Source organism: Streptomyces luteosporeus (assembly GCF_039532865.1).
GTDB classification, from domain to species: Bacteria; Actinomycetota; Actinomycetes; order Streptomycetales; family Streptomycetaceae; genus Streptomyces; species Streptomyces luteosporeus.
Genome location: NZ_BAAASL010000018.1, coordinates 1 through 115343 on the forward strand (window position 1 = coordinate 1; position 115343 = coordinate 115343).

A 115343-nucleotide genomic window follows, 5' to 3' on the forward strand; every position below is an offset into this window, starting at 1 on the left:
GGGCCCGGGCGCAGCACGGCACTCCGTCTGCGGGCGCGTCGTGGCTTGTCGCGCCCGCGCGGCGGAGCCGCAGATTGACGCTGCCCCGCGCCCCTTCGGGGCGCTGCACGATCCACCGGACACGCCCTAGGAGACCGACATGACCACCGACATGACCGCACCCGCCCCCGCCGGCACGCTCACCCGCGACGCCCTCACCGTCCTGCAGCCCGGCTTCACCGGCACCAGCGCCCCCGACTGGCTGCTGCGCCGGCTCGGCGAAGGACTGTGCTCCGTCGGCCTCTTCGGCCGCAACATCGCCTCGGCCGGGCAGCTGGCCGCGCTCACCGCCCGGCTGCGGGCCGAGTGCCCGGGCGTGCTCGTCGCCATCGACGAGGAGGGCGGCGACGTCACCCGTCTGGAGGTGCGCACCGGCTCCTCCTTCCCCGGCAACCTCGCCCTCGGCGCCGTCGACGACACCGAGCTGACCCGCTCCGTCGCCCGCGAGCTCGGCCGCCGGCTCGCCGAGTGCGGCGTCAACCTCAACTGGGCGCCCTCCGGCGACGTCAACTCCGACCCCGACAACCCCGTCATCGGCGTACGCTCCTTCGGCGCCGACCCGCACCTCGTCGCCCGGCACACCGCCGCCTACGTCGAAGGGCTGCAGTCCGCCGGGGTCGCGGCCTGCACCAAGCACTTCCCCGGCCACGGCGACACCGCCGTCGACTCCCACCACGACCTGCCCCGGGTCGAGGCCGGCCTGGAGACCCTGCGCACCCGGGAGCTGGTGCCCTTCCGCGCGGCCGTCGCCGCCGGCACCAGGGCGGTGATGAGCGCGCACATCCTGCTGCCCGCCCTCGACCCCGCCCTGCCGGCCACCCTCAGCCCGGCCGCCCTGCACGGCCTGCTGCGCGCACCCGTCGCCGACGGCGGGCTCGGCTTCGACGGGCTGATCGTCACCGACGGCATGGAGATGGCCGCCGTCTCCGCCACGTACGGGATCGAACGCGGCAGCGTCATGGCCCTTGCGGCCGGCGCGGACGCGATCTGCGTCGGCGGCGGGCTGGCCGACGAGGCCACCGTGCTGCGGCTGCGCGACGCGCTCGTCGCGGCGGTGCGCGCCGGCGAGCTGGCCGAGGAGCGCCTCGCCGACGCGGCCGCGCGGGTCCGGGCGCTGGGCCGCTGGACCACCGGAACGGGTGCGGGCGCGGGGGAGGGGACCGCGCCCGCACCCGGCATCGGGCTCGACGCGGCGCGGCGGGCCCTGCGGGTCACCCGGTCGGCGGGGTTCGCGCCGCTGACGCGGCCCGCGCACGTGGCGGCCTTCACCCCGGTGGCCAACATCGCCGTGGGCGACGAGACGCCGTGGGGCGTCGGCGCGGAGCTGGCGCGGCTGCTGCCGGGGACGACCACGCTGACGTACGGGCCCGGGGACGACGGCGCCGAGCAGGTGCTGGCGGACGCGGGGGAGCGGCGGATCGTGGCCGTGGTGCGCGACGAGCACCGCCACGGCTGGATGGGCCGGGCGCTGGACGCGCTGCTGGCGGCCCGGCCGGAGACGGTGGTCGTGGAGATGGGCGTGCCGCGGGCCGCGCCGCGCGGTGCGGTGCACGTGGCGACGCACGGCGCGGCGCGCGTGTGCGGCCTGGCCGCCGCGGAGGTCCTGGCGGGGGTGCGATAGCCCCACCCATCACACCCGTGCTCCGACTAGACTTTTGTCAAGCACCCGGACGAGGGAACCTGCAGCTCGGCATGGTCCGTCTTCCCGGACGGAACATCCGTTACTGCCCTCGGGCAGCAGCCCTCTCGGGCCGGCAGCTGGAGCACGTGTGAACACACCCCCGACCATGCATCCGCCGTCCACCGCGCCCTACGAGTCCCGGGGCCGGCGCCGTGCCACCCGCGCACGGCGCTGGATCGTCGTGATCGCGTCGGTGGTCGCACTCGGCCTGGTCGCCTGGCCGGTGATGAGCTACTTCGAGATACCCCCCTTCACCGACAAGGGAGCCCCGGTCAGCTACGACCCGGGCGGCGACGCGAACGACGGCAAGGGCGGAAAGCCGGTCGACTCGAAGACCCTGCTGCCCACGGGCCCGAAGGCCGATTTCCGCAACGCGAAGACGATGAGCGACGGCACGCAGGTCAGCGTCGTGTCGATCACCGGCGCGAAGTCGGGGTTCAAGGGCAAGGTGTGGGTCTGGGCGCCCAAGGAATACATGGACCCGAAGTTCGCCAAGAGCGGCTTCCCCGTGCTGATAGCCCTGCCCGGCGGTCCGGGCAACGACGGCAATTACTGGGCGTTCGGAGAATTCGGCAGCGACAAGCTCTCCCTGGAGGGCAGCATCACCAAGTGGTACCAGGAGGGGAAGAGCAAGCCCTTCCTGCTGGCGATGCCGATCCTCAATCCGGGCCCGGACGACGGCGGCATCTACTGGGACGGCAGCGACATCCCCGGCCAGCCCAAGATGGGCACCTGGCTGACGGAGGACGTCCCCGACCTCATGAAGGCGAATTTCCGCACGCTGAAGTCGCGTGACGGCTGGGCCTTCATGGGCTCCTCCACCGGTGGGTTCGTCGGCCTCAAGTCCGTGCTGCAGAAGCCGGACAAGTTCAAGGCCGTCATCGCCTCCGGCCCCGACATCGTGCCCGACTCCCCGCTGTGGAAGGGCCACGAGACCGAGCGGCAGCAGAACAACCCCGAGGTCCTGGCCAAGCAGCTGATCGCCCGCAAGGGCCCCGACGTCTACCTGGCGTTCCAGTACGGGACCAAGGAGAACAAGAAGATGATCAGCGACGTCACGAAGTTCATCGCGACGTACGGTGACAAGGGCCCGGTCCACACCAAGCTGAACGTCATCGAGGGCGGCACCCACAACGGCGCCACCTACCTGCGGGGCATGGACGCCGGGCCGATCGCGTGGATCAGCGAGCACATGGAAGGCCCGACACCCGCCTCCTGACGGGCGCCGGGCCACCGGTCCGCCGCTGCTCCTGCGGCCCTACCGGCCCTACCAGCCTTACAGCCCCTGCCAGGCCGGCTTGGCCGCGTACGTGGCGCGGAAGTAGTCGGCGAGCTTCAGCTCGGACGCCGCGGCCTCGTCGACGACCACCGTCGCGTGGGGGTGCAGCTGCAGGGCGGAGGCCGGGACGAAGGCGGAGACCGGGCCCTCCACGGAGCGGGCCACCGCCTCCGCCTTGCCCTCGCCCGTCGCCAGCAGCACCAGGTGGCGGGCCTCCAGGATCGTGCCGATGCCCTGGGTTATCACGTGGTGCGGCACCTGCTCGATGTCGCCGTCGAAGAAGCGGGCGTTGTCGACGCGGGTCTGGTGCGTGAGCGTCTTGAGCCGGGTGCGGGAGGCGAGCGAGGAGCACGGCTCGTTGAAGCCGATGTGCCCGTCGGTGCCGATGCCCAGCAGCTGCAGGTCGACCCCGCCGGCCTCGGCCAGGGCGCGGTCGTACGCCTCGCAGGCGGCCTGGACGTCCGCGGTGTTGCCGTCGGGGCCCATGAAGGACTCCGCGGTCAGCCCGAGCGGCTCGACGACCTGGCGCAGGACGACCGAGCGGTAGGACTCGGGGTGGTCGGCCGGCAGGCCCACGTACTCGTCGAGCTGGCAGACGCGGGCGCGGGAGACGTCGACCGCGCCGCCGCGGACCTTGGCGGCGAGCGCCTCGTAGACGGGCAGCGGGGTGGAGCCGGTGGCAACCCCGAGCAGGGCGTCGGGCTTGCGGCGCAGCAGAGCGGCCATGGCCTCGGCGATGAGCTCGCCGCCTGCCTTGGCGTCCGGGACGATGACAACTTCCACGCTGGGCCTGCCGATCTCAAGAGGGGTGTGGTATAGACCAATTTAGCAGGCGACGAACCAGGTGCTACCGGCCCCCGGTACGACTACGGGCCGCGGCGCCTGCCGGGACCCTCGACCCAGCGGGCACCGCAGCCCGGAGCGACACCGGCCGGCGGGTGGCGCGGGGTGTGCGGGCCCCGCGGCCCGGCGGGCCGGCCGGAGGCCGGGGTGCCGCGCGCGGCGCGGGCCGGCCTCGTTCCGCCTCCCTTGTGCGGAGGGGGCGGAAGACTTTGCCGTTTCATTGTGGACTAGACCATTCGCCACTGTCTACGGGAGTTCCCCCATCGGGTGGTCCGGACGGGAAATCCCGCCGCCCGCCGCCCCGGGTAGGCTCGCTGGCGTGCCCTCCATGAACGATCTCGTACGCCAGCACACCGACCTCGACGACTCCGACCTGGAGTGGCTGCACCTGCTGGTCTCGGAGTGGCAGCTGCTCTCCGACCTCTCCTTCGCCGACCTCGTGCTGTGGGTGCCGACGCTGGACGGGACGCGGTACGTCTCCATCGCCCAGATGCGCCCCAACACCGGCCCGACCTCGTACCAGAACGACATGGTCGGCCACATGGTGCCGCGCGGCCGCCGCCCCATGCTGGACGCCGCCCTCGACGAGGGCCGGATCGTGCGCGAGGGCGACCCCGAATGGCGCGAGGAGGTCCCCGTGCGGGTGGAGTCCATCCCGGTGCGCCGGGAGGGCCGGGTGCTGGGCGTCATCGCCCGCAACACCAACCTGCTGACCGTCCGCACCCCCAGCCGGCTGGAGCTCACCTACCTGCAGAGCGCCTCGGACCTCGCGCAGATGATCGCGGCCGGCACCTTCCCGTTCCCCGGTCAACAAGTCGACATGGATGCCTCGCCCCGGGCCGGCGACGGGCTGATCCGGCTGGACGCCGACGGCATCGTCCAGTACGCCAGCCCCAACGCGCTGTCCGCCTACCACCGGCTCGGGCTGGCCGCCGACCTCGTCGGCCACCATCTGGGCGAGACCACCGCCCGGTTGGCGCCCTCCCGGGCCCCGGTCGACGAGGGCCTGGCCAAGCTGGCCAGCGGCTGGGCCCCGCGGGAGTTCGAGGTCGAGGCGAACGACGGGGTCATCCATCTGCGCGCCATCCCGCTCAAACCCAAGGGCAGCCACATCGGTTCGCTCGTGCTGCTGCGCGACGTGACCGAACTGCGACGCCGCGAGCGCGAGTTGATCACCAAGGACGCCACCATCCGGGAGATCCACCACCGGGTGAAGAACAACCTGCAGACCGTGGCCGCCCTGCTGCGCCTGCAGGCCCGCCGCATCGGCTCCGCCGAGGGCAGGGAGGCGCTGGAGGAGGCGGTCCGCCGGGTCGGCTCGATCGCGATCGTCCACGAGACCCTCTCGCAGAACCTCGACGAGCGGGTGGAGTTCGACGAGATCGCCGACCGGGTGCTCGCCATGGTCGCGGAGATCTCCCCGGGCCGGGTCACCGCCCGGCGCACCGGCCGCTTCGGGATACTCGAGGCCGAGGTCGCAACCCCCCTGTCGATGGTGCTGACCGAGCTGCTGCAGAACGCCCTGGAACACGGCTTCGGCCCGGGCGAGCAGGGCACGGTCGAGGTCACCGCGGTGCGCGGCGGCACCCGCCGGGACGCCCGGCTGCTGATCTCCGTGCAGGACGACGGCCGCGGCCTGCCCGAGGGCTTCGACCCGCAGAGCGCGGGCAACCTCGGCCTGCAGATCGTGCGCACCCTCGTCGAGGGGGAGCTGGGCGGGACGTTCGACATGGTGCCCGCCGCCGGCCGGGGCACCAAGGTCGTCCTCGACCTCCCCGTCCGGGCCGAGAAGCACTGACCGCACAGCACTGAGCCCGGTACAAGCTGAGCCCGGTACAGCACTGAGCCCGGTCGCTCTCGAACGAGAGCGACCGGGCTCAAAGCGTTGTATGCACTATGTGCTTAGCGCACCGTGGGGGGTACTGCGCGCTGCGGCTCGGGGGCCGAAAGGGGTCCTCGTCAGGCGGTCGCGTTGCGCGCCCGGTTGCGGGCGGCACGGCGCTTCATGGCGCGGCGCTCGTCCTCGCTGAGACCACCCCAGACGCCGGAGTCCTGGCCGGACTCGAGCGCCCACTGCAGGCACTGCTCCATCACGGGGCAGCGACGGCAGACGGCCTTGGCTTCCTCGATCTGCAGCAGCGCAGGACCGGTGTTGCCGATGGGGAAGAACAGCTCGGGGTCTTCCTCGCGGCAAACGGCGTTGTGACGCCAGTCCATGGCTGCTCCATCTCCTCGTGTTACGGCTACGTGGCTTGTGAATGTGAACGCTTTCACGAATCCCCTCGCAAGGGAAGGGCCGACGCCCAGCTGCACGCTGGTGTGGTCCAGGGAGGAAAAGGAGGGGGTTCGGGCTCTCCGGGGAAGCCTTGATGGCGGGCTGTCCCGATCGCCAGGAAGAGACTCGCAAACCTCGGCGACGGATACAACCCCTTCCGGAAAGTTTTTTTTGATTCCTCGGTGTCGGCTAGGTCACAGCCGTCATTCCAGGGGGTGGAACCCAGTCTAAACGTTCGACTGTAAGGACTTTGGTCCCTAGCACTCACACAATCACACGCAGTGCACGGCGAACGCCTGTGAACGTCACGCTCGACCGCAGCCCGAGGTGGTCGCCGTCCATCTGGAACGGCAGGGGGGCCTGCGAATGCAAGGTGAAGGAGGTCTGGTCATGCAGTGACACAGCGTGTTTGCCCTCCGGACCGCGCTCCGGCGTCGAGGCCAGCAGCTGCAGGGCGTGCCGGGTGGCGGTCACCGTGGACAGCTTGGTGAATCCGAGCACGTCAAGGGCGGTGTCGAAGGACGCCTGCGGCGCCGCGTAGACCGGGCGGTTGCCCAGGTAGGTCCACGGCGCGGTGTTGCAGATTATCGACATGACGAGATTCTCGAGTGGCTCCTCGCCCGGCCGTTCGAGAGTGATCGTGCCGTGCCGGCGGTTCGGCTCCCCGAGGAACTGGCGCATCATCTGTCGCACGTACAGGGCGTGGGTCGAACGCTTGCCGCGCTCGCGCTGCTGCTCCACCCGGCCCACGACCCCGGCGTCGAAGCCGAAGCCGGCGCAGAAGGTGAACCAGCGGGAGGGCACCCCCTCGTCCTCGGTGCCGGGCGTGCCGGCCGCGAGCCCCAGGCCGACCGTGCGCTCCGAGCCCTCGCGCAGCGCGTCCAGCAGGGCGCCGGTGGCCTCCACGACGTCGTTGGGCAGGCCCAGGGCCCGGGCGAAGACGTTGGTGGAGCCGCCCGGCACGACGGCCAGGCGCGGCAGGCCCTGCGGGTCGGGGCCGGCGTGCAGCAGGCCGTTGACGACCTCGTTGACCGTGCCGTCGCCGCCGAGCGCGACCACCAGCTCGATGGTCCCGCTCTCGGCCGCTCTGCGGGCCAGGTCGCGCGCGTGCCCCCGGTACTCGGTCGTCGCGACGTCCAGCTTGAGGTCGCTGGCCAGCGCGTGCGCCAGGACGTCACGCGTACGGGCACTGGTGGTGGTGGCCGAAGGATTGACCACAAGAAGCGCACGCATGCGCTTCAGCCTACCTACCTGTCGGTACACCACCCATCCCAGGCCGGGCTTTCCGGACGCCGGTACGGCTACCCTGCATCGAGTGAGCAGCAAGCAGTCCGCGTCGAAAAACCCCCGGAAGGGCGCCGCCCCCACGGCCCCCGCCACCCGTGCGGCCTCCCCGGGCCCCCGGCCCGCCCGGCTGACCGCCGCGGCGGCACTGGTCGGCCTGGAGGGTCTGGCCCTGTTCGCCGCGGGCGCCGCCATGCTCGTCATGGGCCTGCTGGGCCGCCCCGACAGCCCCCGGCAGGCGGAGACAGGCGGCCTGACCGTCCTGGCCCTGGCCGTGCTGCCGCTGCTGGCGGCGCGCGGTCTGTGGCTGCTGCGCCGCTGGAGCCGCGGCCCGGCCGTGATCACGCAGATCATGGCGCTGCCGGTGGCCTGGACGCTCTTCAACGGCGGCGGGGCGCTGATCGCCGGGGCGGTGGCGCTGGCGGCCGCGGCCATGGCCGTGCTCGCGCTGCTGGTCAGCCCCGCGGCGGCCGAGGCGCTCGGCGCGGGTCCGCTCGGCCGCTAGGGCATGCGACCCCGCAGCGCCCCGTCAGGGGCGCGGGGAACCGTGCGGCACGGCACAGTGCACCCGGGCCCGGGGTGGTGTGTCGACTGCGGGCCGTCTGTGGTCGATCGCGCAGTTCCCCGCGCCCCTGACGGGGCGCTGCGGGATCCGCGGGACAGGCCCCCGGGGGCGCGGGTCACTCCTCGATCAGGAGGCGGTCCCGCAGCTGGGCGAGGGTGCGGGCCAGCAGGCGGGAGACGTGCATCTGCGAGATGCCGACCTCCTGGGCGATCTGCGACTGGGTCATGTTGCCGAAGAAGCGCAGCAGCAGGATCTTCTTCTCGCGCGGCGGCAGGTCCTCCAGCAGCGGCTTGAGGGACTCGCGGTACTCCACGCCCTCCAGCGCCTCGTCCTCCGCGCCGAGGGTGTCGGCGACCGCCGGGGACTCGTCGTCGGTGTCCGGCACGTCCAGGGAGAGCGTGCTGTAGGCATTGGCCGACTCCAGGCCCTCCAGCACCTCCTCCTCGGAGATCGACAGGTGCTCGGCCAGCTCGTGGACGGTCGGGGCCCGGCCGTGCCGCTGGGAGAGCTCGGCGGTGGCCGTGGTCAGCGACAGCCGCAGCTCCTGCAGCCGGCGCGGCACCCGCACCGCCCAGCCCTTGTCGCGGAAGTGCCGCTTGATCTCGCCGACGACGGTGGGCGTGGCATACGTGGAGAACTCCACCCCGCGGTCGGGGTCGAACCGGTCCACGGACTTGATCAGCCCGATCGTGGCGACCTGGGTGAGGTCGTCCAGCGGCTCGCCGCGGTTGCGGAAGCGCCGGGCCAGGTGCTCGACCAGGGGCAGGTGCATCCGCACCAGGTGGTTGCGCAGCTCGGCGCGCTCGGGCGAGCCGTCGGGAAGCGCGCGCAGCTCGACGAACAGGGCGCGGGCTCCGCTGCGGTCGTGCGGATCCGCGTGCGGGTTGCGCTGCCGGCGCTGCTGCTGATCCATGTGGTCCGCCCGCTCCGAAGGGTCGCTGGCCTGGTCCGGACCGGGGTCCGGGCCCTGCGGGCCGGGACGCTCCGGATCGAGGTCCTCCGGATGCGGCCGGGCAGGCTGCTGCGGGATGGCCGGGGTGCGCACTCCCCGCGGTGACGCAGTACTCACGGAGCCCCCTCTTCCGTCACGGCTGTCCGGGGCCGGCGCCGCGCTTCTTGTGCAGGCTGATGCTGACCGTGCGGTCCTCCGCGACGGTGGAGTCCACCTCTCCGGCCAGGGCGGAGAGCACCGTCCAGGCGAAGGTGTCGCGCTCGGGCGCACGCCCGTCGGTGGTGGGTGCCGAGACGGTCACCCGCAACGCGTCTCCCACGAGGCGGAAGACGCAGCTGAGGACGGAGCCCGGCACGGCCTGTTGCAACAGGATGGCGCAGGCCTCGTCCACGGCGATGCGCAAGTCCTCGATTTCGTCGAGGGTGAAGTCCAGTCGGGCCGCGAGGCCGGCCGTCGCCGTCCGCAGCACCGACAGGTAGGCACCTGCGGCGGGCAGCCGGACTTCCACGAAGTCCTGGGTCGTCCCAGGCTCGCCTGCGATGGGGGACACCCTCACCTCCAAGGTGGCACAAGCTCATTGAGCTGAGTTGAGCGCCGGTCCCGCGCGGTCCGGTGAAGGCCGGTGCGGGTCGGGGCGGCACATGGTCCGGCTGAGACGCTATCGCGATCTGCGGTTCCGCGCCGCAGGCCCACGACTGTCACTCATGGTAAACCCATGAGTACGGACAGTGGCTAGAGGTCTGCGGTCTCAATTCGAAAGCGAGGACGGCTCGTTGGGCCGCCTGCTCGGATTTTCGTCACTCTGCGCGAGCGCCGCAAGGGCTCGGAGCGGTTCACCGGTAAGTCGTTGCACGGTCCATCCGTCCATGGCCTGCGCCCCGATGGACTTGTAGAACGCGATCGACGGGGCGTTCCAGTCCAGCACTGACCACTCGAAACGGCGATAGCCGCGCTCCACGCAGATCCGGGCGAGCTCCGCGAGCAACGCCTTTCCGTACCCGCCGCCCCGTGCGTGCGGCCGTACGTAAAGGTCTTCGAGATAGATACCGTGCGTACCCGTCCACGTCGAGAAGTTCCGGAACCACAGCGCGAAACCGAGCGCCTCGCCCGGCTTTTCGTCACTCTCCGCCATCAGGGCGAACACGGCGGGTTCCGGTCCGAACAGCGCCTCGCGCAGCTGTTCCTCGGTGGCCTGTGCCTCGTCCAGCGCCCGTTCGTACTCCGCGAGTTCGCGGATCATCGCGTGGATCTCCGGCACGTCGGCCGGCGTGGCGGTACGGATCATGCCTGCATGCTAGCCCGGGCCCCGCGCAGCACCCCTTCGGACGATGTGCCCCTTCAGACGATGTGCTTGTCCACGTAGCACCAACGCCAGGTCTGCCCCGGCTCGAAGCTGCGCATCACCGCGTGCCCCGTCCGCTCGAAGTGCGCCGTCGCGTGCCGGTACGGCGAGGAGTCGCAGCAGGCCACGTTGCCGCACACCAAACACATGCGCAGCTGCACCGGATGACTGCCCGCCGCCTCGCAGTCCGGGCACGTGACGGCCAGCGGCTCCGGCTCGGGGCGCGGCAACCCCGGAACGTGCGCACACTCGATCATGATTGCCAGGGTAGATCGCACAGCCGGATCGTGTGCGCGCAGACAGGCGGGGAGCCCATGGACGTCATGCCGTTGCTGTTGCTGGTCGCCGCCAGCGCCGTCGTCGCCGGGGCCGCCCGCCGCACACCCGTACCCGCCCCTCTGCTGCTCGTCGCCGCCGGGCTCGCCGCCGCCTACGTCCCCGGCGTGCCCGACTACGCCCTCGACCCGCACGTCGTCCTGCCGCTGCTGCTGCCGCCCCTGCTGCACACCGCCGCCCTCGACAGCTCCTACCTCGACCTGCGCGCCAACCTGCGGCCCGTCGCGCTGCTGTCCTTCGGCTACGTGCTCTTCGCCACCGTCTTCGTCGGCTACGCGGCCTACCTCGTCGTGCCCGGCCTGCCGCTCGCCGCCGCCATGGTGCTCGGCGCCGTCGTCGCCCCGCCCGACGCCGTCGCCGCCACCGCCATCGCCCGCCGCCTCGGACTGCCCTCGCGGCTCACCACCATCCTGCAGGGCGAGTCCCTGGTGAACGACGCCACCGCCATCACCGCCTACCGGGTGGCGGTCGCCGGCGTCGTCGGCGGCAGCGTCAGCTGGTCGCACGGCATCCGCGAATTCGTCCTCGCCGCCCTCGGCGGCGTCGTCGTCGGCTTCGTCCTGATGGTGCCGATCCACTGGCTGCGCACCCACCTGCGCGAACCCCTCCTGCAGAACACCCTCTCCCTGCTCATCCCCTTCGTCGCCTACGGCACCGCCGAGCAACTGCACGCCTCCGGCGTGCTGGCCGTCGTGGTCGTCGCCCTCTACCTCGGCCACCGCTCCTGGCAGGTCGACTTCGCCACCCGGCTGCAGGAGGCCGCGGTGTGGAAGATGGTCGCCTTCCTCCTCGAATCCGCCGTCTTCATGCTCATCGGCCTCCAGCTGCCGGTGGTCCTGAGGGAACTGGGCACGTACGGGGTGGGGGAGGCCCTGATCTACGCGCTCGCCGTCTTCGCGGCCGTCGTCCTCGCCCGCTTCCTGTGGGTCTTCCCCGCCGCCTTCGTGCCCCGGGCCCTGTCCCGGCGCGTCCGCGAACGGGAGGACAACCCCACCTGGCAGGGCGTACTGATCATCGGCTGGGCGGGCATGCGCGGCGTCGTCTCCCTCGCCATCGCCTTCTCCGTACCCGTGGCCGCCACGCACGGGCCCTTCCCCGCCCGCAACCTCATCCTCTTCCTCACCTTCACCACCGTCATCGGCACGCTCGTGGTGCAGGGCCTCACCCTGCCCCCGCTGATCCGCCGGCTCCGGCTGCCGCAGCGCGACCCCGGCATGGACACGCTGGTCGAGGCCCAGGCCCAGAGCGAGGCCTCCGAAGCCGCGGAACGGCGCCTGGCCGAACTCCTCGCCGACGAGCACAACACCCTGCCCTCCCCCCTGGCCGACCGCCTGCGCGCCGTCCTCGAACGCCGCCGCAACGCCGTCTGGGAACGCCTCGGAGCGGTCGACGAACGCACGGGGGAGTCGGTCGACGACACCTACCGGCGCCTGTCGCGCGAGGTCATCGGGGCGGAGCGGGCCGTGTTCGTGGCCCTGCGGGACGCGCGGCGCATCGACGACGAGATGCTGCGCACGCTGCTGCGCCGCCTGGACCTGGAGGAGGCGGCGGCGTACCGGGAGGAGACGGCCTGAGCGCCCCGTCAGGGGCGCGGGGAACTGCGCGACAAGCCACGACGCGCCTGCACAACGGGGTCCGGGCGTTGGTGCGTCGGCTGCGGGCCGCCGGTGGCTGATCGCGCAGTTCCCCGCGCCCCTGCGGGGCGCCCCTCACGGGGCGCTGCCCGTCACCACGGCCGCCACCGTCGTACCCGGCGTGAACGCGCCCTCCTGCGCCAGCGTCGTCAGTCCGAGGAGCATCTTCGCCACGTACACCCGCTCCAGCGGAACACCGTGCCGGGCCTCGAAGTCCGCCGCGAACGCCTCCAGCTCCGGCGTCCGCCGCGCGTAGCCGCCCGCGTGGAAGCGCTCGTCCAGCACCCACTCACCGCGCCGCCCGCCGAACGCCTCCCGCTGCAGGCGCAGCACCTCCTCGCCCAGGAAGCCGCCCCTCAGCACCGGGAAGCCGATCGCCCGCTGCCCCGGCCCGAGGCCGGCCGCCAGGCCCGCCAGCGTGCCGCCCGTGCCGCAGGCGACGCCCACCACGTCCGCCACGCCGCGCAGCTCGCGGCCGAGCACCTCGCAGCCGTGGACGGCGGCGGCGTTGCTGCCGCCCTCCGGGACGACGTAGCAGCCCTCCGGCACGAGCGCGGCCAGCACCTCCGGCTCGGCCTTGCGGCGGTACGTGGCCCGGTCGACGAAGCGCAGCCGCATGCCGTCCGCGGCGCACTGTGCCAGGGACGGGTTCAGCGGGCGGTCCGCCAGCTCGTCACCGCGCACGATGCCGATCGTCGCGAACCCCAGCAGCCGGCCGGCGGCGGCCGTGGCCCGCAGGTGGTTGGAGTACGCCCCGCCGAACGTGAGCAGCGTGCGCCGGCCCGCGGCGGCCGCGGCGCGCAGATTCGGCTCCAGCTTGCGCCACTTGTTGCCGGGCAGGTCCGGATGTATGAGGTCGTCCCGCTTGAGCAGCAGTCGCAGGCCGCGCCGGGCGAACGCATCGTCGGCCAGCTCCTGCACCGGGGAGGGCAGCAGCGGGCGCAACGCGGCCGGATCGGGGGGATTGTCGCTGGTCACGCCCCCCATTTTGTACGCTGGCCCGGCCAGCGAGCAGAAGAGAAAGCACACCACCGTGGACTACCAGGCCGTACTCGAAGAGGTCGCCGCCTTCGCGAGGCCGCTGGTCGGCCGCGGACAGGTGGCCGACTACATCCCCGCCCTCGCGGAGGTCGACGTCGCCCAGTTCGGCATGGCCGTCGCCGACGTCGACGGCGGCGTGTACGGCGTGGGGGACTGGCAGCGGCCCTTCTCCGTGCAGTCGATCTCCAAGGCCTTCGCCCTCGCGCTCGTGCTCGCGCACGGCGGCGACCGCATCTGGGAACGGGTCGGCACCGAGCCGTCCGGCAACCCCTTCAACTCGCTGGTGCAGCTGGAGTACGAGCACGGCATTCCGCGCAACCCCTTCATCAACGCCGGCGCCCTGGTCGTCACCGACCGGCTCCAGACCCTGACGGGTGACGCCAGCACCACCATGCTGGAGTTCCTGCGCGCCGAGAGCGGCAACCCCGACGTCGCCTTCGATGCGGCCGTGGCCAAGTCCGAATCCGAGCACGGCGACCGCAACGCGGCCCTCGCCCACTTCATGGCCAGCTACGGCAACCTCGACAACCCCGTGCCGACCGTGCTGGAGCACTACTTCTGGCAGTGCTCCGTCGAAATGAGCTGCCGCGACCTCGCCCTCGCGAGCGGCTTCCTGGCCCGGCACGGCCTGCGCGCCGACGGCTCGCGGCTCCTGCCGCGGCGGGAGGCCAAGCAGATCAACGCGGTGATGCTCACCTGCGGGACGTACGACGCGGCGGGCGACTTCGCGTACCGGGTGGGGCTGCCGGGCAAGTCGGGCGTGGGCGGCGGCATCGTCGCCGTCATACCGGGACGCTGCACGCTGTGCGTCTGGAGCCCGGGGCTCGACCCGCGGGGCAACTCCGTCGCGGGCGTCGCGGCGCTGGACCACTTCACGTCGCTGACGGGCTGGTCGGTGTTCTGAGGGCGCAGCACGCCGCCTTCACCGGTGCCCCGTAAGGGGCGCGGGGAACTGCGCGACAAGCCACGACGTGCCCGCAGTCGAGGTGCCGTGCTTCGCCGGGGCCCCGGCATGGCGTGTCGACTGCGGGCCGTCGGTGGCTGATCGCGCAGTCCCCCGCGCCCCTACGGGGCGCACGCCCTACGGGCAGTGGATGACCTGGCCCGCGTACGAGAGGTTGCCGCCGAAGCCGAACAGCAGGATCGGGGCTCCCGGCTCGATGCGGCCGGAGGCCACGAGCTTCGACAGGGCCAGCGGAATGCTGGCCGCCGACGTGTTGCCGGACTCCGTCACGTCGCTCGCGACGATCGCGTTGACCGCCCCGAGCCGCCGGGCCACCGGCTCGATGATGCGCAGGTTCGCCTGGTGCAGCACCACCGCCGCCAGGTCCTCCGGCGCGAGCCCCGCCCGCTCGCACACCCGCCGGGCGATCGGCGGCAGCTGCGTCGTGGCCCAGCGGTAGACCGACTGGCCTTCCTGGGCGAAGCGCGAGGGCGTGCCCTCGATGCGTACGGCGTGGCCCATCTCGGGCACCGAGCCCCAGACGACGGGGCCGATGCCGGGCCGCTCGGCGGCGGTGACGACGGCGGCGCCGGCGCCGTCGCCGACCAGGACGCAGGTGGTGCGGTCGGTCCAGTCCGTGACGTCGGTGAACTTCTCCACCCCGACGACCAGGGCGTTGGTCGCGGCCCCGGCGCGGATGGCGTGGTCGGCGGAGGCGAGGGCGTGGGTGAAGCCGGCGCAGACGACGTTGACGTCCATGACCGCGGGCGAGGCGAGGCCGAGCTCGGCGGCCACGCGGGCGGCGGTGTTGGGGCTGCGGTCGACGGCGGTGCAGGTGGCGACGAGGACGAGGTCGATGTCGGCGGGGTCGAGGCCGCTGGCGGCCAGGGCCTTGGCCGCGGCCCGGGCGGCCATGCTGGCGACGGTCTCGTCGGGGGCGGCGACGCGACGGGTGCGGATGCCGACGCGGGTGCGGATCCACTCGTCGCTGGTGTCGACCATGGTGGCCAGCTCGTCGTTGGTGAGCACCCTGGCGGGCTGGTAGTGGCCGAGGGCCAGGACGCGAGACCCGGACATCGGGGTTCCTCCTGCGCGCGGTGGGGACGGATCTCTCAGTGTTGATGCTGAGGGGTCCTGCACCGGGTGCGTGATCCACCAATGTTCCGGCCGGATAACTGGCGCGACCGCACACGGGCCCGGCCGCCCCCACAGCGGCCGGGCCCGTGCGGGCGGGGTGGGTCAGCGCAGGGAGAGCGCGGTGCGGATGGTGGTGAACAGCTCGGTCTGGTCGGTCACGCCGAGGACGCGCTGGGAGCTCGGGCCCTGGGCGGCGATGCGGACCTCGGTGCCGGTGTGCTCCTGGGACTGGCCGGGGGTGTTGGTCGAGTAGTTGACCTTCAGCTGCTGTCCCTCGTTGGTGATCAGGGTGGAGGACAGGCCGGGCGGGTTGGCCTCCAGCGGCACGATCTGGCTGCTGTGGCCGTGGTCGGCGGTGGTGATGACCAGGGTGTCGGGGTGCTTGGCGGCGTAGTCGCGGGCGACCTTCACGGCGCGGTCGAAGGCGGCGGTCTCGCCGATCTGGCCGCAGGGGTCGGCGGCGTGGTCGCGCTTGTCGATGGAGGCGCCCTCGACCTGCAGGAAGAAACCGTTCTTCTTGGCCTTGGGGGTGGCGAGCAGCTCCAGCGCGCGGCGGGTCTGCTCCTCCAGGGCGGGGGTGCCGGCCTTGCGCTCGGGGTTGTTCGTCACGCAGCGCTGGGCGGCGGTGCCGCCGACGGCGGCGGCCTTGCCGGTCCACTCGACGGGCACGTTGCCGTCGGCGAACAGGCCGAGGACGGGCTTGCCGGAGCGGGCGCCGGCCAGGCCCTTGCTGTCGGTCACCACCTGGTAGCCGAGCCGGCGGGCCTGCTCGGTGACGGTCAGGCCCTTGTAGGGGCCCTCGGTGATCTTCTGGTCGAAGCGGGCCTTGCCGCCGCCGAGGAGCACGTCCACCTTGTGGTTCACGCTCTGCTCGGCGATGGAGCCGGGGCCGCCCTTGGCGATGGTGTCGTTCGGGCACGCCTTCATGTCGGCCGGGCCCTGGCAGCTGCGGTCGGTGGCGTGGGAGGCGAGGACGGCCGGGGTGGCGTCGGTCATCTCGGCGGTGGTGACGCTGCCGGTGGCCAGTCCGCCGCGCTGGGCGAGCTCCAGGATGGTGGTCATGGGCTTGTCGGTGCCGGGCGTCTTGGATATGCGGCCGTTGACCGTCTTGTGGCCGGTGGCCCAGCCGGTGCCGGACGCGGCGGAGTCGGTGACGTAGTCCGGCTTGCCGTTCTTGTCCACCGAGTACGTGGTGTACGCGCCGGTCATGGGGAACCGGTCCATGTTCAGCCGCCCGGCCGCGCCCACGGTGTAGTCGCGGGCGAGGGTGATCTCGGAGTCGCCCATGCCGTCACCGATGAGCAGGATGACGTTCTTGGCCTTCTTCGGGGCGTGGGCGAAGGCGTCCGACTGCCCGCCGTGGTCCGAGGCCGCCTGCGCGGCGGGCACGGCTACACCGGCGACGAGCAGCGCTGCGGCGCTCCAGGCGAGACGGCGTCGGTACGGACGAGAACCCATGGTTGCTTCCTCCTAGCTGGGCCGCGGCGGGGTGCCGGGCGGCCGCGAGGAAGCTCACCAGGGGCGGATGTACCGCAGGTGATCGCCGGATGACGTCCGGGTCACCGGGCGCTGTCTACAGGTGCGGCCTTCGTGTCGTCTTCGTTCTTCATCGCCTTGGCCTCGCTCTTGAGGATCCGCATCGACTTGCCGAGCGCCCGCGCGGTGTCGGGCAGTTTGCGCGATCCGAAGAGCAGGACCATGACGAGTACGACCACGAGGATGTGCCAGGGCTCCAGGGCGTTGCGCAGCACGGCGGCCCACCACCTCTCATCTGACTGGTTTGGATGCGTCCCGGCCGGACAGCCGAGCCCACAATACTTGCTAGATTGCGCAACTGGACAACCAAAGTCCGTGGCCGCCCGTCTCACCGTGCGGAAACGCACGGACACCGGGGGAGCGATGAGGGCACGGACATGAGCGGCAGGCGAGGCAGGGCCAGGAACGGGGGCGCGCGGCCGCGGCCCTTCACCGTGATCGTGGTGTCGTTCCTGGTGCTGGTGGCCGCCGCCGCCGGCTGGCTGTACCTCAGGCTCAACGGCAACATCAACACCTTCGACGCGGACGGGCTCTCCAAGGACCGGCCCGGCGCCGGCGTCGGCGGGCAGAACGTCCTGGTCATCGGCTCGGACTCGCGCGCCGGCGGCAACAGCGAGCTCGGTGGCGGCGAGGGCGACGTGGGCCGCTCGGACACGGCCTTCCTGCTGCACGTCCACGGCGACGGCAAGCACGCGGTCGCCGTCTCCATCCCGCGCGACACGCTGGTGGACATCCCCCCGTGCCGCAAACCCGACGGCACCTGGACCGCCGAGCAGTCGCGCGCGATGTTCAACTCCGCCTTCTCCGTGGGCGAATCGCCGCAGGGCAACCCCGCCTGTACGCAGAACACCGTCGAGCGCCTGACCGGACTGCGCGTCGACCACACCGTCGTCGTCGACTTCGCCGGGTTCTCCGCGATGACCTCGGCCGTGGGCGGCGTCGATGTCTGCGTCCCCAAGGACGTCTACCAGGGGGACCTCAACCCGAACCTGGGCTCGCGCGGCAAACTGCTCTTCCCCAAGGGCCCGCAGACCGTCTCCGGGCAGCGCGCCCTGGACTACGTCCGCGTACGGCACGGCATCGGCGACGGCTCCGACATCGGACGCATACAGCGCCAACAGGCCTTCATGTCCTCCCTCGTGAAGAAGGTGCGCGCACAGGGCTTCGACCCCACCACGCTCCTGCCGCTCGCCGACGCGGCCACCAAGTCCCTGACCGTCGACCCGGGCCTGGGCTCGGCGCAGAAGATGGTGTCGTTCGCGATGTCGCTGAAGGGCATAGACCTGCACGACATGAAGTTCGTGACCCTGCCCTGGCGGTACGAGGGCAACCGCGTCGCCGTCGTCCAACCCGACGCGGACGCCCTGTGGGCCGCCCTGCGCGCCGACCGCACCGTCGACGGCAAGAACGCGGGCCGCGGCGGCGGGCCGGCCCCGCAGGCCACGCCGACCTCCCCGGCGCCCGTCTCGGGCGGCGGCGCGAAGGTCGCCGTACGCAACGGCACCGAGGTCGACGGGCTCGCCGCCCGGGCCGCCACCGCCATCGGGCAGCGCGGCTTCGAGGTGACCGGCACCGCCACCGCGAGCTCCCAGGACCAGGCCACCACCGTCATCGAGTTCGGCTCCGGGCAGGCGGAACACGCCCGGGCCCTGGCCCGGCTCTTCCCCGGGGCCTACGTCCGCGGGGCGGACATCAGCGGCATCACCCTGACCCTGGGCCGCGACTACGCGACGGCCGCCACCGCCTCGCCGAGCACGCCGGCCGCGGAACCCCCGCCCGCCACGCTCTCCCCGGACGTCGCCCACGGCGCCCGGTCGGCGGACGACGATCCGTGTGCCAACCTCTCCTACGGATGATGCCCGGATGATGCCCGGATGACGTGCGGCGATATGCCTGATTGATCCGCACTTGTGGTAGGTGCAGAGTAGACCGTGACCCCTCCAAGGAGCTCCCCATGCCCGCCACCGCCGTCCCCCGCGCCGCCCCCCGCGCCGTCCACCGGCTCGTGACCCTCCTCGCGGTCCTCCTCCTCGCGGCCGGCACGGCACTGTGCGGCCCCGGCGCCCACGCCGCCGGCGGGCTCGACACCGTGGCCGGCGCCCTGCGCAAGAACCCCGTCTACGTCGACCCCCGCGCCGCCGGCCAACTGCCCGCTGCCGACGCCGACGCCCTCGCCCGGAAGATCAAGGACGCCGACAAGCCCGTCTTCGTCGCCGTCCTGCCCGACGCACCCGAGTACCCCCGGGCCACCGTCCTGCGCGACCTGCGCACCAAGGTCGGCCTCGCCGGCGTCTACGCCGTCCACCTCGGCGACGCCTTCAACGCCGCCGCCGACCGCAGCGTCATGTCCCGCAACGCCGTCACCAACCTCGTCGGCTCCGTCCGGCGCACCGGCGGCGACACCAACGCCCAGCTGAACGCCTTCGTCGACGAGGCCGACCGCACCGCCCGCGGCCACGCCCCCGGCTCCTGGGGCGGCACCGGCAAGGGCGTCGGCACCACCGGCCTGATCACCGGCGGCGCCCTCGTGGTGGCCGGCGGCGCCGGCGCCTACGCCCTCTACCGGCGCGCCAGGCGCAAGCGCGAGGAACGCGAGCGCGCCGAGCTCGACGCCCTGCGCGTCGTCGTCGACGAGGACATCACCGCCTTCGGCGAGGAACTCGACCGGCTCGACTTCTCCCCCACCGAGACCGGCGCCACCGACGAGATGCGCGCCGACTACAGCCGGGCGCTCGACGCCTACGACGAGGCCAAGTCGAAAATGGCGGCCGCGGGCAAACCGGACGACGTGCAGGGTGTGACGGCGACGCTGGAGGAGGGCCGGTTCGCGCTCGCCACGCTCGCCGCCCGGCGCACCGGGGCGCCCCTGCCGCAGCGGCGGCCCCCGTGCTTCTTCGACCCGCGGCACGGGCCGTCCGTACAGGACGTCCAGTGGGCGCCCCCCGGCGGCGCCCTGCGCACCGTGCCGGCCTGCGCGGCCGACGCGACCCGGCTGGCCAGCGGGCAGGAGCCGATGGCGCGCGAGGTGCAGACCGCGTACGGGCCGCGGCCCTACTGGGACGCGGGACCGGCGTACGCGCCCTGGGCCGGCGGATACTTCGGCGGCGGCCTGCTGCCGGGGCTGCTCGTCGGCACGATGCTGGGCGGCATGCTCGGCGGCCCCCCTGCGTATGCGGCGGGGCCGGAGGGACCGGACGGCGGCGACTACACGGGCTCGGACTTCAACCCCGACGACTTCGGAGGCGGCGGCGACTGGGGCGGTGGGGACGGAGGCGGCGGCGGCGACTTCGGCGGCGGCAACTGGTAGCGCCTGCGGCGGGCTGATCCCCAGCCCCGCCCTCTCCCCGTCTCCCGGGGGCTCCGCCCCCGGACCCCCGGTCCTCAAACGCCGGACGGGCTGGTGGGTGGCGCACCACCCCTAACGGCGCCGCGCCACCGCCAGCGCGCAGCCGTACACCACGAGCACCGCACCCAGCGCGCCGTAGTACGGCAATGGCAGGGGCGCCATGCCCAGTGCGGCACCCACAGGGGACGCCGGCAGCAGCAACCCCGCCACCGCCAAGCCCGCAACAGCGGCCCGCAGGGCGCCCGGGGCCGGCAGCCGGCCCGCGCGCAGCAGCATCATCACCATCGCCTGCGTCAGCAAGTTCTCCGTGAACCAGCCCGCATGGAACACCCCCTCGTCCCCCGCCGCCAGCACCGCGAACGTCGCCACGTCCGCCGCCGCGTTGAGCAGGCCGAAGCCCGTCACGAACCGCAGGAGTGCCCGGGGGCGCAGGACGGCGGGGGCGGCGGCTGCCGCCGGGCCGGGACGGTCGAAGGCCAGGGCGAGCTGGGCCGCGTCGAAGAAGAGGTTCTGGACGAGGACCTGCGCCGGCAGCATCGGCAGGAACGGCAGCATGAGCCCGGCCGCCAGCATGGCGATGACGTTGCCGACGTTGGAGGAGAGGGTGATCCGCAGGTAGGAGCCGATGTTGGCGGTGCTGCGCCGGCCGGTGACGATGGCCCGGTCCAGGGCGGTGAGGTCCTTGGCGGCGAGGACGACGTCGGCGGCCTCGCGGGCCACGTCGACCCCGTCGCGCGGGCAGACGCCCACGTCGGCGGCGTGCAGGGCGGCGAGGTCGTTGACGCCGTCGCCGAGGAATCCGGTGGTGTGCCCGGCGCCGCGCAGGGCGGTGACGACGCGGGCCTTGTGGGCGGGGGTGCAGCGGGCGAAGACGGTGGTGGTGGCGGCCAGCCGTACGAGGGCGGCGTCGTCGAGGGCGTCGATGCGGTCGCCGGTGACCGCGTCGCCGGGTGCGAGGCCGAGTTCGCGGCAGACGCGCACGGCCGTGCCGGGGTGGTCGCCGGTGAGCACCTTGACGGTGACGCCGTGCCGGGCGAGTCCGGCGAGGGCCTCGGCGGCGCCGGGGGCGGGCGCGTCGCGCAGGGCGAGGAAGCCGGTGAAGGTGAGGTCGTGCTCGTCGGCCTCGGTGTACGGCCGTTCGCGGGCGGGTCGTTCGGCGCGGGCGACGGCGAGGACGCGCAGTCCTTCGGCGGCCAGGCCGGCGGCGCGCTGCCGGTGCCGTTCGCGGTCGGCGGGATCGAGGGCGCACCGGTCGAGGACGTCCTCGGGGGCGCCCTTGACGACGAGGGTGTGGGTGCCGGCGAGGGCGAAGCGCGGGTCGCCGGGGCGGCGTACGACGGCGGTGGCCAGGCGCCGCCCGGGTCCGCAGGGCAGCGCGTCGACGCCTTCGTACGGCAGGTCGTCGAGGTCGCCGGGGCAGGCGTCGAGCACGGCGTCGTCGAGGGCGTCGGGGACGGGCAGTTCGGCGAGGTGCAGCGTCCACAGGGCGCCCAGGGCCGCCCAGCGCAGGACGTCGTCGTCGGGCCGGCCGGCGGCGTCCTCGGCGAGGGCGAGGACCGGCCGGTCCTCGGTGAGGGTGCCGGTCTTGTCGACGCACAGCACGTCGGCCGCGCCGAGGTCGTGCAGGGCGGGCAGCCGGCGGACGACGACCTCGCCGCCGCGGGCGAGCAGGGCGGCGCCGCGGGCGAGGGAGGCCGTCACGATCACGGGGAGCATTTCGGGCGTGAGCCCGACGGCGACGGCGACGGCGAAGGGGAGGGTCTCCAGGCCGCGGCCGCGCACGAGGGCGCCGGCGACCAGGGCCAGGGGTGCGACGAGCAGCATGAACCGGATGAGGGTCCAGGCGATGCCGTTGACCGAGCGGTCGAAGGGGCCGGGCGGGCGGCGGCGGGGGGCGCGGGCGAGGGCGCCGGAGAGCAGGGTGCGGCGGCCGGTGGCGACGACGACGCCGGTGCCGGTGCCGGAGACGACGCTGCTGCCCTGGAAGCACTGGTGGGGCAGGTCCAGGCCGGCCGCGGCGGGGTCCTGCGAGGCGGCCCGGGCGGTCTTGGCCACGGGGGCCGATTCGCCGGTGAGCGCGGCCTCGTGGACGGTCAGTCCGCGGGCGCGCAGCAGGTGCAGGTCCGCCGGGACGAGGTCACCGGGGGCGAGCAGCACGACGTCGCCGGGCACGAGCTGGTCGACGGGCAGTTCGCGCACGGCCGGCGGCGAGGTGTCGGTGGCGCGGCGGCGTACGGTCGCGGTGCTGGCGACCAGCTCGCGCAGGGCGGCCGCCGAGCGGTCGGCGCGGTGTTCGCCGGTGGCCCGCAGAACGCAGCTGACCGTGACCAGGACGCAGATGACGAGGGCCGTGCCCCAGGAGGCCAGCAGCGCCGAGACGACGCCGAGGCCGAGCAGGACGGCGGTGAAGGGGTCGCGCAGGCTGCGGGCGAAGCGGTGCGGCCAGGAGGCGGGCCGGCGGCCGGGCAGGGCGTTCTCGCCGTACCGGCCGATGCGCTCCTCGGCTTCCGCTTCCGTCAGGCCGCGGGGCCCGCTGGCCAGGGCGCGCAGCACCTGCAGGGTGGTGCCGGTGCCCGGGCCGGGCGCCGCGGAGGGCTCAGGCGCCCAGACCACGGAGGCGTCCGGCGGGGGCGCCGGCGTCCGCGCCGGCCCTGCGGTCGGCGAGCTGGCCGACCATGAGGCGGACGATGGTCACGACGTCGGGGTCGGCGACCAGGTAGACCACCCGCCGCCCCTCGCGCCGGGACCGCACGAGGCCCGCGAGCTTGAGCTTCGCCAGGTGCTGGCTGATGGCCGGCAGTGCGCCGCCGACCCGCTCGGCGAGGGCGCTGACGTCGCTCTCGCCCTGGGCCAGCGCCCACATCAGGTGCAGCCGGGCGGAGGAGGCGAGCAGCCCGAAGGCCGCGGCCGCCTCGGCCAGCAGTTCGGCCGACGGGTCGCAGAGGTCGTCGAGGGAACCTCCGGCGCCCTTGGCGTTGCCGAAGCTCCCGACGCCTGCCGTCACTGTCGCACTCCCCTCCCCGGGATTCCGCTCGCCCGGGCGCGCCCCAGTCTAGGCACCCGCCGGGGCGGGGCGGTCCGACATGCTCCGCCGACGGGAGGGGAAGGGTGTACCGACAGGAAACGGCCCCAAGGGGGAGGGCATGGAAATTGCGGGACTTGTCAGTGCGATCGTGATCGGTGCCTTCATCGGCGTCCTGGGCCGGCTGGTGGTGCCGGGGCGGCAGCAGGTCGGGCCGGCCGCCACGGTCCTCATCGGCATCGCGGCGGCCTTCCTCGGTGCCCTGCTCTGCCATCCGCTCGGCCTGTACGACACCAAGGGCATCACGTGGGCGGTGTGGCTGGTGCAGATCCTGCTGGCGGCGGTGGGCATCGCCTGGTACGACCGGCGCCGGGCGCGGCAGCGGTGGTGAGCGGGCCGGCGCGGGCCGGTCACCTGGTCAGGGGGGTCAGGAGAGCTTGCCGTCGTAGTCCGGCAGCTTGAAGGTGCGCTCGGCGTGGCCGCCGGAGAGGTCGGTGTCGTGGTTGCCGATGTTGGCGACGACCGTGTAGCCCTGCGCCTCGATCGCGGCCCGCTTGGCGGCCTTGTAGGTGCTCACGTCGTGGAAGAGGTCGGGGAGGTGCCGGACGTACAGGCCGTCGACGGGGTAGCCGACCGTGCGCAGGTTCCACTCGGTGTACGCGTCGAGGATGCCGGGGCGCGCCGTGACGAAGAAGACGGCGACGCCGCGCTCGTGGGCGTAGCGGGTGAGCTCCAGGACGGGGCGGATCGCCGGCGTGGGGACGGCCGCCCAGTGGAAGTCGGTCTCCAGCGAGCTGTTGTCGATGTCCAGGACGATGGCCGGCCGGGTCCCGTCGGGATGGGCGGTGCGCTCCGCTATGTACGGCTTCGCCCGGTCGACGACGGCCTGGACGTCCCGCTGCCAGACCGCGTAGTCGACGCCCCTGAGGCCGGCGGGGCCAAAGGTGCGGGCGGTGGCGGTCTGCGGCGCGGCGGCCTGGGCGGGGGCGGCCTGGGCGGGGGTGGCGGCGGCCCCGGCGAGGGCCAGCGCGACGGCGGCCACGGCGGCCGCGGCCGCACGGCGGGTCCTGATCGTTGCGGTCATGCGTGGCATGCTCACGATCAGGAATGGCGGCGTGGGAACGCCCGCCTGAACCGCAGATGTACGGTGCGGGGCACGGCAAGGGCCCGGCCGCCGTGCAGCGACCGGGCCCCTGGTACTACCGCGCTCAGGCCTTCTTGGTCTCCCAGAAGATCCTGTCGATCTCCGCGATGAGCTCCAGCGCCTTCTCGCCCGTCTTCGGGTCCGTCGAGGCCTTTGCCGCGCTCAGAGCCTTGAGCGTGTCATTGACCAGCTGGTGCAGCTGCGGGTACTTCTCGAAGTGCGGAGGCTTGAAGTAGTCGCTCCACAGCACCGAGACGTGGTGCTTGGCCAGCTCGGCGCGCTGCTCCTTGATGAGGATCGCGCGGGCGCGGAACGCCGCGTCCTCGTTGGCCTGGTACTTCTCTTGGACTGCCTTGACCGATTCGGCCTCGATCCGGGCCTGTGCCGGGTCGTAAACGCCGCAGGGCAGGTCACAGTGTGCACTGACCCGCACCTTGGGGGCGAAAAGGCGGGAGAGCATGAGCTGTCCTTCCTCGTGATCGTCTTCTCAGGTGCGAGATTACTCGGTGCGGGAAGGCTTTTCTCGGGTGCCCCGGGGGGCTTGGGACGAAAGTCCGGTGTCAGTCTGGGACCGGAGGCGGAACGGACGCGGAGGTGCCGTCGTGCAGGAGCAGCTGGACGAGCGCGGGCAGGAGCTGGAGCGCGAGCACCGGGGGCTGCTGCGCATCGGCCTGGCCGAGGTCTACAACCCGTCGATGGTGCCCACCCTCAACCCCGGCGACCAGCTGCTCGTGCAGTACGGCGGGGTGGTGCGTCCGGGTGACGTCGTGGTCCTGCGGCACCCCTTCCGGCAGGACCTGCTCATCGTCAAACGCGCGGTGGAGCGGCGCGAGGGCGGCTGGTGGGTGCTGGGGGACAACCCCCTCGTCGAGAACGACAGCCGGGAGTTCGGCGCCGTCCCGGACGAGTTCGTGGTCGCCCGCGCCCTGCTGCGGCTGCGCCGCCCGCCCGCGCGCGGTCAGCGCTCGGCGCCGGCCGTGCTCTCCTGGCTCGCCTCGGCCGTGCGGCCGCTGCGCTCCGCCGCCTCGCCCGCCGGGGCGCTCTCCAGGCGCTTGCGGGCCCGGTAGGCGGCGACGTTGGCCCGCGTGGCACACCGGTCGGAGCAGTAGCGGCGGGACCGGTTGGTCGAGGTGTCCAGATAGGCGTTGCGGCACGGCGGGGCCTGACAGATGCCCAGCCGCTCCACGCCGTGCTCCGTCAGGTGCACCGCCAGCCCCATGCAGGCGGTGGCCGTGTACGACGCGCCGGCGTTGGCGGCGTGGTCGGCGATGTGCAGGTGCCACTTGGGGCGCCCGTCCTCGTCCCGGTACTCGTGCCCCGAGATCTGGGGGCTGACAGGGAAGTCCATCAGCAGCGCGTTCAGCAGGTCCACCGCCCGTACCTCTTCGCCCCCGGCGGCCGCCTCGAAGACGGCGCGTAGCCGCCCGCGTACGGCACGCAGTCGCGTCAGGTCCCCGTCGGTCAGCCGCCGCGCGGTCTGCGAGCCCGTCCCGAACAGCGCCCGCACCGCGTCCAGCGAGGTCAGCGTGTCCACTCCGCGCGCGGGCTGCTCGGTATTGACCAGCCGCACGGCGTAGTCCGAGTACAAGGCCAGTTCCACGTTCACTTCCCCAGTCGCGCCGTAATAGCTGCCGCTATATCGAGGTTATTACACGTGGTTGGCAGCTTGCTGCAACGACCGTGGAGGGCCTTCCGGGAGCGCCCCCACCATGAACGCGTTTTCGCATCCGCTGACAAAGGAGAATGCGATGCGCCTCATGAAAACCGTCCGCCTCGGTGCGGTCGCCGTGGCCGCCGCCGCGGGCCTGGGGCTGGCCGTGGCCCCGGCCCACGCGTCGACCACCACGCTCCACAAGGTCGAGTGCAACCAGAGCGACAAGTCCCAGCTCCAGTTCTGGCAGATCGTCACGCCCTGGCCGCAGATCTGCTACGCGGGCCACGGCGACCTCAATGTCGACCTCTCCGAGTTCGCCCTGACCCCGGGCAACAACACCGGCTACCTCGTGTACCGGGACGGCACGAAGAAGACCTTCACCGCCGGTGAGGCGAAGTTCGGCCTCAAGGGCGAAGTCATCCACATCCACGTCAACTGAAACAGCCGACCGAACAGGAGAACGCGATGCGTTTCATGAAGACGGTCCGGCTCGGCGCCGTCGGCCTGGCCGCTGCCGCGGGCCTGGCCCTCGCCGCGGCCCCGGCCAATGCCGCGACCACGCTGCACAGTGCCTCCTGCAGCGCCCAGACCGACCCCAACCAGATCACCACCTGGGGCTTCTCGATCATCCCGCACTGCTTCGCCGGCCACGGCGACCTCGACACCAACGTGTACGTGACGGCCTTCGTCCCGGGCAACTACTCCGGTTATCTGGTCTACGAGGACGGTACGAAGCAGAACTTCAGCGCGGGCAACGCGCGTGTGGACGGCCAGTTCAAGAACGTCGTCCACATTCACACCAATTGAACAAAAGCGCGGGGGTGCGGGCCGCCCGGCCCGTACCCCCGCGCTCTTTTCCGTCAGCTGTGTTCCCGTCAGAGGACCTTCGACAGGAACGCCTTCGTGCGCTCGTGCTGCGGCTTGGTCAGCACGTCCCGCGGATTGCCGGACTCGACCACCACGCCCTGGTCCATGAAGACCACCGAGTCGCCGACCTCACGGGCGAAGCCCATCTCGTGCGTGACCACGATCATCGTCATGCCGTCCTCGGCGAGGTCGCGCATCACGTCCAGCACGTCGCCCACCAGCTCCGGGTCCAGCGCCGACGTCGGCTCGTCGAAGAGCATCAGCTTGGGCTCCATCGCCAGTGCCCTGGCGATCGCGACCCGCTGCTGCTGGCCGCCGGAGAGCTGGGAGGGGTAGTTCTCCGCCTTGTCGGCCAGGCCCACGCGGTCCAGCAGCTTCTTCGCCCGCTCCCGGGCCACCGCCTTGCTCTCGCCCTTGACCTGCACCGGCGCCTCCATGACGTTCGCGAGCGCCGTCATGTGCGGGAAGAGGTTGAAGCGCTGGAACACCATGCCGATGTCCCGGCGGTTGCGGGCCACCTCGCTGTCCTTGAGCTCGTAGAGCTTGTTGCCCTGCTCGCGGTAGCCGACCAGCTGACCGTCCACGTACAGCCGGCCCGCGTTGATCTGCTCCAGGTGGTTGATGCACCGCAGGAACGTGGACTTGCCCGAACCCGAGGGGCCGATGAGGCAGAACACCTCACGCGGGGCGACCTCCAGGTCGATGCCCTTGAGGACCTGCACGGCGCCGTAGGACTTGTGGACGCCCTCGGCCTTCACCATCGCGTTCATGCGCTGACACCTCCGGTGGTGCGGTTGCTGAAGGAGGCCAGGTTCTTCTTGACCTTCTGCCACGGGGTGAGCGGCAGAGTACGCAGCGAGCCCCGGGCGTAACGCCGCTCCAGGTAGAACTGGCCGACGCTGAACACGCTGGTGAGGATCAGGTACCAGGTGGCGGCGAGGAAGAGCATCTCCACCGTGGCGCCGGTGGTCTGACCGATGTCCGACGTGGAGCGCAGCAGCTCCAGATACTGGGCGGCACTCGCCGCCAGCGACGACGTCTTGAGCATGTTGATGAACTCGTTGCCCGTCGGCGGCACGATCACCCGCATCGCCTGCGGCAGCACGATGCGGCGCAGCGTCCTGCCCTGGCTCATGCCGAGCGCGTGCGCGGCCTCCGTCTGGCCCTCGTCCACCGACTGGATGCCGGCCCGCACGATCTCCGACATGTACGCGGCCTCGTTCAGACCCAGGCCGAGCAGCGCGGCCATGAACGGGGTCATGAAGTCGCTCATCTCGTCCCGGTAGATCGGACCGAGATTGATGTACGGGAAGATCAGCGCGAGGTTGAACCACAGGAGCAGCTGGACGTAGACCGGGGTGCCCCGGAAGAACCAGATGTAGAGCCAGGAGACGGACGACGTCACCGGGTTCTTCGACAGCCGCATCACCGCCAGCACGATGCCGAGCACGAGGCCCAGCAGCATGGCGAGCAGCGAGATCAGCACGGTCTTGCCGAGGCCGGACAGGACCGAGGAGTCGAACAGGTAGTCCGGGATCGCGCTGTAGTTGACGTTGGCCGTGGCGAAGGCGTTCACCAGCAGCCCGAGGAGACCGAGCACGACGACGGCCGAAACCCAGCGGCCGTAGTGCCGCACGGGAATCGCCTTGATCGCCTGCGGCTCGCCTCCGCCGCCGGAGGCGGCCGAGGGCGCCTTGGCGGCCCCGGGCCCGTCACCCTTGCCGCCACCGCCGCCACCGCCGCCTGCGGCGGCTTTGGCGGTGCCGGCCTTGGCCTTGGCGGCCTTGCCGGCGTCTGCGCTCTTGGCCTTGGTGTCGTCGGCGGAGTCCGCGGCCTTGTCGGCCGCCTTGCCGTCGGCGGCGGAAGCCGCCGCCTGCTCGTCCGCCGCATCGGCGGATTCCTTGGCGGCGCCGGACGCGTCCGCTTCCGCCGCCTCGGCGGCCTTGGCGGCCTCGGCCGAGCCGTCGGCCTTCGCGGCCTCGGCGCCTTCGGCTGCGGCAGTCGTGCCGGTCGAGTCGCCGGCGTCCGCCGCCTCGGCGGCGTCCTTGCCGGCTTCGCCGGCGTCGGCCGTGCCGGTGGCTTCGCCGGCCTCGCCAGTGGCGGCGTCCGCCGCCTCGGCGGCCTTGCCGGCCTCCGCTGCCTCGGCGCCTTCGGCTGCGGCAGCCGTGTCGGCCGAGTCGCCGGCGGGCTCGTCGGCCTTCGCCGTGTCGGCGGCCGAGCCGTCGGCGTCCTTGCCGGCTTCGCCGGCAGGCGCCTTGCCCGCCGGCTCCGCCGGCTTCGTGTCGGCGGCATCCGCCGCCTCGGCGGCGTCCTTGCCGGCTTCGCCGGCTGCGGCTTCGCCGGCCACGGCCTCGGCCGGCTGTGGCTCCTCGGGGGAGGGGGAAGAAGTCACGGGTGGTGCCTTTCAGCAGTTCCGTACGAGGGCGAGGGGGCGGGCTCAGGAACCGCCGTTGATCTTCACTTCCTTGATGGCGCCGGCGTCGACGCCCCAGGTCTTGACGACCTTCTCGTACGTACCGTTCTTGACGATCGCCTCCAGCGCCTCCTTGAGGGCGTCCCGGAGCTGTGCGTTGTCCTTCGCGACAGCGATCCCGTACGGGGCGGCCTCGACCTGGTCGCCGACGATCTCGAAGTCCTTGCCGCCGCCGGAGGTCTTGACCGCGTACGCGGCGACGGGGAAGTCGCTGGAGACGGCGTCGACGCCGCCCGCCTTCAGGCGGGTCTGTGCTTCGAGGTCGGTGTCGAAGGCCTCGATGCTGATGCTTCCCTTGTCGTCCTTCTCGCACTTGTCGGACTGGGCCTTGGCCAGGTCGTGGGAGACGGTGCCGCGCTGGACGGCGACCTTCTTGTCGCACAGGTCGGCCCAGCCGCCGATCCCCTTGGTGTCGCCCTTCTTGGTGTAGAGGGAGACGCCGGCGTTGAAGTAGTCGACGAAGTCGACGCCCTCGCCGACCTTCTTCTTGGTCTTGGAGTCGACGCCTTCCTGCCGGTCCTTGGTGTCGGTCATCGCGGACATCGCGATGTCGTAACGCTTGGATCGCAGTCCGGTCAGCAGGGCGTCGAAGGTGCCGTTGTTGAACTCGACCTTGACCCCGAGTTCCTTGCCGAGGGCGGCGGCGATGTCGGGGTCGATGCCGACGACCTTGCCGTCCTGCTTGAACTCCACGGGCGGGTAGGCGATGTCGGAGCCCACCTTGATGACCTTGGAGTCCTGGATCTTCTTGGGGAGCTTGGCGAAGAGCGGGGCCTGGGAGCCGGCGGCGGTCTGGCCGGCGCCGTTGCCGGTCGTGGTCTTGTCCCGCTGGTCGCCGCAGCCGGTCAGCAGCAGGGTGCCGGCGACCGCGATCGCGCCGACGGCGGCCAAACGACTCCTGGCGGCTGCCGGGCGGGGGGTGGTGCTTGCGGTCATTGCTCGTTCCTCCTGCGGTCGAGGGGGTATCCGACGGGTAACTCGGCAATCACGCGAAACACGGCTCGAGGGGGCGAGCACACTTCCTCGTGCGCCGCGACCTCGTGCGGTCTGCGCATCTTGCCATCCGGACTGCCCCATTCGGGGGGCCAGCCATGTCAAAATCGGATAACGGGTGATCGGCTTTCGTTACCAGCCGGTTCACACCCTTTATGGGGCTGTATCGCTTCTGTTCGGCTTCTGCCGGGGAGACCCACCTCACGCCCGTGCCGTCTCACTCCGTGGACGCCTGGCCGTTTCCCGTCACCAGTTCACACGTTTCCGGCCCGATCCGGTGCGGGAGCCGCGTCACACACAGCCGGAACTCACTCGTCGGCCGTAGCGCTCTTCCGGTAGAAAGACCAGTTACACCCCTCACCCGGGGCCCAGGGCGCGCGTGTGCGGCGCGCCCGGTGTCCGTACGCGCCCGGTCATTCGCTGGTCATCCGCCGGCCGGGGCCCGGACACGTGCCCGACCCGCTCCCTCATCCCCGGAGCGGTTACCCTCGACGGCAATCGACAAAGGGGTCAAGAACAGTGTCAGCGGAGATCGTGAATCCTCGCAGCGACAGCGGTCCGGACGAAGAGCGCCAGGAGCTCTTCGACCCGGCGTTCGCGCTGCACCGGGGCGGCAAGATGGCGGTCCAGGCGACCGTTCCCGTGCGTGACAGGGACGACCTGTCCCTCGCGTACACGCCGGGCGTCGCGAAGGTGTGCAGCGCGATCGCCGAGGAGCCGGAGCTCGTGCACGACTACACCTGGAAGTCCCAGGTCGTCGCGGTGGTCACGGACGGCAGTGCGGTCCTCGGGCTGGGGGACATCGGTCCGGAGGCGTCGCTGCCCGTGATGGAGGGCAAGGCCATCCTCTTCAAGCAGTTCGGCGGGGTGGACGCGGTCCCGATCGCCCTGGACTGCCGGGACGTGGACGACCTCGTCGACACCGTCGCCCGCCTCGCCCCCTCCTTCGGCGGCATCAACCTGGAGGACATCTCGGCGCCGCGCTGCTTCGAGGTCGAGCGCCGCCTGCAGGAGCGCGTCGACATTCCCGTCTTCCACGACGACCAGCACGGCACCGCCGTCGTCACGCTCGCCGCACTGCGCAACGCCGCGCGTCTGACGGGCCGCACGCTGGGCCAGCTGCGGGCGGTGATCTCGGGCGCCGGCGCGGCCGGCGTCGCCATCGCCCGGATCCTGGTGGAGGCGGGCATCGGCGACGTCGCCGTCTGCGACCGCAAGGGCATCGTCTCGGGGGACCGCGAGGACCTCACCGACGTCAAGCGCGAGCTCGCCGGCTTCACCAACAAGGCCGGTCTGTCGGGCCCGTTGGAGACGGCGCTGGACGGCGCGGACGTCTTCATCGGCGTCTCCGGCGGCACCATCGCGGAGGCTGCCGTCGCCAAGATGGCGAAGAACGCGCTGATCTTCGCGATGGCCAACCCCACGCCGGAGATCCACCCGGACGTCGCGCACAAGTACGCGGCCGTCGTCGCGACCGGCCGCAGCGACTACCCGAACCAGATCAACAACGTGCTCGCCTTCCCCGGCATCTTCGCCGGTGCCCTGCAGGTGCGGGCCTCCCGCATCACCGAGGGCATGAAGCTCGCGGCCGCCGAGGCGCTGGCCGCCGTGGTCGCCGACGAGCTCAGCGCGGACTGCGTGATCCCCTCGCCGTTCGACGAGCGGGTGGCCCCGGCCGTCACCGCCGCCGTGGCCGCCGCGGCCCGCGCCGACGGCGTCGCCCGGCGCTGACGTACTGATGTGCTGACGTGCTGACGTGGGGCCGGACCGCCGAGCGGTCCGGCCCCACGCCCGTTCACGGCGGATTCACCGCAGACGCCGTACGAACGCGTCGTACGCCTTGTTGGTGTCACCGGGCACCAGGTTGTCCGCGTCGCAGGTGAACAGCGCGACGCGGCCCGCCCGGTCGACGCCCTCGAGGAAGGCGCTCCCGTTCGGCGGGCCGCCGTCCCGCGTAACGCTGACGCGCTCGGTCTTCCCCCGGACCACGTCCCGCACGAAGACGTCCTGCGACGTGCCGCTGTCGCCCGGCACCAGGTTGGAGGCGATGGAGACGAAGAAGACCCGGTGGCTGTCGGCGCTGAGGGCCAGCCCCGGCACCGACATGCCGTTGGCCGGGCCCCCGTCGTGGGCCCGGCTGATCATCTGTACGTCGCCCGTCCGCAGGTCGCGCAGGAACGTGTCGGTCTTGCCGTTGGTGTCGCCGGGCACCACCGGCTCCGAGAGGGAGTTGAACAGCACGTGCCGGCCGTCCGGACCGAGGACGGGCGTGCCGTACACGCCCACCTGCATGCCCTTGTAGTCCTTGGACGCCACCTCGGTGCGCCGGGCGCGCAGGTCGCGTACGTAGAAGATGCGCGGCTGCGGCCTGCGCAGCTCCGCCGCGCCCGCCGGGGCGTCGCCGCCGGGCGCCAGGCCGGGGAAGCCGAGGAAGCCGACGCGGCTGCCGTCCGCGCTGATCGACGGCGCCATGCTGAAGGTGTCGGCCTGCCCGCCGCCACCGGCGACGCTGACCCGCTCGGTCGTGCGCCGCACCCGGTCCCGTACGAAGACGTCCTGGTGGCCGTTGGTGTCCCCGGGGACCAGGTCGCCGCGGGTGGAGGCGAACGCGACGAACCGCCCGTCGTGGCTGACCGCCGGGGACGTGGTGTTGGCCGCCGTGCCCGCCGGGTTCGCGACCAGGACCTCCGTGCGGCCCGTCACCAGGTCGTGCACGAAGACGTCCTCGCTGCGCTCACCGGTGTTGCGGCCCGGTGCCAGGTTGGTGGCCATCGACTCGAAGACCACGTACCGCCCGTTCCCGCTGATGACCGCCGACCACGAGGCGTCGTTGCCGGCCGAGCCGTCGGGAGCGGTGCTGATGCGCTTCAGCTTGCCGGTCGCCAGGTTCCGGACGTACACCTGCTGGAAGCCCCGGGGGTTGCCGGGCAGCAGGGTGCGCGCGAAGGAGGTGAAGACCACCAGCCGGCCGGACGCGTCCACGCTCTGCCCCGCGCTCTCGCCGTCGGCCTGCTCACCGGCGGGCCCCACGCTCACCCGCTCCACCAGGGCCGGCGGCGCCGGCCGCGCGGCGGCCGCCGGCGCGAGAGGCAGCCCCGCCGCGCAGGCCGCCAGTGCAGCGACCGTCACCACGATGCGTCTGCGTCGCCACCCCCGGCCCGTCCCGTCACTCATGTCCGCCCCCTCACCCGGGCCCCGGTGGCCCGACGAGGACGCAGCCAACTCCGTGCGGGGGACACCGGTCAATGCGGCGGTGACGCTTCCGCGCGGGGTTACGTCCGTTGCGGCAGCCGGACGTGGACAGGGCGGCCACACACGCGGCGCGCGTCACACATCCGACCGGTTCCGCCGCGCACCGGCACCCCGCTAGGTTCGGATCATGTTCGCCGCCTACGCCGCACGCATCGACCGCGACCAGCCGCTCAACGGCCTCGAACTGGGCGAGCGCCCCGAGCCCGAGGCGCGTCCCGGCTGGACGATCGTCAACGTCAGGGCCGGCTCGCTCAACCACCACGACCTGTGGTCGCTGCGCGGCGTCGGCCTGGGGGAGAAGGCCCTGCCGATGATCCTCGGCTGCGACGCCGCCGGCGTCGACGAGCACGGCAACGAGGTCGTCCTCCATTCGGTCATCGGCCAGAGCGGGCACGGCGTCGGGCCCGACGAGCCGCGCTCGATCCTCACCGAGCGCTACCAGGGCACGTTCGCCGAACAGGTGGCCGTGCCCACCTGGAACCTGCTGCCCAAGCCGGCCGAGCTCTCCTTCGAGGAGGCCGCCTGCCTGCCCACCGCCTGGCTGACCGCCTACCGCATGCTGTTCACCAACGCGGGCGTGCGCCCCGGCCAGAGCGTCCTCGTCCAGGGTGCGGGCGGCGGCGTGGCCACGGCCGCCATCGTGCTGGGCGCCGCGGCCGGCCTGCGCGTCTTCGCCACCAGCCGCGACGAGGCCAAGCGCCGGCGCGCCGTCGAACTCGGCGCCGAGGCCGCCGTGGAGCCCGGCGCCCGGCTGCCGCACCGCGTGGACGCGGTGATCGAGACGGTCGGCGCCGCCACCTGGTCGCACTCGGTGAAGTCCCTCAAGCCGGGCGGCACCCTGGTGATCTCCGGCGCCACCAGCGGCCCCAACCCGCCGGCCGCCGAGCTCAACCGCATCTTCTTCCTCGAACTCAAGGTGGTCGGCTCCACCATGGGCACCAAGGACGAGCTGAAGGACCTGATCGACTTCTGCGTCGCCAAGGGCGTACGTCCCCTGATCGACACGGTCCTGCCGCTCGACCGGGCCCGTGAAGGCTTCGAAAAGATGTCCGCGGGCGACCTGTTCGGAAAGGTCGTCCTGACGGTATGACCGGGGGATGCCGACCCCGACGAGACGCACGACGGCGGTCCTCGCGGCACTGACCGCCGTCCTCGCACTGCTGACCCCCACGGTGGCCCGGGCGCACACGGGACCCGGCATCCCCCGCCTCACCGACGAGCACGGACGCGTGCTCGAACTCCACGGCTGGAACCTCGCCGACAAGGACCACCGGGGCGAGCAGGCGCTCGCCGACATCACCGAGGACTCCGTGCGCGACCTCGCCGCGCACGGCTTCGACCTCGCCCGCCTCGCCGTCTTCTGGGACGACCTCGAACCCGCCCCGGGGCAGTACAGCGAACGCTATCTGCGGAAGATCGAACGCGTCCTCGACTGGGCCCACCGCCACCGCCTCCGCGTCGTCGTCGACGCCCACCAGGACGTCTACGGCCCCGCCTTCGGCGGCCACCGCGGCATCCCCGCCTGGGCCACGCGCACGGACGGGCTGCCGTACACCCCGCATCCGGACGACTGGTTCTCGGAGTACTTCGAACCGGGCGTCCAGGCCGCCTTCGAGCACCTCTACGAGGACCCCGACCTGCAGCGCGCCCAGGCCCGCATGTGGCGGATCCTCGCCGGGCGCCTCGCCGGCCACCCCGCCCTCCTCGGCTACGACCTGATCAACGAGCCGATGGGGCGCATGCGCCCCGGCGAGGACATGTTCGCCGCGGCCCGCCGCATCGAAGCCACCCAGATCACCCCCATGTACAACCGCATCGCGGCCGCCGTACGCAGCGTCGACCGCACCCACTGGCTCTTCGTCGAACCCACCCCGGCGGCGGGCGAAGGCAGGCCCACGGGACTCGGACGCATCCGGGACACCAAGGTCGTCTACGCCCCGCACTTCTACAACGCCGCCATGGAGGCGGGCCGCGACTACGACCCGTCCTCCGGCTGGCTGGAGGCCTACGAGGCGGCCGTCGTGCGCTACCCCCGCGAACACCGGATGCCGGTGGTGGTCGGGGAATGGGGACCGCTCGACAGCTCCCTGCCCCACATGGGGCGGTTCTACGAGGACGCCCTCGCCTCCATCCGGCGCTACGCGTCGGGGTGGGCGAGCTGGCAATGGTGCTACGGGGAGACGTACTGCGCGCTCGACCGCGACGGGCGGTGGCGGCCGAACAAGGAGCGCACGGCTCAGGTTTACGCGACTGCGGTCGCGGGGGTGGTGCGGGGGGCGTCTTACGACGCCGAGGTCTATCGGTTGTCGTACGTTTCCGCCGGCCGCGGTGGGGTGACGGAGGTGTCGGTGCCGCCGTCCTGGCAGGGGCGGCGCGTCGACGTTTCCGGGCCCGCCCGGGCCGAGGCGTCCGCAGGACGGACGGTACGGGTACGGGCGTACGGTGCCGGCCTGGTGACCGTCACCGTGGGCGCCCCGTAGAGGCCGTGCTTCGGCTGCGGGCCGTCGGTGGCCGATCGCGCAGTTCCCCGCGCCCCTACGGGGCGCCGCACTAGCGGCGCAGCGTTTCGGCGACGTGGGTTGCCGTCTCCTTCAGGAGGCGCCGCACCTCCTCCAGTTGGGGTTCCGTCAGGCCGTGGTCCCGGGCCGCGTCGCGGACCTCGTCGCGGAAGCGGTCGAGGAGGCGTTCGAGGTCGCGGACGCCGCCGGTGGTGCGGGAGCGGGCACGGCGGGCCTGGTCCTTCCACTCCTGCTTGGCCCGGCGCAGCTCCTCCTTGGCCTCGGTGAAGAAGTCCTCGCTGACACCGCTGCTGCGGGTGCGGGCGCGCAGGGCGGCCTCGCGCATCTCGTGGCGCAGGGCGCCGGCGGCGCCCCGGACGTCCTCGCGGATGTCCGCGGCCAGGGCGGTCAGGGAGTCGCGGATCTCGGCTTCGAGGTCGGCCAGCTCCCCGCGCCGGGCGGCGAGTTCGGCCCGTCCGGCGTCGGTGATGGAGTAGACCTTGCGGCCGCCCTCGGTGGCGTGCGTGACCAGGCCCTCGGCCTCCAGCTTGGCCAGGCGGGGGTAGACGGTGCCGGCGGAGGGGGCGTACAGGCCCTGGAAGCGCTCCTCCAGCAGGCGGATCACCTCGTAGCCGTGGCGCGGGGCCTCGTCGAGGAGCCCGAGCAGGTACAGCCGCAGCCGGCCGTGGGCGAAGACGGGGGGCATCAGAGGACCTTCCCTTCCGGTGCGGTGGCCGGGCTGCTGAGCAGGGCGACGGCTCCCGAGACGGTGGTGGCCCTGAGCCTGCCGCCGCCGTCGCCGAGCGTGCCGCTGATCCGCTTGGCGCCCCACTGCCCCGTGACCCGCAGGTCGTCGAAGGAGCAGGAGACGGGGCCGCTGGTGGTGCCCGCCTCGACGCGGGCACCGGCGGCCTGCGGCAGCCGGACGGCGATCTCGCCGGAGACGGTGACCAGGCTCAGGGAGGGGTTGCGGGCGGCGCCGGCCAGGTCGACGGTCATGTTGCCGCTGACGGAGTCGGCGCGGACCTCGGAGCCGGCGGACTCGACGAGGGTGAGGTCGCCGGAGACGGACTTGAAGCTCAGCGGACCGCGCAGGGCGTGGGCCTCCAGGCCGCCGGAGACCGTCTCGGCGCGCACGGCGCCGCTCACGCCGACCAGCGTGGTGTCGCCGGTGATGCCCTTGACGTCGGTGTCACCGGTGACGCCGGAGACGACGGCGCTCGCGCCGACGACGCCGACCTCGACGCGGGTGGCGGTCGGGACGGTGAGGGTGACGGTGACGGTGCGCTGCCAGGACTTGCGGTCGAACCACTTCAGCAGGTTCTTCCAGAGCAGGTCGTCGTAGGCGACGGTGAGCACGCCGGCCTCGTGGGTGACCTGCAGGGGCGGGCCCTCGATGTGGGTGAGCTCCAGGGCCGGCGCCCCGCTGTCGGTGCCCACGATGTTGACGGTGCCGCCCACGACCCGGACGTTCAGGGCGGTGAACGGCTCCTCGAAGACGAGCTTCTGCGGCGCGTCGAGGGACCACTGCGTTGGTGACCGGTCCGGCATGGCGGGCCTCCTCCTCGGAGAACGAGACTGTGACGCAACATATCGCGTCTACGGACAACACGATATATCGCGGTTGCGGGAAGTCAAGGCCGAGAAGTCAAGGCCGACCGAGTGACATAGCGTTGAGGCATGTCCGCAACCGATCACGGCCGGACGGCGGGGCTGCTGCTGCTCTGCCGGGCCGAGCCCGACCGCGTCCGCCCGTGCGCACAGTTCCTGCGCGAGCCGCTGTTCCTCGCCCCCGCGGGCGAGGACTGGAGCGTGCTGGTGCCCGCGGGGGAGGAGTCCTGGCGGGAGACCGGCGCCCGGCCGGCCGTGGTCGCGGCCGAGTGGGCGCACGCCCTGGCCGCCGCCGAGCCGTGGCCCGCGGTGGGGCTGTGGTGGGACGAGGAGGGCGCCGGATTCGTGGTGGCGGCCGGCTTCCGCCGTACGGTCGGCCACACGTGGCTGGCCGACGGGTCGCCGCTGGGGGAGGAGAGCGCCTTCACGGCGCTGCGGGCCCGGCTGGGCCTGGACCCGGTGCTGGACGCCGCGGCCTTCGACCGGCTCGTCGAGCCCGACCCCGACGCGGACGGCACCGACCGGCTGCTCGGACTGGTCGCGGTCCTGTCCCGGGCCGGCCTGCACCTGCCGGCGGGCCTGGCCCCGGGCGCCGGCCCCGGCGCGCTGCACGCGGCCGCAGGCGCCGCGGCGGCCGAGCAGGTGCAGTGGCCCGGCTGGCGGGCGGCACTGGGCGAAGGACTGACGGAGGCCGAGCGCGGACCGCTGGGCCGCTGGATACGAGGGCCCCGGGCACGGGTGCTCGGGGCCGTGGAGATCGCGGCGGGGACGTCGCTGCTGGCGTCCGCCCGCCGCGGGCCCGCGCGGCCTGCCCGGCCCGGCCGGGCGGTGCTCGGCGCGCTGCTGCTGGCGGACGGCGTGCTGACGCTGGCCTACGACGCGTACCGCTCGCGCGGGGCGCGGTAGCGCCCCGTAAGGGGCGCGGGGCAGTGTCGATCTGCGGCTCCGCCGCGCGGGCGCGACAAGCCACGACGCGCCCGCAGACGCAATGCCGTGCTGCGCCCGGGCCCCGGGTGGCGTGCCGACTGCGGGCCGTCGGTGGCTGATCGCGCAGTTCCCCGCGCCCCTTACGGGGCGGTTACTCGTCGTCCTCGTCGTCCAGGCGCGCCAGCCACGTGGCCAGGCGTTCCACCGGCACCTCGAAGTCGGGGTTGAGGTCGACGAACTCGCGCAGGCGCTCCGCCACCCAGCCGAGGGAGACCTCCTCCTCGCCGCGCCGGTTCTCCAGCTCCTCGATGCCGCGGTCGGTGAAGTACAAGGTGATCTCCGTGAGTACAGGGGCACGACAGGGACGGTGGGGCCCGGTGGGCCGCCGGTGCCAGGATAGGCAGACCGCGGCCGGCCTTGGCCACGACCTCTCGCGTCCGTAGGCGGCCGGGCACTAGCCTGCTGCCTCATCCGTGTGACGGGGGGTGGCACGTGACGGAGGGGAACGGCATCACCCAGGTGCGCCTGGACGACGGCACGGTCGTCTGGGCCCGGGTGTCCGAGGCGCAGCAGCTGCGCACGGGCGGTGCCTACGAGGATTCGGGTGTGGCGGGCGCGGGGCGCCGCGTGGCCGAGCTGGCGGGCGGGCTGTCCGACGTCGTGCGCGGCGTCGTCGGCTCGCTGCGCCTGGGCCTGGCGGCGGCCAGACCGCACGAGGTCACGGTGGAGTTCGGCATCGAGCTGTCCGCCGAGGCCGGGAAGGTGGTCAGCCTGCTGGCCGACGGCAGCGGCAAGGCGTCGGTCAAGGTCTCGCTCACCTGGAGCGAGCGCGCCGCGGACACCGAGGGCGGCGCGGACACCGGCGACGGCGGCGACGGCGAACGGCGCGGGGAAGCTTGAGCGCCCACGAAGGGACCGTACGCCGGTCGGTCGTGCGCATTTCCGCGGCCGGAGGCGGGTATGACCGCACCGGCACGCGTTTTTGGGGCAGCGGGTTCTTCATCGCCCCGGGGTGGGTCCTGACGTGTGCCCATGTCGTGGGGAACGGGGGTGGCGAGGTGCTCGCCGGAGCCGAGGCCCTCGACGTCACCGACTGGCGGGGCCGTACGGGCGCGGGCCGGGTCGCGCTCGTCCTGCCGCCCCCGCCGCCTGGCGGCCCGCCGCGGCCCTGGCCGCTGCCCGACCTGGCGCTGGTGGAGGTGGCCGGCGCCGACGACGCCGAGTGCCTGTGGCTGAGCGACCGCTCCACGATGGTGCCCGCCGCCGTCAGCCTGCACGGCTGGTCGCTGGAGACCGGTGAGTTGGGCCTGCGCTTCGGCGTGGGCACCGCCAGCGGCGGCGACGGCGGCGAGGGCGAGGCCATGCTGCTGCGCGGCGAGATACCGGTGGCCGGCTGTTCCGGCGGCCCCGTCGTGGACACCGCGCGCGGCGCGGTCATCGGCGTCAGCAAGGGCCGCGGCACGGACACCGCCGGGCTGGCCGTGCCCGTCACCGCCCTGCGCCGCATCGCGGACGACGCGCCCGGCCGCGAGCGGCTGCACGCGATCGTGCGCGCCCACGACCGTCACCACTTCGCCCGCTACCGCATCGCCGGCACCGGCAACAGCTGGACCGGCGTGCAGCAGGCGCTGCGCGCCGGCGCGCCGGCGGACGGCTTCACGCCCGTCCAGCGCACCCACCTGTTCGCGCGCCTGGCCGAGCTCACCCCGCCCACCACGCCCGGCGAGGTGATGGTGCTGGTGGAGGCGGTCAAGCGGCGGGTGATCCAGGGCCCGTACCACCCGGGCGTCGAGCACGACCCGCGCAGTTGGCGGGAGGGCGTGGGCCTGTTGTACGACCTGCCGCACGACGGGCCCGGCGCGGCCCGGCCCGCCGGGGCGCACGGCGACCTGGAGCCGGAGGCCGTGCTGCTGTACGCGGCCCGGGTGGCCGCGGCCGTCAGCCTGCTCGGCCTGGAGCGCGACCGCGAGCCGCTGCGGGAGCTCAGCACGTGGGTGAGCGTCCAGGCCGAGCCGCTGACCGGCTACATACGGGAGGAGATCCACCAGATCCTGCACGGCGGCGCGGACGTGCCCGGCGAGCCGCCCGGCCCCGCGCCGGCCGGCTGCCCGGTCGAGCTGCGCAAGCCCGAGCCCAGGGACGTCGAGCCCGGCGTGGTCCAGCAGGGCGCCCGGGCCGACGTCCTGGTGGAGGTCGACCCGCTGCTCTACGGCGACCGGTATCCCTGGCGGGTGAAGCTCCTGCTGGAGAACGGCGTGGTCACCCCGCTGCGGGCCGACGAGGAGGGGGCGCCGCGCGCCCGCCTGCGCGAGGCACTGCGCGAGCCGATCGCCGCCGCACTGCGGCAGGGGGACGTCGGGGAGCACCTCGCCCAGCTGCACGTGGTCGTCCCCCGCGAGCTGTTCGACGAGCCGCTGGACGCCTGGCGGCTGACCCCGCCCGGCGCGGCCGGCCCCGGCCTCGACCCGCACACCATGCCGCTCGGCCAGCGGCGCGTGGTCGTCGTGCGCGACCGGCTCCGCCGCGACCGGCCGGGCTTCCCCGAGTGGCACCGCCGCTGGGCCGGCGTCAGCCAGGGTCCCCTGCGGGCCGTGCCGCTGCGCCGCGAGGTGCCGCTCAAGGGCCACGACGGGCCCGGCCGGGAGAGCGGGTACGCCGCCTACGACCGGCTCTCCGACGCCGACCCGGCCGCCGTGCCCGTCTACTGCGGCGAGGTGGCCGCCGGCGCGGGGGCCACCGCCATGGAGGCCGCCCTGGCCGCCGGGCACGCGGTGGTGATCTGGCGCAGCTGCGCCAAGGGGCACACGGATTGCGCCGAATTCCACCGCCACGTCTCCCGCCTCGTGGCCGAGGCCGGCACCCCCGAAGGGCTGCACCGGCGCATCCGCCGGCTGCGCATCCGCTGCGGCGACCCCGAGTCGCCGGATCCGGAGGTGGAATGGGCCAGGTCGATAGCGCTGCTGTGGGACTCGCCGCTCCATCCGCCCCTGACCGATACGCCGTTGTACGCCCCCGGCGTCCGGCCGGAAACCGCGCCGTGACCCCGCGTCAATTGTTCGCCGGTGCCGCCCGATCGGTCTCGGCAGCACCCGCCGGCCGCTGTACGGTCGGGCAGGGGTCAGCGGCGGCTGGGGCGGGCGCACGCGAACTCACCGGACGACCACGGTGCTCACCGTCACCCACCACCAACGAGGAGCGCAGGTGAACGATTGGCGCATCTACCGGGGGGCCGGCCTGCCGCACGACGGAGTGCGCCGGCTGCCGCCGCCCCCGCCCTGGCGGGACTTCTCCTCCCGGGGCCCCGACACCGGGGCCGGCACCGACCCGAGCGCGGCCCGCAGGCTCGGCGTGCTGCGCCGGCTGGTGGAGAACCACCACCCGCGCCCCGAGGAGGTCGAGGCGGTCAACGCCGCCCTCTACCTGCGCCGCCCCCTGCTGGTGACCGGCAACCCCGGAACCGGCAAGTCCACCCTCGCCCACGCCGTCGCCCACGAGCTCGGCCTGGGGCGGGTGCTGCGCTGGCCCATCGTCAGCCGCACCACGCTGCACGACGGGCTCTACCACTACGACGCCATCGCCCGGCTGCAGGACGTCCAGCTCGAACGTGCCGGAGGGCGGCAGGACGTCCCCCGGCGCCCCATCGGCTCGTACGTGCGCCTCGGCCCGCTCGGCACCGCGCTGCTGCCGGGCGACCGGCCGCGCGTGCTGCTCGTCGACGAGCTCGACAAGGGCGACCTCGACCTGCCCAACGACCTGCTCAACGTCCTGGAGGAGGGCGAGTACGCACTGCCGGAACTGGAGCGCATCGCCGACCTCGAACCGCAGGTGGAGGTGCTCACCGACGACGGCGAGCGGGCCGTCGTCCACGGCGGCCGGGTGCGCTGCACCACCTTCCCGTTCATCGTGCTCACCTCCAACGGGGAGCGCGACTTCCCCGCCGCCCTGCTGCGCCGCTGCATCCAGCTGGAGCTGGAGGCGCCCGGCGAGGAACAGCTGACGGCCATGGTCCGCGCGCACCTCGGCGACGACGCGGTCGGCGACGGCGACGAGCTCCTGCGGCGCTTCCTGGACCGCGAGCCGGGCGAGGTCATCGCCGCCGACCAGCTGCTCAACGCCCTCTACCTCACCCAGCACGCCCCCCGCGCCGAACGCGTCACCCGCGACCGCCTCGCGGACATGCTCATGCAGCCCCTGGACCGCCCCCGGTGACGAGAGACGGAGATGCTGACGGATGACGGCGCCCCCTGACGGGCGGCTCGGGCAGCTGATCGCCCGGCTGCGGGCCGCGCCCGCACCCCTGGACCTCTCGGCGGAGGAGCTCGCCGACGCCCTCTGGCTCGCCCGGTGGATCGACCACCCCGGCGGGCCGGACGGGCCCGCGCACGGCGGCGGGCAGGACGCGGCGGCGCGAACGGCGGGCCGGGCCGCCCCCGCAGGGCACGACCGGCCCCCCGGACCGCCGCCCCGGCCCGCCGCCGGCGAGCGGGCCCCCGCGGCCGTACGGCACGCGGAGAGCACCGCGCCGGTGGCCATGTACGCCGCAGGCGGCCCCGGCACGGCCGGCACCTTCCCCGTCCGCGTCCCCATGGCCGCCTCCCTGCCCGGCCTGCTCGGCCTGCAGCGCGCCCTGCGCCCGCTGCGCGGCTACCGCACACCCGCCGCGCCCGGGCCCGGGCCGCTCGACGAGGACGCCACCGCGGACGCCGCGGCCCGCACCGGCATCGTCCAGCCCGTCCACCGGCCCGGCGAACGACCGGCGCTGGCCATGCAGTTGCTGATGGACACCTCCGCCTCCATGGCCGTATGGGACAGGATGCTGGAGGAACTGCGCCAGACCTGCGCCCAGTTGGGCGTCTTCCGGGACGTCCGCGTGCGCTACCTGCACCGGGCCGCCGACGGCACGCCCCTGGTGGCCACCCGGGCCGACGCCGCACGCCACGACGGCGCCGGGCAGGCGCCGCCACGCCCCGCCGGCCAGTTCCGCGACCCCACCGGGCACCTGCTCACCCTCGTCATCAGCGACTGCGTCGGCCCTCTGTGGCAGGAGGGGCGCGCCCAGCAACTGCTGCACCGATGGGCGCTGACCGCCCCGCTCGCCCTCGTCCAGCCCCTGCCGCCCCGGCTGTGGCCGCGCACCGCGCTGCCCGCCGGCGCCGGACTGCTCACCCGCGACCCCGCCGCCGGCGGCCGGCTGCACTTCCGGCCCGACGGCTACGCCCCGCCGCCCGCCCCCGGCGCCCTGCCGCTGCCCGTCCTGCTGCCCACCCGCGACGCCCTCGGCGCCTGGGCGCACCTGCTGTCCGGGCCCGGCCGCCGGGCCGTGCGGGGCGCCGCCGGCTGGCTGCTGCCCGGCCACCCCCCGCGCCCGGCCCCCGCCCCCAACGCGCCCGGCCGGGCGGACCCCGGCGACCTGCTGCGGGCCTTTCGCGTCAGCGCCTCGCCCGGCGCCCTGCGCCTGGCGGTGCACCTGGCGGCCGTACCCCTGACGCTGCCGGTGATGCAGCTGGTGCAGCGGGCGATGCTGCCCGACACCGGCCCCATGGAGCTCGCCGAGGTGCTGCTGAGCGGCCTGCTCTGGCGACTGCCCGACGACGGCCCCGGCACCGGCGACGGCCCCGGCACCGGCGACGGCCCCGGCACCGGCGAGGGACAGCGGTACGAAGGGGGGCAGTGGTACGAATTCGCCGACGGGGTGCGCGAGATGCTGCTGCAGTCCCTCGACCGGGGAGCGGCCGCCCTCGTGCTCAAGCACTGCTCCGACTACGTCGAGCGGCACTTCGGCAAGGCCGCCCGCAACTTCCCCGCCCGCGCCGCCGCCCTGCTCTCCGGGGAGCCCGCCGTCACGGGCCCGGCCCCCGCCCAGGACGCGCCCGACGCGCCGGAGGCGGCCGAGCCCGAGCTGTTCGCCGAGGTCCCCGCCCGGGTCGTGCGCTGGTACCAGCCCGTGGCCGCCGACCCCGGCCCCCTCGCCCGCGCCGAACGCCTCCTCGGCCAGTGGCACCTCCAGGGCGACCCCACCCTCCTGCAGGAGGCCCGCACCGCCGCCGAGAGCGCCGCCGGCGCCCCGCTCGCCGCCCCCGACGGGGCCCGGGCCCGGCGCGTCCTCGGCAGCGTGCTGCGCGCCCTCGCCGGCACCGAGGCCGTCCGCCGCGAGAGCGCCGCCCGCCGCGACCTGCTGCAGCGGGCCGAAGGACTCCTCGACGAGGCGTGCCGCCACACGCCTCCCGACGACCCCGGCCACCTCGCCGCCGCACGCGAACTGGCCGCCACCCGCCACTCCCTGTGGCGCCTCGACGGCGACCGCGCCCACCTGCTGGCCGCCGCCCGCACCCTGCGCACCCTGCCCGCCGGCGACCCCGCCGGCCACCTGCGCCTGGGCCGCGTCCTGCTCGACCTCGCCCGCACCGGCCCCGGCCCCGCCGGACCCCACGCCGAGGAGGCCGCCACGGAACTGCGCACCGCCTGCACCCTGATGGGCGACGCACCGGCCCCCGACGGCCGGCGCTGCGCCGCCCTCCTGGACCTCGCCGCGGCCCTCCGCCTCGCCGACGCCCCCACCGCCGAGGTCCTCGCCGCCCTCCAGCGCGCGGGCGAGGCCGCCGTCGGGGACGGGCAACTGCTGCGCTGCCGCACCGAACAGGCCCGCACCCACGCCGCCGCCGAACAGTGGGCGGCCGCCGACGAGGCGTACGCCGCGGCCGTGCCCATCGGTCCCCGCGACAGCCCCACCCGCGCCGAACTGCTCACCGAATGGGGCGAGTCGCTGCTCACCCGCGCGAGCGGCACCGACGACGCCGCGACCACCGGCCGGGCCGAGGCGGTGCTGCGCGAGGCGTACGCCGTCACCCCCGGCCGCTCCCCGCTGCTGGCCCGCACCCAGCTGCTCCTCGGCCGCGCCCTCGTCCTGCGCTTCGGCCGGCAGGGCTTCCTGCCCGACCTCTACGAGAGCTGCCACCTGCTCGAACAGGTGGCGCGCCGGGCCGCCGACGGCGCCCTGCGCGCCGAGGCCTGGCTGGAACTGGGCACCGCCCGGCTCCTGCAGGCCGAGCGCACCGGCACCGTCCCCGTGGCCGACGCGGCCGCCGCCTTCGACGCGGCCGTCAAGGAGGCCCGGCGGCTGCCCGCCCCCGACGGCCCCGGCTCCCTCACCGTCGCCCGCGCCCTGCACCGCTACGGCGAGGCCGTGGAGCGCATGGGGCTGCGCAGGCCGGCGCTGGCCGCCTACCGCGGGGCGCAGCGCGAATGGCGCGACCTGACCGGCCGCCTGGCCCCGGTGCCGTGGGCGGAGGTGCAGGCGACCAGAGAGGCCGTCGCCCGGCTCGCGGACGACGTGGCGCCGTGACCGGACCCCTTCCGAACGTGTTTCCGGAAAGCGGACCCTGGGAAGAACCGTGCAGCCGCGGGGGCAGGCGTCCCGGCGGACGCCGGCAGGGAGGAGAAGACGGTGACCCAGCTCGAGAACGCCCCGGCGGCCGACCGGACGGACGGCGCGCCGCGCACGTCGCCACTGCCCGATCTGAGCCGTACCGGCCTGCGCGGCCTGCGCGGCAGCCGGGACCCGGCCCTGGCGGAGGCCGTGCGCCACGTACTGGCGCACCCCGCCGAGCTGGCGGAGGGCTGGGACGACGGCAGCGTGGGCGGGCTCGCCGGTGCCCCGTGCGACGGCCGGTGAGCCCCCGCCGGCCGGCCGGACGCCCGGCACCCCCGGCCGCGCGCCCCGAGCCCGCGCCCCTGCCGGCGCCCGTCCTGGCCCGGCTGGCCCGCACCCGCTCCGTGCCCGGCGACCTCGCCCTGCTGCTGAGCGCTCTGCACGGCCGCCGACTGGTGCTGCTGAAGTCGCTGCTCACCAGGCTGGAGGAGCCCGCCGCCGCGCCCGGCGGCGCCCGCGCACGCTTCGAGGAGCACTGGCTGCTGCTCGAACGGGCCGAGGTCCGCCGGCCCCACCTGGCCGGCTGGGCCCTGGACTACCCGCCCGTGGGCATCTGGCTCGCCCACGCGCTCACCGCCCCCGACGGCGCCGAACTCGCCCGGGCCCTGGAGCACTTCGGAGCCGTCAGCGCCGCCGTCGCCCTGACCTCCGGCACCGACTTCACCCTCGACCTGCCCGCGCCCGACGGCACCCTCGCCCTGCCCGGCATCGGCACCCTCACGACCCGCAGCCCGCGCCTGCGGCTGACCGCCCGCGGCCCGCTCGCCCGGCTGCGCGAGCCCGGCGGGCCCACCCGGGCCGTCCTGCTGCGCTCCGGCGGCCGGGTCACCGGCGCCGGGCCCGGCTGGCACGGCCTGATGCGGCTGCCGGGCAGCACCGCCCGCCTCGACGACCTCGACCCCTACCGCACCCCGCCCGCAGGCGTCGGCCGGGCCGCGCTGCCCCCCGCGGACCACGGCGCGCACCGCGACTGGCCCCGGCTATGGCGTTCGGCCCTGGCCCTGCTGCGCGACGCCGACCCCGTGCGGGCCGCCGAGGTGACGGCCCTGCTGCGCTGCCTGGTGCCGCTCGTGCCGCGCGACGGCGGGGCCGGCGCCAGCGCCACCTTCCGGGCGGCACCCGGCGCGGTGCTGGCCACCCCGCCGGGCACGGCCGCGGCCCTGGCCGAGGTCCTCGTCCACGAGACCCAGCACAGCAAGCTCGCCGTCCTGCACGACCTCGCGCCCCTGCACCGCGCGAGCGCCGCCCCGCGCCACCGCGTGCCCTGGCGGCCCGACCCCAGACCGCTCGGCGGCGTCCTGCAGGGCACGTACGCCCACCTCGCGCTCGCCGACTTCTGGTCCCGGGCGGCGCGCCGCCCGCACCTCGCGCCCCGTGCGCGGCACGGTGCCCGCGCACGCCGCGATTCCTACCTCCGGCAGGTCGCGCAAGCCCTGCCCGTCCTGCTTGAATCGGCTGAACTGACCGCCGTCGGGCGGCAGTTCGCGGCCGCCATGGAGCGACACCGGGCCTGCCTCGAACAGCCGGACGAGCGCGTCACGAGAATCGACACACTGTCACGCGATGGTGACGTAGGGTAATCTTTGTCGGGCCGGCTCCCTGGCCGGTGCGGCGCGAAGGACAAGGGAGGCGTGCGGATGGCCACGCAGCGGCAGGCCGCCGGCACCGGCGCGCAAGGGCAGGGCGGCGAGCACTTCCTCGTCGTCTTCGCCGGGTTCCACCGGCCCTGGGCCACCTGGATCGCCCACCGCCTGGAGACCCACGGCCACCGGGTCAGCCTGCACCGCTGGGACCCACCGCGCGAGATCCCCCTGGAATCCGCGCTCGGCGACCTGCTGCTGGCCTCCGGCCGCATACTGCTCGTCCTCAGCGACTGGTTCTTCCAGCTCGGCCCCCGGCCCGAGGGGGAGTGGAGCGAGGCCCTGCGCGGCGTCGTCGCCGCCAACGCCCACCGCTTCGCCGCCGTCAACCTCACCAACCGTGCCCTGCTGCCCGCCACCGCCGTCCTCGAGCCCGTCGACCTGTGGGGCATCGGCGCCCAGGAGGCCGAGCGCAGACTGCTCGGCAGGCTCGGGCTGCCCACCGGCGGCCCCCGGCGGTCGGTGCCGGCCGGCCCCGGCTCCCGCTACCCGGGCGACCCGCCGGCCGTCTGGGGCGAGGTCCCCCGCCGCAACGTCCGCTTCACCGGCCGCGACGACCTGCTCAACCGCCTCCAGCAACACCTCATGGACGCCGAGCACAGCACCGCCGTCGTCGCCCTGCTGGGCATGTCCGGCATCGGCAAGACCCAGATGGCCACCGAATACGCCCACCGCTTCAGCTCCGACTACGACGTCGTCTGGTGGGTCAACTGCGACACCCGCGGCACCCTGCGCGAACGCCTGGGCGAACTCGCCCCCGAGCTCGACCTGAACGCCGGCTCCGAGCCCGGCGAGCGCATCCGCGCCCTCAAGGAGGCCCTGCGCCGCCGCGAGCCCCACGGCCGCTGGCTGCTGATCTTCGACGGCTGGGACGACATCGAAGGCGCCGACGACGTCCTGCCCGAGGGCTCCGGCCACGTCCTGATCACCTCCCGCAACCGCAGCTGGGGCGAGGGCCGCGCCGTGGTCCTCGACGTGCCCGGCTTCGAGCGCGGCGAGAGCACCGGCTACCTCATGCGCCGCGCCCCCCGGCTGACCGCCGCCGAGGCCGACGAGGTGGCCGCCGAGCTCGCCGACCTCCCCCTCGCCCTCGTCCAGGCCGCCGCCTGGCTCGGCGAGTCCGACATGGCCGTCGGCGACTACCTGCGCATGGTCCGCGACGGCGAGCTCTCCGAACTCGCCGACCAGACCGGCCTCGACGACGTCCCCCGCTCCTCCCTCACCTCCTGGTCGATACTGATCAACCGCCTGCGCGAGGCCCAGCCCCACGCCGTGGAGCTGCTCTCCCTGTGCGCCGCCTTCGCCCCCGGCCGCATCCCGATCGGCCTGGTGCGCCACCTGCCCGCCTCCGACCTGCCCGAGGGCCTGGCCTGGCTCGCCACCGACCTCGCCGGCTGGACCCGGGCCCTGGACACCCTCGTCAACTACTCCGTCTTCACCCGCGACACCCGCACCGCCCTCGCCGGCGAGGAGCCCGGCCCCGAGCAGGAGTCCGTGCACATGCACCGGCTCGTCCACGACATCGTCGGCCGGCTCACCTCCCCCGAGGAGCGGGCCCTGCACCGCAAGGTCGTCCGCCGCACCCTCGCCGCCGCCGACCCCGGCAACCCCCAGGACAGCCGCCTGTGGCCGCGCTACGCCGAGCTGCTGCCCCACCTCGAACCCTCCGGCGCCCTCGCCAGCCGCAACGAGCGCGTCCAGGACACCGTGCTCAACCTGCTGCGCTACTGCCACCGCAGCGGCGAGTTCCGCACCGGCGTCCAGCTGGCCGAGCAGGTGCGCGAGGCGTGGTCGGAGTTCCAGCCGCCGGAGCACCCGCGCATGGGCGAGCTCACCACCCAGCAGGGCAACATCCTGCGCGCGTACGGCTCCTTCCGCGCCGCCTACGAGCTCGACCGCGAGCTGCTGGACCGGCTGCGCGCCGCCCCCGGCACCGAGGGCACCGCCCTGATGACCGCCACCAGCTGCCTGGCCGCCGACCAGCGCTACCTCGGCCAGTACACCGAGGCCCTGCAGGCCCAGCGCGAGGTGCTGGAGACCGCCCTCGACCTGCTCGGCCCCGACGACTACCTGACCCTCCTCGCCCAGCACAACCTCGGCACCGGCCTGCGGCTGCTCGGCCGCTACGCCGAGGCCTACGAGGTCGACCTCGAAACCCTGCGCAAACGCGAGTCCCTGCTGCGCGCCCGGCACCCCGCCACCCTCGTCTCCGGCAACGCCTGCGCCCGCGACCTGCGGCTCATGGGCCGCTACCGCGACGCCCTGGCCCGCCAGGAGCTCGGCATGCGGCTGCACCTGCAGGTCCTGGGGGCCCAGCACCCGCAGACCCTGCGCGCCCGCCACAACCTCCTGCTGTGCGAGCGGCGCGCCGGCGTGCTGCAGGACGCCGGGGCCGCCATGGCCAGCCTGCTGGAACACACCGAGCAGGTGCACGGCCGCCGCCACTACGCCACCATCGGCCTCGTCGTCGACCACGGCAACCACGCCCGCGAGCACGGCGACCTCGGCCAGGCCAGGGAGCTCATCGCCGAGGGCGAGGCCGGCTTCCGCGAGCTCCTCGGGCCCGCGCACCCCATCAGCACCGGCATGCTCACCAACACCGGCCTGATCCTGCAGGCCTCGGGCGACCGGGCCGAGGCCCTCACCCTCTTCGAGGCCGCCCTGGCGGGCCTGACCGCCACCCTGGGGCCCGACCACCCGTGGGTGCTGGGCTGCGCCCTCAACGCCGCCGGCGGGCGCAACTTCACCGGGCGGCTGGACGCCGCCCACGAGCTCAGCCGCGACACCCTGCGCCGGGCCCGGCAGGCCCTGGGCGACGACCACCCCTTCACCCTGTCGTGCGAGGTGGCGCTCGCCATGGACCTGCGGGGCCTGCGCGAGCACGAGGAGGCCGGCAAGGTCGAGGAGGACGCCCTGCAACGCCTCACCCGCACCCTCGGCGCCCAGCACCCCCACACCCTCGCCGCCCGCCAGCGCATCCGCCCGTACTGGGACTTCGAGCCCTACCTGGGCTGACGGCTCCGGAAACGGGCAGGGCCCGTACCACCGAAGTGGTACGGGCCCTGCTGCACGGCCGACGGCTTCAGGGGCCTTCAGGCCTCGAAGACCTCGGCCACGAGCTGTGCCTGCTCGGCCTGGTGGCGCTTGGCCGAACCCACCGCCGGGGAGGACGAGTGCGGGCGGGAGACCCGCCGCAGCCGCTCCCGGGCCGGGATGTCGGCGCCGACCGCCAGGTCCAGGTGGTCGATCAGGTTGAGCGCGACGAACGGCCAGGCACCCTGGTTCGCCGGCTCCTCCTGCGCCCAGATGTACTTCTCGGCACCGGCGTACTTCTTGAGCTCCTCCTGCAGCTCCGCACCCGGCAGCGGGTACAGGCGCTCCAGACGGATGATGGCGGTGTCCATGGCCCCGCGCTTGACCCGCTCGGCCTCCAGGTCGTAGTAGACCTTGCCGGAGCAGAAGACGACCTTGCGCACGTCCGCCGGGTTGACCGTGGAGTCGCCGATGACCGGCCGGAAGCGGCCGCTCGTGAACTCCTCCGCCTTCGACGCCGCGGCCTTCAGACGCAGCATCGACTTCGGGGTGAAGACGATCAGCGGCTTGTGGTGCGGGTTGTGGACCTGCCAGCGCAGCAGGTGGAAGTAGTTCGACGGCAGCGTCGGCATGGCGACCGTCATGTTGTTCTGCGCGCACAGCTGGAGGAACCGCTCGATGCGGGCCGAGGAGTGGTCCGGGCCCTGGCCCTCGTAGCCGTGCGGCAGCAGCAGGACGACGCCGGAGGTCTGGCCCCACTTCTGCTCGGAGGAGGAGATGAACTCGTCCGTCACCGACTGGGCGCCGTTGACGAAGTCACCGAACTGCGCCTCCCACATCACCAGCGCGTCCGGGCGGGCCAGCGAGTAGCCGTACTCGAAGCCCATCGCCGCGTACTCGCTGAGCAGCGAGTCGTAGACGTTGAAGCGCGCCTGGTCCTCGGAGAGGTAGAGCAGCGGGGTGTAGTCCTCGCCGGTCTCCCGGTCCACCAGCACCGCGTGGCGCTGGCCGAAGGTGCCGCGGCGGGAGTCCTGGCCGGCCAGGCGGACGGGGACGCCCTCCATCAGCAGCGAACCGAAGGCGAGGGTCTCGCCCATGGCCCAGTCGATGGTGCCGTCCTCGACGCTGGAGGCGCGCCGCTGCAGCTGCGGCAGCAGACGCGGGTGCACCGTGACGTGCTCCGGCAGGTTGACCTGGGACTCGGCGATCCGCTTGACGACCTCCTGGGAGATCGCGGTGTCCACGGCGACCGGGAACTCCGGCTCCGCGGCGGGCACCGGGGCCTGGGCCGGCTCCGACGTGGCGTCGCGGACCTCGGTGAAGACCTTCTCCAGCTGGCCCTGGTAGTCCTGCAGGGCCTGCTCGGCCTCCTCCAGGGTGATGTCGCCCCGGCCGATCAGCGACTCGGTGTACAGCTTGCGCACCGAGCGCTTCTTGTCGATCAGGTCGTACATCAGCGGCTGGGTGAACGAGGGGTTGTCGGCCTCGTTGTGGCCCCGGCGGCGGTAGCAGATCAGGTCGATGACGACGTCCTTGTTGAACGCCTGGCGGAACTCGAAGGCCAGCCGCGCCACGCGGACCACGGCCTCCGGGTCGTCACCGTTCACGTGGAAGATCGGCGCCTCGATCATGCGCGCGACGTCGGTGCAGTACAGCGACGAGCGCGAGGACTCCGGCGGCGCGGTGAAGCCGACCTGGTTGTTGATGACGATGTGCACGGTGCCGCCGGTGCGGTAGCCGCGCAGCTGCGACATGTTCAGCGTCTCCGCGACCACGCCCTGGCCCGCGAAGGCCGCGTCACCGTGCAGCTGGATCGGCAGGACGGTGAAGTCCGTGCCGGCCTTGCCGATGATGTCCTGCTTGGCGCGGGCGATGCCCTCGACGACCGGGTCGACCGTCTCCAGGTGGGAGGGGTTGGCGGCCAGCGAGACCTTGATCTGCTCGCCGTCCAGGCCGGTGAAGGTGCCCTCGGCGCCCAGGTGGTACTTCACGTCGCCGGAGCCGTGCATCGACTTCGGGTCGAGGTTGCCCTCGAACTCGCGGAAGATCTGCGCGTAGGACTTGCCGACGATGTTCGCCAGCACGTTCAGCCGGCCGCGGTGGGCCATGCCGATGACGGCCTCGTCCAGGCGGGACTCGGCGGCCGCGTCCAGCACCGCGTCCAGCAGCGGGATGACGGACTCGCCGCCCTCCAGCGAGAAGCGCTTCTGGCCGACGTACTTCGTCTGCAGGAACGTCTCGAACGCCTCGGCCGCGTTCAGCCGGCGCAGGATGCGCAGCTGCTCCTCGCGCTCCGGCTTGTGGTGCGGGCGCTCGACGCGCTCCTGGATCCAGCGGCGCTGCTTGGGGTCCTGGATGTGCATGTACTCGATGCCGGTGGTGCGGCAGTACGAGTCGCGCAGCACGCCCAGGATGTCGCGCAGCTTCATCATCGACTTGCCGGCGAAGCCGCCGACCGCGAACTCGCGCTCCAGGTCCCACAGGGTGAGCCCGTGCTCGGTGATGTCGAGGTCGGGGTGCTTGCGCTGGCGGTACTCCAGCGGGTCGGTGTCGGCCATGACGTGGCCGCGGACCCGGTAGGAGTGGATCAGCTCGAAGACGCGGGCGGCCTTGGTGACGTCGTCGTCGTGGGAGGCGTCGATGTCCTTCAGCCAGCGGATCGGCTCGTAGGGGATCCGCAGCGCCTCGAAGATGTCGTCGTAGAAGTTGTTCTCGCCCAGCAGCAGCTGGTGCATGACCCGCAGGAACTCGCCCGACGCGGCGCCCTGGATGACGCGGTGGTCGTAGGTCGAGGTCAGGGTCATGACCTTCGAGATGCCCAGCTTGTTCAGGGCGTCCTGCGAGGTGCCCTGGAACTCGGCCGGGTACTCCATGGCGCCGACGCCCATGATGACGCTCTGGCCGGGCATCAGGCGCGGCACGGAGTGGACGGTGCCGATGCCGCCGGGGTTGGTGAGCGAGCACGTCACCCCGGTGAAGTCGTCCATCGTCAGCTTGTTGTTCCGGGCGCGGCGGACGATGTCCTCGTAGGCCTGCCAGAACTCGAAGAAGTTGAGGGTCTCGGCCTTCTTGATGGCCGCGACGACCAGCTGGCGCTCACCGTTCGGCTTGACCAGGTCGATGGCCAGGCCGAGGTTGACGTGCGCGGGCTTGACGAGGGTCGGCTTGCCGTCCTTCTCCGTGAAGGAGTAGTTCATCGACGGCATCAGCTTCATCGCCTGCACCATGGCGAAGCCGATGAGGTGGGTGAAGGAGACCTTCCCGCCCCGGGCGCGCTGCAGGTGGTTGTTGATGACGATGCGGTTGTCGAACAGCAGCTTGACCGGCACCGCGCGCACGCTGGTCGCGGTCGGCACCTCCAGGCTGGCGTTCATGTTCTTGGCGACGGCGGCGGAGGGGCCGCGCAGCGTCACGAACTCCGTCTCGGCGGCCGGGGCCGCCTCCTCGGCCTTGACGGCCTTCTTCACGACCGGCTTGGGCGCGACGGCCTTGGCCGGCGCGGCGGCCGGGGCAGCGGCGGCGGGCTTCGCGGCCGGAGCCGCCGGGGCGGCCTGCGCGGGCTTCGCCGGGGCGGCCGGAACCGTCGCGGCCTGGGCCGCGGCCGGGGCGGCCGGGGTCGCAGCACCCGCACCAGCGGCCGGCGCGGCACCGGGCGCCGCGGGGGCGGCCGGGGCGGCCCCGGTCACCTCCTGCGTCGGCGGGGCCGACGCCGTGCCCGGCTTGTAGTCGGCGAAGAAGTCCCACCAGGCTCGGTCGACCGAGTTCGGGTCCTGGAGGTACTGCTGGTAGATCTCGTCGACGAGCCACTCATTGGGACCGAACACATCGGCAGGACTCTTGCCCTGCCCCGCTTGGTCGGTCGAGACGCTCGAGGTGTTGGGGGACTGTGGCGACACGGCGGCAACCGCCCTCTTCCGCTTCCTAAGGTGGTGGACAGCGGGAATAAAGGCTACGCCTGTCGGGACCCTTAATGCAGGCCACCCCGGCCAGTCGTCGCCTAAGTCACACTCTGCCCCGGGTTTCGGGGCATGGCGACGCGGGAAAACCCGGAGGTTCTCCTCCCTCCCGGGTTCCCCGATCACCGGACCGTGCCCCGGTCCGGTCGCGGATGTGTGCTCCCACCAACGACCCTACGCCAACCCGGCCCGCGGGGCCTGTCCCGGAAGCGTGACCTTGATGCGGCAGCCACGGGGCGACTCCGCCACCCCGATGCTCCCGCCGTGCAGGTCCACCGCCCAGCGCGCGATGGCCAGCCCCAGGCCGGTGCCCCCGTCACCCGGCTGGCCGGCCGGCTGGGCGCCGGAGCCCCGGTTGAAGCGCTCGAAGACGCGGTCCCGTTCGGAGGCGGGGATGCCCGGGCCCTCGTCCAGCACCTCCAGGGCCAGCGACTGCGGCCCCTCCCCCCGGCGCGCCCGGACCGTCACTCGGCCGTGTGGGGGACTGTGCTTGACGGCGTTGTCCACCAGATTGGCGACCACCTGGTGCAGCCGCTCGACGTCCGCGTGGGCCGTCAGCTCCGGCGGCGCGACGTCCAGGTGCAGGTGGACGTCCTTGCGGGCGCGCGGCGAGGAGCCGCTGCCGCAGGCCATGCCGGCCTCCTTGAGCACCCCGGCCAGATACGGCCACACCTCGAAGCGCCGGGCGCGCAGCGGCACCACCCCGTTGTCCAGCCGGGACAGGTCCAGCAGCTGCTCCACCAGGCGGCCCAGCCGCTCGGTCTGGCGCAGCGCCGTGCGCATCGTCTCCGGATCCGGCTCCGAGACCCCGTCCACCACGTTCTCCAGCACCGCCCGCAGGCCGGCGATGGGGGTGCGCAGCTCGTGCGAGACGTTGGCCACCAGCTCCTTGCGGTGGGTGTCCACCGCCTCCAGGTCGGCCGCCATCCGGTTGAAGGCGTCCGCCAGGTCGCCGAACTCGTCCCGCCGCCGCGCCTGCACCCGGCGGGTGTAGTCCCCCTGCGCCATCGCCCGGGTGACCTCGGTCATCTCGTCCAGCGGCGCGGTCAGGCCGTGCGCGACGAACTGGGTGATCAGCAGCGAGGCGATGATCGAGAAGACGGTGATCACCCGCAGCTCGGTCGCCGAACGGATGGCCATGAACACCAGCAGGGTGGTGATCGCCACCGAGCCGATCACCAGGGCGCCGAGCGCGGCCTTGACCGAGCGGTACGGATCCAGGGGCCGCAGGGCCAGCCAGATCCGGCTCCCGAGCCCCGGCGGCGGGGTGCTTCCGTCAGTCATGCCGCCTCACCAGTCATGCCGTACAGTCCTGCCGCCTCACGCCGCCGGCGTCTCCAGGGCGTACCCCACCCCGTGCACCGTACGGATCCGCTCGGCGCCGATCTTGCGGCGCAGCGCCTTGATGTGGCTGTCCACCGTGCGGGTGCCGGAGGCGTCCGCCCAGTCCCACACCTCCGCCAGCAGCTGCTCGCGCGAGAGCACCGCGCGCGGGGTGTTGGCCAGGCACACCAGCAGGTCGAACTCGGTCGGCGTCAGGTGCACGTCCCCGCCGCGCACCCGCACCCGGCGCTGGGCGTGGTCGATCTCCAGCTCGCCCAGGCGCAGGATGCCGCTGCGCGGGGTGTGCGCGGCCAGCGTGGCCCGCTCCACCCGGCGCAGCAGCACGTGCACCCGCGCCGCCAGCTCCCGCATCGAGAACGGCTTGGTCATGTAGTCGTCCGCGCCGACCCCCAGCCCGACCAGCATGTCGGTCTCGTCGTCGCGCGCGGTCAGCATCAGGACGGGCACCGGCCGCTGCGCCTGCACCCGGCGGCACACCTCCAGCCCGTCGAAGCCCGGCAGCATCACGTCCAGCACCAGCAGGTCCGGCTGCCAGGCCTCGGCGGTGTCGACGGCGGCGGGCCCGTCGCCCGCCGTGCGCACCTGGAACCCCTCCGCCCGCAGCCGGGCCGCGATGGCGTCGGTGATCGTCCGGTCGTCCTCGACGACCAGCACCCGGCGCTGTGCCCCGACGCTGGCCGCGGCGCCGCTCGGGCCGATGTGTGTCTGTTCCATACGCCCCGCCCCTAGCGTCCTCCCTGCGGAAATCCCGGCACCGGTGCCGGGATCCCCGCCAGTCCTGCAGCTGTGGAAGGCAGGGTACGGGCACCCGGCGCGGCTCGGCTACGCGGCGCTGATCGCGAGGTGGACGACGTCCGGGACGCCTCGGGCAACCGCGATCTCTTCCGTCGTTACCCCGGCGAATCCGGCATTGCGAAGGGCTTGTTCGAACGCCGGCGAGGGCTGCGCCGACCACACGGCGAGCACCCCGCCGGGCGCCAGCCGCGCCCGGCAGGAGGCCAGTCCGGCGGGGGAGTAGAGGCTGTCGTTGTCCTCCGCGACGGTCCAGTCGGGGCCGTTGTCGATGTCCAGGCACAGCGCGTCGAAGACCGGGCCCGACCGGTCCGCCAGGTACGCCACCAGGTCCGCGTGCACCACCTCCGTACGGGGGTCGGCCAGGGCCGCGCCCGAGATCGCCGACAGCGGGCCGGTGCGGTGCCAGTCGATCACCGCCGCCTCGCGCTCGACCACGGTGATCCGCCCCCAGCGCCGCCCGGCCGCCGCCCGGGCCAGCGAGAACCCCACCCCCAGCCCCCCGATCAGCACCGACGGCGCCTGCCGGCCGGCCGGCAGCGCGGCCAGCGCCGCGTCCACCAGCAGCCGCTCGGACCGCCCGTCCGAGGTGTCCATCAGGAAGCACCCGTTGGCGATGATCTCGTGGTGCCCGCCCCGCCGGCGCAGCACGACCTCTCCGTACGGCCCCTCACGGCGCTCGATCACGACGGGCGCATCAACGGGCGCATCAAACGAATCGACAGGCATTGCGTACCTCCTCGCGTCGTTGGCGAACCGGCCGACGCCGAAAAGCGTCAAGAGGTTGACAAAGGTGACCCGAGTCACGCCCCGGAGTTGATCCGGCGGCCGGTCCTGCACCTTAATGTTCAAATCCGGGGGGACGTGCGCGGAAAGGGGCCTGACCGAGTGACTGCGGTTGACGCCGAGGAGCGCCCCGCCGCGACCGCCCCTCGCCGGGGCCGGATACCCACCGCCTGGTTGCGGCTGCTGCCCACCCCCACGAGCACGCCCTTCACCTTCTCCTACGGCCTCGTCCTGCTCGCCACCGCCCTGTACGCCGACCTCGGCGACCAGGCCACGGTCACGCAGCTGCTGAAGGAATCCAGCACCGACGCGGCCCACCTCGCCGACCGCCCCGTCCTCGTCCTCCTTGCGAGCGCCCTGTGGGTGGCCGGCGGCCTCTACTCCGCCTACGGCCCCGCCTTCCTCCTCGTCCTCACCGCCCTCGAACGCCGCGTCGGCGGCGCCCGCACCGCCGGCGTCTTCCTCGCCGGCCACGTCCTGGCCACCCTCGCCACGGAACTCCCCGTAGCGGGCGCGGTGGCGGCCGGCCGCCTCCCCGAGGCGTCCCTGCACCGCCTCGACTACGGCATCAGCTTCGGCCTCATGGCGTGCGTGGGAGCCCTGTCGGGCTTGTTGCCGCGGGTGGGGCAGTGGGTGCTGCTGGGGATCGCGGGGGCGATGTGTGCGCAGGACTTGATCGAACTCATCGACCCCATGTCGAGCTGGGGCCACCCGATAGCCCTCCTGATCGGCCTCTTCTGCCGCCCGCTGCTCCGCGAGGGCCCTGCGGGCGGCTGATCCCCAGCCCCGCCCTCTCCCCGTCTCCCGGGGGCAAGCCCCCGGACCCCCGGACCGGGCTGCGCCCGGTGTCCTCAAACGCCGGACGGGCTGAAATCAGCCCGTCCGGCGTTTGAGGACGCCCGCCGCAGGCGCCCCACCGCCCACACTGATCGCTCACAGCGAACACCCGCCCGGGAACATCCGGGACCGGTCATGCATTGAGTCGGTACAACTCAACTTGCATGCCGAAGGGGAGATCATGGCTTCGACGTCCACACCGCTCACCCTGCCCGTGCTGCCGCTCGACGACGAGGTCGTCCTGCCGGGGATGGTCGTCCCCCTGGACCTCTCGGACGCCGAGGTGCGCGCCGCGGTCGAGGCCGCGCAGGCCGCCGCGGCGAGCGGCACCAAGCCGCGCGTCCTGCTCGTGCCGCGCGTCGACGGCACGTACGCCGGCGTCGGCACGCTCGGCACCGTCGAGCAGGTGGGCCGTCTCTCCGGCGGCGACCCCGGCGCGCTGATCCGCGGTGTGCGCCGGGTCCGGATCGGTGCCGGTACGACCGGTCCGGGTGCGGCCCTGTGGGTGGAGGGCACCGCCGTGGAGGAGGTCACCCCGGATCCGCTGCCGGGCGCGGTGTCCGAGTTGATGAAGGAGTACAAGGCCCTCGCCACCAGCTGGCTGCGCAAGCGCGGCGCCTGGCAGGTCGTGGACCGCGTCCAGCAGATCGACGATCCGGGTCAGCTCGCCGACAACTCGGGCTATTCCCCGTTCCTGACCGTCGCCCAGCGCGTGGAGCTGCTGGAGACCGCGGATCCGGTCGCCCGTCTGAAGCTGGCCGTGAAGCGCCTCGGCGAGCACCTCGCCGAGCAGGACGTCGCGGAGTCCATCGCGAAGGACGTCCAGGAGGGTGTGGACAAGCAGCAGCGCGAGTTCCTGCTGCGCCGCCAGCTGGAGGCCGTCCGCAAGGAGCTCGCCGAGCTCAACGGCGATCCGGAGAACGAGTCGGAGGACTACCGGGCCCGCGTCGAGGCCGCCGATCTGCCGGACAAGGTGCGCCGGGCGGCGCTGAAGGAGGTCGACAAGCTCGAACGCGCCTCCGACCAGAGCCCGGAGAGCGGCTGGATCCGCACCTGGCTGGACACGGTCCTGGAGATGCCCTGGAACGAGCGCAGCGAGGACGCCTACGACCTTCCCGGTGCCAAGGCCGTCCTCGACGCGGACCACGCGGGCCTGGAGGACGTCAAGGAGCGGATCACCGAGTACCTGGCGGTGCGCAAGCGGCGCGCCGACCGGGGGCTGGGCGTGGTCGGCGGGCGGCGCGGGGGCGCGGTGCTCGCGCTCGTCGGCCCGCCCGGCGTGGGCAAGACCAGTCTCGGCGAGAGCGTGGCCCGCGCGATGGGCCGGAAGTTCGTCCGGGTCGCCCTCGGCGGCGTGCGCGACGAGGCGGAGATCCGCGGCCACCGCCGTACCTACGTCGGCGCCCTGCCCGGCCGCATCGTGCGGGCGATCAAGGAGGCCGGCTCCATGAACCCGGTCGTCCTGCTCGACGAGATCGACAAGGTCGGCTCCGACTTCCGCGGCGACCCGGCCGCGGCCCTGCTCGAAGTGCTGGACCCGGCCCAGAACCACACCTTCCGCGACCACTACCTGGAGGTCGAGCTGGACCTCTCCGACGTGGTCTTCCTCGCCACCGCCAACGTCCTGGAGGCCATTCCCGAGGCGCTCCTGGACCGCATGGAGCTGGTGCGCCTCGACGGCTACACGGAGGACGAGAAGGTCGTCATCGCCCGCGACCACCTGCTGCGCCGGCAGCTGGAGCGGGCGGGCCTGTCGCCGGAGGAGGTCGTCATCGAGGACGCCGCGCTGCGCAAGCTCGCCGGGGAGTACACCCGCGAGGCGGGCGTGCGGAACCTGGAGCGCGCCGTCGCCCGGCTCCTGCGCAAGGTCGCGGCCAAGCACGAGCTGGGCGAGCAGGAGCTGCCCTTCACCATCGGCGTGGAGCAGCTGCGCCCGCTCATCGGCCGGCCCCACCACACGCCCGAGTCCGCGCAGGACCCGGCCGAGCGCCGTACGTCCGTGCCGGGCGTGGCCACCGGCCTCGCCGTCACCGGCGCGGGCGGCGACGTCCTCTTCGTCGAGGCGTCGCTGGCCGACCCGGAGACGGGCGGCGCGGGCCTGACGCTCACGGGCCAGCTGGGCGACGTCATGAAGGAGTCGGCGCAGATCGCCCTGTCCTTCCTGCGCTCCCACGGCGCCGAGCTGGAGCTGCCCGTCGGCGACTTCAAGGAGCGCGGCGTCCACCTGCACGTCCCGGCCGGGGCCGTGCCGAAGGACGGTCCGAGCGCCGGCATCACCATGACCACCGCCCTGGCCTCCCTCCTCTCCGGCCGCCAGGTGCGCCCGGACGTGGCGATGACGGGCGAGGTCTCGCTGACGGGCCGGGTCCTGCCGATCGGCGGCGTGAAGCAGAAGCTGCTGGCCGCGCACCGCGCGGGCATCACCACGGTGATCATCCCCAAGCGCAACGAGCCGGACCTCGACGACGTCCCGGCCGAGGTCCTGGCCGCGCTCGACGTGCACGCGGTCTCGGACGTGCGCCGGGTGCTGGAGCTGGCCCTGACCCCGGCGACGGCGACCGTGCCGCTGGCGGCGTAGCCGGCCGGCCGTCTCGTCGGTGCGCGTGTTAGCAGGGGTGACCGCGTGAACGTCCTGTGCCAGGGTGAGCCCCATGGTCTCGATGCCGGACGGGCGGGCCGTGCCGCCCCTGCACGCAGATGAACGGGCCATGCTCGAAGCATGGTTGGACTTCCACCGCGAGACCCTCGCGCTGAAGTGCGCGGGCCTCGACGACAAGCAGCTGCGCACCGCCTCCGCCGAGCCGTCGTCGATGACGCTTCTCGGCCTGGTGCGGCACATGGCCGAGGTCGAACGGAACTGGTTCCGGCGGATCTTCGCCGGCCGGCCGGACACGCCCTGGTTGTACGGGGAGGCCAAGGACCAGGGCTTCGTTCTCGACGCCGACGAGGGCATCGACGAAGCCCTGGCCGCATGGCGGGCGGAGATCGCCGACGCCCGGGAGCTCATCGCCGGTGCCTCGCTCGACGACTGCGGCACGCTCACGGAGGAGGGCGTGCGCTTCATGGGCGAGGAGCGGGTGTCGCTGCGCTGGATCCTCGTCCACCTCGTCGAGGAGTACGCCCGCCACAACGGCCACGCCGATCTGCTGCGCGAGCGCATCGACGGTGCTACCGGCTCGTAGGCCCGGCTGAAATCAACCCCCCGCTACGTACGCCCCATTGATCGGCTCACGCCTCACGGGTTGCATATGCGCCGACCACAGAAATTCCGGCGTTCCGTACGTACGGAGGGGGAACCTTGCGCAGTTCCAGGAGTTCCAGAGCTGGTTCGGGAAGACCGGTAGTCAAGAGCGGAATAGCAGGGGCGGCAGCGCTGGTGAGCGCTGCCGCCCTTGTCGTCGGTGCGCTGCCGGCCCAGGCCCTCGCGGCCGGGAGCGGCAGCGGCGGCGACCCGGCGGACGTCGTTCCGGGGAAGGGAACCTCCACCCCTTCCCTGGTCGACGGCATCCGGGACGCCGCCAAGGCCTCGGGCAGCGCGGCCGATGCGGCCCGGGGGCACCTCGCGGACAAGAAGAACCGTTACCGCATAGCGAATCCGGGCCGTGACCTCACGCCCGTGCAGACGCTCGCCGCGGGGACGGCGGAGACCGTCCGGCTGCAGCAGAAGCACCGCGGCGTCGAGGTCCTCGGCGGGCAGTACGTCGTCCGGATGGAGAAGAAGGACGGCAAGCGCGTCGTCACCGGTACCTCCGGCAAGTACTTCACGGCGCTGACCACCGGCACCACGCCGGACGTCGGCGAGGAGCTCGCCGTCCGGCGGGCCGTCGGCGCCGTCACGGCGCAGCTCGGCGCCAAGAAGCTCCGGGCCGAGGCCGGCAAGCCGGCCCTGACCGGCACCGCCCGCGGCCTCGTCGTCATCCCCAAGGGCCCCGGCGTCCTCACCCAGCACGTCACCGTCCGCGGCGTGGACCCCGCCACCGGCGAGCCGGTGCTGTGCGAGGTCTACATCGACGCCAAGGCCGGCTTCCCGGTCCTGCAGTACAGCGGGATCAAGACCTTCGGCGCGCCGAAGGCGCAGGCGGCCGCCGGCGCGGCGACCGGTGACGCCAAGGAGGGCAAGGCCCCCGACGGCGGGCGCAACCCCGGTGTCCAGGGCTCGGGCGTGAAGTACGACGGCACGACCGTCGAGCTGGGGCTGTTCTTCGACACCGCGCGCGGCGAGTACGTGATGAACGACCACGCGCGGATGTGGGACACCAGCAAGAACGTCATCTCGACCTGGGACGTCCGCGGCAAGGACGTCACCGAGGTCAGCGGCACCTGGCCCGAGGGCATCAAGGAGTTCGGCTCAAAGACGCCGCAGTTCGGCAAGGACGCCACCGAGTCCGGCGCGGTCGACGCGCACTGGGCGGCCGGCAAGGTGTACGACTACTACAAGAAGGTGCACGGCCGCGACAGCCTGGACGGCCGCGGCATGGCCATCAACTCCCTCGTCGGCGTCCAGTACTTCGGCATGCCGTACGTCAACGCCTTCTGGGACGGCACCAAGATGGTGTACGGCGGCGGCGACAAGGAGTTCCGCACCCTCTCCGCCGACCTCGACGTGGTCGGCCACGAGATGACGCACGGCGTCGTCGAGAACTCCGCCAACCTCGTCTACGCCGGCCAGTCCGGCGCCCTCAACGAGGCCATCGCGGACTACTTCGGCAACGCCATCGCCGTCGACGCGGCCGGCATGTCGATGGACGACCCGGACGCGGGCCTGATGGGCGGCAACCTGTGCCGCACCAAGGCGCCGCGCGACTGCGCCTTCCGCGACCTCAACGACGGGGCGACGACGGCCAAGAACTTCACGGGCACCTCCTTCGCCTACGACAACGGCGGCGTGCACCTGAACTCCACGATCTTCTCGGGCGCCCTGTGGGACATCCGCGAGGACCTCGGCCGCACCCTCGCCGACAAGATCGCCTACAAGGCGCTGACGGAGTACATGACCCCGCTCGACGGCTTCACCGAGGGCCGCAACGCGGTCATCGCGGCCGCGCGGGCCCTGCAGGTCTCCGGGCAGCAGCTGAACGTCGTCAAGCGCTCCTTCAACGCCCACGGCATCGTCCCGAACTGGGAGCAGGCCCTGGGCGTCGACTCCGACCAGCTGCTGGGCCGGCTGAACACCGCCGACACCGGCGTGGGCGCGGGCGGCGGCTGGTGGGCCGCGGCCAAGTCGAACGACGACGGCACCGAGGCGTACTCGGTGTGGGCCGGCCGCACGGACGGCTCCGGCACGCCCAAGCTGATCAGCCCGAACGACGGGCGCTTCCACGTCAACCCGGCGACCGACGGCAGGACGGTGGTCTGGTCGGCCTACAGCCCGGCCGGCATCGACGTGCTCTCGCGGCCGCTGGCCGGCGGCCCGGTCAAGAAGCTCTACAGCACCCCCGACACCGTTTCCGGCGTGCGCGTCGAGGGCCAGGTCGTGGTGCTGGAGAAGATGGACCTCTTCGGATCCCGCCACGTGGGCTACCTGCGTCCGGGTGACAAGGAGCCCGCCTGGGTGGACGGCGGCACCTCCGACGTCGGCTCCGCCGCGCCCTCGATCAGCCACGGCCGCATCGCGTACGCCAAGTCCTACCGTGACGGCGACGACTACCGCAGCGGCGTGGAGGTCCTCGACCTCGCCAGTGGCACGCGCACGCTGATGAAGCAGCTCGGGCAGCCGCAGGCCGTCGGCCGGACGGCCATCACCGGCAAGCACGTCTACTGGCTGGCCGACGAGAACGTGGACGACGGCCAGGTGGCCGTGCGCCGGGCGAACCTCGACGGCAGCGGCACGGTGGACGTGAGCCCGGAGAAGGGCGAGCGGGCGCTGTACGCCTTCGACGTCACCGCCTCCGACGACGCGGTGACCGTCTCGGCCCAGGTGCCGGACAGCCGCGCCCGCAACGAGTCGCTGGCCAAGCTGTGGCAGTTCGGCGCGGACGCCACCGGCGCCACCGCCCCCGCCCGGGTCTCCTGCAACCGCGGCGAGCAGATCGGCGCGGCCGCGGCCGGCGGCAAGCAGGTGGTGTGGATCGACGGCACCACCGGCTACACCGATCTGGTGACCCGCACCCGTCCGGCGGGCCACTGCGGCTGACCGGCCGACCGGCCGACCGCTTCACCGGCTGACGCCGGACGGGCCGACCGCCCGTCCGGCCGACGCCCGTCCGGGCCCCCCCCGGCGCACCGATGTGCGCCGGGGGCCCGGTGGCGTGCGCGCGCCGTCACCCGTAGGCGAGCGCCTTGAGCCGGGAGTAGGAGCCGTTGAAGCGGTTGTGGTCGCCGACCGTGCTTCCGCTGTCCGTGTACTGCCAGAGGGTGTGGAAGCCCCATCCGTTGGGCAGCTCGCCGGCGGAGGAGCCGTAGCGCGGGATCCACAGGGGGTTGTACGAGCCGAAGCCCCCGTAGTTGCCGGTGCACCGCTTCCACCACGTGGTGGTGGTGTAGACGACGGCGTCGCGCCCGGTGCGCGCCCGGAAGGTGGCGAAGAAGTCGGCCATCCAGCCGATCAGGTCGCCGGCGCTCATGCCGTAGCAGGTGTCGCCGTAGGGGTTGTACTCCATGTCGAGCACGCCCGGCAGCGTCCGGCCGTCGCCCGACCAGCCGCCGCCGTGGTCGACGAAGAAGTCGGCCTGCTCGGCGCCGCTGGAGTTGGCGGGCAGGGCGAAGTGGTACGAGCCCCGGATCATGCCGCGGTCGTAGGAGCCGTTGTACTGCTGTGCGAAGTAGGGGTTGGTGTAGCTGGTGCCCTCGGTGGCCTTGACGTAGGCGAAGCGGGCGCCCTTGTTCCACAGGGTGGACCAGGCCACATTGCCGTTGTGGCTGCTGACGTCCACGCCCTCGACCGTGGGGACGCCGGCCGAGCCCTCGTCGGTCTGCGGGCCGCCCTCGTGGGCCCGGACGGTCGAGCCCATCCAGTCCCGCTCGGGGTGGGTGGGCCGGATGCCCGCGCCGGCCGCGGGCGCCGCGGCGTCGGGGAGGGTCAGCGGGACGAGCAGGGCGAGGAGCAGGGTGAGTGCGCAGAGCAGGGGGACGGACCGGATGCGGCGGGCGTGGGGGGGACGGGGGGCGCGTGGGGTCGCCGATCTCGGAGGAATCGGGCGACCCGGGCCGGAACGATGCTCGGGCATATGGTGCCTCCGAAGCCAAGGGTGGGGGAGGGTGGGGGAGAGTTCAATGGCCAACCGATTGGTATGACCATGCCATTAATCAAGCTACGGACGGAGACGCGCAGCGCGATAGGGACCCGGGGTGCTGCCGTTGGTCTAATCCTGCGAAATACTGACCGAGCTGCGGCGACACGACGCGGCCAAACCGGATTTTTCAGCGGCTGAAAGCAGGAGAGGGCGTCCACGTGCACCAGACCGGTAACCCGCTTCCCGAGGACGGCGGCCCCCGCGGCTGCGCCGGTGCCGGCGAGGACGAGGCCTTCCTCGCCCTGGAGCGCGAGCTCGCGGTCTTCCTGCGCCGTGCCCGGGCCACCTCGGGCGAGCTGGCCCGGCAGGTCCACCCCGACCTCGAGCCCGCCGCCTACGGCCTGCTGGTCCGTCTGGAGGAGTCCGGCCGGCAGCGCGCCACCGACCTGGCCGCCTACTTCGGGGTGGGCAAGGCCACGATGAGCCGTCAGCTGCGGGCCCTGGAGGAGCTCGGCCTGGTCAGCCGCGACCCCGACCCGGCCGACGGCCGGGCCTCCCTCATCAGGATCACCGAGGAGGGCCGCGCCCGGTTCACCCGGGTGCGCGACGCCCGGCGGGCGCAGTACGTGAGCCGGTTCGCCGACTGGGACCGCGCCGAGGTCGCCGAGCTCGCCCGCCTGATGCACCAGATGAACGAGCGCGCCGAGCTCTAGGACCTGCCCGGCGCCCCGTGTGCGGGTGCGTCGTGGCTTGTCGCGCAGTTCCCCGCGCCCCTTACGGGGCACTGCACCAGCCCACGGCGCCCTGTAGGGGCGCGGGGCTGTGCCGATCTGCGGCTGCCGCCGCGTGGGCGCGATCGGCCACCGACGGCCCGCAGTCGACGCGCCACCCCCAGGCCCGGGCGAAGCCCCGCGCCCCTGACGGGGCGCTGGGGCGCCGGCCCTACAGCTGCACGTACACCGCCGTCGCGTCGTCGTGCGGCTTGCCCCGGCGGAAGGCGCGGCACTGTGCGTCCGCCGCCTCCGCCTGCCGTACGCGCTCGACGAGCGCCCGGGGGCCCTCCTTCGCCAGGAGCGCGAAGCACTCCGCCCACGCGCCCTCGCGGAAGACCTCCACCCAGCGCGACGCGCCGTCCGTCAGCGCCGCCAGCGCACGGACGGCCTCGCGCGCCGTCGTCCCCGTGACCGCGCGGGCGGCCACGCCCGGGTCGGCCGCCGCCGTGAAGAAGCCGCCCTCCACATTGCGCTGGTCGTCCGTCACCGGTCCGAGCGCCACCAGCCGGTCGAGACGGTCGTCGAGCACCGCGCGCACCTCGCCGTCGGCCCCCTCCAGCAGCAGCACCGAGTCCGAGAGCACCAGGTGCTCGACCACCTCCGCGTCCCAGCGCACGGCCACCACCGTGGCCTGCGGGGTCAGCCGGGCGGACAGGTCGCAGGTGTCCCGGTGCGCCTGCGCCGTCCGCGCCACCGCCTCCGACAGGCACGCCCCGAGCTCCATCCGCCGCTCGCCCGCCGCCAGTTCCAGCAGGGTCGTGCCCAACCGCGTGGTGAACCACGGCACTCCGTGCACGCACCCCGTCCCGCGCGCCGGCGGCGTCACCCCGTCGAGGACGACGAGCGCCCCGCCGGCGCCCGAGGCGGGCAGGGCGACGGCCGCGAAATCCTCGTTCGGACGGCCCGAATCCCCTGGCTGACCGGCAAGTTCGATGCGCATGCGACCAGTGTGCCGGATGCCCGAATTTCCGTGCCCTACGACGCGCATCCTTCCGGCACGCCGCGCTGTTGATGTAGTGGGGGCACTTGCCGGGGGGATGCGGTGGGTGACACCCGACAGGGGTCAGATCGGTCAGGGTCAGTCGGCGGTGCGCCGGACGACGAGAGCAGATTGCGAGCACCGGTGCGGAAGAAGCGACTTCGCGGCGGCCAGCGCGAACAGCAGACCACGGCAGTGCCCGAGCGCACCGCGCGCGTACGCAACCGGCTCATCGCCTCCGTGGCCGTCGTCTCCCTCGCCGCCCTCGGCGCGGGCGCCTTCGGCATCGCCGACGCCATACGCGACCTCGCCGACTCCCGCGACCTCGCCGCCGGCGCCGCCACCGGCAGCGGTGCGGTCGCCCTCGCCCACTCCCTGGCCGACGAGCGCGACGCCATGACCGAGTTCGTCGCCGGCGGCCGCTCCGGCGCGCCCGTGCCGGTGGCCGCCTCCGAGGAGCAACGCGCCCGCGTCGACCGGCAGATCCAGGAGTTCGGCCCCGGCGCGCCCGCCGCCCTGCGCCACCGCTTGGCCGGCCTGCCCGAGCTGCGCCGCCGCGCCCTGGCCGGCCCCGGCGACGCGCTCGGCGTCTTCACCGCGTACACCGCCACCGTCCAGGCGCTGGACGACGCCGAGGCCGGCGTCGTCCAGCGGCTGCCGGCACGCGCCCAGTCGGCCGAGGCCACGGCCCTGCCCGCGCTGGGCCGCGCCGCCGAGGCGGCGTCCGCCACCCGGGCCCTGTTCACCGCCGCCCTGGCCGCCCACGGCACCCAGCCCGGCTACGGCCAGGCCGCCCTGCAGCAGCGGCTGCGGGAGCAGGCCGCCCTCGCCGACTTCCGCCGGCTCGCCCCCGCCGCCCTGCGTGCCGAGTACGCCCGCACGGTCGGCGGGCCGCAGACCGCCGCCGCAGAAGCCCGGCTCGACCGGCTCGGCGACCGGCCCCAGCCCGCACCGGCCGAGCTGGAGCGGCCCGGCCCCGTGCGGGCCCAGCTCACCGCCCGCCTGGAGCAGCTGCGCGGCCTGGAATCGACCCTCGCCACCGAGGAGATGGCCCGGCTCGGGGCCCTGCGCGACCACGACGCCACCGCCCTGCAGGTGCGCTGCGCGCTCGCCGCGCTGGCCTTCCTGCTCGTCGTGGTCACCGGAGTACAGTCGGCCCGCTCCGTCACCCGGCCGCTGGCCGCGCTGCGCCTCGGGGCGCGCCGCCTGTGCGCCGAGCCGGGGGCCCGCGAGCCGGTCTCCTTCCGCGGCCGCGACGACGAGTTCGCCGAGATCGGCCGCTCCGTCAACGTCCTGCACGGCACCGTCGTGCGGCTGCGCGAGCGCATCGCCCTCCTGGAGGGCGAGCGCAACCGCCTCGACGTCGCCCGCCAGGACCTGGCGGAGGAGCGCGACGCGCTGCGCGAGCGCTGCCACGAGCTCGACGAGCGCATGACCGGGCTCTCCGGCCGGGTGCACACCACCTTCGTCGGCCTGTCCCGGCGCACCCTCGGCCTCGTCGAGCGCCAGCTGACCGTCATCGAGTCCATGGAGGCCCACGAAGCGGACCCCGACCGGCTGGAGGTGCTCTTCACCCTCGACCACCTCGCCACCCGCATGCGCCGCTACAACGAGAACCTGCTCACCCTCGCCGGAGCCGAGCACCCCGCCGGCCACGCCGCCCCCGTCCCGCTGCTGGACGTGCTGCGCGCCGCCGTCAGCGAGATCGACCGGTACGAAAGGGTGCGCATCCACTCCCTGCCCGCCCGCGCCCAGGTCGCCGGCTTCGCCGCCGACGACATCAGCCACCTGGTCGCCGAGCTCCTGGAGAACGCCACCGCCTTCTCCCCGCCCGACGTCCAGGTCCAGGTCTCCGGCTGGCTGCTGGAGAACGGCGAGGTGATGCTCTCCGTCCAGGACGAGGGCATCGGCATGGCGCCCGAGCGCCTCGACGAGCTCAACGCCCGTCTGGCCCAGGCCGGTTCCGGGCCGCGCGCCGACGTCCCGGGCGGTCACGACGAGCCCGTCATGGGCCTCGGGCTGTACGTCGCGGCCCGGCTCGCCGCCCGGCACGGCGTGCGCGTCCAGCTGCGCGAGCAGCGGCCCGGCGGCATCACCGCCGTCGTGGTGCTGCCCGGCCGGCTGCTGCCGGCCGAGCCGCCCGCGATGAGCGACCCGGCCGCCGCGCCACCCGTCCCCGGTGCGGCCCGCACCGGGCCGCCCACCGACCTGCCCGGGGCCGCCGCCGAGGTGAACTCCCACGTCCTCCAGGGGCGTTCCGCCCATCGACCCTCCGTCCCCGGGCCGCGCCGCGCGGCCCCGTGGGCCCACCAGGACGAGCAGACCATCCAACTGACCACCATTCGCAAGCCCGTACCGCCGGAGGCCGCGCACCGGCACGCCGCGCAGCCGCACCCGGCGCACTCCCCCCACCCCACCGCCCACTCCCCGTACGGCACCCACGCCTCGCCCCCCGAGTACGGCCACCCGGGCCACGGGCCCGTCGTGCCGCCCCCGCCGCACCCCGACTCCCGGCTGCAGCCCGAGCCCCGGCACGCGTCGCCGGCCGGCCCCGGCGTCACCGGTACGGGTCTGCCGCGGCGCACCCCCAGGGTCGTCGCCCAGAAGCCCGTTCCGCTGAGCGTGCGGCAGGGCGTCGACCCCGAGGCCCTGCGCCGCAAGCTCGCCGGCTTCCAGCAGGGCGCCCGCGAGGGGCGCCGGGACGCCGAGGAGGAGTGGGCGACGGAAGTGGCACCGGGGTTGACGCGCCGTGATCACGGCATCGCCGATCGTGGTACTGATCGGGGACGAGCGGGGGCGCCGGACGAGGGCGGCACTGTCGAGGAGGCACGCGGTTGACTGCATTTTCCCAGGGGGCGACGCCCGTCACCCCCACCTGCACCACCAACGGCACCACGGCCCGCGCCGCCGCGGGCCGCGCCGGGATCCCGGCCCTGGCCCTGAGCGACGAGGCTCGCAGCCTGCACTGGCTGCTGACCGACCTGGTCGAGGAGGTGCCCGGCGTGCGATCGGTCGCCGTGGTCTCCTCCGACGGTCTGCTGCTGCTCTCGTCGTCCCCCGACCACCGGGCCGCCGCCCCGTACGGGCAGCAGCACGACCAGGTGCACGGCCGGCACCCCGGCCAGCACTCCGGTCCGTACGGGCCGCGCGGCTCGACCGCCGACCTGGCCACCATCGTCGCCGGCCTGGGCAGCCTGACCACCGGCGCGGCGGCCCTGATGGACGGCGGCCCGGTCAAGCAGACCATGGTCGCCATGGACGGCGGCGGGCTGTTCGTCATGACCATCAGCGACGGCTCGCTCCTCGGCGTCCACACCACGCCCGACTGCGACATGGCCGTCGTGGCCTACCAGATGGCCCTCTTCGTCGGCCGGGCCGGACACGTGCTGACGCCCGAACTGCGCAGGGAGCTGCGCCAGTCGGTGGAGGCCGGCACATGACCGCCCCCGCCCTGTGCGCCCCCGCGGGCCCCGTGCCCCCGCGCCGGACGGCCCGCGTCCGCCCGTACTCGCTGACCGGCGGGCGCACCCGCTGCGGGCACGTGCTGCTGCTGGAGACGTTCGTGGCCGCGCCGGACGGCGGAGCCTGCGCCGCCGGCACCGGCGGCGGGCTGGCTGCCCGGGTGCTGCCCGAGGTGCGGGCCGTGCTCGGGCTGTGCCGCCGGCTGCGCTCGGTCGCCGAGGTCGCCGCCCTGCTGAAGATGCCGCTGGGCGTCGTCCGTCTCCTCCTCGCCGACCTCGCCGAACAGGGAAGGATCCGTGTCTACGGCACCGGTCACGTCACCGGACGGCCCGACCGCGCACTGCTCGAAAGGGTGCTGAGTGGACTTCGCAGCCTCTGACTTCCCCGGCTCTGACTTCGCAGCCTCCGACACCGGGGAGCACACCGGCCGGGGTGCCACCGGACCCGCCACCGGCCTCGCCGCCGGGCGGACGCCGAGCTGGCAGACCGACCTCAGCCGCGCCCCCGCCGCCACCAAGATCGTGATCGCGGGCGGCTTCGGCGTCGGCAAGACCACCTTCGTCGGCTCGGTCTCCGAGATCACCCCCCCTGCGCACCGAGGCCCTCATGACGGCCGCCGCCGAGGGCCTGGACGACGTCACCGCCGTGCCGCAGAAGGCGACGACCACCGTCGCCATGGACTTCGGCCGGATCACCCTGGAATCCGACCTCGTGCTGTACCTGTTCGGCACCCCCGGCCAGCAGCGCTTCTGGTTCATGTGGGACGACCTGGTGCGCGGGGCGATCGGTGCCGTCGTGCTGGCCGACACCCGGCGCCTGGACGACTGCTTCCCCGCCCTCGACTACTTCGAGAGCTGCGCCCTGCCGTACGTCGTCGCCGTCAACCACTTCGACGACGCGCCCCGGCACGCCCCCGAGGAGCTGCGCGAGGCCCTCGCCCTCGCCCCGGACGTCCCCGTCCTCGCCATGGACGCCCGGCGGCGGATCTCCGTCGTCGACACGCTGGTCACCCTCGTGCGCCGGGCCCTCGCCCTGAGCCCCGGCCCGGCCGCACCGGCCGGCGCCCGGGCCACCACAGCGGAGCGGAGCTGAGCCGGCGGTGCGACGGATCCTCATAGTGGGCGCCGGCCAGGCGGGGCTCCAACTCGCCCTCGGCCTGCAGGCCAAGGGCTACGACGTCACCGTCATGGCGAACCGCAGCGCCGAGGAGATCCGTACCGGCCGGGTGATGTCCACCCAGATGATGTTCCGCACGGCCCTGCGCTACGAGCGGGAGCTGGGCCTGAACTTCTGGGAGGGCCTCGCCCCCCGCGTCGAGGGCCTCGGCGTGTCCGTGGCCGGCACGGCCCCCGGCGTGCCCGGGGTGCAGCGGCCCGTCGACTGGACGGGCCGGCTCGACGGCCCCGCCCAGTCGGTCGACCAGCGCGTGAAGATGGCCGGCTGGCTGGACGCCTTCGCCGAGCGCGGCGGCCGCGTCGTCGTGCACAGCGCGACCGTCTCCGACCTCGACTTCCTTGCCCCCCGCTACGACCTGGTGGTCGTCGCCGCGGGCAAGGGCGAGATCGTCTCGCTCTTCGGCCGCGACCCCGCCCGCTCCCCGTACACCGCGCCGCAGCGCTGCCTGGCCCTGGTGTACGTGCACGGCCTCGGCCCGCACGAGGGGCACCCGGCCGGCGAGGCGGCGCGCTGGAGCCTGGTGCCCGGCGTCGGCGAGCTGTGGGTCATCCCCGCGCTCACCACCTCCGGCCGTGCCGACATCCTCTTCTGGGAGGGCGTGCCGGGCGGGCCCGTCGACGCCTTCACCGGCGCCTTCGGGCCGCGCGAACACCTGGCGCTGACCCTGGAGCTGCTGGAGCGGTTCGTGCCGTGGGAGTACGGGCGGGCCACCGCCGTCGAGCCCACCGACGCCGGCGCGGCCCTGGCCGGGCGCTACACCCCCGTCGTCCGCGACCCGGTCGGCCGCCTGCCCTCCGGCGGCCTCGTGCTGGGCGCCGGGGACGCCGTCGTCGTCAACGACCCGCTCACCGGCCAGGGCGCCAACTGCGCCGCCAAGTGCGCCACCTCCTACCTCGCCTCGATCCTGGAGCGCGGCGAGGAGCCGTTCGACGCGGAGTGGATGCGCACGGCCTTCGAGCGGTACTGGGCCTCGGCCCGGCACGCCACCCGCTGGACGAACGCGATGCTCGCCCCCCAGCAGCCGCACGTGCGCGCCCTGATCGGCGCGGCGGCCGGCGTGCAGCCGGTGGCCGACCGCATCGCCAACGGCTTCGACGACCCCTCCGACTTCGACGACTACTTCTTCGACGCGGCCAGGGCCGAGTCCTACGTGGCCCGCGCGGCGGCCGCCGGCCGGGAGGCCTAGGCCTGTCCGCCCCAGGGCCTGTCCGGCGGATCTTCGTCACGCGGCACCACGGCGCCCCGTAGGGGCGCGGGGAACTGCGCGACAAGCCACGACGCGCCCGCAGACGGAGTGCCGGGCTGCGCCCGGACCCCGCCGGTGGTGCGTCGGCTGCGGGCCGTCGGTGGCCGGTCGCGCAGTTCCCCGCGCCCCTACGGGGCGTCCGGACGCACGGCGCCGAGCACCGGATTGGAGGCGAGCGGGGAGACCTTGACGACGTCACCCGTACGGGGAGCCTGTATCACCTGGCCGTCCCCGAGGTAGAGGGCCACGTGCGTGGCGCCCTCGAAGTACAGCACCAGGTCACCGGGCCGCAGCTGGTTCAGCGGTATCCGGCGCAGCGCCCGCCACTGCTCCTGGCTGGTGCGCGGTATCGGGTTGCCCGCGTGGGCCCAGGCCTGCGAGGTGAGCCCGGAGCAGTCGAAGGAGTCCGGGCCGGCCGCGCCCCACACGTACGGCCGGCCGACCTGCGCCAGCGCGTACTGCACCGCCAGGCCGCCGGCGCGCGAGGGGGCCTGGGGGCCGCCGAGCGCGCCGGACGCCAGCAGCCGGCGCTGGGCGTCGCCGACGTCGCGTGCCTCCAGCCGGCGCAGTTCGGCGAGCTGGTCCGGGGTGAGCGAGGCCAGCAGCCGCTCGACCTCGCCCAGCCGCTTGCGGACGGTGTCGCGCTGCTGGGCCTGCGTGGCGGCCAGGGTCTGCTGGACGTCGAGTGCCTTGCGGGCCTTCGAGGCGAGGGTGGCGGACTGCTGCTCGTCCTGTGTCAGCCGTTCGACGGCCAGGGCCCGGTGGCCGGCCGCCCGCCGGATGGCGTGGGAGCGGTCGGCGGCCTGCTGGGGATCGCGGCTGAGCAGGAAGTCCATGTACGGCGAGACGCCCCCCGTGGTGCCCCGGTACTGCTCCCGGGCGATCCGGCCCACGTCCTCGCGGCTGCTCGTCAGCGCGACGCGGGCGTCGGCGAGCTGTTCGTTGAGCTTGTCGACCTCGGCGCGCTGCCGCTTGAGCTTGTCGTCGGTGGCGTTGTACGCCTCGGAGGCCTCCTCGGCCTGCCGGTACAGCGTCCGCAGCCGGTTCAGCAGGGAACTGACCGGCTGCCCGGGAGGATCGGCGGGCGCCGCGCCGGCCACCGGCGCCGGCCCGGCGAGCAGCGCGCTCGCCAGCAGCACCGCCGTGCACACGATGCGCACGACGCGCGCGATGCGCACGATGCGTCCTGACACTGATTCACCTCCGGGCACGGGCGTGGGCGGGCGCTCCGCACGCCGCAGGAGGATCTTGCCATGTCCGGTATGACTAATAAGAGCGCAGTGTCGGGTCGGACGGGCCCTTCACTCCGGCGGACGCGTCCCGGGCGCCCTGCCCGGCCTGCCCCACGGCAGCCGCAGCCCCGGACCGGGCCGGCCCTCCGGGTCGTAGGCGTACTTCCACCCCTTCGGCAGGCCCAGCCGGCGCGTCGTGGCCGCCGGCACCCGCCGGTAGACGAGCACGACCGGTGCCGTGCCCGGCTCCACGGCCGGCACCGGCACCTCGTACGTCTTCGGCGGCAGCCCGTTCAGGCCGACGAGGACGTCCAGCACCCGGCCGTCCAGGGGGCCGCCCTCGAAGAGGGTCTTCTCGCTTCTCACGCCCCCAGTCTGCCCTCTGATCCCCGTCAGTGCAGGTGACCGTGCAGGTGGCCGGCCTCCCCGACCAGCGGCGCCAGCCGCCGGGCGAGGTCGCCGACCGGCCCCTCGGCCGGCTCCGCCGCCAGCGCCGCCCGGGCCACCTCGCCCGTCTGCGCGTCCCCCGCACCGGTCGTCAGCAGCAGCGCCACGAACTGCTCCACCAGCCAGTCCCGCAGCTCGTCCCGCGGCGGCAGCTTGCCCTCGTCCAGCCACGTCAGGGACGCGGCCTCGACCGTCGCGATCCACGTGCGCACCATCAGGCGCAGCCGTACGCCCGGGTCGGGCACCGACAAGTGCTTGAGGATCTGCGCCGCCGCGGCCCGGCGCACCTCGTCGACGATGGCCCCCGTACGGCCCGTACCCGACGTCTCGGCGACGCTGCCGCCCCGCAGCAGCGCGCTGAACCCCGCGTCGTGCTCGTCGACGAAGGCCAGGTAGCGCTCCAGCACCGCCCCCAGCCGCCCGGACAGCGGCCCCGCCTCCGGCTCGGCGAAGCACAGCTCCAGGTCGTCGGCGGCACTGCGCAGGGCCGCCTCGTACAACTGCTGCTTGCCGCCGGGGAAATAGCGGTAGACCAGCGGCCGGGAGACCCGCGCGGCAGCCGCGACCTCGTCGAGCGAGACGTCCTCGGGGGCCCGGTGGGCGAACAGCGACAGGGCCGTCGCGATGAGCTGGGCCCGGCGTTCGGAGACGCTGAGCCTGCGATAGGAGGCGGTGCCGCTGCCGGTCATGGACGGCAGGGTAACGGCCGCCCCCTCCTGACCTGCAGGGCGCGCGGCTGCGGGCCCGCGCTCAGGCCAGCAGCCCGGAGCTGCGCCACAGGCGGCGGCCCGCGCCGCGCAGGAGGCCGATCTCCTCCAGGAAGTCGGTCAGACGTTTCGCACCCGCCTGCATCACCTCGCGGCGGTGGGCGCTGGCCTTGACCTGGGCGACGGCCTCGTGGCGGTTCAGGCCCACCTCGGTGTACACGCGCGGGTTGATGAAGGCCACAGAGAAGACGCGGGCCGCCTCGCCCGCGCTCACCCGCGTCAGGTGCGCCTCCCAGCGCGGGCAGTGCGCCATCTGCCGCCGGAGCTCCTCGCGTGCGTAGCGCACGTGCCGGGCCTCCTCCACGACGTGGATGCGCGTGACCCCGCGTACGAGCGGCTGGACGCGCGCGTCGGGGAACGTCAGGCGCTGCATATGGTCGAGGATCTCCTCGCCGAGCAGCGTGCACGTGAACGAGCCCGGGGTGGTGGAGACGGTCTTCAGGACGCGGGCGAGGTTGTGGTGGCGCCGCGAGACCGGATACGTGGGCGTGCCCAGCGTGCGGATCATCCGGGCGAACATCTTGGAGTGCCGGCACTCGTCGGCTATCTCGGTGAGCGCGTACCCGACGTGGGCGCTGGTGACGGGCTTGTCGTAGATGTGCCGGACCAGCAGCTGCATCAGGATGATCTCGAACCAGATGCCGAGCGAGGCGAGCGAGGCGATCTCGTGCCGGGACAGCTCGATGCGCTGCTCTTCCGGCATCCGCCGCCACAGCGGGGTGCCGTAGAGGGAGACCAGCTCCGGTGGGCAGAACCACAGGCCCGGCTCCAGCGGCGCGTCCCAGTCGAGCTCGGTGTCGGGGTCGAAGGAGTGCCGGGCGGAGGACTCGAGCAACCGCTCGGCGACGCGCTCGCGGTCCTTGAGGGGTCCGAACGCGTCGTGGTGCCGGTCGGGCGCGGTCGTCATGGCGGCTGCCACCTTCATTCGAATGCGAAGTCGTCGATCCGGTCTTCGAGTTACCGGCGGTAGTCTCTTATGGGACTGCTTGTCAGCAAGCGGAGTCAAGCCCCTTGTGAGTCCCTTGCGAGCCCCTTGCGAGCCACGCGGGCCGGCTCATTGACCCCGCACTGCACGCGTGTGAGCCTGCAGAAGACCCCGCAGACGCTGACGACTCGGGAGGCATCGGCCATGACGCACGACCTGTACACCCACCCGCCCGCCGGACCCGTCTGGGAAGTGCCGGCCGCCGGCGCCGCCCGTTTCAGCTGGGACTACGACGAGGGACGCGAACGGCTCCTGGCCCTGTACCAGAAGGGCAAGGACAAACAGTGGGACTCCACCAAGCGCATCGCCTGGGACACCGAGGTCGACCCCTACGACCCGCTCGGCGTGCCGGACGAGAACCTCACCGTCTTCGGTACGCCGTACTGGGAGAAGATGAGCGAGCAGAACAAGCGCGATCTGCGCCGGCACTACGCCTCCTGGCAGTTCAGCCAGTTCCTGCACGGTGAGCAGGGGGCGCTGGTGTGCGCGACGCGCATCGTCGAGGCCGTGCCCGACCTGGACGCGAAGTTCTACTCCGCCACCCAGGCCATGGACGAGGCGCGGCACGTGGAGATCTACAGCCGCTTCCTGCACGAGAAGATCGGCATGCTCTACCCGGTCAATCCCAACCTGCAGTCGCTGCTGGAGGACACCCTGCGCGACTCCCGCTGGGACATGCCCTGCCTCGGGATGCAGGTCCTGATCGAGGGCCTGGCGCTGGCGGCGTTCGGCATGCTGCGGGACTCGACCGACAAGCCGCTGCCCAAGCAGATCCTCGCCTACGTCATGCAGGACGAGGCGCGCCACGTCGCCTTCGGCCGCATGGCCCTGCGCGACTACTACCGGCAGCTGTCGGACGCCGAGCGGCGCGAGCGCGAGGAGTTCGTGATCGAGGGCTGCTACCTCATGCGCGACCGGCTGCGCGGCGAGGAGGTGCTGGCCGATTTCGGCATCCCGGCCGCCGAGGCCGCCGAACTGAGCGAGCGCTCCGAATACCTGCAGATCTTCCGCAAGTTGCTCTTCAGCCGCATCGTGCCGTGTGTGAAGGACATCGGTCTGTGGGGCGAACGACTCCAGCGTGCCTACGCGGACATGGGCGTCTTCGAGATGGGCGACGCCAACCTCGACGGACTCATGGCGCAGGACGAGGAGATCGCCGAACAGCTCGACGCCCGCCGCTTCGCCGCCGAGGAGGAGGCCCGCGCGTCGGAGGTGGCGCAAACGATCGCGGAAGCGTAACGACGGTGGGGCAACGGGGGAAATTGCGCAAGGTTTGCGCCTTACTTGTCTGAGTTCTGTGAGCGATGGCGCGTTAGGGAACGCTTTGGGGTACATCGCCGTCTTAGGCGGGCAGAACTCAGGTACGTGCACGAGGGGGTGGGGACACCATGACCCGACTGTCCGCCCGTAGGAGGCACTTCGTGATCGCGGCGGGGGGAGTGCTGGCTCTCGCCGGAGTGATATCAGGTTCCGTCGCCGTCGCCACCGAGGGCCGCGGCGACCACCAGGGCACCGCACGGGCCTCCCGGCTCCCGCCGCGCGCCGAGGGCACACCGCCCACCTCCGCCCCGCCCACCACGAGCGGGCCGGTCTCCGCCGACATCAGCCACGAGACCGAGCCGGGCGGCCGCACCGTGGCCCTCACCATCGACGACGGCCCCGACCCCAAGTGGACGCCGATGACCCTCGACCTGCTCAAGCGCGAGGGCGTCAAGGCGACCTTCTGCATGATCGGCCCCCAGGCCAGCGCCCACCCGGACCTCGTCAAGCGCGTCGTCGCGGAGGGCCACCGCCTGTGCGACCACTCCGTCGACCACAACACCGCGATGGACAAGCGCTCCGAGGACTACCAGAAGCAGCAGATCCTCGACGCCAAGAAGATGATCGAAGCCGCGGCCGGCGGCACCGCCGCCGTCCCCTACTACCGGGCCCCGGGCGGCGCCTTCACCCCGTACAGCCGCAAACTCGCCGCCGACAACGGCATGCGCCCCCTCGGCTGGGGCGTCGACACCCGCGACTGGCAGCGCCCCGGCGTCGACCGCATCGTCGAAACCGTCAAACGCGAACTCCCCAACGGCCCCGTCATCCTCTTCCACGACGGCGGCGGGGACCGCAGTCAGAGCGTCGAGGCCCTCTCGCGCTGCATCACCTGGCTGAAGGCGGAAGGTTACGGCTTCGCCTTCCCGAAGGCCTGACGGGACGAGTGATCAGCCACGTCCCGCCGACGACGAGGAGGGCGAAGACGGCGAGGCCCGCGCCGAGGGCGGTGATCAGCCACAACCGGTCGCGCAGCGGGATCGCCCCGTTCAGCGTCACCTGCAGGGAACCCACCGCGAAGGCGATCGCGGCCGTGAACACGGCGACGAGCTCCACCGCCCGCACGGCCGACGATCGCGCCTGCCGCAACTCCGCCTCCAGCCGCTCCCAGCGCAGCCGGTGCTCGGCGTCGCGCTCCTCCAGCCGGCGCTGGAACTCCGCCTCCCGGCCGGCCCGCAGCCGGGCGTCCAGCACGGTGGTGCGAAGCCCCAGGTACTGCTCCTGCAGCAGCCGGTGACTGCCGCGGCTGCCGACGGCCGGCAGCAGGGCCAGCGCCCGCTCGACACTGGCCAGCGCCTCGTCGTGGGCGCCGCACAGGTACTGCCCGCAGGCCAGCCGGAAACGGAAGAGGTGGTCCGCCGGGTACTCCGTGACGGCCTCCTGCGCCCGCGAGCGCAGCAGCTCGCCCTGGCCGTCGAAGGGGGCGGCCGCGTGGATGCCGTTCAGGCACACGTCCACCACGTGCCGGGTACGCCGCGCGCCCGCTCCCCACGCCTCGTCCAGCAGCCCGGTGGCGTACTCCGCCGTCAGCGCCCGGCTGCCGAACGCGGCGAACGCCCGCAGCGCCGTGAACAGCGGATCACTGCGGTGCGGACCGGCCGCCAGGGCCAGCAGGGACGACTCCAGGAACGTGTGGAGCTCGTCGAAGCAGAAGTTCGCGCGCAGCTTTCCCGCGTGGTACAGCGTGGCGAAGCGGGCGATGTCGCCGGAGGCGGTGTCGCGGGTCACGATCTCCCCCGTCGCCTCGGCGAGTTCGGCCGCCGACTCCACGGTGTCCCTGGTGATGAAGGCGTAGCCCAGGCTCCACTTCTCGAGCACCTCGGTGCGCGCCCCGGCCGCCACATGGGCCCCCAGCCAGGCGGCACACGCCGCTGCGGTGCGCACATCCGGCACCTGCAGGAACCGAAGCCGCCAGTACCGGTCGGCACAGATCAGCCGGGCGTCGGCCGCGAAGTCCGCCGACACCACGTCGAACGGCGGCTCGGCCCCCGCCCCCACCAGCTCCTGCGCCACCTCCTCGCACACCCGGTCCAGCTCCCGCGAATCCCCGCCCCGCACCCCGTCCAGGCGCGCGGCCAACGACGCGGAATCCATCGCAACTCCCCCCAGTCCCCGAACGACAGTCCTTGAACGGCAGTCCCTGAACGACAAAGCCCCGGACCCAGCGATGCTGGATCCGGGGCTTCGGCACTTCCGTGGAAGTGCCCCCGGCAGGATTCGAACCTGCGCACACGGCTCCGGAGGCCGTTGCTCTATCCCCTGAGCTACGGGGGCGTGTCGTCCGCCTCGCGCTCTCGCGCCCGGCGACGGGTAGAACAGTACCAGCTCCGGGCGGGTGGGCTGCAACCGTGATCGAAAAGTGCGGGTGGTCGCCCGGGTGGGGTGGAAGTGCGCAAACGCCGGACGCGGGGCGGGGGGCGCGCCTACGCTCGGGGTGTGCCTGGCTTGTCCGGCCGGGTCCTTGTCGTCGACGACAACAAGGTCATCCGGCAGTTGATCAGGGTCAACCTCGAGCTGGAGGGGTTCGAGGTCGTGACCGCGGCCGATGGTGCCGAGTGCCTGGAGATCGTGCACCGGGTGCGTCCCGACGTCGTGACCCTGGATGTGGTGATGCCCCGGCTCGACGGGCTGCGCACGGCCGCGCTGCTGCGGGGCGACGTCCGGACGCGGGACATACCGATCCTGGTCATCAGCGCCTGCACCCGGCCCGAGATGGACAGCGGGCGTTCGGCCGGGGTGGACGCGTTCCTGGCCAAGCCGTTCGAGCCCGCCGAGATGGTGCGGGTCGTGCGCCGGCTGGCGGGGTGGCACGGGGTGGTGGCGCCGGGGGATGTGGAGCCGGTCCGTCCCGCTGGGTGAAACCGGTTCGCTCCGGGGTACCCCCTCTCGCCTAGGCTTGGCCCCGTGACCCCCGCCGATCTTTCCCGCGCCGTGCTGGACAGCGTGCGTCGCGCCGTCGAGGCCGACGAGCTGGACGCGGTCGTGCCCGAGCGGGTCGTCGTGCGCGTGCCGCCGCGGCCGGGGTGCGGGGACTACGCGACCAACGTCGCCCTCCGCCTCGCCAAGGACAGCGGGCGGCCCGCCCTGCAGATCGCCGAAGTGCTGCGCCGCCGGCTGGCCGGGCACCCGGGGATCGCCCGCGTCGACGTCGCCGAGCCGGGGTTCCTCAACATCACGCTCCACGGGGGCTCCGCGGCCGACATCGTCCGGGCCGCCTCGGCGACCGGTGCCGCCGAGCCGCTGCCGCTCGCGCCGTCCGCCGCGCTCGTCGCGCGCCTGGGCGCCGACGCCGCCCGCTGGTCCCTGGTCAGCCCGCCCGGCCTGGACCGCGAGCTGCTGCTCGTGCAGCGCGAGGCCAACCCGCTCTTCCGCGTCCGGTACGCCCACTCCCGTACGTGCGCGCTGACGCGCGGTGCCGGCCTGCTCGGGTTCGCCGGCGAGGCGGGGGAGACCGGCGACGCCGGTGCACAGCCGTTGATCGGCGAGCTCGGCGAGCACCCCCGCATCACCGCCGCCCGCGACGCCGACCGGCTCGCCCGGCACCTGGAGCGGATCGCCGACGCCTTCCTGCGGTGGCAGGCCGAGTGCGACACCCTGCCCCGCGGCGAGGAGAAACCCTCGGCCGTCCACCGTGCCCGTCTGGCCCTCGCCGAGGCCACGGGGGCGGTGCTCGCCGACGGCCTGCACCAGCTCGGCATCTCCGCACCCGCACATCTCTGAGGGGACACACCACTCATGAGCCGTTCCGCACACCCCGCCGGGCCCCGTTACGCCGACGTCCTCCCCGAGGGCCACTACAGCCCGCCGCCCACCGACCTCAACGCGCTCGACGCCCGCGTGTGGTCCCGTACCGTCGCCCGGGACGCCGACGGCGTGATCACCGTGGCCGGGCTGCGGGTGACCGACCTGGCCGAGGAGTTCGGCACCCCCGCGTTCTTCCTCGACGAGGAGGACTTCCGCGCCCGCTGCCGCGCCTGGCGGGACGCCTTCGGCGACGAGGCCGACGTCTTCTACGCCGGCAAGGCCTTCCTCTCGCGTGCCATCGTGCGGTGGCTGTACGAAGAAGGGCTGAACCTCGACGTCTGCTCCGGCGGCGAGCTCGTCACCGCCCTCGACGCCGGCATGCCCGCCGAGCGCATCGCCCTGCACGGCAACAACAAGTCCACCGAGGAGATCACCCGCGCCGTCGAGGCCGGCGTCGGGCGGATCGTCGTCGACTCCTTCCAGGAGCTTGCGCGCGTCGCGTACATCGCCGAGCGCGCGGGCAGGCGCCAGCGGGTGCAGATCCGGGTGACCGTCGGCGTGGAGGCGCACACCCACGAGTTCATCGCCACCGCCCACGAGGACCAGAAGTTCGGGCTGGCGCTGGCCGGCGGGCAGGCCGCGGAGGCCGTGCGGCGGGCGCTGAAGCTGGACGGGGTCGAGCTGGTGGGCATCCACTCCCACATCGGCTCGCAGATCTTCGACACCTCCGGCTTCGAGGTCGCGGCCCACCGCGTCGTCGGGCTGCTGAAGGAGATCCACGAGGAGCACGGCGTCCAGCTGCCCGAGATCGACCTCGGCGGCGGCCTCGGCATCGCGTACACCTCGGACGACGACCCGCGCGAGCCGCACGAGATCGCCACCGCCCTGCGCGCCATCGTCACCCGCGAGTGCGCGGCCGCGGGCCTGGCCGTGCCGCGGATCTCCGTGGAGCCGGGCCGCGCGGTCGTCGGCCCGACGGCCTTCACGCTGTACGAGGTCGGCACGGTCAAGGAGCTGCCGGGCCTGCGGACGTACGTGAGCGTCGACGGCGGCATGTCGGACAACATCCGTACGGCGCTGTACGACGCGGAGTACTCCGTCGCCCTGGCCTCCCGCACCTCCACCGCCGAACCGATGCTCACGCGCGTCGTCGGCAAGCACTGCGAGAGCGGCGACATCGTCGTCAAGGACGCCTTCCTGCCGGCCGACGTCGCGCCCGGCGACCTGCTGGCCGTGCCGGCCACCGGCGCCTACTGCCGCTCGATGGCCAGCAACTACAACCACGCACTGCGCCCGCCGGTCGTTGCCGTACGCGACGGCGGGGCGCGGGTGATCGTCCGGCGCGAGACGGAGGAGGACCTCCTCCGTCTGGACGTCGGCTGAACCACATGGACACGACCATGTGAACAAACGTCTCGGATACTGGACCGGAGCGGGAATCTCCCTTCCAGTGGGTGAGACTGGTAAACCGCCTATTTGTATGAGAAACGAGGTCGCATGATGCGTACGCGTCCGCTGAAAGTGGCGCTGCTGGGCTGTGGAGTGGTCGGCTCCGAGGTGACGCGCATCATGACGACGCACGCCGACGACCTCGCGCAGCGCGTCGGCGCCCCCGTGGAGCTCGCCGGCATCGCCGTCCGCCGCCCCGACCGGGTACGGGCGGGGGTGCCCGCCGAGCTCATCACCACCGATGCGACCGCCCTGGTCAAACGGGGCGACATCGACGTCGTGGTCGAGGTCATCGGCGGCATCGAGCCCGCCCGCACCCTGATCACCACCGCCTTCCGGCACGGCGCGAGCGTCGTCTCCGCCAACAAGGCGCTGCTCGCCCAGGACGGCGCGGCCCTGCACGCCGCCGCCGAGCAGCAGGGCGTGGACCTGTACTACGAAGCCGCCGTGGCCGGCGCCATCCCGCTGATCCGGCCGCTGCGCGAATCCATGGCCGGCGACAAGGTCAACCGCGTCCTCGGCATCGTCAACGGCACCACCAACTTCATCCTCGACCGGATGGACACCAGCGGCGCCGGGTACTCCGAGGCGCTCGACGAGGCCACCGCCCTCGGCTACGCCGAGGCCGACCCGACCGCCGACGTCGAGGGCTACGACGCGGCCGCCAAGGCGGCCATCCTGGCCGGCATCGCCTTCCACACCCGCGTCCGCCTCGACGACGTCTATCGCGAGGGCATGACCGAGGTCACCGCGGCGGACTTCGCATCCGCGAAGAAGATGGGCTGCACCATCAAGCTGCTGGCCATCTGCGAGCGCGCCGCCGACGGGCAGTCGGTCACCGCCCGGGTGCACCCGGCGATGATCCCGCTCAGCCACCCGCTGGCCTCCGTGCGCGAGGCGTACAACGCGGTGTTCGTCGAGGCCGAGGCGGCGGGACAGCTGATGTTCTACGGCCCCGGCGCGGGCGGCTCGCCCACGGCCTCCGCGGTCCTCGGCGACCTCGTCGCCGTCTGCCGCAACCGGCTCGCCGAGGCCACCGGCCCCGGCGAATCCGCCTACACCCGGCTCCCGGTGAGCCCGATGGGCGACGTCGTCACCCGCTACCACATCAGCCTCGACGTGGCCGACCGGCCCGGCGTCCTGGCACAGGTGGCCACGGTCTTCGCCGAGCACGGCGTGTCCATCGACACCGTCCGCCAGCAGGGCAAGGACGGCGAGGCCTCCCTCGTCGTGGTCACGCACCGGGCCACGGACGCGGCCCTGTCGGCCACGGTGGAGGCCCTGCGCCGGCTGGACACCGTCCGCGGGGTGGCCAGCACCATGCGGGTCGAGGGCGAGTAAGGACCTGAAGGGGATTACGAAAGCAATGTCTGCCAACAACGGCCGCTCCGGCGGCGCCCCCGCCACCCGCCAGTGGCGCGGGATCATCGAGGAATACCGCGACCGGCTCCCGGTCACCGCCGACACGCCGGTGGTCACCCTGCGCGAGGGCGGTACGCCGCTGGTCCCGGCCCAGGTCCTCTCCGAGCGCACCGGCTGCGAGGTCCACCTCAAGGTCGAGGGCGCCAACCCCACCGGGTCCTTCAAGGACCGCGGCATGACCATGGCCATCACCCGGGCGAAGGAAGAGGGAGCGCGCGCCGTCATCTGCGCCTCCACGGGCAACACCTCCGCCTCGGCCGCGGCCTACGCGGTGCGCGCCGGCATGGTCTGTGCCGTCCTGGTGCCGCAGGGCAAGATCGCCCTGGGGAAGATGGGCCAGGCCCTCGTCCACGGCGCGCGCATCCTGCAGGTCGACGGCAACTTCGACGACTGCCTGACGCTGGCCCGCGAACTCTCCGACAACTACCCCGTCGCGCTGGTCAATTCGGTCAATCCGGTCCGTATCGAGGGCCAGAAGACGGCCGCCTTCGAAATCGTCGACGCGCTCGGCGACGCGCCCGACATCCACGTGCTGCCCGTCGGCAACGCGGGCAACATCACCGCCTACTGGAAGGGCTACCGCGAGTACGCGGCGGACGGCATCGCCGCCCGCACCCCGCGGATGTGGGGCTACCAGGCCGCCGGTTCGGCGCCGATCGTACGCGGCGAGCCGGTGAAGGAACCGCACACCATCGCCACGGCCATCCGCATCGGCAACCCGGCGTCCTGGCAGTACGCGGAGGCCGCGCGGGACGAGTCGGGCGGGCTCATCGACGAGGTGACGGACCGGCAGATCCTGGCCGCGTACCGGCTGTTGGCGGCGCAGGAAGGGGTTTTTGTGGAGCCTGCTTCTGCGGCCAGTGTGGCGGGGCTGCTCAAGGCGGCGGAGGCCGGGCTCGTCGATCCGGGGCAGCGGATCGTGTGCACCGTCACCGGTAACGGGCTCAAGGATCCCGACTGGGCCGTTGCGGGGGCTCCGCAGCCGGTCACCATTCCGGTGTCCGCGGGTGCGGCTGCGGAGCGGCTCGGGCTGGTCTAGTCGCCCGGGTGCGGGTGGGTGGGCTTGCGCCCACCCACCCAGCGGAACGATTGCCCACAACCTACGGGCAACCTGGGCAGATGCACAGTTAGCAGTGCGACACGCATCGTGCGCCTCCTGTGCGCCCTATGTCGTCACTGAACCTTCCTTCGATAGGCTGTGCTCACACCGCCCCGTCGCTGACCGTGCCGTCCCCACGCGGTATTGCCGTCGCGACCACTTGCGGATGTCGCACGCACCAATTACGGCCACACCAAGGAGAGTCATCGAGCGATGGCCGGTCCCGCCTTCCGCGCCGCCGCCGTCCGAGTGCGCACCCCCGCCACCAGCGCCAACCTCGGTCCCGGCTTCGACGCCCTCGGCCTGTCCCTGGGTCTGTACGACGATGTCGTGGTCCGGGTGGCGGAATCGGGGCTGCACATCGACATCGCCGGCGAGGGTGCCGACACCCTCCCGCGCGACGAGGGGCACCTCCTCGTACGGTCCCTGCGCACCACCTTCGACCTGCTCGGCGGCCAGCCGCGCGGGCTGGAGATCGTCTGCGCCAATCGCATCCCGCACGGGCGGGGCATGGGTTCCTCCGCCGCGGCCATCTGCGCGGGCATCGTCGCCGCCCGCGCGGTGACCATAGGCGGGGCCGACAAGCTCGACGACACGGCGATGCTCGAGCTGGCCACGGAGCTGGAGGGGCACCCCGACAATGTCGCCGCATGTCTGTTCGGTGGCTTCACGGTCGCCTGGACGGAGGGCGGAGTGGCCCGTGCCGTGCGGATGGACCCGGTGGATTCCATCGTTCCGGTGGTCTTCGTCCCGTCGAGAGCCGTGCTCACCGAGACGGCCCGGGGGCTGCTGCCGCGCAGCGTCCCCCATGTGGACGCGGCCGCCAACGCGGGCCGCGCGGCGCTGCTCGTCGAGGCCCTGACCAGGCGTCCCGAGCTGCTGCTGCCGGCCACGGAGGACCGGCTGCACCAGGAGTACCGCGCCCCGGCGATGCCGGAGAGCGTGGCCCTGGTCAACCGACTGCGGGGGGACGGCGTCCCCGCGGTCATCTCCGGCGCGGGCCCCACGGTGCTCGCGCTGGTCGAGGACGCTGCGGCCGACAAGGTCGCACGGCTGGCGGGCGAGGGATGGGCGGCCAACCGGCTGACCCTCGACGCCGGGGGGACGAGCGTGCTGCCGCTCGCCTGACCAGTGGCACCCGGGGGGACCGGGTCCACGAAAAACGCGGTTGCCGGTCTTTGAGAGGGGGAATGTTTGTGGGATCCGGTAGTGTTAACCTCAAGTCTGCACCCGAAGCCGCTACGGCTTGGTGCTGTGTGTCCCGATCAGGGACCGCTTTTCTTCCGGGAGCCTCCCCAACTGCCTGAGCAGCCTGCCTGAGCAGTTTCGAGCACGCTCCGGAATCGGCGTGGGCGACATGAGTGAAGCGTTATGTCGTGCCCTTCCCTCATTCTTCACGCCGGCACCAATGAATTGATTCTTCCGCCGTAACACCGGCGGACCACCGCCCCGGCCGGTCCGCACATCAGGACCGCAGCCGGACAGCACAACCGGTCGCCGAGCCAAGACAGGCCGACGCCCGCTCCAGGGAAGGACCCCTTCGTGAGCGACACCACCGATCTGATGGGCGTGAACGCCGCAGGCACTTCTGACAGTGCTGTCGGCAATGCCTCCGCGCCCGCCACGGACGCTCCCGCCGCGCCTGCCACCGGTGCTGCCACCGCCCCCAAGCGGCGCCGCTCGGGCACGGGCCTCGACGCCATGGTTCTGGCCGAGCTCCAGCAGCTCGCCTCCAGCCTCGGCATCAGGGGCACCGCGCGGATGCGCAAAGGCCAGCTGATCGAGGTCATCAAGGAGAAGCAGGCCGGCACCTCCGCCGCGCCCGCCAAGCCGGAGGCCGCCGAGGCGGCCGCCGAGACCAAGCCCAAGCGCCGTACGACCTCCCGGGCCCGTACGGGCGAGGCCGCGGCCGAGAAGCCCGCCGAGAAGGCTGCCCAGCAGCAGATCGAGATCCCGGGCCAGCCGGCCGGGGACGAGGCCCCGGCCGGCGAGCGCCGCCGCCGGCGCGCCACCGCGCCCGCCGGCAGCCCCGAGGGCGGCACCGCCGCCGCGGAGACCACCCGCACCGAGGCCCGTACGGAGGTGCGCACCGAGGAGCGTGCCGAGGCCAGGGCCGAGGCCGCCGTCGAGACGGCCGAGGGCAAGGGCGCCAAGGGCGAGCGCCAGGACCGCGGCGAGCGCGGCCAGAAGGGCGACCGCCGGGAGCGCCAGCGCGACCGCCGCGGCCGCGACGGCGACGCCGGTCAGCAGCAGCGCGACGGCGGCGCCCGCCAGCAGCAGCGCGACGGCGGCCGCCAGGGCGGCGGCCCCGCGCAGGACGAGGACGACTTCGAGGGCGGCCGTCGTGGCCGTCGTGGCCGCTACCGCGACCGCCGTGGCCGTCGTGGCCGCGACGACTTCGCGGGCGAGCCGCAGCTGGCCGAGGACGACGTCCTGATCCCGGTCGCGGGCATCCTCGACATCCTGGACAACTACGCCTTCATCCGTACCTCCGGCTACCTGCCGGGTCCGAACGACGTCTACGTCTCCCTCGCCCAGGTCCGCAAGAACGGCCTGCGCAAGGGCGACCACGTCACCGGTGCGGTGCGCCAGCCCAAGGACGGCGAGCGGCGCGAGAAGTTCAACGCGCTGGTCCGCCTGGACTCGGTCAACGGCATGGCGCCGGAGACCGGCCGCGGCCGTCCCGAGTTCGGCAAGCTCACCCCGCTCTACCCGCAGGACCGGATGCGGCTGGAGACGGACCCGGGCGTGCTGACGACCCGGATCATCGACCTGGTCGCCCCCATCGGCAAGGGCCAGCGCGGTCTGATCGTGGCCCCGCCGAAGACCGGCAAGACCATGATCATGCAGGCGATCGCCAACGCGATCACCACCAACAACCCCGAGTGCCACCTGATGGTCGTCTTGGTCGACGAGCGTCCGGAAGAGGTCACCGACATGCAGCGGTCGGTCAAGGGCGAGGTCATCTCCTCGACCTTCGACCGCCCGGCCGAGGACCACACCACCGTCGCCGAGCTGGCCATCGAGCGCGCCAAGCGCCTGGTGGAGCTGGGCCACGACGTGGTCGTCCTGCTGGACTCGATCACCCGTCTGGGCCGCGCCTACAACCTGGCCGCCCCGGCCTCGGGCCGCATCCTGTCCGGTGGTGTCGACTCCACCGCCCTCTACCCGCCGAAGAAGTTCTTCGGTGCGGCGCGCAACATCGAGGACGGCGGCTCGCTGACCATCCTGGCCACCGCGCTGGTCGAGACCGGCTCGCGGATGGACGAGGTGATCTTCGAGGAGTTCAAGGGCACCGGCAACATGGAGCTCAAGCTCGACCGGAAGCTCTCGGACAAGCGCATCTTCCCGGCCGTGGACGTGGACGCCTCCAGCACCCGCAAGGAGGAGATCCTGCTCGGCGGCGAGGAGCTGTCGATCGTCTGGAAGCTCCGCCGGGTGCTGCACGCCCTGGACTCGCAGCAGGCCATGGAGCTGCTCCTCGACAAGATGAAGCAGACGAAGTCGAACGCCGAGTTCCTGATGCAGATCGCCAAGAACACGCCCAACCCGGGCAACGGCAACGACTGACGCCTCGCGCGGCAGAAACCGGAACCTCCCCGTCACGCGCTGACGGGGAGGTTCCGTCGTTCCGGCCCCGAAGCCGCACGTCCGCGCGACGCCGTGATCTTCCTGTGACATTTTGAGACATCCGCCACAGGCGCGAAAGCGTCACCGCACCCCGAAACACCTCGGCCATCTGGCCTAAACCGCAGGTAGGAGCCGTGGAGCAGGCAGAACGGGCCGTGGCCGGGCCGATCTTTTCTCACCTTCTCCTCAGACACCGCTGTGCAACCCTGGCGCATACTTCCCCGTCAACCAGCAGGGGGCAGCCGAAGACCAGCGGAGGACTGAGAGCGCATGGCCGACGAGACCACGGGTAGGCGGGCCGGATCGCATCGCCGGCGCGCCGGCGGGAAGCGCGGCCGTCGTCGTAAGCCGCCCGTGCGCCGCAAGGGCAGGCGAATAGCCCTCTGGAGCGCCGGCGCGCTGCTCCTGCTGGGCGGTACGGGCGCGGGGCTGCTGTACATGAAGCTCAACGGCAACCTCAGCAGCGTCGACATCAACGCCGCCCTGGGCAAGAACCGGCCGGACAACGTCGACAACGGCTCGATGGACATCCTCGTCCTCGGCTCCGACTCCCGCGCCGGCGCCAACAGCAAGTACGGCCGTGACGAGGGCAGCTCCCGCTCCGACACCGCGATGATCGTCCACGTCTACGCGGGTCACAAGCAGGCCAGCGTGGTCTCCATCCCGCGCGACACGATCGTCTCCCGCCCCGAGTGCACCACCCAGAGCGGCAAGACGGTCCCCGCGGTCAAGCGGGAGCAGTTCAACGAGGCGTACTCCATCGGCGGCGCGGTCTGCGCGGTCAAGACCGTCGAGGCCATGACCAACATCCGCATGGACCACTACCTGGAGGTCGACTTCGCCGGCTTCCAGAACCTGATCGACAAGCTGGGCGGCGTCGAGGTCACCACGACCAAGCCCATCAACGACCGGTGGAGCCACCTGAAGCTGGACGCGGGCACCCACACCCTCACCGGCGAGCAGGCCCTGGGCCTGGTGCGCACCCGGCACGGCGTGGGCGACGGCAGCGACCTGGGCCGCATCAAGCTGCAGCAGGCCTTCATCAAGGCGCTGATCAACCAGGTCAAGCACGTGGGCCTGTTCACCAACCCCACCAAGCTCTACGGGATCGCCGACACCGCCACCAAGGCCCTGACCACCGACAAGGACCTCGCCTCGGTGGACAAGCTCTACGGCTTCGCCAACAGCCTCAAGGGCATCGGCCCCGACCAGATGCGCATGGTGACGCTGCCGGTGGGCCCCGACCCCCGCGACCAGGACCGCGTCGTGCCGCTGGAGGAGCCCACCGCCCAGCTGTGGCAGGCGCTCAAGGCCGACCAGCCGGTCCCCGACGCCGTGCTGAAGACCGGCGACGGGGCGAAGACGCAGGCCGACGGCGTGGTGAAGTAGCCCGGCGAAGGCCCGGGAATACCGGGCCGCCCACCCCCGTTTTGGGGGATGCGGCCAGTACTGGCAGACTGGTACGTCGGCCCCGGTTCACGTACGGCAATCCCGCCCTGCGACCCGGTGCCCTCCCGAACCTAGGAGAACCCTTGAAGCGCGACATCCACCCGGAGTACGTGGAGACCCAGGTCAGCTGCACCTGTGGCGCCTCCTTCACCACCCGTAGCACGATCGCGGCCGGCACCATCCGTGCCGAGGTCTGCTCCGAGTGCCACCCGTTCTACACGGGCAAGCAGAAGATCCTCGACACCGGTGGCCGTGTGGCGCGGTTCGAGGCCCGCTTCGGCAAGAACGCCGGGTCCGCCAAGAAGTAGCGGCCCGCTGGCGCCGGTCCTCGTCCTGCCCCTCTGCGCGAGGGGCGGGGTGGACCGGCGCTTTGTCGTCGTCCGGCAGGCCCCCCTCCCGCACGCCCGCGGGCCCCTTACCTCCGCTTGAAGGAAACCTGATGTTCGAGGCTGTCGAGGACCTCATCGGCGAGCACGCCGACCTCGAGAAGCGGCTCGCCGACCCCGCCGTGCACGCGGACCAGGCCAATGCCCGCAAGCTCAACAAGCGCTACGCCGAGCTGACCCCGATCGTCGCCACCTACCGCACCTGGAAGCAGGTCGGTGACGACATCGACACCGCGCGCGAGCTCGCCGCTGAGGACCCCGACTTCGCGGCCGAGGTGAAGGAGCTGGAAAAGCGGCGCGAGGAGCTCACCGAGAAGATGCGCCTGCTGCTGGTCCCCCGCGACCCCAGCGACGACAAGGACGTCATCCTGGAGATCAAGGCCGGCGCCGGTGGCGACGAGTCCGCGCTCTTCGCCGGCGACCTGCTGCGCATGTACCTGCGCTACGCCGAGCGCGTCGGCTGGAAGACCGAGATCATCGACGCCACCGAGTCCGAGCTGGGCGGCTACAAGGACGTCCAGGTCGCGGTGAAGACCAAGGGCGGCAACGGCGCCACCGAGCCCGGCCAGGGCGTGTGGGCCCGCCTGAAGTACGAGGGCGGTGTGCACCGCGTCCAGCGCGTGCCGGCCACCGAGTCCCAGGGCCGCATCCACACCTCCGCCGCCGGCGTCCTCGTCACGCCCGAGGCCGAGGAGATCGAGGTCGAGGTCAACCCCAACGACCTGCGCATCGACGTCTACCGCTCGTCCGGCCCCGGCGGCCAGTCGGTCAACACCACCGACTCGGCCGTGCGCATCACCCACCTGCCCACCGGTGTGGTCGCCTCCTGCCAGAACGAGAAGAGCCAGCTGCAGAACAAGGAGCAGGCCATGCGCATCCTGCGCTCGCGCCTGCTCGCCGCGGCCCAGGAGGAGGCCGAGCGCAACGCCGCGGACGCCCGGCGCAGCCAGGTCCGCACCGTCGACCGCTCGGAGAAGATCCGGACCTACAACTTCCCGGAGAACCGCATTTCCGACCACCGCGTCGGGTTCAAGGCGTACAACTTGGACCAGGTGCTCGACGGTGAGCTGGACGCGGTCATCCAGGCGTGCGTCGACGCCGACGCGGCGGCCAAGCTCGCCTCGGCCCAGTAGCCGTACGAGAAGCGACCCGGATCAGGAGGAAGGCCCAGTGAACCTGCTGCTCGCCGAGGTGGCGCAGGCCACCCAGCGGCTGGCCGACGCCGGCGTGCCCTCCCCGCGCTTCGACGCGGAGGAGCTCGCCGCCTTCGTGCACGGCGTCAAACGGGGTGAGCTGCACAACGTCGCCGACGCCGACTTCGACGCCCGCTACTGGGAGGCCGTCGCGCGCCGCGAGGCCCGCGAGCCGCTGCAGCACATCACCGGGCGCGCCTTCTTCCGGTACCTGGAGCTGCAGGTCGGCCCCGGGGTCTTCGTGCCCCGGCCGGAGACCGAGTCGGTCGTCGGCTGGGCCATAGACGCCGTGCGCGCCATGGACGTGGTCGAGCCCCTGATCGTCGACCTGTGCACCGGCTCGGGCGCCATCGCGCTCGCCCTCGCCCAGGAGGTGCCCCGCTCCCGGGTGCACGCCGTCGAGCTGGACGAGACCGCGCTCGGCTGGGCCCGCCGCAACACCGAGGGCTCCCGGGTGCACCTGCACCACGGCAACGCGCTGACCGCCCTGCCCGAGCTGGACGGCCAGGTCGACCTGGTGATCTCCAACCCGCCGTACATCCCGCTCACCGAGTGGGAGTACGTCGCCCCCGAGGCCCGCGACCACGACCCGGAGCTCGCCCTGTTCTCCGGCGAGGACGGCCTGGACACCATCCGCGGCCTGGAGCGCACCGCCCACCGGCTGCTGCGCCCCGGCGGCGTCGTCGTCGTCGAGCACGCCGACACCCAGGGCGGCCAGGTGCCGTGGATCTTCGCCGAGGAGAAGGGCTGGGCCGACGCCGCCGACCACCCCGACCTCAACAACCGCCCGCGCTTCGCCACGGCCCGCAAGGCGACGCCGTGACGCCCTCCGGCGCACCCGGGCGACACCACCCCCACCCTTCCGTCCCTTCCGTACGAGGAGGCCAGTGACATGGCACGGCGATACGACTGCAGCGACGCGACCGACCGCAGGACCGGTCTGCGCGAGGCGGCCGCCGCGGTCCGCCGCGGCGAGCTGGTCGTGCTGCCCACCGACACCGTCTACGGCATCGGTGCGGACGCCTTCAGCCGCGAGGCCGTCGGCGACCTCCTGCAGGCCAAGGGCCGGGGCCGGGGCATGCCCTCGCCCGTCCTCGTGGGCTCGCCCAACACCCTGCACGGGCTCGTCACCGACTTCTCCGAGCAGGCCTGGGAGCTCGTCGACGCCTTCTGGCCCGGCGCGCTCACCCTCGTCGCCAAGCACCAGCCGTCGCTGACCTGGGACCTGGGCGAGACCCGCGGCACGGTGGCCGTGCGCATGCCGCTGCACCCCGTCGCCATCGAGCTGCTGACCGAGTTCGGCCCCATGGCCGTCTCCAGCGCCAACCTCACCGGCCACCCCGCCCCGCAGACCTGCGACGCCGCGCAGGAGATGCTCGGCGACTCCGTCTCCGTCTACCTCGACGGCGGCGCCACCCCCGCCGACGTGCCGTCCTCCATCGTGGACGTCACCGGCAAGGTGCCCGTCCTGCTGCGCGCCGGCGCCGTCAGCGCCGAGCAGCTGCGCGAGGTGGTACCCGACCTCGAGGTGGCCAATTGATCGCCCCGCAGGGGCGTGGCATAGCGGAGCCGGAGACATCCGCCGACATCTTCCGCATCCTCCACGTCAGCACCGGCAACGTCTGCCGCTCGCCGATCACCGAGCGGCTGACCCGGCACGCCCTCACGCACCGCCTCGGCGACCCGTACGCCGGGGGCCTGGTGGTGGAGAGCGCCGGCACCTGGGGCCACGAGGGCGCCCCCATGGAGGCCCACGCCGCGACGGTCCTCGCCGACTTCGGCGCCGACCCGCACGGCTTCACCGGCCGGGAGCTGCTGGACGAGCACGTCATCCGCGCCGACCTGGTCCTGACCGCCACCCGCGACCACCGCGCCCAGGTCATCTCCATGGGCCACTCGGCGGGGCTGCGCACCTTCACGCTCAAGGAGTTCACCCGGCTGGTGCGGGCCATAGACCCCGCGACCCTGCCCGACCCGCGGCAGGCCGGCGGGGTGGTCGAGCGCGCCCGCGCCCTGGTGCAGGCCGCCGCCGCGCTGCGCGGCTGGCTGCTGGCGCCGAGCGCGGAGGCGGACGAGGTGCACGACCCCTACGGCGCCCCGATCACCTTCTTCCGCTCCATCGGCGACGAGATCAACCAGGCACTGGACCCGGTCGTCACCGCGCTCACGGGGGTCTCCGGCCGGGCCTAGCCGCGACCTTCCGGGCATATGGCACCGTGCGGGCCTACATTGGGAGGACAGGCCCTTCCGGGACCGCCCGCCCATCGCACCGCACAGCCGGGAGCCAGCGATGCCCGTGCCCACCACCCCCGCACCCGTCGGCAGCACCGGGCCCCTGGCCGCAGCGCAGGACCTCCCGCGCCCCTCCTGGGACGGCGGCTTCACCGCACTGACCCGGCAGGACCCCGAGATCGCCGGACTGCTCCTGGCCGAGGCCGAGCGCCAGGCCACCGGGCTGCAGCTCATCGCCGCCGAGAACTTCACCTCGCCCGCCGTCCTGGCCGCCCTCGGCTCCCCGCTCACCAACAAGTACGCCGAGGGCTACCCCGGCGCCCGCCACCACGGCGGCTGCGAGCTCGTCGACCTGGCCGAGGGCCTGGCCGTCGAGCGCGCCCGGCACCTGTTCGGCGCCGCGCACGCCAACGTCCAGCCGCACTCCGGCACCGCCGCCGTCCTCGCCGCCTACGCGGCGCTGCTGACCCCCGGCGACACGGTGCTGGCCATGGGCCTGCAGCAGGGCGGACACCTCACCCACGGCTCCCCGGTGAACTTCTCCGGCCGGTGGTACGACTTCGTCGGCTACGGCGTCGACGAGGCCACCGGCCTGCTGGACTACGACCGGGTGCGCGACCTGGCCCGCACCCACCGGCCCCGGGCCATCGTGTGCGGCTCCACCTCCTACCCGCGCCACCCCGACTACGCGGCCTTCCGCCGCATCGCCGACGAGGTGGGCGCCCACCTGATCGTGGACGCCGCCCACCCCATGGGCCTGGTCGCCGGGGGAGCGGCGCCCAACCCCGTGCCGTACGCCGACGTGGTGTGCGCCACCACGCACAAGGTGCTGCGCGGCCCGCGCGGCGGGCTGCTGCTGTGCGGCCCCGAGCTCGCCCAGCGCGTGGACCGCGCGCTGTTCCCCTTCACCCAGGGCGGCGCCCAGATGCACACGGTCGCCGCCAAGGCCGTCGCCCTCGGCGAGGCGGCGACCCCCGCATTCGGCGCGTACGTCCACCAGGTCGTCGCCAACGCCCGCCGGCTCGCGGCCACCCTGGCCGCCGAGGGCGTCCCCGTGGAGACCGCGGGCACCGACACCCACCTGGTGGTCGCCGACGTCTCCACGCTCGCCCTGGACGCCGCCACGGCCCGCCGCAGGCTCTCGGCGGCCGCCATGGTGCTGGACGTCTGCGGGCTGCCCCGCGGCAGCGCACGCGGCCTGCGCATGGGCACGGCGGCCGTCACCACGCAGGGGATGGGCGAGAGCGAGATGGAGCTCGTCGGCACCCTGATCGCGAAGGTGCTGCGCGGCGAGCTGCCGGAGGCCGACGCCCGGGCCGAGGTGGCGGATCTGGCCGGAAGGTTCCCCCCGTATCGCGCCCACATGTGATCATTTGGAACCCCGCCGGGGCGGTGGGCGTCCTGGAGGGCATTCACGGTTCCGGGGCGGACGCGAATATGGTGTGAGGCTGTGATGTCCAGCGCTATCCCTGGGGCAGCCCGTGCGTGAATACCTGCTGACGTTGTGCGTCACCGCGGCGGTCACCTACCTGCTGACGGGCCCGGTGCGGAAGTTCGCGATCGTGGCGGGCGCCATGCCCGAGATCCGCGCGCGCGACGTGCACCGGGAACCGACGCCGCGGCTCGGCGGTATCGCGATGTTCGGCGGGTTGTGCGCGGGACTGCTGGTCGCCGCGCACCTGTCCAACCTCAAGTCCGTCTTCGAGCTGTCCAACGAGCCCAGAGCCCTGCTGTCGGGCGCGGGCCTGATCTGGATCCTCGGCGTGCTCGACGACAAGTGGGGCGTGGACGCCCTGGTCAAACTGGGCGGCCAGATGATCGCCGCCGGCGTGATGGTGCTGCAGGGTCTGACGATCCTGTTCATCCCCGTGCCCGGTGTCGGCACGGTCTCGCTGACCCCCATGCAGGGCACGCTGCTCACGGTCGCCCTCGTCGTGATCACCATCAACGCGGTGAACTTCGTCGACGGCCTGGACGGCCTGGCGGCCGGCATGGTGTGCATCGCCGCCGCCGCGTTCTTCATGTACGCCTACCGCATGTGGTACGGCCACGGGCTGGAGTCCGCCGCCCCCGGCACCCTGATCGCCGCCGTGCTCATGGGCATGTGCCTGGGCTTCCTGCCGCACAACATGCACCCCGCGCGCATCTTCATGGGCGACTCCGGCTCGATGCTCATCGGCCTGGTCATGGCGGCCGCCGCCATCTCCATCACCGGCCAGGTCGACCCCGACGCCCTCAAGCTGTGGGCGGGCTCCGAGCGGGCGGCCGTGCAGGCGATGGTCCCGGTCTACATTCCGCTGCTGCTGCCGCTGACCGTCATCGCGGTGCCGGTCGCCGACCTGCTGCTGGCCATCGTGCGCCGCACGTGGAAGGGCCAGTCGCCGTTCGCCGCGGACCGCGGCCACCTGCACCACCGGCTGCTGGAGATCGGTCACTCCCACAGCCGGGCCGTGTGGATCATGTACTTCTGGTCGGCGCTGATCGGCTTCGGCACGGTGGCCTACTCGGTGAACTCCGCCAGTGTCTGGATCCTGCTGCTCATCGTCGCGCTCAGCGCCGTGGGCCTGGTGCTGCTGCTGATGCCGCGCTTCACGCCGCGCGCCCCGCTGTGGGCCCAGCGCTTCGTCCCGCCGCGCTACCGCCGCCGCGTCCCCGCGGCACCGGCCCCCGCCGCCCGTACCGGCGAGGGGGAGGAGCGCGAGCCGGTGCCCGCCGGGCTGCACGGGGCCACCGCCGTCGGCGACCGCTCCCGCTTCGCACATGCGCGCGGGGGCAAGAACTGAAAACGGCCGGGCGCCGTCGTGGCGTCCTCTAGCAGACGAAAGACAGCTCCGTCAGCCCTGTGACCAGGGCATTGACCCCTGAGTGTGACATGCGGCACACGATGTAGGTAAAGACCTCATCAAATAGTTTGTGATACCGTTCACGAAACCCTTGGTAGAGCCGAAGGACCGTAGTGCGGCGGCCCTTCGCTGCGAGGTGCCACCTCATTCCCGGGGATACGCTCAGTCACGACGAATCGTTGCTTCCGACCTTCGCCGGAGAAACCCTTCATGCAGTCCAACGACGCCCGAACACTTCTGCAGTGCGCCGTTCCGACCGCCCTCACCGGTGTGGTGGCCGTCGTTGCCGGCTTCGTGCTCGCCGGCGGCAAGGGCGGGATCGGCGCGACCGTCGGAGTCGCCCTCACCGGTGCGGTCATGGCCTCGGGCCTGGTGATCCTGCAGCGCACCGCCAGGAATCTGCCGCACCTTTTCCAGGCCATGGGGCTGCTGCTCTACATGACCCAGATGCTGCTGGTGGCCGTGTTTTTGATGGTGTTCAAGGACACCACGCTGTTCGACACCAAGGTTTTCGCCTTCACCCTGCTCGCCGCGACCCTCGTGTGGATCGGGGCGCAGGCGCGCGCGTACATGAAGGCCAAGATCCTTTATGTGGAGACGTCCCGCGAGACCGAGAAGACCACGCCCGCCGGTTCTCCGTCATGAGCGGTAGGCCCGGGATAAAGGCTCGCGCGCTCACCTGCTATCGTCCGATGCCATCTGAGGTGCAGCGGACGCAGGCAGCCGAAACCCCGAGTCCCGCGGGGCAGAGCCGGCAGCCCGTGCAGCTGACGCCTGCGATGCATCTCGGCCGTTCCCGGTCGATCTGCCGCACCCCCATTCGTAAGACCAGTCCAGTGCCGTTCCGTGGCTGCACGCCGCGCCGACACAACGAGGTTGCCGTACCTATGCGCCACGCTGAAGGAGCTCGCGGTGAGTGCTGACCAGACGCTGCTCGCCTTCGAGACCGATTGCCACATCTTCAACGGGTGCGGCTTCCCGGCCCCAGGGCTCCACTCGTTCGTCTTCGAGCCGCTCTTCACGATCGGCGGTTACGAGTTCAACAAGCCGATGCTGCTGGCCATCCTCGGCTCGCTGCTCGTCGTGGGGTTCTTCTGGGCGGCGTTCGGCAGGGCCAAGGTGGTCCCCGGCAAGCTGCAGATGGTCGGTGAGGCCGGCTACGACTTCGTGCGCCGCGGGATCGTCTACGAGGCGCTCGGCAAGAAGCACGGCGAGAAGTACGTGCCGTTCATGGTCTCGCTGTTCTTCTTCGTCTGGATCATGAACCTCTGGTCGATCATCCCGGTGGCTTCGTTCCCCGTGACGTCGATCATTGCCTACCCCGCCGGCCTCGCCCTGGTCGTCTACGTCATGTGGGTCTTCCTGACCTTCAAGAAGCACGGCTTCGTCGGCGCCCTGAAGAACATCACCGGCTACAACAAGGAGCTGGGCTGGGTCCTGCCGCTGATCGTGGTGATCGAGGCCCTGTCCAACCTGATCATCCGGCCCTTCACCCACGCGGTCCGGCTCTTCGCGAACATGTTCGCCGGCCACCTGCTGATCGTGATGTTCACCATCGCCAGCTGGTACCTGCTGAACGGCATCGGCATCGCCTACGCGGGCGCGTCGTTCCTCATGACGCTCGCGATGACCGCCTTCGAGCTCTTCATCCAGGCCGTCCAGGCGTACATCTTCGTCCTCCTGGCCACCAGCTACATCCAGGGCGCGCTCTCCGAGCACCACTGAGCCAGCCCGCTCCCGCCCCCAATCCAAGAGACGTCCGGTGGCCAACCCCCACCGGTCCGTGAAAGAGAAGGAAGAACCGGCATGTCCGCTCTCCAGACCCTCGCCTCCGCCGACGCCTTCACCGGCAGCGCCAGCGCGATCGGCTACGGCCTGGCCGCCATCGGCCCGGGCGTCGGCGTCGGCATCATCTTCGGCAACGGCACCCAGGCCCTGGCCCGTCAGCCCGAGGCGGCCGGCCTGATCCGCACCAACCAGATCATGGGTTTCGCCTTCTGTGAGGCGCTCGCCCTGATCGGCATCGTCATGGGCTTCGTGTTCAAGTAAACCGACCCAGCGACAACCCTTTTCGACGAAAGGCACTGATGTGTACGCCCTGACGCACCTGGCGTCCGAGGAGATGGAGAACCCTCTCCTCCCGCCGATGCCAGAGCTCATCATCGGCCTGATCGCCTTCCTCATCGTCTTCGGGTTCCTCGGCAAGAAGCTCCTCCCGAACATCAACAAGGTTCTGGAGGAGCGCCGGGCGGCCATCGAGGGCGGCATGGAGAAGGCCGAGGCCGCGCAGGCCGAGGCTCAGCAGGTTCTCGAGGACTACCGGGCCCAGCTCGCCGACGCCCGCCACGAGGCTGCGCGTCTGCGCCAGGAGGCGCAGGAGCAGGGCGTCGCGCTGATCGCCGAGATGCGGCTCGAGGGCCAGCGGCAGCGTGAGGAGATCATCGCCGCCGGTCACGCCCAGATCGAGGCCGACCGCAAGGCCGCCGCGGCCACGCTGCGCCAGGACGTCGGCCAGCTGGCCATCGACCTGGCCGGCCGGATCGTCGGCGAGTCCCTGACGGACGCCGAGCGCCAGAGCCGGACCATCGACCGCTTCCTCGACGCGCTCGAGACCAAGGCGGGCGACGAGACGAAGGCCGAGGCCACGCGATGAGCCTTGCGAGCCGGGAGGCCCTGGCCTCCGCACGGGAGCGCCTCGACGCGCTGGCGGACAACACGGCCGTGGACGCCGCGAAGCTCGCCGAGGAACTGGCCGCCGTCACCGCGCTGCTCGACCGCGAGGTCTCGCTGCGTCGGGTCCTGACCGACCCGGCGCAGTCCGGCGAGGCCAAGGCGGAGCTGGCGCGCCGGCTGCTGGCCGGCCAGGTGGGCGAGGAGTGCGTCGAGCTGGTCGGCGGCATGGTCCGTTCCCGCTGGTCGCGCTCGCGCGACCTGGTGGACGCGATCGAGGAGCTGGCCTCCGGCGCCGACCTGATCGCCGCCGAGCGGGCCGGTGACCTGGACGACGTCGAGGACGAGGTGTTCCGCTTCGGCCGCATCGTCGCGTCGAACCCGGAGCTGCGCGCCGCGCTGGCCGACAAGGTCGCGGACCGCCGCGCCAAGGCCGAGCTGGTGCGCGAGCTGCTGGGCGGCCGGGCCAACCCGGTCACCGAGCGCCTCGTGCTCCGGCTGGTGACCGCGCCGCGTGGACGTAGCCTGGACGGTGGGCTGAACGCCCTCTCCAAGCTGGCCGCCGACCGCCGCAACCGCATGGTCGCGGAGGTCACCTCCGCGGTGCCGCTCAGCGATCAGCAGAAGCAGCGCCTCGGCGAGGCGCTCGCCACGCTGTACGGGCGACGCGTCCACCTCAACCTGGACGTCGACCCCGAGATCATCGGTGGCATCCAGGTGCGGATCGGCGACGAGGTCATCAACGGCACGATCGCGGACCGGCTCGCCGAGGCGAGCCGCCGGATGGCCGGCTGACCAGCCACCAACTCAAGAGCATGTACTGACGGCCCGGGTTGGGCCGACGGTGTCCTCTGGGGGACAGTCCCCAGACCCCCAGAATTACTTCGGGCCCAACAAGGAGAGCAGGGAACCCAGATGGCGGAGCTCACGATCCGGCCGGAGGAGATCCGGGACGCACTGGAGAACTTTGTCCAGGCGTACAAGCCGGACGCGGCCTCGCGCGAGGAGGTCGGTACGGTCAGCGTTGCCGGCGACGGCATCGCGAAGGTCGAGGGCCTTCCCTCGGCCATGGCGAACGAGCTGCTGCGGTTCGAGGACGGCACCCTCGGTCTCGCCCTCAACCTCGAGGAGCGCGAGATCGGTGCGGTCGTCCTCGGCGAGTTCAGCGGCATCGAGGAGGGCCAGCCGGTGCAGCGCACCGGTGAGGTGCTCTCCGTCGCGGTGGGCGAGGGCTACCTCGGCCGCGTCGTCGACCCGCTGGGCAACCCGATCGACGGCCTCGGCGAGATCGCGACCGAGGGCCGCCGCGCCCTCGAACTGCAGGCCCCCGGCGTCATGGTCCGCAAGTCGGTCCACGAGCCGATGGAGACCGGCTACAAGGCCGTCGACGCCATGACCCCGGTCGGCCGTGGCCAGCGTCAGCTGATCATCGGTGACCGTCAGACCGGCAAGACCGCGCTCGCGATCGACACGATCATCAACCAGCGCGACAACTGGCGCACCGGCGACCCCAAGAAGCAGGTCCGCTGCATCTACGTCGCCATCGGCCAGAAGGGCTCCACCATCGCCGGCGTGCGCCGCGCGCTGGAGGAGAACGGCGCCCTGGAGTACACGACGATCGTCGCCGCTCCCGCGTCCGACCCGGCCGGCTTCAAGTACCTCGCCCCCTACACCGGCTCGGCCATCGGCCAGCACTGGATGTACCAGGGCAAGCACGTCCTGATCGTCTTCGACGACCTGTCGAAGCAGGCCGACGCCTACCGTGCCGTCTCCCTGCTGCTGCGCCGCCCGCCGGGCCGCGAGGCCTACCCGGGTGACGTCTTCTACCTGCACTCGCGTCTGCTGGAGCGCTGCGCCAAGCTCTCCGACGACATGGGCGCCGGTTCGATGACGGGTCTGCCGATCGTCGAGACCAAGGCCAACGACGTCTCGGCGTTCATCCCGACCAACGTCATCTCCATCACCGACGGCCAGTGCTTCCTGGAGTCCGACCTGTTCAACGCCGGCCAGCGCCCGGCCCTGAACGTCGGTATCTCGGTCTCCCGTGTCGGTGGCTCGGCCCAGCACAAGGCCATGAAGCAGGTCTCCGGCCGCCTTCGTGTGGACCTGGCCCAGTACCGCGAGCTGGAGGCGTTCGCCGCCTTCGGTTCCGACCTGGACGCCGCGTCGAAGGCCGCCCTGGAGCGCGGCAAGCGCATGGTGGAGCTGCTCAAGCAGTCCCAGTACGCCCCGTACTCCACCGAGGACCAGGTCGTCTCCATCTGGGCCGGCACCACCGGCAAGATGGACGACGTCCCGGTCGAGGACATCCGCCGCTTCGAGCGCGAGCTGCTGGACTACCTGCACCGCGAGCACGGCGGTCTGATGACCTCCATCCGCGAGGGCGGCAAGATGTCCGACGACACGCTGCAGGCCGTGGGCGACGCGATCGCGGCGTTCAAGCAGCAGTTCGAGACCTCGGACGGCAAGCTGCTGGGCGAGGGCTGAGCATATGGGTGCCCAGCTCCGGGTCTACAAGAGGCGGATCAAGTCCGTCTCCGCGACCAAGAAGATCACCAAGGCGATGGAGATGATCGCCGCCTCGCGCATCGTCAAGGCGCAGCGCCAGGTGGCGGCCTCCACTCCGTACGCCAGTGAGCTCACCCGGGCAGTGACCGCGGTTGCCACCGGGTCCAACACCAAGCACGCCCTGACGACCGAGGTCGAGAACCCGGTCCGGGCCGCGGTCCTGCTCGTCACGAGCGACCGCGGTCTGGCCGGCGGCTACTCCTCCAACGCGATCAAGTCCGCCGAGCGGCTCACCGAGCGCCTCAAGGCGGAGGGCAAGGACGTCGTCACGTACATCGTCGGCCGCAAGGGCGTCGCGTACTACGGCTTCCGCGAGCGCCCGGTCGCCGGTTCGTGGACGGGCTTCACCGACAGCCCGACCTACGCCGACGCCAAGCGGGTCGCCGGTCCCCTCATCGAGGCGGTCCAGCAGGACACCGCCGAGGGCGGCGTGGACGAGCTGCACATCGTCTTCACGGAGTTCGTGTCGATGATGACGCAGACGCCGGTCGACAACCGGCTGCTGCCGCTGAGCCTCGAAGCCACGGCCGAGGAGTCCGAGGCGGTCAAGGACAAGATCCTGCCGCTGTACGACTTCGAGCCGTCCGACGAGGGCGTGCTCGACGCGCTGCTGCCGCGGTACGTCGAGTCCCGGATCTACAACGCCCTGCTGCAGGCCGCCGCCTCCGAGCACGCGGCCCGCCGCCGGGCGATGAAGTCGGCGACCGACAACGCCGAAGAGCTCATCAAGTCGCTCACGCGGCTTGCCAATGCGGCCCGACAGGCCGACATCACCCAGGAAATCAGCGAGATCGTCGGTGGCGCGAGCGCCCTGGCCGACGCGACCGCGGGGAGTGACTGAAACAATGACCACCACTGTTGAGACGGCCGCCGCGACGGGCCGCGTCGCCCGGGTCATCGGCCCGGTCGTCGACGTGGAGTTCCCCGTCGACGCGATGCCGGAGATCTACAACGCGCTGACCGTCGAGGTCTCCGACCCGGCCGAGGCCGGCAAGAAGAAGACCCTGACCCTCGAGGTCGCGCAGCACCTGGGCGAGGGCCTGGTGCGCGCCATCTCCATGGAGCCCACCGACGGTCTGGTCCGCCAGGCCCCGGTGACCGACACCGGCGACGGCATCACCGTCCCCGTCGGTGACGTCACCAAGGGCCGGGTGTTCAACACCCTGGGCCGCATCCTGAACGAGCCCGAGGCCGAGTCCGAGGTCACCGAGCGCTGGTCCATCCACCGCAAGGCCCCGGCGTTCGACCAGCTCGAGTCGAAGACCGAGATGTTCGAGACGGGTCTGAAGGTCGTCGACCTGCTGACCCCGTACGTCAAGGGCGGCAAGATCGGTCTGTTCGGTGGTGCCGGTGTCGGCAAGACCGTTCTGATCCAGGAAATGATCATGCGTGTGGCCAAGCTGCACGATGGTGTTTCCGTCTTCGCCGGCGTCGGCGAGCGCACCCGTGAGGGCAACGACCTCATCCAGGAGATGGAGGAGTCGGGCGTTCTGGACAAGACCGCCCTGGTCTTCGGTCAGATGGACGAGCCCCCGGGCACCCGTCTGCGCGTCGCCCTGGCCGGTCTGACCATGGCGGAGTACTTCCGCGATGTGCAGAAGCAGGACGTGCTGTTCTTCATCGACAACATCTTCCGCTTCACCCAGGCCGGTTCCGAGGTCTCCACGCTGCTGGGCCGCATGCCCTCCGCCGTGGGTTACCAGCCGAACCTCGCCGACGAGATGGGCCTCCTGCAGGAGCGCATCACCTCGACCCGTGGTCACTCGATCACCTCCATGCAGGCGATCTACGTCCCCGCGGACGACCTGACCGACCCGGCCCCGGCGACGACCTTCGCCCACCTGGACGCCACGACCGTTCTGTCGCGTCCGATCTCGGAGAAGGGCATCTACCCGGCGGTCGACCCGCTGGACTCGACGTCCCGCATCCTGGACCCGCGCTACATCGCGCAGGACCACTACGAGTGCGCCTCCCGCGTCAAGGGGATCCTGCAGAAGTACAAGGACCTCCAGGACATCATCGCGATCCTCGGTATCGACGAGCTGGGCGAAGAGGACAAGCTGGTCGTCCACCGCGCCCGTCGCGTCGAGCGCTTCCTGTCGCAGAACACCCACGCGGCGAAGCAGTTCACCGGTGTCGACGGTTCGGACGTTCCGCTGGACGAGTCCATCGCCGCGTTCAACGCGATCTGCGACGGTGAGTTCGACCACTTCCCGGAGCAGGCCTTCTTCATGTGCGGTGGCCTCGAGGACCTGAAGAAGAACGCCAAGGAGCTGGGCGTCTCCTAAGGGCCCTCGCGCCCTGACGTCCGGGGGCGGGGCACTCCCGCCCCCGGACGTCACGTCCCCTATTCTTTGACCCAACACCCGTCGCACCCGGCGGGTGTAAGACCCGAGGAGCCACGTTGGCTGCTGAGCTGCACGTCGAGCTGGTCGCGGCGGACCGAAGCGTCTGGTCCGGCGAGGCCACCCTGGTCATCGCGCGTACCACATCGGGTGACATCGGCGTCATGCCCGGCCACCAGCCGCTGCTCGGTGTGCTGGAGTCCGGCCCGGTGACCATCAGGACCACCGACGGCGGCACCGTCGTCGCCGCGGTGCACGGCGGTTTCATCTCGTTCGCGGACGACAAGCTCTCGCTGCTCGCCGAGATCGCGGAGCTCGCCGACGAGATCGACGTCGAGCGTGCCGAGCGGGCGCTCGAGCGCGCCAAGGCGGAGGCCGACGCCGCCGCCGAGCGGCGCGCGGACGTCCGGCTGAAGGCGGTCACGGGCGTTCGCTAGCCCGTATCCGCTTCGAGTACGACCCTCAGCCGCGGGCCGGCCTGGAACCTTCCAGGGCGGTCCGCGGCTGAGGCAATAACGCAGGTGCGGTTGCTCTAGATGATGCGAGGAGGTCGGTGGAGATGGTCCTCGCTCTGCTCGTGAGCGGCATCGTCGTACTACTGGTGTTGCTGGGGCTCTTCGTCTTCGGGCTGCGCAGGCGGCTCATCCAGCGTTCCGGCGGCACGTTCGACTGCAGCCTGCGCTGGAACGTTCCGGAGGACGACCCCGAACCCGCCGGCAAGGGCTGGGTGTACGGGGTCGCCCGCTACAGCGGCGACCGCATCGAGTGGTTCCGCGTCTTCTCCTATGCCCCGCGCCCGCGCCGTGTGCTGGAGCGGGACTCGATCGAGGTACTGGAGCGCCGCACTCCCCAGGGCGAGGAGGAGCTGGCGCTCCTTTCGGATGCGATCGTGCTGGGGTGCGCGCACCGGGGCACGCGCCTGGAGCTCGCCATGAGCGAGGACGCGCTGACGGGCTTCCTCGCCTGGCTGGAGGCGGCGCCTCCCGGCCAGCGCGTCAACGTGGCCTAGCCCCGTCAGGGGCGCGGGGAACTGCGCGATCGGCCACCGGCGGCCCGCAGGCGAAGCACGGCCCCATGTGCGGGCGCGTCGTGGCTTGTCGCGCAGTTCCCCGCGCCCCTACGGGGCGCCGTCCTTCTTCGGCTGCTTGGGCCAGAGCGTGTAGCTGAGGGCGATGGCCAGGTTGATGCCTGCCACCCACAGCATCCTCGTCTGCCACTCCCGCAGGGAGCTGATGTCACCGGAGCCCCCCACGTACCAGGCGGCGCACTGCAGGAGCCCGATCGCGATCGCCGACGCCAGGATCCACTTGCCCGCCGTCCGCCACTCGTGCACGGTGCGCGCCATGCCGTACTTCGGCGGCTTCACCGGCGGCGGCCCGCCCGCGAAGCGGTGGGCGAAGCGCTGGTCGACCCACTTGATCGTGGAATGTCCCAGCGCCACCGAGAAGCCGATGTAGACCGCCGCCAGGCCGTGCTTCCAGTCGGCCGTGGCGCCGTTCCTCAGGTCGATCGCCGTGGCGATCAGCAGGACCAGCTCCAGCACCGGCTCCAGCAGCAGTGCCGCGACCCCCGTACGCGGCATGCGGGCCAGGTAGCGCAGGCTCAGCCCGGCGGCCAGCAGGACCCAGAAGCCGATCTCGCAGGCGACGACCAGCGTGACGATCACGTTCCTCTCCCTTCCTCCCCACCAGCGTCCGCTCCGCGCGGCCCGGATTCGTCGTCGTACGCGATGATCCGGCACTGCATCCTTCGATGGAGGAGGCGGGTCCCGGCCCGGTCCTGGAGGGGACGATTCCGCCCCGGGCGACGTGCTGAGATGGAGCCATGCCCGGCCTCTTCACGCTGCCCGACCGCCCGCACCGCGACGACGTGCTCATCGCCGTCGCCGGGCTGGTGGGTGGGCTGGTGTTGTGGTTCCTGGGGCTGCGGGGACACAGGAGCTGGGTGCCGGGGCTCTCGCCCCGGTGGGCGCTGCTCGCCCTGGTGGCCATGGCGGGCCTGGAACTGCTGCGGCGCACGATGCCGGAGCCGGCCCTGGTGCTCGGCACCCTCGTCTTCGCGGTGGACCTGGCGACCGGTGCGAACCTGCTCGCCACGCTGCTGATGTTCACCGACCTGATCTACGCGGCCGTGCTGTACGGCCCTGCGGGCGCCGCCCGCCGGGTACCGCGTACGTGCGAGGCCCTGACCGTCGTGGCGACGGTGGTCGCTTTCGCGGTGGCCCGCAAGCCCGAGGCCCTGCTCGTCGGCGTGGGCGTCGCCGTGGTCGCGGTGGCGCCGGCCTGGACCGGTGTCGCCGTGCGCACCCACCGCGACGCCGCCCGCGTGGCCCGGCTCAACGCCGAGCGCACGGCGCTGCTGGCGGAGATGGACCGTCGCGAGGCGGTTGTCGCCGAGCGGGCCCGGATGGCGCGGGAGCTGCACGACATGGTGGCCGGGCACCTGTCCGCCATCGCCATCCACTCCTCGGCCGCGCTGTCCATCGACGAGCCGGCCGCCTCGCGCGAGGCGCTCGGGGTCATCCGGGAGAACAGCGTCCAGGGCCTGGCCGAGATGCGGCGCCTGATCGGGCTGCTGCGGGACACGACCGGAGCCGAGGAGCCGGCGCCCACGCCCACGCTGGCGGGCCTGGACGCGCTGGTCGAGCGGGCCAGGGCGGTCGTGCCGGACGAGCGCTTCGCCTTCCGGCTCGACGACGTCCGCGGCCCGGGCGCGCTGCCCGCGCCGGTCGAGCTCGCGGCGTACCGCATCGTGCAGGAGTCGCTGACCAACGCGGTCAAGCACGCGGCCCCCGGCGAGGTGCGGGTGGAGCTGGCGCGGGGCGTGGACGGCGGGGGAGGGCTGACGGTGCGGGTGACCAGTGCGCTGGGCGACGGGCCCGGGCACCGGGCGCCGGGCGCGGGGGCGGGCGTGGTCGGCATGCGCGAGCGCGTGGAGCTGCTCGGCGGCCGGCTGACGGCCGGCCCCGCGGCGGGCGGTGCCATGTGGGAGGTACGGGCCGAACTGCCCGTGGACGAGGAGGACGCAGGGTGATCCGGGTACTGGTGGCCGAGGACCAGGCCGCGGTGCGGTCCGGGCTGGTGCTCATCCTGAGGTCGGCCCCCGGCATCGAGGTGGCCGGGGAGGCGGCGGACGGCGAGGAGGCCGTGCGCCTGGCCCGCGAGCTGCGGCCGGACGTGGTGCTGATGGACGTGCAGATGCCGCGCCTGGACGGGGTGTCGGCGACCCGGGTCATCACGGGCGAGCAGCTGGCCGACGTCCTGGTCCTGACCACCTTCGACCTGGACGAGTACGTCTTCGGCGCGCTGCGGGCGGGGGCGGCCGGCTTCCTGCTCAAGGACAGCGAGGCCGCCGACCTGGTGGCGGCGGTGCGGACGGTGGCGCGCGGCGAGGGGCTGATCTCGCCGGCGGTGACGCGGCGTCTCATCGCGGAGTTCGCCCGGCCGACGCCCCCGCGGCCCGCGCAGGACGGGCCGTACGCCGAGCTGCTCGCGTCGCTCACGCGGCGGGAGCGGGAGGTGCTGGTGTGCGTGGGGGAGGGGCTGTCGAACGCCGAGGTCGCGGGACGGCTGGGCATGGCGGAGGCCACGGTGAAGACCCATGTGAGCCGGCTGCTGGCGAAGCTGGGCCTGCGCAGCAGGGTCCAGGCGGCGGTGCTGGCCCGGGAGTCGGGTCTGGTCCAGACCTCTTGACCATTGGTACGGACCTTTTTACGCTCCGCTCACACGCACACCCCCCACTTGTCCGAACCTCACTTGAGGGAGCACCCCTTGAGCACGAGAACCTCGGCACACCCCTACCTCGCGGCACTCGCCGCCCTCCTCCTCCCCATCGGCATGCTCGTCGCGCTGGCCGCACCGGCCCACGCCGCGCCCACCGCGACGGCGACATTCGTCAAGACCTCTGACTGGGGCACGGGCTTCCAGGGCCAGTGGACGGTGAAGAACACCGGCACCGCCACCCTCTCCTCCTGGACCGTCGAATGGGACTTCCCCGCCGGCACCACGGTCGGCTCCTACTGGGACGCCCTCGTCACCAACTCCGGCGGCCACTACACCGCCAAGAACCGCGAGTACAACGGCACCATCGCCCCCGGGGCGAGCGTGAGCTTCGGCTTCGTCGCCGCCGGTGACGCCGCCCCCGCCGGCTGCAAGCTCAACGGCGGCTCCTGCGACGGCGCGCCCCCCGGCGGCGACAACCCGCCCTCCGCCCCCGGCACCCCCGAGGCCACCACCGTCACCGACACCTCGATCGGCCTGAAGTGGGCGGCCGCCACGGACGACAAGGGCGTGAAGAACTACGACGTCTACCGGGGCACCGCCAAGGTCGCGACCGTGGCCAAGCTGGCCTGGACCGACTCCGGACTGACCGCCGGCACCGCCTACACGTACACCGTCGTCGCCCGCGACACCGCCGACCAGACCGGGCCGGCCAGCCCACCGCTGACCGTCCGTACCACCGGCGGGGGCGGCGACCCGCAGCCCGGCACCGGGTACGCCCGCGTGGGCTACTTCGTGCAGTGGGGCATCTACGGGCGCGGCTACACCGTGAAGTCCCTCGACACCACCGGAGCCGCCCGCCGGCTCACCCACCTCAACTACGCCTTCTCCAACATCGACCCCGTCAACCTGACCTGCCTCAACGGCGTCACCAAGGCCACCAGCCCCAACCCGCAGGACCCCAGCCAGGGCGACGGGGCCGGGGACTCCTGGGCCGACTACGAGAAGGGCTTCGCCGCCGGCGAGTCCGTCGACGGCGTCGGCGACACGTGGGACCAGCCGCTGGCCGGCAACTTCAACCAGCTGAAGAAGCTCAAGGCCAAGTACCCCTCGCTGAAGATCAACATGTCCATCGGCGGCTGGACCTACAGCAAGTACTTCTCGGACGTCGCGAAGACCGACGCCTCACGGCAGAAGTTCGTGAAGTCCTGCATCGACATGTACATCAAGGGCAACCTGCCCGTCACCAACGGACGCGGCGGCCAGGGCAGCGCGGCCGGCATCTTCGACGGATTCGACATCGACTGGGAGTGGCCCGGATCCGAGGGACACGCGGGCAACCACGTCTCCAAGGACGACAAGGCCAACAACACGCTGCTGTTCGCCGAATTCCGCCGGCAGCTGGACGCGCTGAGCGCGACCACCGGCAAGAAGTACCTGCTCACCGCCTTCACCCCGGCCGATCCGGCCAAGATCGACGCCGGCTGGGACATCACCACCAAGGACGGCACGCCCAGCGTCTTCGACTCCATGGACTTCGCCAACGTCCAGGGCTACGACTTCCACGGCTCCGGCAGCGACAACAGCTGGGAGCCGAACCGCACGGGCCACCAGGGGAACCTCTACACCGACCCCAATGACCCGTACACGACGAAGTTCAGCGTCGAGTCGACCGTCCGCACCTACCTCGACGCGGGCGTCGCCCCCCGCCAGGTCGTCCTCGGCCTCGCCTTCTACGGCCGCGGCTGGCAGCAGGTGGCCGACGGCGGCGCCCACGGCGCCTGGCAGACCGCGGGCGGCGCGGCCCCCGGCCAGTTCCCCGAGGAGGCCGGCACCCGCGGGTACGACAACCTCCTCGCGTCCGTACCGAACCTGACCGTCTACCACGACGAGAAGGCGGTCGCCACGTACGGCTACACCGGCGCGGGCGGCCAGTGGTGGACGTTCGACGACGCGTGGTCGATCGGCAAGAAGACGGCCTGGCTGAAGGGCAAGGGGCTGGGCGGCGTGATGATCTGGGAGATGTCGGGCGACACCGGCACGCTGATGACGGCCGTCGACGACGGCTTGCGGTAGCCGCGCACGTCACTGCGGCGCGGGCGGCGGGCCGGGCCCGGCACACCCGGACAGCTCCCGGGCAGGACCGGTCGCGACGGGCCCGGCCGGATCAATTCCGGTGCTCTTCCCGCCACCCGCCCTTCCCGCCGGACGCGCGGTCCCACCATGGGCCGGTGGGATATCACCGGGCCTCGATCGCGGGTGCCTTCCTGGAAGGCACCCGCTTCTGCGACAGCACGTCCGCGCGGATCGCCCGGACGGCCGCGTACGTCACCGCCGGCGCGGCCGACGACCGGGAGAAGGCCGTGCGGCTCTTCCGCTGGGTGCAGGACGAGATCCAGTACGCCATCCTGCACGACTGGAGCCGCACGGCGAGCCAGACACTGCTCCAGCGCCGCGGGTCCTGCTCCAACAAGGCGAACCTGCTCTGCGCCATGCTGCGCGCGCAGCGCATCCCTGCCGGTTTCGGCGTCCTCGTCGTGCACGGCAGGAAGTACTTCGGCCCCGCCTGGTTCCCCGCGCTCCAGCAGCGGTGCGACGAGAGGTCGCGCCACTTCTTCGCCACCGTCCACCTCGGCGGCCGGTGGCTGCGCTGCGACCCGAGCGACGACCGCGCCCTGTCGGCCGCCACCTCCCACATCAACCCGCCCTCCGCACGGGTGCACTTCAGCGGCACCGACCACGCCGACCTGCGCCTCGATCCGGCGCACGTACTGTCCTCCACGTGGCCGGTCGCGGACATCGACCGCTTCCTGGCGCGCAGGACGACGAAGCCGAAGGAGGACTTCGAGCTCCTGGACTCCGCCGTCCGCTTCGCCCGGCAGCACGGGGCCGCCTGCAAGGACCTGGCGGAACTGGAGGAGAGGTTCTGGGCGTGGCGCGGTCCTACCGGTTCTCGCCCGGGACCCACAGGACGTCGCCCAGCTCCTGGTTCGCCGTCCGGGCCAGGATGAACAGCAGGTCCGACAGGCGGTTGAGGTACTTGGCCGTCAGCGGGTTCATGATGTCGCCGTGCATCTCCAGCGCCGCCCACGTCGAGCGTTCCGCCCGCCGCACCACCGTGCACGCCTGGTGCAGCAGCGCCGCCCCCGGCGTGCCCCCCGGCAGGATGAAGCTGCGCAGCTTCTCCAGCGGCGCCAGGAAGTGGTCGCAGTCGGCCTCCAGCTTGTCGATGTAGGCCTGCTCCACCCGCAGCGGGGGATGCTTGGGGTTCTCCACGACCGGCGTGGCCAGGTCGGCGCCCACGTCGAAGAGGTCGTTCTGCACCCGTACGAGCACCTTCACGACCTCCTCGGGCAGCTGCCCGAGCGCGACGGCCACGCCGATGGCCGCGTTCGCCTCGTTGGTGTCCGCGTACGCGGCGATGCGGGTGTCGGTCTTCACGGTGCGGCTCATGTCGCCGAGGGCGGTGGTGCCGTCGTCGCCGGTGCGGGTGTAGATGCGCGTCAGATTGACCATGGTCCCGAGCGTAGTCACGCCCCGGCCCGGCGGAAGTACCGCGTGCCGGCCGCCACGGAGACGACCCCGAGCGCCGTTGCGGGGCGGGGGTGACGGCTGAGGTCAGGGGGGCTCAACTGTGGTGTGGGGCATAGGGCGTGGCCGTCTCAGTGTGATGTCCGTCATTCGGGACGTGACGCGCATCTCTTACCGCCCAACGGCGCGTCGCCGGGCGCTAAGGTCCGGGCGGAGAGCCGTAATGCACACGCACACGCACAGGGAGTAAGGGGACAGCCGTGGCCAAGAAGCTCGCCGTCATCGGCGCCGGACTGATGGGATCCGGGATCGCGCAGGTGTCCGCGCAGGCCGGGTGGGACGTCGTGCTGCGGGATGTCACCGACGCCGCCCTCAAGCGCGGCACCGACGGCATCAAGGTCTCGTACGACAAGTTCGTCTCCAAGGGCAAGCTGACGGCCGAGGAGGCCGAGCAGGCGCTGGCGCGCATCACGCCCACGACCGAGCTGGACGCGGCCGCAGACGCCGACATCGTCGTCGAGGCGGTGTTCGAGGACATCGACACCAAGCGCGAGATCTTCGGCGCCCTGGACCGGCTGGTGAAGGACGAGGCCGTGCTCGCCTCCAACACCTCCGCCATCCCGATCACCAAGATCGCGGCTGCCACGAAGCGCCCCGAGCGCGTCGTGGGCGCCCACTTCTTCTCGCCGGTGCCGATGATGCAGCTGTGCGAGCTGGTGCGCGGTCACAAGACCAGTGACGAAACGCTCGCCAAGGCGCGTGAGTTCGCCGAGAGCGTCGGCAAGACCTGCATCGTCGTCAACCGCGACGTCGCCGGCTTCGTCACCACCCGCCTGATCTCCGCGCTCGTCGTCGAGGCGACGAAGCTGTACGAGTCGGGCGTGGCCAGCGCCGAGGACATCGACATCGCCTGCAAGCTCGGCTTCGGTCACGCCATGGGCCCGCTGGCCACCGCGGACCTGACCGGCGTGGACATCCTGCTGCACGCCACCGGGAACATCTACACCGAGTGCCAGGACGAGAAGTTCGCCCCGCCGGAGCTCATGCGCCGCATGGTCGACGCCGGCGACCTCGGCCGCAAGAGCGGGCAGGGCTTTTACCAGTACTGAGCCACTACGGCCAGTGAGCCTCACCCCGTGGGGTGAATTCGGCATCGGTTCGCTTACAGACGGCAACTTTGTCCTGTGAGAGGCAGTCAGTTCTTTAGAACCCTCCACCACATCTCACTCAGGCAGCACTCCGGGGAGCGCATATGCACATCAGGGGCGACCATGCCGAACTGGTCGTCGGGGGACGCCTCGACGTCCGCAGTGCGGCGGACGCCCGTACGGTCCTGCACTCCGCCCTCGACGCCGGCCGCGGGGACCTCGTCCTCGACCTGACCGAGCTCGACTCCTGGGACGCCACCGGACTCGGCGTCATCATGGGCGCCCACCGCCGCGCCGGACGCACCGGCCGGCGGCTCGTCCTGCGCGGCGTGCCGGACCGCATGCAGCGCGTGCTGGTCGCCACCCGGCTCCACCGCATCCTCGCCATCGAGGACGGCACCGGAGCCGGCGTGGCGAGTGCCCCCGGCCCCGCCCGCGAGCACCACTCCCGCGACACCGGCCGCCCCTCCTGACACCCCCGCGAGCCACCGCTGTGACGAGGGGCGCCGCCCGCGCCCGGTGAGCCCCCTGCGGCACGAGTACCCCGATCCTCACGAGACTGTGACGTCCCACGGCGCCGTCGCACCCCCCGCGTCGTAGATACTGTGGCCAGGTCTGTTCGGTTTCCCGCCGCCACCCACGGCCCGCCGGCGGGCACCGGGTCGCAGGGCGAACGAGCGCGGACAGGCCCGAGGGCACGACGGCACGCCACGCATCTTGGGGGCTTCACCAGCATGGACCCGACGAACCGCGGATCCGAGGAATTCCACGACGCCGAGCACGCTCCCGCGCACCTGCAGGACGACGCAGCACCCAAGCGCCGCTCGCCCCGCGACGGGGCCCCGGCGCCGGACGTCCCCGGCGGGCAGGGCCCGGTCCGTGTCGTCCAGCTCGTCGCCGGCGACTACCTGCTGACCGTCAACCCCGTCGACGGCAGCGAGATAGAGCCCTGCCCGCCCGGCTCCCTGCCGGCCCGTCCCGAACGCCACGGCCCCGAGCAGCGCGCCGAACTGCGCCGCGCCGCCGCACCCCCGCCGCCCGCCCGGCAGCCGGGCCCCCAGCTGCCCCTGCTGCACCGCGCCGAGGAGCGCGAGCGGCTCGGCAGGCTCCTCACCCGCGGCCGCTCCGTGCGCCTGACCGGCCCCGCCGGCTCCGGGCGCAGCGTCCTGCTCGACGCCGTCGCCGAGGACTGCGAGGGCCTCGCCCCCGACGGCGTCGTCCGCCTGAGCGGCCACCGCCGCAGCGCCACCGACCTGCTGCACGAGCTGTTCGCCGCCGTCCACCACGCCCCCCTGCACCGGCTCGACCGGGCCGAACTGCTCGCCGCCGTGAGCGGGATCGGCGCCGTCGTCGTCCTGGACGACCTCGAATTCGGCGGCAGCGCGCTCGACGAACTCCTCGACGCCACCCCCGAGTGCGCCTTCCTCTTCGCCGCCACCCCCGACGTCCCCGCGCCCTCGGCCGACTCCCACGTCGAGGAGGTCTTCCTCGGCGGCCTCGACCGCACCGGCTGCCTGGAACTGCTGGAGCACGCCGTCGGCCGGGCGCTGACCGACGAGGAGGCCAACTGGGCGGCGGACCTGTGGTTCGAGTCCGAGGGCCTGCCGCTGCGCTTCGTCCAGGCCGGCGCCCTGCTGCGGCAGCGCGACGCCCTGGCCGCCGCGCCCTGTGCCGTCGAGGAGTTCGGCGTCTTCGCCGAGCGCCCGTACGCGAACGCGGGCGCGAGCGCGAGCGACGAGGACGCCACCGGCGACGCCGACGCGGGCGAGAGCGCGGCCAAGGGCCCGCTGCCGACCCTCGCCCAGGCGGCCGCCCCCGCCCCGCTGCTCGCCTCCCGCCTCGACGAGGCCGCACGCCAGACCCTGCGC

102 protein-coding genes, 1 tRNA gene and 1 pseudogene (1 of these 104 running past the window's edge) are annotated in these 115343 nt (G+C 72.8%); 67 read left to right on the forward strand and 37 right to left on the reverse strand.

The window, feature by feature from the left end; all coding sequences use genetic code 11:
- Positions 1–139: 139 nt before the first annotated feature.
- Both ABD361_RS22215 and ABD361_RS22220 read left to right on the forward strand, forming a co-directional pair.
- Positions 140–1660, forward strand: coding sequence for a glycoside hydrolase family 3 protein (locus ABD361_RS22215; protein WP_344437245.1), 1521 nt, complete (start codon positions 140–142; stop codon positions 1658–1660).
- Between the two features lie 166 nt (positions 1661–1826).
- The gene (locus tag ABD361_RS22220) at positions 1827–2939 is read left to right on the forward strand and encodes an alpha/beta hydrolase (protein WP_344437246.1); all 1113 of its coding nucleotides are present in this window, start codon (positions 1827–1829) and stop codon (positions 2937–2939) included.
- Between the two features lie 57 nt (positions 2940–2996).
- Here ABD361_RS22220 and nagB read toward each other — a convergent pair whose 3' ends face one another.
- Positions 2997–3782: a glucosamine-6-phosphate deaminase gene (gene nagB, locus ABD361_RS22225; RefSeq protein ID WP_344437247.1), complete on the reverse strand. Its 786-nt coding sequence runs from the start codon at positions 3780–3782 to the stop codon at positions 2997–2999.
- A 388-nt stretch (positions 3783–4170) separates the two neighbouring features.
- On the opposite strand from nagB, the gene ABD361_RS22230 reads away from it, so the two are divergent.
- The gene (locus ABD361_RS22230) at positions 4171–5640 is read left to right on the forward strand and encodes a sensor histidine kinase (RefSeq protein WP_344437387.1); all 1470 of its coding nucleotides are present in this window, start codon (positions 4171–4173) and stop codon (positions 5638–5640) included.
- 161 nt (positions 5641–5801) lie between these two features.
- On the opposite strand, the gene ABD361_RS22235 is transcribed toward ABD361_RS22230, so the two are convergent.
- Both ABD361_RS22235 and ABD361_RS22240 read right to left on the reverse strand, forming a co-directional pair.
- The gene (locus ABD361_RS22235; protein ID WP_004937597.1) at positions 5802–6059 is read right to left on the reverse strand and encodes a WhiB family transcriptional regulator; all 258 of its coding nucleotides are present in this window, start codon (positions 6057–6059) and stop codon (positions 5802–5804) included.
- A 322-nt stretch (positions 6060–6381) separates the two neighbouring features.
- Positions 6382–7350 (reverse strand): diacylglycerol/lipid kinase family protein, encoded by a 969-nt coding sequence (locus tag ABD361_RS22240; RefSeq protein ID WP_344437248.1) that lies wholly within the window; start codon positions 7348–7350, stop codon positions 6382–6384.
- A gap of 82 nt (positions 7351–7432) precedes the next feature.
- Between ABD361_RS22240 and ABD361_RS22245 the strand changes: the two genes are divergently transcribed.
- Positions 7433–7906, forward strand: a complete 474-nt coding sequence (locus ABD361_RS22245; protein WP_344437249.1) for a hypothetical protein — start codon at positions 7433–7435, stop codon at positions 7904–7906.
- Between the two features lie 175 nt (positions 7907–8081).
- Here ABD361_RS22245 and ABD361_RS22250 read toward each other — a convergent pair whose 3' ends face one another.
- The 4 genes from ABD361_RS22250 to ABD361_RS22265 form a co-directional block, all read right to left on the reverse strand.
- Positions 8082–9035: an RNA polymerase sigma factor SigF gene (locus ABD361_RS22250; RefSeq protein WP_344437250.1), complete on the reverse strand. Its 954-nt coding sequence runs from the start codon at positions 9033–9035 to the stop codon at positions 8082–8084.
- A gap of 16 nt (positions 9036–9051) precedes the next feature.
- The gene (locus ABD361_RS22255) at positions 9052–9468 is read right to left on the reverse strand and encodes an ATP-binding protein (protein WP_126915983.1); all 417 of its coding nucleotides are present in this window, start codon (positions 9466–9468) and stop codon (positions 9052–9054) included.
- A gap of 198 nt (positions 9469–9666) precedes the next feature.
- On the reverse strand, positions 9667–10203 hold the full coding sequence (locus ABD361_RS22260; protein ID WP_344437252.1) for a GNAT family N-acetyltransferase: 537 nt from the start codon (positions 10201–10203) through the stop codon (positions 9667–9669).
- 53 nt (positions 10204–10256) lie between these two features.
- A complete protein-coding gene (locus ABD361_RS22265; RefSeq protein WP_344437253.1) occupies positions 10257–10517 on the reverse strand; it encodes a UBP-type zinc finger domain-containing protein in 261 nt (86 codons plus the stop codon).
- Between the two features lie 57 nt (positions 10518–10574).
- Between ABD361_RS22265 and ABD361_RS22270 the strand changes: the two genes are divergently transcribed.
- Positions 10575–12170 (forward strand): Na+/H+ antiporter, encoded by a 1596-nt coding sequence (locus ABD361_RS22270; RefSeq protein WP_344437388.1) that lies wholly within the window; start codon positions 10575–10577, stop codon positions 12168–12170.
- 135 nt (positions 12171–12305) lie between these two features.
- Here ABD361_RS22270 and ABD361_RS22275 read toward each other — a convergent pair whose 3' ends face one another.
- Positions 12306–13217 carry a 1-aminocyclopropane-1-carboxylate deaminase/D-cysteine desulfhydrase gene (locus ABD361_RS22275; RefSeq protein WP_344437254.1) on the reverse strand — a complete coding sequence of 304 codons (912 nt, stop codon included), beginning with the start codon at positions 13215–13217 and terminating at the stop codon, positions 12306–12308.
- 46 nt (positions 13218–13263) lie between these two features.
- On the opposite strand from ABD361_RS22275, the gene ABD361_RS22280 reads away from it, so the two are divergent.
- Positions 13264–14175 carry a glutaminase gene (locus tag ABD361_RS22280; RefSeq protein ID WP_344437255.1) on the forward strand — a complete coding sequence of 304 codons (912 nt, stop codon included), beginning with the start codon at positions 13264–13266 and terminating at the stop codon, positions 14173–14175.
- Positions 14176–14352: 177 nt separating this feature from the next.
- Here the strand turns inward: ABD361_RS22280 and ABD361_RS22285 are convergent, their stop codons facing one another.
- From ABD361_RS22285 to tatA, 3 genes are all read right to left on the reverse strand, one after another.
- Positions 14353–15291 carry a beta-ketoacyl-ACP synthase III gene (locus tag ABD361_RS22285; protein ID WP_344437256.1) on the reverse strand — a complete coding sequence of 313 codons (939 nt, stop codon included), beginning with the start codon at positions 15289–15291 and terminating at the stop codon, positions 14353–14355.
- A gap of 162 nt (positions 15292–15453) precedes the next feature.
- On the reverse strand, positions 15454–16809 hold the full coding sequence (locus ABD361_RS22290; protein ID WP_344437257.1) for an alkaline phosphatase: 1356 nt from the start codon (positions 16807–16809) through the stop codon (positions 15454–15456).
- Positions 16810–16910: 101 nt separating this feature from the next.
- Positions 16911–17102, reverse strand: a complete 192-nt coding sequence (tatA, locus tag ABD361_RS22295; RefSeq protein ID WP_344437259.1) for a Sec-independent protein translocase subunit TatA — start codon at positions 17100–17102, stop codon at positions 16911–16913.
- A 162-nt stretch (positions 17103–17264) separates the two neighbouring features.
- Between tatA and ABD361_RS22300 the strand changes: the two genes are divergently transcribed.
- A complete protein-coding gene (locus ABD361_RS22300; RefSeq protein WP_344437260.1) occupies positions 17265–18743 on the forward strand; it encodes an LCP family protein in 1479 nt (492 codons plus the stop codon).
- Positions 18744–18841: 98 nt separating this feature from the next.
- The gene (locus ABD361_RS22305; RefSeq protein ID WP_344437261.1) at positions 18842–20194 is read left to right on the forward strand and encodes a hypothetical protein; all 1353 of its coding nucleotides are present in this window, start codon (positions 18842–18844) and stop codon (positions 20192–20194) included.
- A 111-nt stretch (positions 20195–20305) separates the two neighbouring features.
- Here ABD361_RS22305 and mgtA read toward each other — a convergent pair whose 3' ends face one another.
- A complete protein-coding gene (gene mgtA, locus ABD361_RS22310) occupies positions 20306–22846 on the reverse strand; it encodes a magnesium-translocating P-type ATPase (protein WP_344437262.1) in 2541 nt (846 codons plus the stop codon).
- Positions 22830–23237 (reverse strand): ArsR/SmtB family transcription factor, encoded by a 408-nt coding sequence (locus tag ABD361_RS22315; protein WP_425583292.1) that lies wholly within the window; start codon positions 23235–23237, stop codon positions 22830–22832. The genes mgtA and ABD361_RS22315 overlap by 17 nt, the downstream gene beginning before the upstream one ends.
- 139 nt (positions 23238–23376) lie before the next feature.
- On the opposite strand from ABD361_RS22315, the gene ABD361_RS22320 reads away from it, so the two are divergent.
- Complete coding sequence (locus ABD361_RS22320; protein ID WP_344437263.1) at positions 23377–23646, forward strand: GlsB/YeaQ/YmgE family stress response membrane protein; 270 nt, start codon at positions 23377–23379, stop codon at positions 23644–23646.
- A gap of 36 nt (positions 23647–23682) precedes the next feature.
- Here ABD361_RS22320 and ABD361_RS22325 read toward each other — a convergent pair whose 3' ends face one another.
- Together ABD361_RS22325 and sodN are read right to left on the reverse strand one after the other, a co-directional pair.
- Entirely contained in the window at positions 23683–24339 is a 657-nt protein-coding gene (locus ABD361_RS22325; protein ID WP_344437264.1) for an HAD family acid phosphatase, read from the reverse strand.
- A gap of 124 nt (positions 24340–24463) precedes the next feature.
- The gene (gene sodN, locus ABD361_RS22330) at positions 24464–24859 is read right to left on the reverse strand and encodes a superoxide dismutase, Ni (RefSeq protein ID WP_344437265.1); all 396 of its coding nucleotides are present in this window, start codon (positions 24857–24859) and stop codon (positions 24464–24466) included.
- 142 nt (positions 24860–25001) lie between these two features.
- Here sodN and sodX point away from each other — a divergent pair, with 142 nt between their 5' ends.
- On the forward strand, positions 25002–25466 hold the full coding sequence (gene sodX / locus ABD361_RS22335) for a nickel-type superoxide dismutase maturation protease (protein WP_425583293.1): 465 nt from the start codon (positions 25002–25004) through the stop codon (positions 25464–25466).
- Here sodX and ABD361_RS22340 read toward each other — a convergent pair.
- Entirely contained in the window at positions 25358–25999 is a 642-nt protein-coding gene (locus ABD361_RS22340) for a CGNR zinc finger domain-containing protein (protein WP_344437266.1), read from the reverse strand. The two genes, sodX and ABD361_RS22340, sit on opposite strands and share 109 nt — an antisense overlap.
- 148 nt (positions 26000–26147) lie before the next feature.
- Between ABD361_RS22340 and ABD361_RS22345 the strand changes: the two genes are divergently transcribed.
- Complete coding sequence (locus ABD361_RS22345; protein WP_344437267.1) at positions 26148–26492, forward strand: hypothetical protein; 345 nt, start codon at positions 26148–26150, stop codon at positions 26490–26492.
- A gap of 26 nt (positions 26493–26518) precedes the next feature.
- On the forward strand, positions 26519–26860 hold the full coding sequence (locus tag ABD361_RS22350) for a hypothetical protein (RefSeq protein WP_344437268.1): 342 nt from the start codon (positions 26519–26521) through the stop codon (positions 26858–26860).
- Positions 26861–26928: 68 nt separating this feature from the next.
- On the opposite strand, the gene ABD361_RS22355 is transcribed toward ABD361_RS22350, so the two are convergent.
- The 3 genes from ABD361_RS22355 to ABD361_RS22365 all read right to left on the reverse strand — a co-directional run bounded on the left by ABD361_RS22355 (position 26929) and on the right by ABD361_RS22365 (position 30329).
- Complete coding sequence (locus tag ABD361_RS22355; protein ID WP_344437269.1) at positions 26929–27690, reverse strand: amino acid ABC transporter ATP-binding protein; 762 nt, start codon at positions 27688–27690, stop codon at positions 26929–26931.
- On the reverse strand, positions 27687–28571 hold the full coding sequence (locus ABD361_RS22360; protein ID WP_344437391.1) for an amino acid ABC transporter permease: 885 nt from the start codon (positions 28569–28571) through the stop codon (positions 27687–27689). The genes ABD361_RS22355 and ABD361_RS22360 overlap by 4 nt, the downstream gene beginning before the upstream one ends.
- 786 nt (positions 28572–29357) lie before the next feature.
- Positions 29358–30329 carry an ABC transporter substrate-binding protein gene (locus ABD361_RS22365; RefSeq protein WP_344437270.1) on the reverse strand — a complete coding sequence of 324 codons (972 nt, stop codon included), beginning with the start codon at positions 30327–30329 and terminating at the stop codon, positions 29358–29360.
- Positions 30330–30905: 576 nt separating this feature from the next.
- Between ABD361_RS22365 and ABD361_RS22370 the strand changes: the two genes are divergently transcribed.
- Complete coding sequence (locus ABD361_RS22370) at positions 30906–32117, forward strand: NAD(P)-dependent malic enzyme (RefSeq protein ID WP_344437271.1); 1212 nt, start codon at positions 30906–30908, stop codon at positions 32115–32117.
- Between the two features lie 75 nt (positions 32118–32192).
- On the opposite strand, the gene ABD361_RS22375 is transcribed toward ABD361_RS22370, so the two are convergent.
- A complete protein-coding gene (locus ABD361_RS22375; protein WP_344437272.1) occupies positions 32193–33560 on the reverse strand; it encodes a TolB family protein in 1368 nt (455 codons plus the stop codon).
- Between the two features lie 205 nt (positions 33561–33765).
- Here ABD361_RS22375 and ABD361_RS22380 point away from each other — a divergent pair, with 205 nt between their 5' ends.
- Positions 33766–34728, forward strand: a complete 963-nt coding sequence (locus tag ABD361_RS22380; RefSeq protein WP_344437273.1) for a zinc-binding dehydrogenase — start codon at positions 33766–33768, stop codon at positions 34726–34728.
- Between the two features lie 7 nt (positions 34729–34735).
- Positions 34736–36118 carry a cellulase family glycosylhydrolase gene (locus ABD361_RS22385; protein WP_344437275.1) on the forward strand — a complete coding sequence of 461 codons (1383 nt, stop codon included), beginning with the start codon at positions 34736–34738 and terminating at the stop codon, positions 36116–36118.
- A gap of 70 nt (positions 36119–36188) precedes the next feature.
- On the opposite strand, the gene ABD361_RS22390 is transcribed toward ABD361_RS22385, so the two are convergent.
- Positions 36189–36842, reverse strand: coding sequence for a PadR family transcriptional regulator (locus ABD361_RS22390; protein ID WP_344437276.1), 654 nt, complete (start codon positions 36840–36842; stop codon positions 36189–36191).
- The gene (locus ABD361_RS22395; RefSeq protein ID WP_344437277.1) at positions 36842–37687 is read right to left on the reverse strand and encodes a DUF4097 family beta strand repeat-containing protein; all 846 of its coding nucleotides are present in this window, start codon (positions 37685–37687) and stop codon (positions 36842–36844) included. Before ABD361_RS22395 ends, ABD361_RS22390 begins: the two co-directional genes overlap by 1 nt.
- 129 nt (positions 37688–37816) lie before the next feature.
- Between ABD361_RS22395 and ABD361_RS22400 the strand changes: the two genes are divergently transcribed.
- A complete protein-coding gene (locus ABD361_RS22400; RefSeq protein WP_344437278.1) occupies positions 37817–38653 on the forward strand; it encodes a hypothetical protein in 837 nt (278 codons plus the stop codon).
- Positions 38654–38825: 172 nt separating this feature from the next.
- Here ABD361_RS22400 and ABD361_RS22405 read toward each other — a convergent pair whose 3' ends face one another.
- On the reverse strand, positions 38826–39005 hold the full coding sequence (locus ABD361_RS22405) for a DUF6104 family protein (protein WP_086567929.1): 180 nt from the start codon (positions 39003–39005) through the stop codon (positions 38826–38828).
- A gap of 161 nt (positions 39006–39166) precedes the next feature.
- Between ABD361_RS22405 and ABD361_RS22410 the strand changes: the two genes are divergently transcribed.
- From ABD361_RS22410 to fxsT, 7 genes are all read left to right on the forward strand, one after another.
- The gene (locus ABD361_RS22410; RefSeq protein ID WP_344437280.1) at positions 39167–39574 is read left to right on the forward strand and encodes a CU044_2847 family protein; all 408 of its coding nucleotides are present in this window, start codon (positions 39167–39169) and stop codon (positions 39572–39574) included.
- 32 nt (positions 39575–39606) lie between these two features.
- A complete protein-coding gene (locus ABD361_RS22415; RefSeq protein WP_344437281.1) occupies positions 39607–41715 on the forward strand; it encodes a VMAP-C domain-containing protein in 2109 nt (702 codons plus the stop codon).
- 160 nt (positions 41716–41875) lie between these two features.
- The gene (locus ABD361_RS22420) at positions 41876–42883 is read left to right on the forward strand and encodes an AAA family ATPase (RefSeq protein WP_344437282.1); all 1008 of its coding nucleotides are present in this window, start codon (positions 41876–41878) and stop codon (positions 42881–42883) included.
- Positions 42884–42905: 22 nt separating this feature from the next.
- A complete protein-coding gene (locus tag ABD361_RS22425) occupies positions 42906–46016 on the forward strand; it encodes an SAV_2336 N-terminal domain-related protein (protein WP_344437283.1) in 3111 nt (1036 codons plus the stop codon).
- Positions 46017–46118: 102 nt separating this feature from the next.
- On the forward strand, positions 46119–46346 hold the full coding sequence (locus ABD361_RS22430) for a hypothetical protein (RefSeq protein ID WP_344437284.1): 228 nt from the start codon (positions 46119–46121) through the stop codon (positions 46344–46346).
- Entirely contained in the window at positions 46331–47683 is a 1353-nt protein-coding gene (locus ABD361_RS22435) for an aKG-HExxH-type peptide beta-hydroxylase (RefSeq protein ID WP_344437285.1), read from the forward strand. Before ABD361_RS22430 ends, ABD361_RS22435 begins: the two co-directional genes overlap by 16 nt.
- 57 nt (positions 47684–47740) lie before the next feature.
- Positions 47741–50758 (forward strand): FxSxx-COOH system tetratricopeptide repeat protein, encoded by a 3018-nt coding sequence (gene fxsT / locus ABD361_RS22440; protein ID WP_344437286.1) that lies wholly within the window; start codon positions 47741–47743, stop codon positions 50756–50758.
- A gap of 77 nt (positions 50759–50835) precedes the next feature.
- Here the strand turns inward: fxsT and ABD361_RS22445 are convergent, their stop codons facing one another.
- The 4 genes from ABD361_RS22445 to ABD361_RS22460 form a co-directional block, all read right to left on the reverse strand.
- Entirely contained in the window at positions 50836–54672 is a 3837-nt protein-coding gene (locus ABD361_RS22445; RefSeq protein WP_344437287.1) for a multifunctional oxoglutarate decarboxylase/oxoglutarate dehydrogenase thiamine pyrophosphate-binding subunit/dihydrolipoyllysine-residue succinyltransferase subunit, read from the reverse strand.
- Between the two features lie 234 nt (positions 54673–54906).
- Positions 54907–56016, reverse strand: coding sequence for a sensor histidine kinase (locus tag ABD361_RS22450; protein WP_344437288.1), 1110 nt, complete (start codon positions 56014–56016; stop codon positions 54907–54909).
- A 36-nt stretch (positions 56017–56052) separates the two neighbouring features.
- Positions 56053–56790, reverse strand: a complete 738-nt coding sequence (locus tag ABD361_RS22455) for a response regulator transcription factor (protein ID WP_344437289.1) — start codon at positions 56788–56790, stop codon at positions 56053–56055.
- Positions 56791–56898: 108 nt separating this feature from the next.
- Entirely contained in the window at positions 56899–57597 is a 699-nt protein-coding gene (locus tag ABD361_RS22460; RefSeq protein ID WP_344437290.1) for a spermidine synthase family protein, read from the reverse strand.
- A 159-nt stretch (positions 57598–57756) separates the two neighbouring features.
- Between ABD361_RS22460 and ABD361_RS22465 the strand changes: the two genes are divergently transcribed.
- The 4 genes from ABD361_RS22465 (at position 57757) to ABD361_RS22480 (ending at position 64624) form a co-directional block, all read left to right on the forward strand.
- The gene (locus ABD361_RS22465) at positions 57757–58431 is read left to right on the forward strand and encodes a rhomboid-like protein (protein ID WP_344437291.1); all 675 of its coding nucleotides are present in this window, start codon (positions 57757–57759) and stop codon (positions 58429–58431) included.
- Between the two features lie 241 nt (positions 58432–58672).
- Positions 58673–61069 (forward strand): endopeptidase La, encoded by a 2397-nt coding sequence (gene lon, locus ABD361_RS22470; RefSeq protein ID WP_344437292.1) that lies wholly within the window; start codon positions 58673–58675, stop codon positions 61067–61069.
- Between the two features lie 73 nt (positions 61070–61142).
- Positions 61143–61673 carry a DinB family protein gene (locus ABD361_RS22475; protein WP_344437293.1) on the forward strand — a complete coding sequence of 177 codons (531 nt, stop codon included), beginning with the start codon at positions 61143–61145 and terminating at the stop codon, positions 61671–61673.
- A 194-nt stretch (positions 61674–61867) separates the two neighbouring features.
- On the forward strand, positions 61868–64624 hold the full coding sequence (locus ABD361_RS22480; protein WP_344437295.1) for a M4 family metallopeptidase: 2757 nt from the start codon (positions 61868–61870) through the stop codon (positions 64622–64624).
- A gap of 127 nt (positions 64625–64751) precedes the next feature.
- Here ABD361_RS22480 and ABD361_RS22485 read toward each other — a convergent pair whose 3' ends face one another.
- The gene (locus ABD361_RS22485; RefSeq protein WP_344437296.1) at positions 64752–65657 is read right to left on the reverse strand and encodes a lysozyme; all 906 of its coding nucleotides are present in this window, start codon (positions 65655–65657) and stop codon (positions 64752–64754) included.
- A 224-nt stretch (positions 65658–65881) separates the two neighbouring features.
- Here ABD361_RS22485 and ABD361_RS22490 point away from each other — a divergent pair, with 224 nt between their 5' ends.
- Positions 65882–66376 carry a MarR family winged helix-turn-helix transcriptional regulator gene (locus ABD361_RS22490; RefSeq protein WP_344437297.1) on the forward strand — a complete coding sequence of 165 codons (495 nt, stop codon included), beginning with the start codon at positions 65882–65884 and terminating at the stop codon, positions 66374–66376.
- A gap of 229 nt (positions 66377–66605) precedes the next feature.
- On the opposite strand, the gene ABD361_RS22495 is transcribed toward ABD361_RS22490, so the two are convergent.
- Entirely contained in the window at positions 66606–67376 is a 771-nt protein-coding gene (locus ABD361_RS22495) for a protein phosphatase 2C domain-containing protein (protein ID WP_344437298.1), read from the reverse strand.
- Between the two features lie 234 nt (positions 67377–67610).
- On the opposite strand from ABD361_RS22495, the gene ABD361_RS22500 reads away from it, so the two are divergent.
- The 5 genes and pseudogenes from ABD361_RS22500 to ABD361_RS22520 all read left to right on the forward strand — a co-directional run bounded on the left by ABD361_RS22500 (position 67611) and on the right by ABD361_RS22520 (position 73239).
- A complete protein-coding gene (locus ABD361_RS22500; protein WP_344437299.1) occupies positions 67611–70253 on the forward strand; it encodes a sensor histidine kinase in 2643 nt (880 codons plus the stop codon).
- A gap of 86 nt (positions 70254–70339) precedes the next feature.
- Entirely contained in the window at positions 70340–70855 is a 516-nt protein-coding gene (locus ABD361_RS22505) for a roadblock/LC7 domain-containing protein (RefSeq protein WP_344437392.1), read from the forward strand.
- Positions 70852–71256 (forward strand): DUF742 domain-containing protein, encoded by a 405-nt coding sequence (locus tag ABD361_RS22510; protein ID WP_344437300.1) that lies wholly within the window; start codon positions 70852–70854, stop codon positions 71254–71256. Before ABD361_RS22505 ends, ABD361_RS22510 begins: the two co-directional genes overlap by 4 nt.
- Positions 71237–71918: pseudogene (locus ABD361_RS22515) on the forward strand (GTP-binding protein); the annotation flags it as partial. The gene ABD361_RS22510 and the pseudogene ABD361_RS22515, both read left to right, overlap by 20 nt.
- 58 nt (positions 71919–71976) lie before the next feature.
- A complete protein-coding gene (locus tag ABD361_RS22520; protein ID WP_344437301.1) occupies positions 71977–73239 on the forward strand; it encodes a styrene monooxygenase/indole monooxygenase family protein in 1263 nt (420 codons plus the stop codon).
- Positions 73240–73427: 188 nt separating this feature from the next.
- Here ABD361_RS22520 and ABD361_RS22525 read toward each other — a convergent pair whose 3' ends face one another.
- The 4 genes from ABD361_RS22525 to ABD361_RS22540 form a co-directional block, all read right to left on the reverse strand.
- Positions 73428–74492 carry a C40 family peptidase gene (locus tag ABD361_RS22525; RefSeq protein ID WP_344437302.1) on the reverse strand — a complete coding sequence of 355 codons (1065 nt, stop codon included), beginning with the start codon at positions 74490–74492 and terminating at the stop codon, positions 73428–73430.
- Between the two features lie 108 nt (positions 74493–74600).
- Positions 74601–74897: a hypothetical protein gene (locus tag ABD361_RS22530; protein ID WP_344437304.1), complete on the reverse strand. Its 297-nt coding sequence runs from the start codon at positions 74895–74897 to the stop codon at positions 74601–74603.
- A 26-nt stretch (positions 74898–74923) separates the two neighbouring features.
- Positions 74924–75667: a TetR/AcrR family transcriptional regulator gene (locus ABD361_RS22535; protein WP_344437305.1), complete on the reverse strand. Its 744-nt coding sequence runs from the start codon at positions 75665–75667 to the stop codon at positions 74924–74926.
- A 61-nt stretch (positions 75668–75728) separates the two neighbouring features.
- A complete protein-coding gene (locus ABD361_RS22540) occupies positions 75729–76652 on the reverse strand; it encodes an AurF N-oxygenase family protein (RefSeq protein ID WP_344437306.1) in 924 nt (307 codons plus the stop codon).
- Between the two features lie 222 nt (positions 76653–76874).
- Here ABD361_RS22540 and ABD361_RS22545 point away from each other — a divergent pair, with 222 nt between their 5' ends.
- Together ABD361_RS22545 and ABD361_RS22550 are read left to right on the forward strand one after the other, a co-directional pair.
- A complete protein-coding gene (locus tag ABD361_RS22545; RefSeq protein WP_344437307.1) occupies positions 76875–77969 on the forward strand; it encodes a ferritin-like domain-containing protein in 1095 nt (364 codons plus the stop codon).
- A gap of 149 nt (positions 77970–78118) precedes the next feature.
- The gene (locus ABD361_RS22550; RefSeq protein ID WP_344437308.1) at positions 78119–78925 is read left to right on the forward strand and encodes a polysaccharide deacetylase family protein; all 807 of its coding nucleotides are present in this window, start codon (positions 78119–78121) and stop codon (positions 78923–78925) included.
- Here ABD361_RS22550 and ABD361_RS22555 read toward each other — a convergent pair.
- Positions 78876–80141, reverse strand: a complete 1266-nt coding sequence (locus ABD361_RS22555) for a hypothetical protein (RefSeq protein ID WP_344437309.1) — start codon at positions 80139–80141, stop codon at positions 78876–78878. The genes ABD361_RS22550 and ABD361_RS22555 overlap by 50 nt on opposite strands.
- A 108-nt stretch (positions 80142–80249) precedes the next feature.
- Positions 80250–80321, reverse strand: a tRNA-Arg gene (locus ABD361_RS22560).
- A 162-nt stretch (positions 80322–80483) separates the two neighbouring features.
- On the opposite strand from ABD361_RS22560, the gene ABD361_RS22565 reads away from it, so the two are divergent.
- From ABD361_RS22565 to ABD361_RS22685, 25 genes are all read left to right on the forward strand, one after another.
- A complete protein-coding gene (locus ABD361_RS22565) occupies positions 80484–80906 on the forward strand; it encodes a response regulator (protein WP_425583294.1) in 423 nt (140 codons plus the stop codon).
- 45 nt (positions 80907–80951) lie between these two features.
- Entirely contained in the window at positions 80952–81767 is an 816-nt protein-coding gene (gene nrtL, locus ABD361_RS22570; protein ID WP_344437310.1) for an ArgS-related anticodon-binding protein NrtL, read from the forward strand.
- 15 nt (positions 81768–81782) lie between these two features.
- Positions 81783–83174, forward strand: coding sequence for a diaminopimelate decarboxylase (gene lysA, locus ABD361_RS22575; RefSeq protein WP_344437311.1), 1392 nt, complete (start codon positions 81783–81785; stop codon positions 83172–83174).
- Positions 83175–83288: 114 nt separating this feature from the next.
- Entirely contained in the window at positions 83289–84581 is a 1293-nt protein-coding gene (locus ABD361_RS22580; RefSeq protein WP_344437312.1) for a homoserine dehydrogenase, read from the forward strand.
- A 25-nt stretch (positions 84582–84606) separates the two neighbouring features.
- The gene (thrC, locus tag ABD361_RS22585; RefSeq protein ID WP_344437314.1) at positions 84607–85701 is read left to right on the forward strand and encodes a threonine synthase; all 1095 of its coding nucleotides are present in this window, start codon (positions 84607–84609) and stop codon (positions 85699–85701) included.
- Positions 85702–85974: 273 nt separating this feature from the next.
- Positions 85975–86889 (forward strand): homoserine kinase, encoded by a 915-nt coding sequence (gene thrB, locus ABD361_RS22590; RefSeq protein ID WP_344437315.1) that lies wholly within the window; start codon positions 85975–85977, stop codon positions 86887–86889.
- 414 nt (positions 86890–87303) lie between these two features.
- A complete protein-coding gene (gene rho, locus ABD361_RS22595; protein WP_344437317.1) occupies positions 87304–89331 on the forward strand; it encodes a transcription termination factor Rho in 2028 nt (675 codons plus the stop codon).
- Positions 89332–89661: 330 nt separating this feature from the next.
- Positions 89662–90780 (forward strand): LCP family protein, encoded by a 1119-nt coding sequence (locus ABD361_RS22600; RefSeq protein ID WP_344437318.1) that lies wholly within the window; start codon positions 89662–89664, stop codon positions 90778–90780.
- A 143-nt stretch (positions 90781–90923) separates the two neighbouring features.
- Entirely contained in the window at positions 90924–91148 is a 225-nt protein-coding gene (rpmE, locus tag ABD361_RS22605; protein WP_344437319.1) for a 50S ribosomal protein L31, read from the forward strand.
- A gap of 131 nt (positions 91149–91279) precedes the next feature.
- Positions 91280–92359, forward strand: a complete 1080-nt coding sequence (gene prfA, locus ABD361_RS22610; RefSeq protein ID WP_344437320.1) for a peptide chain release factor 1 — start codon at positions 91280–91282, stop codon at positions 92357–92359.
- A 37-nt stretch (positions 92360–92396) separates the two neighbouring features.
- Entirely contained in the window at positions 92397–93242 is an 846-nt protein-coding gene (gene prmC, locus ABD361_RS22615; protein ID WP_344437321.1) for a peptide chain release factor N(5)-glutamine methyltransferase, read from the forward strand.
- Positions 93243–93311: 69 nt separating this feature from the next.
- The gene (locus ABD361_RS22620; RefSeq protein ID WP_344437322.1) at positions 93312–93959 is read left to right on the forward strand and encodes an L-threonylcarbamoyladenylate synthase; all 648 of its coding nucleotides are present in this window, start codon (positions 93312–93314) and stop codon (positions 93957–93959) included.
- Positions 93956–94609 (forward strand): arsenate reductase/protein-tyrosine-phosphatase family protein, encoded by a 654-nt coding sequence (locus ABD361_RS22625; RefSeq protein WP_344437323.1) that lies wholly within the window; start codon positions 93956–93958, stop codon positions 94607–94609. Before ABD361_RS22620 ends, ABD361_RS22625 begins: the two co-directional genes overlap by 4 nt.
- Positions 94610–94709: 100 nt before the next feature.
- On the forward strand, positions 94710–96020 hold the full coding sequence (locus ABD361_RS22630; protein WP_344437324.1) for a serine hydroxymethyltransferase: 1311 nt from the start codon (positions 94710–94712) through the stop codon (positions 96018–96020).
- Positions 96021–96132: 112 nt separating this feature from the next.
- Entirely contained in the window at positions 96133–97434 is a 1302-nt protein-coding gene (locus ABD361_RS22635) for an MraY family glycosyltransferase (RefSeq protein ID WP_344437325.1), read from the forward strand.
- Positions 97435–97704: 270 nt separating this feature from the next.
- Positions 97705–98139, forward strand: a complete 435-nt coding sequence (locus ABD361_RS22640; RefSeq protein WP_344437327.1) for a Cg1360 family ATP-synthase-associated protein — start codon at positions 97705–97707, stop codon at positions 98137–98139.
- Positions 98140–98406: 267 nt separating this feature from the next.
- Positions 98407–99219, forward strand: a complete 813-nt coding sequence (gene atpB / locus ABD361_RS22645) for a F0F1 ATP synthase subunit A (RefSeq protein ID WP_486387914.1) — start codon at positions 98407–98409, stop codon at positions 99217–99219.
- 81 nt (positions 99220–99300) lie between these two features.
- Entirely contained in the window at positions 99301–99543 is a 243-nt protein-coding gene (atpE, locus tag ABD361_RS22650; protein ID WP_030280712.1) for an ATP synthase F0 subunit C, read from the forward strand.
- Between the two features lie 40 nt (positions 99544–99583).
- Entirely contained in the window at positions 99584–100147 is a 564-nt protein-coding gene (locus ABD361_RS22655; RefSeq protein WP_344437329.1) for a F0F1 ATP synthase subunit B, read from the forward strand.
- On the forward strand, positions 100144–100959 hold the full coding sequence (locus ABD361_RS22660; protein ID WP_344437330.1) for a F0F1 ATP synthase subunit delta: 816 nt from the start codon (positions 100144–100146) through the stop codon (positions 100957–100959). The genes ABD361_RS22655 and ABD361_RS22660 overlap by 4 nt, the downstream gene beginning before the upstream one ends.
- Before the next feature lie 120 nt (positions 100960–101079).
- A complete protein-coding gene (gene atpA / locus ABD361_RS22665; RefSeq protein ID WP_344437332.1) occupies positions 101080–102651 on the forward strand; it encodes a F0F1 ATP synthase subunit alpha in 1572 nt (523 codons plus the stop codon).
- Positions 102652–102655: 4 nt separating this feature from the next.
- Positions 102656–103573: a F0F1 ATP synthase subunit gamma gene (locus tag ABD361_RS22670; protein WP_344437333.1), complete on the forward strand. Its 918-nt coding sequence runs from the start codon at positions 102656–102658 to the stop codon at positions 103571–103573.
- 4 nt (positions 103574–103577) lie between these two features.
- Positions 103578–105020, forward strand: coding sequence for a F0F1 ATP synthase subunit beta (gene atpD, locus ABD361_RS22675; RefSeq protein WP_344437335.1), 1443 nt, complete (start codon positions 103578–103580; stop codon positions 105018–105020).
- Between the two features lie 116 nt (positions 105021–105136).
- On the forward strand, positions 105137–105514 hold the full coding sequence (locus ABD361_RS22680; RefSeq protein WP_344437336.1) for a F0F1 ATP synthase subunit epsilon: 378 nt from the start codon (positions 105137–105139) through the stop codon (positions 105512–105514).
- Positions 105515–105636: 122 nt separating this feature from the next.
- A complete protein-coding gene (locus tag ABD361_RS22685) occupies positions 105637–106086 on the forward strand; it encodes a DUF2550 domain-containing protein (protein ID WP_344437337.1) in 450 nt (149 codons plus the stop codon).
- 108 nt (positions 106087–106194) lie between these two features.
- Here ABD361_RS22685 and ABD361_RS22690 read toward each other — a convergent pair whose 3' ends face one another.
- Complete coding sequence (locus tag ABD361_RS22690) at positions 106195–106743, reverse strand: hypothetical protein (RefSeq protein WP_344437338.1); 549 nt, start codon at positions 106741–106743, stop codon at positions 106195–106197.
- 158 nt (positions 106744–106901) lie between these two features.
- Here ABD361_RS22690 and ABD361_RS22695 point away from each other — a divergent pair, with 158 nt between their 5' ends.
- The 4 genes from ABD361_RS22695 (at position 106902) to ABD361_RS22710 (ending at position 111807) form a co-directional block, all read left to right on the forward strand.
- Positions 106902–108110 (forward strand): sensor histidine kinase, encoded by a 1209-nt coding sequence (locus ABD361_RS22695; RefSeq protein ID WP_344437339.1) that lies wholly within the window; start codon positions 106902–106904, stop codon positions 108108–108110.
- On the forward strand, positions 108107–108769 hold the full coding sequence (locus tag ABD361_RS22700) for a response regulator (RefSeq protein ID WP_344437340.1): 663 nt from the start codon (positions 108107–108109) through the stop codon (positions 108767–108769). Before ABD361_RS22695 ends, ABD361_RS22700 begins: the two co-directional genes overlap by 4 nt.
- 144 nt (positions 108770–108913) lie before the next feature.
- Entirely contained in the window at positions 108914–110872 is a 1959-nt protein-coding gene (locus ABD361_RS22705; protein ID WP_344437395.1) for a glycosyl hydrolase family 18 protein, read from the forward strand.
- Between the two features lie 155 nt (positions 110873–111027).
- Positions 111028–111807 (forward strand): transglutaminase-like domain-containing protein, encoded by a 780-nt coding sequence (locus ABD361_RS22710; RefSeq protein ID WP_344437341.1) that lies wholly within the window; start codon positions 111028–111030, stop codon positions 111805–111807.
- Here ABD361_RS22710 and ABD361_RS22715 read toward each other — a convergent pair.
- Positions 111740–112312, reverse strand: coding sequence for a cob(I)yrinic acid a,c-diamide adenosyltransferase (locus tag ABD361_RS22715; protein ID WP_344437342.1), 573 nt, complete (start codon positions 112310–112312; stop codon positions 111740–111742). The genes ABD361_RS22710 and ABD361_RS22715 overlap by 68 nt on opposite strands.
- 275 nt (positions 112313–112587) lie before the next feature.
- Between ABD361_RS22715 and ABD361_RS22720 the strand changes: the two genes are divergently transcribed.
- The 3 genes from ABD361_RS22720 to ABD361_RS22730 all read left to right on the forward strand — a co-directional run.
- The gene (locus tag ABD361_RS22720; RefSeq protein ID WP_344437343.1) at positions 112588–113436 is read left to right on the forward strand and encodes a 3-hydroxyacyl-CoA dehydrogenase family protein; all 849 of its coding nucleotides are present in this window, start codon (positions 112588–112590) and stop codon (positions 113434–113436) included.
- A 143-nt stretch (positions 113437–113579) separates the two neighbouring features.
- Positions 113580–113948: an STAS domain-containing protein gene (locus ABD361_RS22725; RefSeq protein WP_344437344.1), complete on the forward strand. Its 369-nt coding sequence runs from the start codon at positions 113580–113582 to the stop codon at positions 113946–113948.
- A gap of 261 nt (positions 113949–114209) precedes the next feature.
- Positions 114210–115343: the start of an ATP-binding protein gene (locus ABD361_RS22730; protein ID WP_344437345.1), read on the forward strand. Its footprint extends 1524 nt past the window's final position; only the first 1134 of its 2658 coding nucleotides appear in the window; the start codon lies at positions 114210–114212; its stop codon lies off the right edge, out of view.

Excerpts from the sequence above, each read along its gene's own strand:
- ABD361_RS22275 (WP_344437254.1), bottom strand. The coding sequence starts at position 13,217 with ATGGGGGGCGTGACCAGCGACAATCCCCCCGATCCGGCCGCGTTGCGC.
- ABD361_RS22660 (WP_344437330.1), top strand. The coding sequence starts at position 100,144 with ATGAGCCTTGCGAGCCGGGAGGCCCTGGCCTCCGCACGGGAGCGCCTC.
- ABD361_RS22345 (WP_344437267.1), top strand. The coding sequence starts at position 26,148 with ATGCGCCTCATGAAAACCGTCCGCCTCGGTGCGGTCGCCGTGGCCGCC.
- ABD361_RS22240 (WP_344437248.1), bottom strand. The coding sequence starts at position 7,350 with ATGCGTGCGCTTCTTGTGGTCAATCCTTCGGCCACCACCACCAGTGCC.
- ABD361_RS22545 (WP_344437307.1), top strand. The coding sequence starts at position 76,875 with ATGACGCACGACCTGTACACCCACCCGCCCGCCGGACCCGTCTGGGAA.
- ABD361_RS22725 (WP_344437344.1), top strand. The coding sequence starts at position 113,580 with ATGCACATCAGGGGCGACCATGCCGAACTGGTCGTCGGGGGACGCCTC.
- ABD361_RS22230 (WP_344437387.1), top strand. The coding sequence starts at position 4,171 with ATGAACGATCTCGTACGCCAGCACACCGACCTCGACGACTCCGACCTG.
- ABD361_RS22305 (WP_344437261.1), top strand. The coding sequence starts at position 18,842 with ATGCCCGCCACCGCCGTCCCCCGCGCCGCCCCCCGCGCCGTCCACCGG.
- ABD361_RS22215 (WP_344437245.1), top strand. The coding sequence starts at position 140 with ATGACCACCGACATGACCGCACCCGCCCCCGCCGGCACGCTCACCCGC.
- ABD361_RS22495 (WP_344437298.1), bottom strand. The coding sequence starts at position 67,376 with ATGCGCATCGAACTTGCCGGTCAGCCAGGGGATTCGGGCCGTCCGAAC.
- ABD361_RS22400 (WP_344437278.1), top strand. The coding sequence starts at position 37,817 with ATGTCCGCAACCGATCACGGCCGGACGGCGGGGCTGCTGCTGCTCTGC.
- ABD361_RS22355 (WP_344437269.1), bottom strand. The coding sequence starts at position 27,690 with ATGAACGCGATGGTGAAGGCCGAGGGCGTCCACAAGTCCTACGGCGCC.
- prfA (WP_344437320.1), top strand. The coding sequence starts at position 91,280 with ATGTTCGAGGCTGTCGAGGACCTCATCGGCGAGCACGCCGACCTCGAG.
- ABD361_RS22705 (WP_344437395.1), top strand. The coding sequence starts at position 108,914 with ATGCTCGTCGCGCTGGCCGCACCGGCCCACGCCGCGCCCACCGCGACG.
- ABD361_RS22365 (WP_344437270.1), bottom strand. The coding sequence starts at position 30,329 with ATGACCGCAAGCACCACCCCCCGCCCGGCAGCCGCCAGGAGTCGTTTG.
- ABD361_RS22395 (WP_344437277.1), bottom strand. The coding sequence starts at position 37,687 with ATGCCGGACCGGTCACCAACGCAGTGGTCCCTCGACGCGCCGCAGAAG.
- ABD361_RS22235 (WP_004937597.1), bottom strand. The coding sequence starts at position 6,059 with ATGGACTGGCGTCACAACGCCGTTTGCCGCGAGGAAGACCCCGAGCTG.
- ABD361_RS22425 (WP_344437283.1), top strand. The coding sequence starts at position 42,906 with ATGACGGCGCCCCCTGACGGGCGGCTCGGGCAGCTGATCGCCCGGCTG.
- ABD361_RS22580 (WP_344437312.1), top strand. The coding sequence starts at position 83,289 with ATGATGCGTACGCGTCCGCTGAAAGTGGCGCTGCTGGGCTGTGGAGTG.
- ABD361_RS22550 (WP_344437308.1), top strand. The coding sequence starts at position 78,119 with ATGACCCGACTGTCCGCCCGTAGGAGGCACTTCGTGATCGCGGCGGGG.
- ABD361_RS22535 (WP_344437305.1), bottom strand. The coding sequence starts at position 75,667 with ATGACCGGCAGCGGCACCGCCTCCTATCGCAGGCTCAGCGTCTCCGAA.
- ABD361_RS22390 (WP_344437276.1), bottom strand. The coding sequence starts at position 36,842 with ATGCCCCCCGTCTTCGCCCACGGCCGGCTGCGGCTGTACCTGCTCGGG.
- ABD361_RS22385 (WP_344437275.1), top strand. The coding sequence starts at position 34,736 with ATGCCGACCCCGACGAGACGCACGACGGCGGTCCTCGCGGCACTGACC.
- sodN (WP_344437265.1), bottom strand. The coding sequence starts at position 24,859 with ATGCTCTCCCGCCTTTTCGCCCCCAAGGTGCGGGTCAGTGCACACTGT.
- ABD361_RS22620 (WP_344437322.1), top strand. The coding sequence starts at position 93,312 with ATGGCACGGCGATACGACTGCAGCGACGCGACCGACCGCAGGACCGGT.
- thrB (WP_344437315.1), top strand. The coding sequence starts at position 85,975 with ATGGCCGGTCCCGCCTTCCGCGCCGCCGCCGTCCGAGTGCGCACCCCC.
- ABD361_RS22375 (WP_344437272.1), bottom strand. The coding sequence starts at position 33,560 with ATGAGTGACGGGACGGGCCGGGGGTGGCGACGCAGACGCATCGTGGTG.
- ABD361_RS22485 (WP_344437296.1), bottom strand. The coding sequence starts at position 65,657 with ATGCCCGAGCATCGTTCCGGCCCGGGTCGCCCGATTCCTCCGAGATCG.
- ABD361_RS22450 (WP_344437288.1), bottom strand. The coding sequence starts at position 56,016 with ATGACTGACGGAAGCACCCCGCCGCCGGGGCTCGGGAGCCGGATCTGG.
- ABD361_RS22475 (WP_344437293.1), top strand. The coding sequence starts at position 61,143 with ATGGTCTCGATGCCGGACGGGCGGGCCGTGCCGCCCCTGCACGCAGAT.
- atpD (WP_344437335.1), top strand. The coding sequence starts at position 103,578 with ATGACCACCACTGTTGAGACGGCCGCCGCGACGGGCCGCGTCGCCCGG.
- ABD361_RS22320 (WP_344437263.1), top strand. The coding sequence starts at position 23,377 with ATGGAAATTGCGGGACTTGTCAGTGCGATCGTGATCGGTGCCTTCATC.
- ABD361_RS22260 (WP_344437252.1), bottom strand. The coding sequence starts at position 10,203 with ATGATCCGTACCGCCACGCCGGCCGACGTGCCGGAGATCCACGCGATG.
- ABD361_RS22600 (WP_344437318.1), top strand. The coding sequence starts at position 89,662 with ATGGCCGACGAGACCACGGGTAGGCGGGCCGGATCGCATCGCCGGCGC.
- ABD361_RS22455 (WP_344437289.1), bottom strand. The coding sequence starts at position 56,790 with ATGGAACAGACACACATCGGCCCGAGCGGCGCCGCGGCCAGCGTCGGG.
- lysA (WP_344437311.1), top strand. The coding sequence starts at position 81,783 with ATGAGCCGTTCCGCACACCCCGCCGGGCCCCGTTACGCCGACGTCCTC.
- atpA (WP_344437332.1), top strand. The coding sequence starts at position 101,080 with ATGGCGGAGCTCACGATCCGGCCGGAGGAGATCCGGGACGCACTGGAG.
- ABD361_RS22510 (WP_344437300.1), top strand. The coding sequence starts at position 70,852 with ATGACCGCCCCCGCCCTGTGCGCCCCCGCGGGCCCCGTGCCCCCGCGC.
- ABD361_RS22715 (WP_344437342.1), bottom strand. The coding sequence starts at position 112,312 with ATGGTCAATCTGACGCGCATCTACACCCGCACCGGCGACGACGGCACC.
- ABD361_RS22640 (WP_344437327.1), top strand. The coding sequence starts at position 97,705 with ATGCAGTCCAACGACGCCCGAACACTTCTGCAGTGCGCCGTTCCGACC.
- ABD361_RS22300 (WP_344437260.1), top strand. The coding sequence starts at position 17,265 with ATGAGCGGCAGGCGAGGCAGGGCCAGGAACGGGGGCGCGCGGCCGCGG.
- ABD361_RS22380 (WP_344437273.1), top strand. The coding sequence starts at position 33,766 with ATGTTCGCCGCCTACGCCGCACGCATCGACCGCGACCAGCCGCTCAAC.
- ABD361_RS22630 (WP_344437324.1), top strand. The coding sequence starts at position 94,710 with ATGCCCGTGCCCACCACCCCCGCACCCGTCGGCAGCACCGGGCCCCTG.
- ABD361_RS22265 (WP_344437253.1), bottom strand. The coding sequence starts at position 10,517 with ATGATCGAGTGTGCGCACGTTCCGGGGTTGCCGCGCCCCGAGCCGGAG.
- ABD361_RS22220 (WP_344437246.1), top strand. The coding sequence starts at position 1,827 with ATGCATCCGCCGTCCACCGCGCCCTACGAGTCCCGGGGCCGGCGCCGT.
- thrC (WP_344437314.1), top strand. The coding sequence starts at position 84,607 with ATGTCTGCCAACAACGGCCGCTCCGGCGGCGCCCCCGCCACCCGCCAG.
- fxsT (WP_344437286.1), top strand. The coding sequence starts at position 47,741 with ATGGCCACGCAGCGGCAGGCCGCCGGCACCGGCGCGCAAGGGCAGGGC.
- ABD361_RS22540 (WP_344437306.1), bottom strand. The coding sequence starts at position 76,652 with ATGACGACCGCGCCCGACCGGCACCACGACGCGTTCGGACCCCTCAAG.
- ABD361_RS22555 (WP_344437309.1), bottom strand. The coding sequence starts at position 80,141 with ATGGATTCCGCGTCGTTGGCCGCGCGCCTGGACGGGGTGCGGGGCGGG.
- ABD361_RS22685 (WP_344437337.1), top strand. The coding sequence starts at position 105,637 with ATGGTCCTCGCTCTGCTCGTGAGCGGCATCGTCGTACTACTGGTGTTG.
- ABD361_RS22270 (WP_344437388.1), top strand. The coding sequence starts at position 10,575 with ATGGACGTCATGCCGTTGCTGTTGCTGGTCGCCGCCAGCGCCGTCGTC.
- lon (WP_344437292.1), top strand. The coding sequence starts at position 58,673 with ATGGCTTCGACGTCCACACCGCTCACCCTGCCCGTGCTGCCGCTCGAC.
- atpE (WP_030280712.1), top strand. The coding sequence starts at position 99,301 with ATGTCCGCTCTCCAGACCCTCGCCTCCGCCGACGCCTTCACCGGCAGC.
- ABD361_RS22285 (WP_344437256.1), bottom strand. The coding sequence starts at position 15,291 with ATGTCCGGGTCTCGCGTCCTGGCCCTCGGCCACTACCAGCCCGCCAGG.
- ABD361_RS22350 (WP_344437268.1), top strand. The coding sequence starts at position 26,519 with ATGCGTTTCATGAAGACGGTCCGGCTCGGCGCCGTCGGCCTGGCCGCT.
- ABD361_RS22290 (WP_344437257.1), bottom strand. The coding sequence starts at position 16,809 with ATGGGTTCTCGTCCGTACCGACGCCGTCTCGCCTGGAGCGCCGCAGCG.
- ABD361_RS22695 (WP_344437339.1), top strand. The coding sequence starts at position 106,902 with ATGCCCGGCCTCTTCACGCTGCCCGACCGCCCGCACCGCGACGACGTG.
- ABD361_RS22325 (WP_344437264.1), bottom strand. The coding sequence starts at position 24,339 with ATGACCGCAACGATCAGGACCCGCCGTGCGGCCGCGGCCGCCGTGGCC.
- ABD361_RS22670 (WP_344437333.1), top strand. The coding sequence starts at position 102,656 with ATGGGTGCCCAGCTCCGGGTCTACAAGAGGCGGATCAAGTCCGTCTCC.
- ABD361_RS22460 (WP_344437290.1), bottom strand. The coding sequence starts at position 57,597 with ATGCCTGTCGATTCGTTTGATGCGCCCGTTGATGCGCCCGTCGTGATC.